97 protein-coding genes, 2 tRNA genes and 1 riboswitch are annotated in these 108,892 nt (G+C 66.4%); of the genes, 37 read left to right on the top strand and 62 right to left on the bottom strand.

Translation table 11 applies throughout. The features are described from left to right. The 3 genes from ACY48M_RS06950 to ACY48M_RS06940 form a co-directional block, all read right to left on the bottom strand. On the bottom strand, nt 1–734 hold a 734-nt coding region (locus ACY48M_RS06950), incomplete at its 3' end, for a substrate-binding domain-containing protein (protein WP_462819543.1). Nucleotides 735–894: 160 nt separating this feature from the next. After that, complete coding sequence (locus ACY48M_RS06945) at nt 895–1,353, bottom strand: DoxX family protein (protein ID WP_462819542.1); 459 nt, start codon at nt 1,351–1,353, stop codon at nt 895–897. 44 nt (nt 1,354–1,397) lie between these two features. Then, nucleotides 1,398–2,051 (bottom strand): hypothetical protein, encoded by a 654-nt coding sequence (locus ACY48M_RS06940; protein WP_462819541.1) that lies wholly within the window; start codon nt 2,049–2,051, stop codon nt 1,398–1,400. 124 nt (nt 2,052–2,175) lie between these two features. Between ACY48M_RS06940 and ACY48M_RS06935 the strand changes: the two genes are divergently transcribed. Beyond that, nucleotides 2,176–3,813, top strand: coding sequence for a cation:proton antiporter (locus ACY48M_RS06935; RefSeq protein ID WP_462819540.1), 1,638 nt, complete (start codon nt 2,176–2,178; stop codon nt 3,811–3,813). A gap of 17 nt (nt 3,814–3,830) precedes the next feature. After that, the gene (locus ACY48M_RS06930) at nt 3,831–4,406 is read left to right on the top strand and encodes a GNAT family N-acetyltransferase (RefSeq protein WP_462819539.1); all 576 of its coding nucleotides are present in this window, start codon (nt 3,831–3,833) and stop codon (nt 4,404–4,406) included. 8 nt (nt 4,407–4,414) lie between these two features. On the opposite strand, the gene ACY48M_RS06925 is transcribed toward ACY48M_RS06930, so the two are convergent. After that, nucleotides 4,415–4,738, bottom strand: coding sequence for a DMT family transporter (locus tag ACY48M_RS06925; protein ID WP_462819538.1), 324 nt, complete (start codon nt 4,736–4,738; stop codon nt 4,415–4,417). A 10-nt stretch (nt 4,739–4,748) separates the two neighbouring features. Further along, a riboswitch (guanidine-III (ykkC-III) riboswitch) is annotated at nt 4,749–4,812 on the bottom strand. Nucleotides 4,813–4,905: 93 nt separating this feature from the next. Between ACY48M_RS06925 and ACY48M_RS06920 the strand changes: the two genes are divergently transcribed. The 3 genes from ACY48M_RS06920 to ACY48M_RS06910 are packed head-to-tail and all read left to right on the top strand — an operon-like array spanning nt 4,906 to nt 9,325. Next, nucleotides 4,906–5,382 carry a DUF2975 domain-containing protein gene (locus tag ACY48M_RS06920; protein ID WP_462819537.1) on the top strand — a complete coding sequence of 159 codons (477 nt, stop codon included), beginning with the start codon at nt 4,906–4,908 and terminating at the stop codon, nt 5,380–5,382. Continuing rightward, a complete protein-coding gene (locus ACY48M_RS06915) occupies nt 5,382–5,642 on the top strand; it encodes a helix-turn-helix domain-containing protein (protein WP_462819536.1) in 261 nt (86 codons plus the stop codon). Before ACY48M_RS06920 ends, ACY48M_RS06915 begins: the two co-directional genes overlap by 1 nt. Then, the gene (locus ACY48M_RS06910) at nt 5,639–9,325 is read left to right on the top strand and encodes an SCO7613 C-terminal domain-containing membrane protein (RefSeq protein ID WP_462819535.1); all 3,687 of its coding nucleotides are present in this window, start codon (nt 5,639–5,641) and stop codon (nt 9,323–9,325) included. Before ACY48M_RS06915 ends, ACY48M_RS06910 begins: the two co-directional genes overlap by 4 nt. A 56-nt stretch (nt 9,326–9,381) precedes the next feature. Here the strand turns inward: ACY48M_RS06910 and ACY48M_RS06905 are convergent, their stop codons facing one another. Then, entirely contained in the window at nt 9,382–10,530 is a 1,149-nt protein-coding gene (locus ACY48M_RS06905; RefSeq protein WP_462819534.1) for an ice-binding family protein, read from the bottom strand. A gap of 325 nt (nt 10,531–10,855) precedes the next feature. Next, a complete protein-coding gene (locus ACY48M_RS06900; protein WP_462819533.1) occupies nt 10,856–11,227 on the bottom strand; it encodes a hypothetical protein in 372 nt (123 codons plus the stop codon). Nucleotides 11,228–11,300: 73 nt separating this feature from the next. Between ACY48M_RS06900 and ACY48M_RS06895 the strand changes: the two genes are divergently transcribed. Then, nucleotides 11,301–11,879, top strand: a complete 579-nt coding sequence (locus ACY48M_RS06895; protein WP_462819532.1) for a nitroreductase family protein — start codon at nt 11,301–11,303, stop codon at nt 11,877–11,879. A 97-nt stretch (nt 11,880–11,976) separates the two neighbouring features. On the opposite strand, the gene ychF is transcribed toward ACY48M_RS06895, so the two are convergent. Then, the gene (gene ychF, locus ACY48M_RS06890) at nt 11,977–13,053 is read right to left on the bottom strand and encodes a redox-regulated ATPase YchF (protein WP_462819531.1); all 1,077 of its coding nucleotides are present in this window, start codon (nt 13,051–13,053) and stop codon (nt 11,977–11,979) included. A gap of 134 nt (nt 13,054–13,187) precedes the next feature. Here ychF and ACY48M_RS06885 point away from each other — a divergent pair, with 134 nt between their 5' ends. After that, nucleotides 13,188–13,787: an exonuclease domain-containing protein gene (locus ACY48M_RS06885; RefSeq protein ID WP_462819530.1), complete on the top strand. Its 600-nt coding sequence runs from the start codon at nt 13,188–13,190 to the stop codon at nt 13,785–13,787. Nucleotides 13,788–13,861: 74 nt separating this feature from the next. Continuing rightward, nucleotides 13,862–15,223: a DNA recombination protein RmuC gene (locus ACY48M_RS06880; protein ID WP_462819529.1), complete on the top strand. Its 1,362-nt coding sequence runs from the start codon at nt 13,862–13,864 to the stop codon at nt 15,221–15,223. A gap of 6 nt (nt 15,224–15,229) precedes the next feature. On the opposite strand, the gene ACY48M_RS06875 is transcribed toward ACY48M_RS06880, so the two are convergent. Continuing rightward, nucleotides 15,230–17,500 carry a glycosyltransferase family 2 protein gene (locus tag ACY48M_RS06875; RefSeq protein ID WP_462819528.1) on the bottom strand — a complete coding sequence of 757 codons (2,271 nt, stop codon included), beginning with the start codon at nt 17,498–17,500 and terminating at the stop codon, nt 15,230–15,232. Nucleotides 17,501–17,507: 7 nt separating this feature from the next. After that, nucleotides 17,508–18,479: a class II fructose-bisphosphatase gene (gene glpX, locus ACY48M_RS06870; protein WP_462819885.1), complete on the bottom strand. Its 972-nt coding sequence runs from the start codon at nt 18,477–18,479 to the stop codon at nt 17,508–17,510. 186 nt (nt 18,480–18,665) lie between these two features. Between glpX and fbaA the strand changes: the two genes are divergently transcribed. After that, entirely contained in the window at nt 18,666–19,691 is a 1,026-nt protein-coding gene (fbaA, locus tag ACY48M_RS06865) for a class II fructose-bisphosphate aldolase (RefSeq protein WP_462819527.1), read from the top strand. Nucleotides 19,692–19,734: 43 nt separating this feature from the next. Here the strand turns inward: fbaA and ACY48M_RS06860 are convergent, their stop codons facing one another. From ACY48M_RS06860 to ACY48M_RS06845, 4 genes are all read right to left on the bottom strand, one after another. Beyond that, nucleotides 19,735–20,883, bottom strand: a complete 1,149-nt coding sequence (locus tag ACY48M_RS06860; RefSeq protein ID WP_462819526.1) for a hypothetical protein — start codon at nt 20,881–20,883, stop codon at nt 19,735–19,737. Continuing rightward, nucleotides 20,880–22,058 carry a sensor histidine kinase gene (locus tag ACY48M_RS06855; RefSeq protein WP_462819525.1) on the bottom strand — a complete coding sequence of 393 codons (1,179 nt, stop codon included), beginning with the start codon at nt 22,056–22,058 and terminating at the stop codon, nt 20,880–20,882. The genes ACY48M_RS06860 and ACY48M_RS06855 overlap by 4 nt, the downstream gene beginning before the upstream one ends. Before the next feature lie 71 nt (nt 22,059–22,129). Next, nucleotides 22,130–22,726: a DUF6264 family protein gene (locus ACY48M_RS06850; protein ID WP_462819524.1), complete on the bottom strand. Its 597-nt coding sequence runs from the start codon at nt 22,724–22,726 to the stop codon at nt 22,130–22,132. Beyond that, nucleotides 22,723–23,814: a 4-hydroxy-3-methylbut-2-enyl diphosphate reductase gene (locus ACY48M_RS06845; RefSeq protein WP_462819523.1), complete on the bottom strand. Its 1,092-nt coding sequence runs from the start codon at nt 23,812–23,814 to the stop codon at nt 22,723–22,725. The genes ACY48M_RS06850 and ACY48M_RS06845 overlap by 4 nt, the downstream gene beginning before the upstream one ends. Nucleotides 23,815–23,928: 114 nt before the next feature. Here ACY48M_RS06845 and xseA point away from each other — a divergent pair, with 114 nt between their 5' ends. From xseA to ACY48M_RS06820, 5 genes are all read left to right on the top strand, one after another. Beyond that, nucleotides 23,929–25,164: an exodeoxyribonuclease VII large subunit gene (xseA, locus tag ACY48M_RS06840; protein WP_462819522.1), complete on the top strand. Its 1,236-nt coding sequence runs from the start codon at nt 23,929–23,931 to the stop codon at nt 25,162–25,164. Between the two features lie 9 nt (nt 25,165–25,173). Beyond that, nucleotides 25,174–25,389 carry an exodeoxyribonuclease VII small subunit gene (locus ACY48M_RS06835; RefSeq protein WP_462819521.1) on the top strand — a complete coding sequence of 72 codons (216 nt, stop codon included), beginning with the start codon at nt 25,174–25,176 and terminating at the stop codon, nt 25,387–25,389. Nucleotides 25,390–25,392: 3 nt separating this feature from the next. Beyond that, complete coding sequence (locus tag ACY48M_RS06830) at nt 25,393–26,106, top strand: DUF4245 domain-containing protein (RefSeq protein ID WP_462819520.1); 714 nt, start codon at nt 25,393–25,395, stop codon at nt 26,104–26,106. Continuing rightward, nucleotides 26,103–26,783 carry a carbonic anhydrase gene (locus ACY48M_RS06825; RefSeq protein WP_462819519.1) on the top strand — a complete coding sequence of 227 codons (681 nt, stop codon included), beginning with the start codon at nt 26,103–26,105 and terminating at the stop codon, nt 26,781–26,783. The genes ACY48M_RS06830 and ACY48M_RS06825 overlap by 4 nt, the downstream gene beginning before the upstream one ends. Nucleotides 26,784–26,846: 63 nt before the next feature. Continuing rightward, a complete protein-coding gene (locus ACY48M_RS06820) occupies nt 26,847–28,250 on the top strand; it encodes a class II fumarate hydratase (RefSeq protein WP_462819518.1) in 1,404 nt (467 codons plus the stop codon). Nucleotides 28,251–28,326: 76 nt separating this feature from the next. Here the strand turns inward: ACY48M_RS06820 and ACY48M_RS06815 are convergent, their stop codons facing one another. From ACY48M_RS06815 to ACY48M_RS06805, 3 genes are all read right to left on the bottom strand, one after another. Beyond that, the gene (locus tag ACY48M_RS06815) at nt 28,327–29,091 is read right to left on the bottom strand and encodes a DUF6199 family natural product biosynthesis protein (protein ID WP_462819517.1); all 765 of its coding nucleotides are present in this window, start codon (nt 29,089–29,091) and stop codon (nt 28,327–28,329) included. Between the two features lie 62 nt (nt 29,092–29,153). Beyond that, nucleotides 29,154–30,428, bottom strand: coding sequence for a PhoH family protein (locus ACY48M_RS06810; RefSeq protein ID WP_462819884.1), 1,275 nt, complete (start codon nt 30,426–30,428; stop codon nt 29,154–29,156). A 303-nt stretch (nt 30,429–30,731) separates the two neighbouring features. After that, nucleotides 30,732–31,517 carry an isoprenyl transferase gene (locus ACY48M_RS06805; RefSeq protein ID WP_462819516.1) on the bottom strand — a complete coding sequence of 262 codons (786 nt, stop codon included), beginning with the start codon at nt 31,515–31,517 and terminating at the stop codon, nt 30,732–30,734. Nucleotides 31,518–31,594: 77 nt separating this feature from the next. Here ACY48M_RS06805 and trhA point away from each other — a divergent pair, with 77 nt between their 5' ends. Further along, complete coding sequence (gene trhA, locus ACY48M_RS06800; protein WP_462819883.1) at nt 31,595–32,347, top strand: PAQR family membrane homeostasis protein TrhA; 753 nt, start codon at nt 31,595–31,597, stop codon at nt 32,345–32,347. Nucleotides 32,348–32,357: 10 nt separating this feature from the next. On the opposite strand, the gene ACY48M_RS06795 is transcribed toward trhA, so the two are convergent. Next, complete coding sequence (locus ACY48M_RS06795) at nt 32,358–32,624, bottom strand: hypothetical protein (protein ID WP_462819515.1); 267 nt, start codon at nt 32,622–32,624, stop codon at nt 32,358–32,360. Nucleotides 32,625–32,655: 31 nt separating this feature from the next. After that, a complete protein-coding gene (gene mca / locus ACY48M_RS06790; RefSeq protein WP_462819514.1) occupies nt 32,656–33,543 on the bottom strand; it encodes a mycothiol conjugate amidase Mca in 888 nt (295 codons plus the stop codon). A 65-nt stretch (nt 33,544–33,608) separates the two neighbouring features. Here mca and ACY48M_RS06785 point away from each other — a divergent pair, with 65 nt between their 5' ends. Together ACY48M_RS06785 and greA are read left to right on the top strand one after the other, a co-directional pair. Beyond that, nucleotides 33,609–34,013, top strand: a complete 405-nt coding sequence (locus ACY48M_RS06785; protein ID WP_462819513.1) for a DUF4307 domain-containing protein — start codon at nt 33,609–33,611, stop codon at nt 34,011–34,013. 137 nt (nt 34,014–34,150) lie between these two features. Further along, on the top strand, nt 34,151–34,645 hold the full coding sequence (greA, locus tag ACY48M_RS06780) for a transcription elongation factor GreA (RefSeq protein WP_462819512.1): 495 nt from the start codon (nt 34,151–34,153) through the stop codon (nt 34,643–34,645). Nucleotides 34,646–34,657: 12 nt separating this feature from the next. On the opposite strand, the gene ilvA is transcribed toward greA, so the two are convergent. From ilvA to ACY48M_RS06750, 6 genes are all read right to left on the bottom strand, one after another. After that, a complete protein-coding gene (gene ilvA / locus ACY48M_RS06775; RefSeq protein ID WP_462819511.1) occupies nt 34,658–35,926 on the bottom strand; it encodes a threonine ammonia-lyase in 1,269 nt (422 codons plus the stop codon). After that, nucleotides 35,923–37,122, bottom strand: a complete 1,200-nt coding sequence (locus ACY48M_RS06770; protein WP_462819510.1) for an AI-2E family transporter — start codon at nt 37,120–37,122, stop codon at nt 35,923–35,925. Before ACY48M_RS06770 ends, ilvA begins: the two co-directional genes overlap by 4 nt. Nucleotides 37,123–37,187: 65 nt before the next feature. Further along, the gene (locus ACY48M_RS06765) at nt 37,188–38,318 is read right to left on the bottom strand and encodes an ABC transporter ATP-binding protein (protein ID WP_462819509.1); all 1,131 of its coding nucleotides are present in this window, start codon (nt 38,316–38,318) and stop codon (nt 37,188–37,190) included. Further along, complete coding sequence (locus ACY48M_RS06760; RefSeq protein WP_462819508.1) at nt 38,315–39,109, bottom strand: ABC transporter permease subunit; 795 nt, start codon at nt 39,107–39,109, stop codon at nt 38,315–38,317. The genes ACY48M_RS06765 and ACY48M_RS06760 overlap by 4 nt, the downstream gene beginning before the upstream one ends. Before the next feature lie 8 nt (nt 39,110–39,117). Continuing rightward, nucleotides 39,118–39,984: an ABC transporter permease gene (locus ACY48M_RS06755; protein ID WP_462819507.1), complete on the bottom strand. Its 867-nt coding sequence runs from the start codon at nt 39,982–39,984 to the stop codon at nt 39,118–39,120. Beyond that, nucleotides 39,984–41,105, bottom strand: a complete 1,122-nt coding sequence (locus tag ACY48M_RS06750; RefSeq protein WP_462819506.1) for an ABC transporter substrate-binding protein — start codon at nt 41,103–41,105, stop codon at nt 39,984–39,986. Before ACY48M_RS06750 ends, ACY48M_RS06755 begins: the two co-directional genes overlap by 1 nt. A 216-nt stretch (nt 41,106–41,321) precedes the next feature. On the opposite strand from ACY48M_RS06750, the gene ACY48M_RS06745 reads away from it, so the two are divergent. Together ACY48M_RS06745 and ACY48M_RS06740 are read left to right on the top strand one after the other, a co-directional pair. After that, nucleotides 41,322–42,881: an FAD-dependent oxidoreductase gene (locus tag ACY48M_RS06745; RefSeq protein WP_462819505.1), complete on the top strand. Its 1,560-nt coding sequence runs from the start codon at nt 41,322–41,324 to the stop codon at nt 42,879–42,881. A 9-nt stretch (nt 42,882–42,890) separates the two neighbouring features. Continuing rightward, on the top strand, nt 42,891–44,132 hold the full coding sequence (locus ACY48M_RS06740; RefSeq protein ID WP_462819504.1) for a winged helix-turn-helix domain-containing protein: 1,242 nt from the start codon (nt 42,891–42,893) through the stop codon (nt 44,130–44,132). A gap of 107 nt (nt 44,133–44,239) precedes the next feature. On the opposite strand, the gene ACY48M_RS06735 is transcribed toward ACY48M_RS06740, so the two are convergent. Genes ACY48M_RS06735 through ACY48M_RS06720 form a run of 4 tightly spaced genes read right to left on the bottom strand, consistent with a single transcriptional unit; the run spans nt 44,240 to nt 48,341 of the window. After that, nucleotides 44,240–45,118, bottom strand: coding sequence for a M48 family metallopeptidase (locus ACY48M_RS06735; RefSeq protein ID WP_462819503.1), 879 nt, complete (start codon nt 45,116–45,118; stop codon nt 44,240–44,242). Between the two features lie 23 nt (nt 45,119–45,141). After that, on the bottom strand, nt 45,142–45,708 hold the full coding sequence (locus ACY48M_RS06730) for a LemA family protein (RefSeq protein ID WP_462819502.1): 567 nt from the start codon (nt 45,706–45,708) through the stop codon (nt 45,142–45,144). A gap of 51 nt (nt 45,709–45,759) precedes the next feature. Next, nucleotides 45,760–47,097: a D-arabinono-1,4-lactone oxidase gene (locus tag ACY48M_RS06725; protein ID WP_462819501.1), complete on the bottom strand. Its 1,338-nt coding sequence runs from the start codon at nt 47,095–47,097 to the stop codon at nt 45,760–45,762. Beyond that, complete coding sequence (locus tag ACY48M_RS06720; RefSeq protein WP_462819500.1) at nt 47,094–48,341, bottom strand: alanine racemase; 1,248 nt, start codon at nt 48,339–48,341, stop codon at nt 47,094–47,096. The genes ACY48M_RS06725 and ACY48M_RS06720 overlap by 4 nt, the downstream gene beginning before the upstream one ends. Before the next feature lie 276 nt (nt 48,342–48,617). Between ACY48M_RS06720 and ACY48M_RS06715 the strand changes: the two genes are divergently transcribed. Further along, a complete protein-coding gene (locus ACY48M_RS06715; protein WP_462819499.1) occupies nt 48,618–50,672 on the top strand; it encodes a hypothetical protein in 2,055 nt (684 codons plus the stop codon). Here the strand turns inward: ACY48M_RS06715 and ACY48M_RS06710 are convergent. The 14 genes from ACY48M_RS06710 to ACY48M_RS06645 form a co-directional block, all read right to left on the bottom strand. Continuing rightward, entirely contained in the window at nt 50,669–51,418 is a 750-nt protein-coding gene (locus tag ACY48M_RS06710; RefSeq protein WP_462819498.1) for an SOS response-associated peptidase, read from the bottom strand. The genes ACY48M_RS06715 and ACY48M_RS06710 overlap by 4 nt on opposite strands. Nucleotides 51,419–51,463: 45 nt before the next feature. After that, nucleotides 51,464–52,357 (bottom strand): MetQ/NlpA family ABC transporter substrate-binding protein, encoded by an 894-nt coding sequence (locus ACY48M_RS06705; RefSeq protein ID WP_462819497.1) that lies wholly within the window; start codon nt 52,355–52,357, stop codon nt 51,464–51,466. A 35-nt stretch (nt 52,358–52,392) separates the two neighbouring features. Then, on the bottom strand, nt 52,393–53,133 hold the full coding sequence (locus ACY48M_RS06700) for a methionine ABC transporter permease (protein WP_462819496.1): 741 nt from the start codon (nt 53,131–53,133) through the stop codon (nt 52,393–52,395). After that, nucleotides 53,130–54,146: a methionine ABC transporter ATP-binding protein gene (locus ACY48M_RS06695; RefSeq protein WP_462819495.1), complete on the bottom strand. Its 1,017-nt coding sequence runs from the start codon at nt 54,144–54,146 to the stop codon at nt 53,130–53,132. The genes ACY48M_RS06700 and ACY48M_RS06695 overlap by 4 nt, the downstream gene beginning before the upstream one ends. A 211-nt stretch (nt 54,147–54,357) precedes the next feature. Continuing rightward, nucleotides 54,358–54,431, bottom strand: a tRNA-Leu gene (locus tag ACY48M_RS06690). Between the two features lie 18 nt (nt 54,432–54,449). Continuing rightward, the gene (locus ACY48M_RS06685) at nt 54,450–55,787 is read right to left on the bottom strand and encodes an NAD(P)/FAD-dependent oxidoreductase (RefSeq protein WP_462819494.1); all 1,338 of its coding nucleotides are present in this window, start codon (nt 55,785–55,787) and stop codon (nt 54,450–54,452) included. Nucleotides 55,788–55,797: 10 nt separating this feature from the next. Next, complete coding sequence (locus ACY48M_RS06680; protein WP_462819493.1) at nt 55,798–57,054, bottom strand: S8 family peptidase; 1,257 nt, start codon at nt 57,052–57,054, stop codon at nt 55,798–55,800. Continuing rightward, on the bottom strand, nt 57,051–57,599 hold the full coding sequence (locus ACY48M_RS06675; RefSeq protein WP_462819492.1) for a DUF501 domain-containing protein: 549 nt from the start codon (nt 57,597–57,599) through the stop codon (nt 57,051–57,053). Before ACY48M_RS06675 ends, ACY48M_RS06680 begins: the two co-directional genes overlap by 4 nt. After that, nucleotides 57,596–58,102: an FtsB family cell division protein gene (locus ACY48M_RS06670; protein WP_462819491.1), complete on the bottom strand. Its 507-nt coding sequence runs from the start codon at nt 58,100–58,102 to the stop codon at nt 57,596–57,598. The genes ACY48M_RS06675 and ACY48M_RS06670 overlap by 4 nt, the downstream gene beginning before the upstream one ends. A 126-nt stretch (nt 58,103–58,228) precedes the next feature. After that, nucleotides 58,229–59,509 (bottom strand): phosphopyruvate hydratase, encoded by a 1,281-nt coding sequence (gene eno, locus ACY48M_RS06665; RefSeq protein ID WP_462819490.1) that lies wholly within the window; start codon nt 59,507–59,509, stop codon nt 58,229–58,231. A gap of 75 nt (nt 59,510–59,584) precedes the next feature. Then, the gene (hisS, locus tag ACY48M_RS06660; protein WP_462819489.1) at nt 59,585–60,820 is read right to left on the bottom strand and encodes a histidine--tRNA ligase; all 1,236 of its coding nucleotides are present in this window, start codon (nt 60,818–60,820) and stop codon (nt 59,585–59,587) included. A gap of 28 nt (nt 60,821–60,848) precedes the next feature. Further along, nucleotides 60,849–61,445: a TetR/AcrR family transcriptional regulator gene (locus ACY48M_RS06655; protein WP_462819488.1), complete on the bottom strand. Its 597-nt coding sequence runs from the start codon at nt 61,443–61,445 to the stop codon at nt 60,849–60,851. 34 nt (nt 61,446–61,479) lie between these two features. Further along, nucleotides 61,480–62,010 carry a ferritin gene (locus tag ACY48M_RS06650; RefSeq protein WP_462819487.1) on the bottom strand — a complete coding sequence of 177 codons (531 nt, stop codon included), beginning with the start codon at nt 62,008–62,010 and terminating at the stop codon, nt 61,480–61,482. Nucleotides 62,011–62,382: 372 nt separating this feature from the next. Beyond that, the gene (locus tag ACY48M_RS06645; protein ID WP_462819486.1) at nt 62,383–63,039 is read right to left on the bottom strand and encodes a nucleoside triphosphate pyrophosphohydrolase; all 657 of its coding nucleotides are present in this window, start codon (nt 63,037–63,039) and stop codon (nt 62,383–62,385) included. Between the two features lie 55 nt (nt 63,040–63,094). Here ACY48M_RS06645 and ACY48M_RS06640 point away from each other — a divergent pair, with 55 nt between their 5' ends. Further along, nucleotides 63,095–63,883 carry a CPBP family intramembrane glutamic endopeptidase gene (locus ACY48M_RS06640; RefSeq protein WP_462819485.1) on the top strand — a complete coding sequence of 263 codons (789 nt, stop codon included), beginning with the start codon at nt 63,095–63,097 and terminating at the stop codon, nt 63,881–63,883. Here the strand turns inward: ACY48M_RS06640 and mfd are convergent. The 4 genes from mfd to ACY48M_RS06620 all read right to left on the bottom strand — a co-directional run bounded on the left by mfd (nt 63,880) and on the right by ACY48M_RS06620 (nt 69,513). Further along, a complete protein-coding gene (gene mfd / locus ACY48M_RS06635; protein ID WP_462819484.1) occupies nt 63,880–67,485 on the bottom strand; it encodes a transcription-repair coupling factor in 3,606 nt (1,201 codons plus the stop codon). The genes ACY48M_RS06640 and mfd overlap by 4 nt on opposite strands. 9 nt (nt 67,486–67,494) lie before the next feature. Continuing rightward, nucleotides 67,495–68,103, bottom strand: coding sequence for an aminoacyl-tRNA hydrolase (gene pth, locus ACY48M_RS06630; RefSeq protein WP_462819882.1), 609 nt, complete (start codon nt 68,101–68,103; stop codon nt 67,495–67,497). Between the two features lie 38 nt (nt 68,104–68,141). Beyond that, nucleotides 68,142–68,801 carry a 50S ribosomal protein L25/general stress protein Ctc gene (locus ACY48M_RS06625; RefSeq protein ID WP_462819483.1) on the bottom strand — a complete coding sequence of 220 codons (660 nt, stop codon included), beginning with the start codon at nt 68,799–68,801 and terminating at the stop codon, nt 68,142–68,144. Between the two features lie 187 nt (nt 68,802–68,988). Continuing rightward, nucleotides 68,989–69,513: a gluconokinase gene (locus ACY48M_RS06620; protein WP_462819482.1), complete on the bottom strand. Its 525-nt coding sequence runs from the start codon at nt 69,511–69,513 to the stop codon at nt 68,989–68,991. 133 nt (nt 69,514–69,646) lie between these two features. Here ACY48M_RS06620 and gndA point away from each other — a divergent pair, with 133 nt between their 5' ends. The 3 genes from gndA (at nt 69,647) to ACY48M_RS06605 (ending at nt 72,053) form a co-directional block, all read left to right on the top strand. Next, nucleotides 69,647–71,104, top strand: a complete 1,458-nt coding sequence (gene gndA, locus ACY48M_RS06615) for an NADP-dependent phosphogluconate dehydrogenase (RefSeq protein WP_462819481.1) — start codon at nt 69,647–69,649, stop codon at nt 71,102–71,104. Continuing rightward, nucleotides 71,104–71,616, top strand: a complete 513-nt coding sequence (locus tag ACY48M_RS06610) for an N-acetyltransferase family protein (RefSeq protein ID WP_462819480.1) — start codon at nt 71,104–71,106, stop codon at nt 71,614–71,616. Before gndA ends, ACY48M_RS06610 begins: the two co-directional genes overlap by 1 nt. Nucleotides 71,617–71,681: 65 nt before the next feature. After that, the gene (locus ACY48M_RS06605) at nt 71,682–72,053 is read left to right on the top strand and encodes a hypothetical protein (RefSeq protein ID WP_462819479.1); all 372 of its coding nucleotides are present in this window, start codon (nt 71,682–71,684) and stop codon (nt 72,051–72,053) included. Between the two features lie 10 nt (nt 72,054–72,063). Here the strand turns inward: ACY48M_RS06605 and ACY48M_RS06600 are convergent, their stop codons facing one another. The 5 genes from ACY48M_RS06600 to ACY48M_RS06580 all read right to left on the bottom strand — a co-directional run bounded on the left by ACY48M_RS06600 (nt 72,064) and on the right by ACY48M_RS06580 (nt 81,085). Further along, on the bottom strand, nt 72,064–72,936 hold the full coding sequence (locus ACY48M_RS06600) for a hypothetical protein (protein ID WP_462819478.1): 873 nt from the start codon (nt 72,934–72,936) through the stop codon (nt 72,064–72,066). A gap of 689 nt (nt 72,937–73,625) precedes the next feature. After that, nucleotides 73,626–78,236: a fibronectin type III domain-containing protein gene (locus tag ACY48M_RS06595; protein ID WP_462819477.1), complete on the bottom strand. Its 4,611-nt coding sequence runs from the start codon at nt 78,234–78,236 to the stop codon at nt 73,626–73,628. A 252-nt stretch (nt 78,237–78,488) separates the two neighbouring features. Then, nucleotides 78,489–79,466 (bottom strand): ribose-phosphate diphosphokinase, encoded by a 978-nt coding sequence (locus ACY48M_RS06590; protein WP_462819476.1) that lies wholly within the window; start codon nt 79,464–79,466, stop codon nt 78,489–78,491. Nucleotides 79,467–79,523: 57 nt separating this feature from the next. Next, entirely contained in the window at nt 79,524–80,963 is a 1,440-nt protein-coding gene (glmU, locus tag ACY48M_RS06585; RefSeq protein ID WP_462819475.1) for a bifunctional UDP-N-acetylglucosamine diphosphorylase/glucosamine-1-phosphate N-acetyltransferase GlmU, read from the bottom strand. 50 nt (nt 80,964–81,013) lie between these two features. Continuing rightward, a tRNA-Gln gene (locus tag ACY48M_RS06580) sits at nt 81,014–81,085 on the bottom strand. Between the two features lie 95 nt (nt 81,086–81,180). Here ACY48M_RS06580 and ACY48M_RS06575 point away from each other — a divergent pair. Continuing rightward, nucleotides 81,181–81,672 carry a MarR family winged helix-turn-helix transcriptional regulator gene (locus ACY48M_RS06575; RefSeq protein WP_462819474.1) on the top strand — a complete coding sequence of 164 codons (492 nt, stop codon included), beginning with the start codon at nt 81,181–81,183 and terminating at the stop codon, nt 81,670–81,672. A gap of 10 nt (nt 81,673–81,682) precedes the next feature. On the opposite strand, the gene ACY48M_RS06570 is transcribed toward ACY48M_RS06575, so the two are convergent. Then, complete coding sequence (locus ACY48M_RS06570; protein ID WP_462819881.1) at nt 81,683–81,982, bottom strand: TraR/DksA family transcriptional regulator; 300 nt, start codon at nt 81,980–81,982, stop codon at nt 81,683–81,685. A gap of 83 nt (nt 81,983–82,065) precedes the next feature. Continuing rightward, nucleotides 82,066–83,889: an ABC-F family ATP-binding cassette domain-containing protein gene (locus ACY48M_RS06565; protein WP_462819473.1), complete on the bottom strand. Its 1,824-nt coding sequence runs from the start codon at nt 83,887–83,889 to the stop codon at nt 82,066–82,068. A 374-nt stretch (nt 83,890–84,263) separates the two neighbouring features. On the opposite strand from ACY48M_RS06565, the gene ACY48M_RS06560 reads away from it, so the two are divergent. Continuing rightward, nucleotides 84,264–84,989, top strand: coding sequence for a DUF559 domain-containing protein (locus tag ACY48M_RS06560; RefSeq protein ID WP_462819472.1), 726 nt, complete (start codon nt 84,264–84,266; stop codon nt 84,987–84,989). A 190-nt stretch (nt 84,990–85,179) separates the two neighbouring features. Here the strand turns inward: ACY48M_RS06560 and ACY48M_RS06555 are convergent, their stop codons facing one another. The 5 genes from ACY48M_RS06555 to metG form a co-directional block, all read right to left on the bottom strand. Further along, entirely contained in the window at nt 85,180–86,115 is a 936-nt protein-coding gene (locus ACY48M_RS06555; protein ID WP_462819471.1) for a 4-(cytidine 5'-diphospho)-2-C-methyl-D-erythritol kinase, read from the bottom strand. 47 nt (nt 86,116–86,162) lie between these two features. Next, nucleotides 86,163–86,702 carry a hypothetical protein gene (locus ACY48M_RS06550; protein ID WP_462819470.1) on the bottom strand — a complete coding sequence of 180 codons (540 nt, stop codon included), beginning with the start codon at nt 86,700–86,702 and terminating at the stop codon, nt 86,163–86,165. Nucleotides 86,703–86,711: 9 nt separating this feature from the next. Beyond that, a complete protein-coding gene (gene rsmA / locus ACY48M_RS06545) occupies nt 86,712–87,596 on the bottom strand; it encodes a 16S rRNA (adenine(1518)-N(6)/adenine(1519)-N(6))-dimethyltransferase RsmA (protein ID WP_462819469.1) in 885 nt (294 codons plus the stop codon). 61 nt (nt 87,597–87,657) lie between these two features. Next, nucleotides 87,658–88,569, bottom strand: coding sequence for a TatD family hydrolase (locus tag ACY48M_RS06540; protein WP_462819468.1), 912 nt, complete (start codon nt 88,567–88,569; stop codon nt 87,658–87,660). A gap of 55 nt (nt 88,570–88,624) precedes the next feature. Next, nucleotides 88,625–90,199: a methionine--tRNA ligase gene (gene metG / locus ACY48M_RS06535; protein ID WP_462819467.1), complete on the bottom strand. Its 1,575-nt coding sequence runs from the start codon at nt 90,197–90,199 to the stop codon at nt 88,625–88,627. A 164-nt stretch (nt 90,200–90,363) separates the two neighbouring features. Between metG and ACY48M_RS06530 the strand changes: the two genes are divergently transcribed. From ACY48M_RS06530 to ACY48M_RS06515, 4 genes are read left to right on the top strand one after another with little or no spacing between them, the layout of a single operon-like run. Next, nucleotides 90,364–91,152, top strand: a complete 789-nt coding sequence (locus tag ACY48M_RS06530) for a DeoR/GlpR family DNA-binding transcription regulator (RefSeq protein ID WP_462819880.1) — start codon at nt 90,364–90,366, stop codon at nt 91,150–91,152. Next, nucleotides 91,149–92,183: a 1-phosphofructokinase family hexose kinase gene (locus ACY48M_RS06525; protein WP_462819466.1), complete on the top strand. Its 1,035-nt coding sequence runs from the start codon at nt 91,149–91,151 to the stop codon at nt 92,181–92,183. Before ACY48M_RS06530 ends, ACY48M_RS06525 begins: the two co-directional genes overlap by 4 nt. A 2-nt stretch (nt 92,184–92,185) precedes the next feature. Further along, nucleotides 92,186–94,216 (top strand): PTS fructose transporter subunit IIABC, encoded by a 2,031-nt coding sequence (locus ACY48M_RS06520; RefSeq protein ID WP_462819465.1) that lies wholly within the window; start codon nt 92,186–92,188, stop codon nt 94,214–94,216. A gap of 32 nt (nt 94,217–94,248) precedes the next feature. Next, entirely contained in the window at nt 94,249–94,518 is a 270-nt protein-coding gene (locus tag ACY48M_RS06515; protein ID WP_462819464.1) for an HPr family phosphocarrier protein, read from the top strand. 41 nt (nt 94,519–94,559) lie between these two features. Here ACY48M_RS06515 and rsmI read toward each other — a convergent pair whose 3' ends face one another. Next, nucleotides 94,560–95,375, bottom strand: coding sequence for a 16S rRNA (cytidine(1402)-2'-O)-methyltransferase (rsmI, locus tag ACY48M_RS06510; RefSeq protein ID WP_462819463.1), 816 nt, complete (start codon nt 95,373–95,375; stop codon nt 94,560–94,562). Between the two features lie 80 nt (nt 95,376–95,455). Between rsmI and ACY48M_RS06505 the strand changes: the two genes are divergently transcribed. After that, a complete protein-coding gene (locus tag ACY48M_RS06505) occupies nt 95,456–96,973 on the top strand; it encodes a dolichyl-phosphate-mannose--protein mannosyltransferase (RefSeq protein ID WP_462819462.1) in 1,518 nt (505 codons plus the stop codon). A 160-nt stretch (nt 96,974–97,133) separates the two neighbouring features. Here ACY48M_RS06505 and ACY48M_RS06500 read toward each other — a convergent pair whose 3' ends face one another. Beyond that, nucleotides 97,134–97,646, bottom strand: a complete 513-nt coding sequence (locus tag ACY48M_RS06500; RefSeq protein WP_462819461.1) for a hypothetical protein — start codon at nt 97,644–97,646, stop codon at nt 97,134–97,136. Nucleotides 97,647–98,708: 1,062 nt separating this feature from the next. Between ACY48M_RS06500 and ACY48M_RS06495 the strand changes: the two genes are divergently transcribed. The 5 genes from ACY48M_RS06495 to ACY48M_RS06475 all read left to right on the top strand — a co-directional run bounded on the left by ACY48M_RS06495 (nt 98,709) and on the right by ACY48M_RS06475 (nt 105,378). Beyond that, nucleotides 98,709–100,022, top strand: coding sequence for an O-acetylhomoserine aminocarboxypropyltransferase/cysteine synthase family protein (locus ACY48M_RS06495; RefSeq protein WP_462819460.1), 1,314 nt, complete (start codon nt 98,709–98,711; stop codon nt 100,020–100,022). Continuing rightward, nucleotides 100,019–100,591: a CoA-binding protein gene (locus tag ACY48M_RS06490; RefSeq protein ID WP_462819459.1), complete on the top strand. Its 573-nt coding sequence runs from the start codon at nt 100,019–100,021 to the stop codon at nt 100,589–100,591. Before ACY48M_RS06495 ends, ACY48M_RS06490 begins: the two co-directional genes overlap by 4 nt. 42 nt (nt 100,592–100,633) lie before the next feature. After that, nucleotides 100,634–101,293, top strand: a complete 660-nt coding sequence (locus ACY48M_RS06485; RefSeq protein WP_462819458.1) for an MBL fold metallo-hydrolase — start codon at nt 100,634–100,636, stop codon at nt 101,291–101,293. 174 nt (nt 101,294–101,467) lie between these two features. Beyond that, complete coding sequence (locus ACY48M_RS06480; RefSeq protein WP_462819457.1) at nt 101,468–103,795, top strand: glycosyltransferase family 2 protein; 2,328 nt, start codon at nt 101,468–101,470, stop codon at nt 103,793–103,795. After that, nucleotides 103,792–105,378 (top strand): chitinase, encoded by a 1,587-nt coding sequence (locus tag ACY48M_RS06475; RefSeq protein ID WP_462819456.1) that lies wholly within the window; start codon nt 103,792–103,794, stop codon nt 105,376–105,378. The genes ACY48M_RS06480 and ACY48M_RS06475 overlap by 4 nt, the downstream gene beginning before the upstream one ends. On the opposite strand, the gene ACY48M_RS06470 is transcribed toward ACY48M_RS06475, so the two are convergent. Then, nucleotides 105,379–107,334 carry a thioredoxin domain-containing protein gene (locus tag ACY48M_RS06470; protein ID WP_462819455.1) on the bottom strand — a complete coding sequence of 652 codons (1,956 nt, stop codon included), beginning with the start codon at nt 107,332–107,334 and terminating at the stop codon, nt 105,379–105,381. It abuts the gene before it with no gap. 89 nt (nt 107,335–107,423) lie between these two features. On the opposite strand from ACY48M_RS06470, the gene ACY48M_RS06465 reads away from it, so the two are divergent. Then, complete coding sequence (locus ACY48M_RS06465; RefSeq protein WP_462819454.1) at nt 107,424–108,071, top strand: pyridoxal 5'-phosphate synthase; 648 nt, start codon at nt 107,424–107,426, stop codon at nt 108,069–108,071. Here ACY48M_RS06465 and ACY48M_RS06460 read toward each other — a convergent pair. Beyond that, on the bottom strand, nt 108,061–108,849 hold the full coding sequence (locus ACY48M_RS06460; protein WP_462819453.1) for a sulfite exporter TauE/SafE family protein: 789 nt from the start codon (nt 108,847–108,849) through the stop codon (nt 108,061–108,063). The genes ACY48M_RS06465 and ACY48M_RS06460 overlap by 11 nt on opposite strands. Nucleotides 108,850–108,892 lie beyond the last annotated feature (43 nt).

Here is a 108,892-nt window from a genome sequence, read left to right as displayed (position 1 = left end):
GGTGCGGCGAGCGCGCTCGCCGCTGCCTCTTCGATCGAATTGGGGACCGTCTTGCCGAGCGCGATGAGCGCCTCCGGCAACGCGTGTTGATCATTCTCGGGGGCCAACGAGGTCATTGACGCCAGAGCTGCGAGGCCCGCCGAAGAATCGGGATGTGCGAGGAGGGCACTCAGCGAACCCGCCAGAATGGATCGCCACCCCACGCCTTCTGCCGAAAACTCTGCCGATCTCGATGCCGGAGCAGCGAGCACCACGGGGGAGGTGGCAACAGCATCCCCCACCACAATGTCGGGGGCAACCCGACCGAGCGACTCAGCCGTGGAATTCGTGCGCGTGACCCACACCGAGGAGTCGGGAACCCAGGCATCAACCCCCACCAGCGCGTCCGACGCGAGCAGCGCCGAGGTGTCGCTCGACGTCTGCGCTCTGACCTCGGTCGAGACACAGTGCTCAGAATGCGCGTCAAAATCGGCGGCGACATTGGCGAGCGCCGGCTGGATCGAAGGGTCAGCGACGATCACCAGCTCCACCGGGTCAGTGCAGTCGCCCTCACCCGAGGCACTCGCCGAGAAGATCCCTGCGAACCCTCCCTGCGAGAGCGCAACGCCCGCACCAGTCACGAGGATGAGCACGGCGGCGGCGGCGAGGATCGGGCTGAGCAGGTTGCGGCGCGGACGCGAGGGCGCAGAGCGGCGGCGAGCGCGCGCAGGATTGTGCGGGGCAGGGATGGTCACAACAACTCCATTGCTGGTGGGAGCGGCGCCTTCGGGTAACGCTGGAGCCGAGTCGACCCCCGTTCGGGGGCAGCGGCATCAGTGTAGGGGAGATCGTTCAAGAAGTGAACAAAAGTCCCGCATGGCATCCCCTCAAATCAACGGATGTGTGCTAATCGCATCAGCGACGAGGGCGATGCGCCCGCTTCGTTCGGCGCATTTCACGCCAGGCGCCCGTCGACCACAACGCCCACAGCACAAGCAGCGGCTGAAAGAAGAGGCGGATGAAGCGGGCCCGGTCGGTATCGAGCCCGAAGGCATCACTCTGGGTCAGGTACTGCGAGAGGTTTCCCGGAAAGATCGCGACAAAGAACGCAGCGACAAGCCATCCAAGTGGCACACGTCGCGATGGCAACGCCACGAGTGCAGCGCCGAGACCGATCTCGATGACACCAGAGCCCACCACGACGAGATCGTCGTCGAGCGGCACCCAGTCCGGCACCTGCGCCTGAAACTCGCGCCTCGCCACCGTGAGATGCATCACCCCGGCGAACACGAGCGCCGCCCCGAGCCCCAGCCGCGCGATCGTGCGTGGCAGCGACGTCGTCGAGGTGGCACGGCGGGTGAGGGTCTCGAGCATGGCGTGAGGCTAACACCGCCACCATCGGCCGCCCTGAAGAGCGCTCAGAAGTCCCAGTCGTCGGCAAGTTCCGATCGCAACTGCGCCCGCTCACGCTCACGCTGCAGCGCCGCAAGATCTTCATCGACAAACTGACGGATGCGAGCGTCGCGATCGTGCACATATTCGGCATCGACCGGGATCTTTGAGCGCCGCATGGTGTCTTCAAGCGCGCGCGACACATCCTGCCACGCTTCATCGCGGGCGCGCTCGATGAGCCCCAAGAGGTACTCCTCGTCCTCGCCGCACTCATGCAGGCGCTTGGCCAGCGCCCGCGACACCGCCTCGCGCCGCCTGAGATTCGCGGCATCCTTCGAGCGATAGTCGTGGGCATGGCCAGCTTTGCCCTGACGGTCGGCCGAATCTTCGAGTCGCCCAGCGAGCCGGCGAGCCGCAGCATCCGATTCTGTTTCCAGCGTCAACAGCGTTGCGCGGGCCTCATCGAGGTAGTCACCGGGAACATAATCACTCTCACCCGAGAGCGCCCCAATGACAATGGCATTGCGGAGGCGGAGCCTCGCTGCATACTCCGCGAGCATGAAACCTTCGCCAACCGAAGCCTCAAACGACAGCGGTTCGCGCTTCGGAAGCTTCGACGCGTCGAACGGCGCCATCGACGGTCGTGACGACCGTCTGCGGAGACGCTGGAACCATTTCACGACAGGACGCGGACCCTCTGCATCGGTAGCCTCTGGACCTCCCAGCCTACCGTCAGCATGCGCACCATGACACGATTGTGAGAGCCCGCACGATCGAGTGAATGGAAACCGAACCCAGTGGCCCATGCTTGAGAGCCAGTTCGCCGTCACCGGCGCCATCCTCGCGGTGGCCGGTATCGTCGCCTTCGCAGCGAACCGCGCAAAGCAGCCGCTCATCGTCGGGTTCATCCTCGTCGGTATCCTCGTCGGCCCAACCGTGCTCGACTGGGTCAGCGAGGGCGACCCGCTTGAGCTGCTCGCCGAACTCGGCATCGCCATCCTGCTCTTTCTGGTGGGCCTGAAGCTCGACCTCGGACTGGTGAAGTCGATGGGCCGGGTCGCCCTCATCACAGGGCTCGGTCAGGTCGTCTTCACCTCGGTCATCGGGTTCCTGCTCGCACTCCTGTTCGGCATGCCGCCCGTTGTCGCGATCTACGTCGCAATCGCACTGACCTTCTCGTCGACGATCATCATCGTCAAACTCCTCACCGATAAACGGGAGCTCGACGAACTCCACGGGCGCATCGCCCTCGGGTTCCTCATCGTGCAGGACATCGTGGTGATCATCGTCATGATCGTGCTCAGCGGCTTCAGCGGGGACGAGGATGCCTCCCTCGGGCGCTTCGGCCTCATGCTCGTCGGCGGCATCGCCCTCATCGTCGGCATCGCGGTTGCCATGAAGTGGGTGCTGCCGTGGATCATGCCGAGGCTCGCCACCTCGCAGGAACTCCTCATCGTCTGGACGGTCGCATGGGCAGTCGCGATCGCCGCCCTCACCGATTGGATGGGCTTTTCGGTCGAGGTCGGCGCCTTCATCGCGGGATTCGCCCTTGCCTCCACCCGGTATCGCGAGACCGTGTCGTCTTCGCTTTCGGGTCTCCGCGACTTCATGCTGCTGTTCTTCTTTGTCGGGCTCGGCGCGCAACTCGACTTCTCGTCGATCGGGGCCCAGGTACCGGCCGCCATTGCGCTCTCCCTCTTCGTGCTCATCGGCAACCCCCTCATCGTGCTCGTCATCATGGGGGTGATGGGGTACCCGAAGCGGGTCTCATTCCTCGCGGGCCTCGCGGTCGCGCAGATCAGCGAGTTCTCGCTCATCCTCATTGCCCTCGGGCGTGATCTCAACCACGTCGATGATGCCGCTGTCGGCCTGGTGACCCTTGTCGGCGTCATCACGATCGGCGCCTCCACCTACATGATCATTTACTCGGAGCAACTCTTCCGCTGGCTGAGCCCAGTGCTCGGGGTCTTCGAGCGCTCGAGCGCCCAGGCACCGGACATGCCGGAGCCCGAACGGGCAGAGGTGATCGTCTTCGGCATGGGCCGATTCGGATCCCGACTCGTCGAAGAATTCGCGGCAGCCGGGCACACCGTGCTTGTCGTCGACTGGGACCCCTACAGCCGCCTCGACTTTCTCCCTGCGGAGCTTGAGGGCAGGGTGACCCTCCGCTACGGGGACGCCGACAACCCCGAGTACCCGGATTCGCTGCCACTTTCTTCGGCACGATGGATTGTGAGCACGGTGCAGCGGGTCGACACGAACAAGACACTCGCGTCCGCTCTTCGGCGCCACGGAGCGCAATGCCCCATCGCGGTGACCGCCCACAACGACGCCGACGAGGCTCAGTACGCCCCCGAGCGGGAGGTCGGTGCGATCAGCCTCGTGCTCGAGCCGTTCCGCGATGCTGCCGATGATGCGATTGCGGCCCTCAAGGCACTGTGACGCGCTAGCGTTTCGACATGTCGATCACCGTCACCCCGGCCCACAACTTCGACGACGTTGCAGCCATGTTCGCGCCGAAGAAACCTGAATCGTCGGTGTGCTGGTGTCTCTCCTGGCGGCTGAGCTCAAAGGAGAATCGCGAGCTCACCGGCATCGCTCGCGCGGAGAAGGTGCGTCAACTGTGTTCGCGCGAGATCGCCCCAGGAGTCATCGCCCACCTCGACGACGAAGTTGCAGGCTGGGCTGGCATCGCACCGCGCGCCGAGCTGCACCCCTTCGCCAACTCCCGCAAAATACCGACCATCGACGACCTTCCGGTGTGGAGCCTCTGGTGCCTGCGGGTGCGCCCCGGCTATCGCAAGCGTGGCATCACGACCGCGCTCATTGATGGGGCGGTCGACTATGCGCGAGCCTCGGGTGCGCCGGCCGTCGAGGGCTACCCGGTCGACAACGGCGATGCCCGCGTCGACCTGACGATGGCGTTCGTCGGCACCCGAAGCATGTTCGAGCGAGCCGGGTTCACAAAAGTCGCCGACACCGACTCGGTCTCGGGTGGCATCCGCCGCATCGTCGTGCGCCGGATCCTCAGCTGACATCGCCCTCAGTGGGCGTCGCTCACCAGCTTGAGACCGATAACGCAGCCGACGATGCCGAGCACAAGCAACACCTTGATGAAGGATGCGGGCTCAGCGCCAGTGAGCATGGCGTAGCCGACCGTGAGGGCAGCCCCGATGCCCACCCAGACGGCGTAGGCCGTGCCGATCGGGATGCCGCGCATCGCGAGCGCAAGGCCCGCCATGCTGAACACGAGGGCACCGCCGAACACAACTGACGGCCAGAGCTTCGTGAAGCCCTCCGAGCGTCCGAGCGCGGTCGCCCACACGGCTTCGAGCGCGCCGGACACGATGAGAATAAACCAGAACATGACGACTCCAGGTGGCCAGTCTTGTCGCGTTCCGGGTACTGATCCGTCGTCCGGGGGCGCTGATCGCGCACTCCTTCGAGGGTAGCAAAACGCCCTGTGCTTCTCCGAAGGTGCAGATATGTGTATCGTTTGTCGATAGCAGCACACCGTTTATCGATAGGAATCACATGCACAGGGCAACGATCAATTCTCTGAAACTCCTCATCGTCGCGATGATCGCGCTACTCCTGGCGTGCCAACTCTTCATGATCCCTGGGGTCGCCGCACAATCGGCCCTCCTCTATCCGGAGCTCAGTCACCTCTACATCCCGGGCATCATCATTGCCGTGCTGTTCGTGCTGTGCGTGCAGGTCGTCCTCGCGAGCGTCTGGCGGCTCCTGTCGATGGTGCGGAAGTCGGTCATCTTCAGCGACGCCGCGTTTCTCTGGGTCGACATCATCCTCGGATCCATCACCCTCGCAACGCTCCTCATTGCCGCATCCATCGCCACACTGACCGCCGCGAATGTCGCATCGCCGTCAGTCATGCTCCTCTGCGCACTCGGGGTCGTCGTCGGCGCGGGTCTCGCGCTGCTCATCGTCGTGATCCGCGGGCTTCTGCGCAACGCACGCCAGCTGCAACAGGATCTGTCGGAGGTCGTCTGATGCCCATCGTCATCAATCTCGACGTGGAGCTCGCGAAAAAGAAGATGTCAGTCTCCGACTTCGCGGCCGCAATCGACATCACCCCCGTCAATGTCTCGGTGCTGAAGAACGGCCGGGCAAAAGCGGTGCGCTTCTCAACCCTCGACGCGATCTGCCGAGTGCTCGAATGCCAGCCTGGCGACATCCTGGTGTGGGTGCCCGATGGCGAAGCGCCCGACCTCGTCAGGCCCGAATCGGATGCTTCGGAGGACGGCCAGTGACCGCACCGCGCTCCACCACCCAGCGGTGGAGCGATGCCGCGATCGATCGTCTCCTCGACACCAAAACCTGTCCGGCCTGCGGCGCCGATTCCCTCAGGGGCGGGCGGTGCGGCAACTGCGGTGCCGACCTCAGCGGCGAGATCAGCACCGAGCTGTGGAGTGCATCCGAGGATGCTGCGGCGGCATTGCGACGCCGCCAACAGGTGCTCGAACGTGTGCCGCGGAGGCCACTCACCGAGACGGTGACGTCGCCCGTTGTGGCCACGCGGGCGACGACGGTCGCGCCACAGGTCTCGCGAGAGCCTGCCAGCCTCGCCCCACGGTCGAGCGCAACCGTGCAGTCGGTGCTCGCAGTGGCGGGGGCCGGTCTCTTCGCCGTCTCAGCCATCGTCTTCACCTTCTTCAACCCTGATCTCGCCGATCGCGCGGCTCGAAGCTTCATCCTTGGGGTGACAACCCTTCTGTTTCTTGGGGGCGCGTGGATGCTCGCTCGCCGCAGGCTGCAGTTCTCTTCTGAGGCGGTCGGTGCGCTCGGGCTGGTGTTCATCGCCCTCGACATCGCTGCCCTCTCCGGCTTCGCGTCGACGAACGTCAGCCTCTGGGCGTTCGCTGCAGGCGGCACCCTCATCACCGGTGCGGCGATGGCGGCGCTCGCGTCGATCGCGCGAGTCCGCGTCTGGCTCTGGGCATCGCTCCTCGGCCTCGCCGTAGTGCCGGCGATGCTCGGCTATGCGGAGGGCAGCTCGATGGGAGCCTTGCTCGGGCACCTCGGCTGCTCCTTCGCTGCCCTCGCTCTCGTCGAGGTGATCCGCGCTGCCGCCCTAAAGTTCAACGGTGTGCTCACGGCCGAGCGCGTGACGATGACGGTCGTGCAGATTTTCGCCGTCGCGCTGGTACTGGCGCACCTCGCGGTGCTCGTGCTGTCGGCGACCTCGCCTCACGGGCTCATGCTCCCCGCCATCCTTGCCTCGATCAGCGTGCTCGCCATTCTCGCGACGCGCGATCTCCTGCCGCCCTTCTGGAGCGTTGTTACGGGGGCGTCCGGCATCGCCGCGATCGCCGCGATACCCTTCGCCTTCGCTGCCGACGCTGAGCACTGGCAGTTCGCATTCGTGCCGGCGGCCGCTGCACTCGGTCTGGTTGTGCTCGGTGCACTCGCGCCGACGCCACCGACGGTCGAACGCACCATGTTCGCCAGGGGCGCCCTCGGGATGGCGATCGTTGGTGTAGTGCCAGCGGCGCTCGTCGCACTGCTCACCGGAGTCACAACGGCAGCGGGAGCGCTCATCGGATACCGAGCCTTCGCCTCTGCGATCGAGTCGGAGCGCGTCGTCGCGGTGGCGCTCGGGCTCCTCGCCGCGGCCGTCGGCGTCCGAGTGTTCGCCACGCTCAGCGAGCGCCGAGATTCCACACGAGCGGACAGCACACGCAACCTTTCAGCGTTTGCGACGTGGCTCACGGCGCTCGCCGGAATCACTCTCGCCTGCACCCCCGGCCTCCAGCCGTGGGCACAGGTCGCGTCAGCGCTCGCCGTGGCACTCGCATCCGTTGCTGTCGTGCTGGTGACGCGCGTGCGAGACTCCCCGTTTGTCATCCGCCTCCCGCTGATCGTCGTCGCACATCTCGCCACGCTCCTTGCCGCCATCGTCTCGTGGAGCGACGGAAGCCTCACGGTGTGGGCCGGCGCGGCGATCGTCGCTGCGCTCGCCGTCGTGGCGCGCTCCGTGCCCGTAAAGCCGCGATTCCTGCACGTGGGCGTCGGCTATGCGTATGCGCTCATCACCCTGGGCTCGGCCCTCGAGCTGCTCGGGGTCGGCACGATCGCCCTCCTCTGCATCACGACCGCGATAGGGCTGCTTGGCGCCATCGTGGCGACGGCGCTCCCCCGGCTGCGACCATCGTCGTGGCATGCGGTGCTCGTCGTGAGCTCGGTGCCCTTCGTGATTGGTGTCATCCAGGTGCTCTTTGAGCGCAGCGGCTGGACAGCACTCTCGACCGGCATGATGTTTCTGCTCGCGATGACCCTGCTCATCTCTCGGCGACCGGGGCTCGGGTTGCTGCTGCGCACGATAGCTGCAGGCTTGCTGGTCCCCTCGCTCGCCATCGTCATCATCTGTCTCGGAGCCCAGGTGCTCATGGGCAGCGCATCCCCCGTGACGCTGCCCATCATCGCCGCCATCGTCGCGCTCGTGCTGCCCAGCACGGGCATCATCAGAGCTGCGCTCGAACGACGCGGCATAGCAGGGCGCCACGGCGCGGCCGCCCGAAGCGCCATCGAAGGTTCCGCGCTGCTGACGGGCGCCATTGCAGTCGGCCTCGCCCTCATCCGCGTCGCCGCTGGCCTGCCGACCACACTGCTAGTCCTCCTTGTGCTCGCGCTCGGCGCGGGCGCAGCCTCCCACTGGGCAGGTCGACGCTACGGATGGTGGGTCGCCGCCGCCTGCCTGACAGGCGCGCTGTGGTGCGTGTTGGCGATGGCGGACGTCGACGTGCCGGAGCCGTATTTCCTCCCAACGGCCCTCACAGCCGTGATTGTCGGCATGATTCTCACCACGCGCGGGGCGCAGGCCACAGCTCTCGTTGCGAGCGGTCTCCTCATCGCGACCGTGCCATCACTCGTGATCCTCGGGCTGGCCAGTTCAGACGATGGCGACCTCACCCCATGGCGCGGAATCGCTCTTCTCGGCGCATCGTGGCTGCTGCTGTGGATCAGTAACGCGATCGGACGGCGCTCGTCGCTGCGCCGCGACCGGCTGCGCTCATTGCACTCGACGTTCCTGAGCGTCGCCATCCTCGCCGGCGCCTCCGGAGCCATTCTGGGGGTTCGACTCGGCACCGGTGCCATCGACAGTGCCCCGATGCCGGTGATCGTGCTCTGCTTCTGCATCGGCCTGGCCGGCGCGCTACCAGCAGCCCTCGCCGCGCGCGCCATGATTGCTGCTGCGCCGCCGGAATCTCGACTCGCTCACACCCGCTGGTTGGGCGCGCCTGCAGCGCTCTACATCGGACTCTCGACCTGGACGGCGATCGAACGGGACTGGTTCACCATCTGGGCGATGTGGTCACTCATGCTCGCCTTCCTGGTTGGTATCGTCGTCATCTCGGCGCGGCTTCGCACCGGGCACACGGCCCTCCCTCCCGTGTGGTTCACCTTCGCGCTCGCCTTCGTCACGGCCATCGTGGCGTGGAGCCCCCGAGACCTGCGGGTCGAATGGTTCTCGCTCCCTCTCGGGCTATTCCTTCTGCTCGCTGGCGTAATCGCGCTCCGCGATAGCGACAACAACACCCAGAGCGAACGAACCATCAGCAGCTGGCCGGGGCGGTGGCGAGGCTCATGGCCCCTCCTCGCTCCTGGCTACACGGTGATGATCCTCGCGTCGATCGTCGCGACCTTCACGGACCCGCAGACGTGGCGCGCCATCCTCGTGATCGTGATCGCACTCGCCGGCATCCTCGTGGGCTCGAGCCTGAAGCTCGCGGCGCCCTTCATCCTTGGCATCATCGTGCTGCCGATCGAGAACATCTTCGTATTCGTCGTGCAGATCGGCCGAGGAATCGAATCGATGCCATGGTGGATCACGCTCGCCGTCGTCGGCGCCGTGCTCCTCATCATCGCCGTCACCTATGAGCGCCGAGCGGGAGACGACGACAGCATCACGGCCCGCTTGCGCGACCTCGCGTGAGCAGCATGCAGATAGTCAACTCCGCGATGACCCGCGGTCTGCACCCGCGCTGAGCACTACCCGCGCTGCGTCGCCCGGCGGCGAGCGACGAGGGCGAACCCTGTGCCGAGCAGGAGGAGCGTTGCTGCGAGCAGCGGGGCGGCACCGGCATCCGCACCGCTCGCGGCCAGGGTCGGGGTGGGTGCGGCACCCGGGACGGCGACGGGGACGGCGGCAGCAGCCACCTCAAGCGTGTAACTAGCGGTCGCGTCAGGTGCTGTACCGTTTGCGGCCGTCACCCCAAACGTCGAGGTGCCCGCTGTGGTGGGCGTTCCCGAAAGCACGCCGGTCGTGGCGTCGAGGGTGAGGCCCGTGGGGAGCTCGCCGCTGGTCACCGTGTAAGTCGGTGCCGGCGTGCCAGAAGAGGTGATGGTGTACGAATACGGGGTGCCCTCTTGACCCGACGGCGGCGCTGCCGAGGTGATGGTGGGGCTCGTCGAGACCGTGCCAGTCGCAGCGCATCCAGTCGGCGCGGTGATGAGGTTCTGGTCGAGTGTGACCGCGCCGTCTTGAGCGAAAAGGCGTCCCGCGATGGTCGCCTCCGACACCGCAGTGACGGACACGGCCGCCAGGATTGTGCCAGTGAAGTCGGCGCCGCCATCGAGCGTGGCCGAAGAACCAACCTGCCAGAACACGTTGCACGAACTCGCCCCGCCGCTCATGGTGATGATCGCATCGGAACCGATCGTGAGCGTCGACGCCGCCTGGAACACCCACACCGAATCGGCGTCACCGGTCAGCTCGAGCGCGCCGGTGAGCGAGAGCGCGCCGCCGGAATAGACCCCTGGCACCAGGGAGAGACCGACGAGATCACCGAGCCCCGTCGTCGTCGGGGTGAGGCTAGCGGCGACACCATAGGCGTTCGCGATATCGCTCCGAGCCTGTGCAGCCGGGCCATCCGTCTGATGAATGGTGCCGTTGACGATGCCGGGCGGGAACCCCGTGATCGAGGTGCCGGGGCTCAAACCGAGGTCGCCATTGAGCACGGAGAGATTGGTGTTTGTCACGGTAGTGGTGGCGAACACGGAATAGGTGTCGGCGGTGCCGAGATCAATCGGCCCGTCGATCGTCGTATCGGCACTTGCAGCGAGGCTCGGGATGAGCACGAGCGTCAGCGTTGCCGCCGCGAGAGCTGAGATACGAAGACGAGCATTCCTGATGGCCACAGTGCCAACCCTTCCAACGGAGGGGAATGACACATCGGCGGTAGCCGAAGCTGTCTGCCCCTACCCGAGTTGTATCACAGAAGTGGGCAGACCCATCTATCTTTGCCGGGATGCGATATCCAAACGACACCAGGATTACCCAGGGCCGGTGGCTCACCCTCACGGGTACCCGCGTGCTCGACTGGTGGGATGCCTCGCGTCGATCGCGTCAGTGGGGGTGCATCCCCGCCCCGGCGCGAATGAGGTGTTTTCGGCGAGATGGCACTGCCGCGGCACGATCATCCTGCCGAAATCCCCTCATCGGCGGCGGCGAGGGCTCGGCGCGCTACCGGCGAGAGACTTCGGGCAGCCGCGCCCCGGCAAACACACCCACGAGCCCGAGTGCGGCCAAGACACGTGGGCGCCGATGGACGCGCACCACAAGCGGGGTGAGGAAGGCCTGGGGCAGCATCGATCCGGACTCGCGAATGGGAACCAGCAACCCAACCAGTGCGGTCGGCACTCCGAGTGCCGAGAACAGCCACGGCAGCACGGTCGACGCGTTGACGGTCTGATCGCCCGACGACTGGAGCGAGTTCGCGAGCACCAGCCGAAGGCCGTTCGGCGCGAGGGTGCGTCGCACCTCCTCAGGGAGTTCGGCTTCTGCCTCGTGGTTCCGCTTTAGCAGCGCGGAGTAGAGGGCCTCGATCTTGCTCACCCCTGCACCGTATGGGCGTGCCGGTCGCTCCGCCAGTGAGTCTCGCCTTTCTTAGTCGGGGAGAATGGCACACATGACGTTTCACTCGGACCCGATGCTCGTGGCTATGGCCGCCAGGCGTTCAGTGTCGAAGGTCGGCCCAGAGACGCCGACGGATGCTGCACTCGCCGACCTGCTCGCCGCCGTCACACCCGTGGCCGATCACAAGGCACTCCGCCCGTGGCGCGTCATCACGCTGCGCGGCGACGACCGGATGCGACTTGCCACCGCCCTCGACGCGGCGAGCGGCGAGACGCGCGCGCCGGGGGAATACAACACCAAACCGTTCCGCGCCGAACTGCTCATCGCCGTGGTCGCCAGCCCGAAGGAGCATCCGGGGGTTCCCCTCTGGGAACAGCACGCCACCGCGGCCGGGGCCGCTCACCTGCTCGAACTCGCGCTCTGGAGTGCCGGCTGGGGCGTGATGTGGCGGACCGGCCTGCTCACGAATGCGCCTGAGGTGCGAGCCGCACACGGCCTCACCGACGTGGAGCACCTCATGGGGTGGCTCTACGTGGGCAGCATCGACGAGGCGTTCCGCGAGAAGCTGCGCGAATCGAAGCGGCCGGCGCTCGACCCGTGGCAGTTCATCGGGCGGATGCCGCCCGGGTAGCCCTACTCGAATGGTGTGGGCGCGAGACTCCGCAACTTGCTCATTTCAAGCCTGCGCGCGACAACTTGCGCAGTCTCATGAGCATCGGATGCCGCGACTACACGTTGAAGCGGAACTCCACGACGTCGCCATCCTGCATCGTGTAGTCCTTGCCCTCGATGCGAGCTTTGCCCTTGGATCGGGCTTCCGCGATGGAGCCGCACTCCATGAGGTCGTCGAACGAGATCACTTCGGCTTTGATGAAGCCCTTTTCGAAGTCGGTGTGGATGACGCCGGCCGCCTGAGGAGCCTTGGCGCCCTTCGGGATGGTCCAGGCGCGGGTCTCTTTCGGGCCGGCCGTGAGGTAGGTCTGCAGTCCGAGCGTGTCGAAGCCGATGCGCGCGAGCTGGTCGAGGCCGGATTCTTCTTGGCCGGTGCTGGCGAGGAGTTCCGCAGCATCCGCCTCATCGAGTTCGATGAGTTCGGATTCGAGCTTCGCGTCGAGGAAGACGGCCTTCGCTGGCGCGACAAGGGCGGCGAGCTCGTCGAGCTTCGACTGCTCGCCGAGGATCGCCTCGTCGACGTTGAAGACGTAGATGAAGGGCTTGGTGGTGAGCAGGCCGAGTTCGCGGATCGGCGCGAGGTCGAGCTTCTCGTTCGATGAGAGCGGCTTGCCCTCGTTGAGCCAGGCGGCGGCTGCCTTGGCGGTCTCAAGCACTATGGGCTCTGCGCGCTTGGTCTTGACCTCCTTCTCATAGCGGATGATCGCCTTCTCAAGCGTCTGCATGTCCGCGAGGATGAGCTCCGTGTTGATGGTCTCCATGTCGCCGGCCGGGTTGACCTTGCCGTCGACGTGCACCACATCGGAGTCGCTGAATGCGCGCACAACCTGCGCGATGGCGTCCGCCTCACGAATATTGGCGAGGAACTTGTTGCCGAGCCCCTCCCCCACGCTCGCGCCCTTCACGATGCCGGCGATGTCGACGAACGTGACGGGGGCGGGAAGGATGCGCTCGCTGCCGAACACGTCGGCGAGTTTCGCGAGCCGCGAATCTGACAGCTGCACAATGCCCTCATTGGGCTCGATCGTGGCGAACGGGTAGTTCGCGGCGAGCACCGAGTTCTTGGTCAAGGCGTTGAAGAGGGTCGACTTGCCCACATTGGGGAGTCCGACGATTGCAATAGTGAGAGCCACGGGAGTCAAGGCTACCGTGCGTGCTGTCGGTCGTTCACTGTGGGGGCCGGATGCCTCGCATGACGTTTGCTCGTCACCGCACTGCCCGGCATGCCGCGACCGCGAGCGTCGGCGGCCCGTGAGACGATCACCCTGTGCCACTGAACTTCACTGCGATCGACTTCGAAACCGCCAACTCATCGAGTGCCTCGGCGTGTTCGGTCGGGCTTGTGAAGGTGCGCGACGGCGTCGTCATCGACAAGGCCTCGTGGTTCATCAAGCCGCCGTTTGGCCACGACGCGTTCCTCGAATGGAACACCCGCATCCACGGCATCGTCGAGGCTGACTGCGCCGAAGCCCTCGGCTGGGCCGAGCAGCTGCCAGACCTCGTGACCTTTGCGGAGGGCGACCATCTCGTCGCCCACAATGCTGGCTTTGACATGGGCGTCATCACGGCGGCGTGCGCCGCGACCTCCGTCGACACCCCCACGTTCGACTACCTGTGCAGCCTGCAGGTGGCGCGCAAGACCTACCACCTCGACTCCTACCGCCTGCCGGTCGCGGCGATGGCGGCAGGGTTCGAGGACTTCCGCCACCACGACGCGCTTGCAGATGCGGAGGCGTGTGCGGCAATCATCGTGCACGCGGCGAAACGGCACGAGGCATCCGACATCGCGCACCTCGCGACGATTGCGGGCAGCCGCATCAAGTCGATCGGCGTCGTCGACGCTCACGCGCCCATGGTGCTCAGCTAACGCTTCGGCTGTGAGCTCGCGCCTCCCCGGCGCTGCGCCGAAGCAACGTCGGTGGTGCCTGCGAGACTTGCCGCATGGACCCACTCGCACTGCTCATCGGCCTCATCGTCGGCGTCATCCTCGGCCTCGTCGCGGGTGTGCTCGTCATGCGCGGGCGCACGTCTGCGGCGGCTCCGCAGGTCGACCCGGCCGTGCTTGAGGCGCGACACCAGCTCGCCCTCGGTGAGCTGCGGGCGGTCGAACAGGCGACCCAGGCACGACTTTCGAGTGAGCTTGCGGGTGTGCAGGCAACAGCGGATGCCCTGCGCGAGCAGGTCGTGACCCTTCAGACCCAGCACCGCGAGCTGCTCGACAGACACCGCACCGAGGCCCTTGCGCAGACTGAGCGCGAGCGCGCCGAAAGCAAGGTGCTGCAGGCACTGAGCCCAGTGCAAGAGAGCCTGCGCACGATGCAGGCGAAGGTCACGGAGCTCGAGCGCGAGCGCAGCACCCAGTACGGGTCGATCGCCGAGCAGCTCAAGCAGGCCCAGGTCTCTGACGAGCAACTGCGCGTCACGACCGAGCAGCTTGCGTCAGCGCTGCGCTCCAACAGCACCCGAGGCGTCTGGGGCGAGACCCAGCTCAAGCGCATCGTCGAATCCGCGGGCCTCACGCAATACGTCGACTTCTTCACGCAGCACAGCGTGGCGACGGATGCCGGTGCCGGCCGCCCCGACATGGTGGTGCGTCTCCCCGGCAACAAGTCCATCGCGATCGACTCGAAGGTGCCGCTTGAGCACTACATCGAGGCGAGCCAAATCCCTCTCTCCGCCATCGGCGAAGAAGCGGCCAGGCGAAGCCAACTCATCGACCGCCACGTCAAGGCCGTGCGCGGTCACGTCGATGCCCTCGCCAAGAAGACCTACTGGGAGGGCCTCGACGCGAGCCCCGAATTCGTCATCGCCTTCATTCCGAGCGAATCGCTCCTCTCCTCAGCGCTCGAAGCCGACCCCTCACTCCTCGAATACGCCTTCAGCAAGCGCGTCGCCCTCGCCTCGCCCGTCAACCTGTGGGCCGTGCTCAAGACCGTCGCATTCACCTGGCAGCAGCAGGCCGTCTCCGACGAAGCACTGAAACTCTTCGACCTCGGCAACCAGCTCTACCAGCGCCTCGGCACGCTCGCCGGACACGCAGACAGCATGCGCAAAGCCATCGAACGCACCGTCGACAGCTACAACAAATTTGCCAGCTCCCTCGAGACGCGTGTGCTCGTCACCGCCCGACAGTTCCCCGGCATCGACGAAACCAAACTCGACCTCGTCGCCGAACCACAGAGCATCCACACCGCCCCGCAGAAACTCACCGCCGGGGAACTCACCATTGGGGAGCTCGACTTCGCCGAGTTCGAGTCCGACGAAGTCACGACAGCCGCACGCGACGAAGCCAACGTCGCCTGACCGCACTCAATCCTGAACTGCGGCATCCAAACGGGTCAGACGGATGCCCATCCGGAAGGGCGCATTGCGCCCCGTCACCCAACGGATTTCGCCCGCAACGGGCTCGCCCAACACCCCGGGGATTTGCACCTCAACCAGATCGCCGGGCTCGAAACGCACCGCCGACCGCACCCGGCACCCCGCGAAACTGAGATCCTCCACGCGCACCGACACCGACTCTCCCGACACCGCTCCCGACACCGACAGCGGAACGATGTGCGCCTTCGCCCTCGTGAAGTGACGCACCTCCGCGCGTGCCGCAATCGACGAGCGACGCGCATTCGCCACCACCGTGCGAGTCAACGCACCACCAAGGCTTGATCGCTCCTCGCGGTCACCGCGCACCCAAAACGGCGACGCCGTGATCGTGCCGACCAGCGACACGAACTGCATCGGCGGCATCGGGGCGAACGAGAACCCGAAGGTCACACCGCTGTCATCCGCCGACACCCACGAACTGTCACCAGGCAGCCTGCCGACCCCCAGCATTCCGACCGCACGTGGACGAGCATCTCGGATGGTCAAGTCCTGCGGTCGCAACGACGCCGACCAGGGCACCACTACACGGGTGCCAGTGACACTCAAGTCGAGGGCGGCAGCTTCCACGACGAGGTCGCCGAACTCCACCTCAACCGGCAGATCCACCCGCGTGCGCTCGGCGCCTCGCAGGCGCGGACGCTCGACGCAGAGGAACACCGCGGCGACAGACCCGATCAGGTTATAGAGGGCCCAAAACACACTCACGATGAGAATCGTCAAGAGCTCGGGGTCGCCGAACGACCCGCTCGCCACGATCAGCGCGGCGATACTCAACGCAATCGCGATGAGATGCGGCAGCGCCGTGCGGAAGCCGAACTCGCGAGCGGCACGCAACTCACCCTTCGGCGTCACCTTGAAGGCACTCACTTTGAGCCCGAGCGACTCCGCAAGCACCGAGACCGCGAGGGTCGGCGCCATCGCAAGCTCGTAGATGTGACTCCAGATGAAGCTTCGGCGGCCATCGGCAACGATGCGGAATGCAATGAGCCCGCAGAGAAACTGCGGGAGCCACATCACCACGAGCGACAGCACATCGGTGCGGAGCGGCGCAATACCGAACAGCAAGAAGAGAATCGGGGCGAGAAAGTAGACCAACTTGAAGAGACCGAAATACCAATACACCACGCCGTCGGCATAGAGCCAGCGCTGCATCGCGGTGAGCCCTGGCAGCGTCAGCGGGTTCCACTTGCGCGCCGTCTGCACGTTGCCGCGCGCCCAACGGTCGCGCTGCACCAGCAGATCTTCAAAACTCTCCGGTGCCGCACCGGCCGCCACAATATCCGGCACAAACTCGGCACGCCACCCGTGCGACTGCAGCAGCATCCCGGTCGCCATGTCCTCCGTGATGACACCGGTCGCGAAACCGCCGATGTCGTCGAGCGCAGTGCGTCGGAACACTGTGTTGCTGCCCACATACATGACGGCGTTGAAGCGCGCCTTGCCCGCGAGCAGGGTGCGCATAAAGAAGTCCTGCTCATTCGGCAGCGCCGCAGCCGAAAACAGGTTGTACTGGAACGGGTCGTCGTTGGAGAACGCTTGCGGCGCCTGCACGAAGGCCATCCGCGGGTCAGCAAAATGCCCCACCGTGCGCTCCAAGAACTCCGCCGTCGGCACCATGTCGGCGTCGAGCGTCACGATGAGCTCACCGCTCGACAAGGCCATCGCATTGTTGAGATTGCCAGCTTTGGCGTGCGAATGTTCGGTTCGCGTCAAATAGCCGACGCCGAAGGACTCGGCGAGGGCACGCACGGTGTCGCGTTCGCCGTCATCGCAGAGGTATACATTCACCACGCCCGGATAGCGCATCGTCAGCGCCCCGGCGACCGTCGTGCGGAGCATCGGCAACGGCTCGTTGTAGGTGGCAATGAAGACATCGACACTCGGATGCTGCGGTAGCTCGCCGAGCGCTCGCGGCTTCGGGCGCTCGGTATCCCACGCCACAACCGAGTAGGCGATGGATTGCAGGTAGCCGATCGCCTCCGTTGCGAAGAGCACGACACCAAGGATGAGATCACCTCCCGATTCAGGGATGGTGAAGATGGCACGCCACAAAAGATAGAGTCCGCCGGTGACGAGCGACATGACGATTGCCGCCTTGCGGCCGCGACCCGGCCGCAAGGTGCTGGCGAGCCAGACACCGGCGATGACCGCAAGGGTGACCAGCGGGTAGAGCAACACCCACGGCCACAGCGCGCTCATGTCCGGCTCAGCTTTCGTCGAGCCACTTCGAAGCGAGGTGGTCTGCAACCACACGCCGCGCCGTGCCAGAACGCGCGCGCAACACGACACTCTCGGTTCGAATGATTGGGCCCTTGCGCCGCACTCCGGCGACGAGTTCACCATCCGTCACGCCGGTCGCCACGAAGAAGGTGTTGTCGCCGCGCACGAGATCATCGGCTTCGTAGACGTGGTCGAACTTGAGGCCGGCATCGAGCCCGCGCTGCCGCTCCTCATCGCTGCCGGGAGCGAGACGCCCCTGGATGAACCCGCCGAGCGCCTTGATCGCGGCGGCCGTCGCGACACCCTCGGGGCTGCCGCCGATGCCGACGCACATGTCGATGCGGCTCTCGTAGCGTGCAGCGTTGATGCCGCCGGCGACGTCGCCGTCGAGCATGAGCCGCGTGCCGGCACCCGCCGCGCGGATCTCCTCAATGAGGGTCGCGTGCCGCGGGCGGTCGAGCACGGCAACCCGCAGCTCCGAGACATCCTTGCCGAGCGCCTTCGCGAGCGCCCGCACGTTCTCGCCGATGGGGTTGCGGATGTCAACGACGCCGATGCCAGCTTCGCCCGTCACGATTTTGTCCATGTAGAACACCGATGACGCGTCGAGCATGGTGCCGCGATCAGCAACCGCGATCATCGAGATCGCATTCTGCCGACCGGCAGCAGTGAGCGAGGTGCCATCAATGGGGTCGACCGCGATATCGCACTTCGGGCCGTGCCCGTTGCCGACGTGCTCGCCGTTGTACAGCATGGGCGCCTCATCCTTTTCGCCCTCGCCGATCACAATCACGCCGTCAAAGTCGACCGTGCCAAGAAACTTGCGCATCGCGTCAACTGCGGCCTTATCGGCAGCGTTCTTGTCGCCATGACCAATGAATGGGTATGCCCGGATGGCCGCCGCCTCAGTCGCCCGCACGAGTTCCATTGCGAGGTTGCGGTCGGGGTGGGCGATCATGCTGTCTGAATCGGTGGTCACAACGGGTCCTTCGCTCGACGGAGTGCGGCAGACGAGGCTGTCCCCGGCGCCAACGCCAGTCTATCGAGCGGGCGACACTGCCCCGTTGCAGCGATGCTGGCTAGACTTTGACCCGTTCGAGCGCGAATCTGCTCGAGTAATTCCGTTCGCCGCTAAGGAGACGTCATGCCCATCGCAACACCCGACCAGTACGCCGAAATGCTCGATCGGGCCAAGGCCCAGGGTTTCGCCTATCCGGCGTTCAACGTCTCGTCGTCGCAGACCGTCAATGCCGTGCTGCAGGGTCTCACGGAGGCCGGTTCCGACGGCATCATCCAGGTGTCGACCGGTGGTGCTGACTACTGGGCTGGGCACAGCGTCAAGAACCGCGCATCCGGAGCCCTCGCCTTCGCGGCATTCGCCCGTGAAGCCGCCAAGAACTACCCCGTCACGGTCGCCCTCCACACCGACCACTGCCCGAAGGATGCACTCGACGGCTTCGTGTTGCCGCTCATCGAGGCGAGCGAGGAGGCGGTGCGCGCCGGCGGCGAGCCTATCTTCCAGTCGCACATGTGGGACGGTTCCGCTGTGCCGCTCGAGGAGAACCTTGAGATCGCGAAGACCCTCCTGCCCCGCATGAAGAACATCAACTCGATCCTTGAGGTTGAGATCGGTGTCGTCGGCGGCGAAGAAGACGGCGTGAGCCACGACATCAACGAGCACCTCTACACGACGCTCGATGACGCCATCGCGACCGTTGAGGCCCTCGGCTTCGGCGAACAGGGCCGCTACATGGCCGCCCTCACCTTCGGCAACGTGCACGGCGTCTACAAGCCCGGCAACGTGAAGCTCAAGCCAGAGCTGCTCCGCGAGATTCAGAGCGGCCTCAGCGCCAAGTACGGCAAAGACGCGTTGCCGCTCGACCTCGTATTCCATGGCGGCTCCGGCTCGACCGAGCAGGAGATTGCAACGGCAGTCGCGAACGGTGTCATCAAAATGAACATCGACACCGACACGCAGTACGCCTTCAGCCGCTCCGTTGCCGACACAGTGTTGAAGAACTACGACGGATTCCTCAAGGTCGACGGCGAGGTCGGCAACAAAAAGGTGTACGACCCGCGCTCGTGGGGCAAGAAGGCCGAGACGGCGATGGCCGCTCGCGTCGGCGAGGGCGCACGCCAGCTCGGTTCCGCCGGCAAGTCCGCGTCATAGCCCGCACCACACTGAATCTCCGGATGCCGGGGGCGCTCGAGACCTAGCGCCCCCGGTTGTCCGACGGCGGTGCGAGCTTGAAGCGCATCCGCAGCTGCTCGCCCCCAGCCCACTGGAGGTCATGCGCCGACGCCTTAAGCGACACGAAGTACGGCGCAAGCATCATGACCCGCTTGCCCTCCGGCAGCGTGATGTTCATGCTGAGCGCAACTGCGGTCGTGCCGTCGTCGAGCGAGCGGAGTTCGATGCGGAGCGCCTCGTTGGCGAGCAGCGGCGATTCGAGGGTTGCCGAGATGAGGGCGTGGATGGCGGCACGCTGCTCTCGCGTCATATCGTTCGCCACAGCATCCGGATCTTCGACGATGAGGCGCTCGCTGTGGCCGATGCTGTCGAGCCAGCTGCGGTCGATCGCCGAGACGAGATCGGCGCGGATTCCCGAGGCGAGGGCGGCGGCATCCATACGCTCCTTCGCCGTAACCCTGCCGCCGTCGGCGACTTTCTCGAGGAGGGCAATCACATCGTCATCAATCACCACGGGCGTGCCGTGCGCACGGAGACGGCTCGCAAACACGGCTGGCCGGTCGACGCTCTCCTCGCCGTCGTAGGGCAGCGCCCGCCAACGGAGGACCGCCCCCACGACCATCGCCGAAAACACGGCGCCAACGATGCTGATGTGGAGGGGGATGGTCGCCCCCGCAATGATGAGGCTGACCGGGCCAACCGTCGGATTAGGAAACGTCCACACGGCAACGGCCGCGGTGAGCGTCGAGGTGACGAGCCCGATCCCGACCAAGGTGAGCGCAGAGCAGTAGGGCACGAGCGCGAGGATGACCACGCACAGGTGAAGCGGGCCCGTCCATTCGTTGATCGCGACACCGCTGCCGCGATGTGCCAGCGCCGACAGCACCACACCCGCAAAGCCCAGCGTGACCGGGAGGATGCACTGCACGGCCCTGAAGTTTGGTCGGTGGGGCTTCACATCGCGCAGAATGATGAAACACGCGATGACAGACGCGAGCGTTGCCGCGATCACACCGAGGGGTCTGACACCGACCACTGACGTGAATGCGGCGATCGCAAGGCCACCCACGCCCCCGGCAATCGCCGAGAACAGGGGGAGGTCAAACGCCACGATCCAGGTCAGCGGGTCGGCCCGCTGCGGCGACAGCGTATACGCGCTCGGCGTGCTCACGCGTAGATCCCTTCACGCACATCGAGCGGCAGTGACATGACCACCGAGGTCCCTGCTCCTGGCGACGCCCAGACGGTCACCGAACCGCCGTGGTCTTCGATCCGGCGGATGATCGCCATCCTCAGCCCCAGCCGGTCACTCGCGACACGGTCCATGGCGAAGCCATGACCTTCATCCACAATCATGACGGTCAGCCGATCGGGGCCCTGGTCTATGAAGACCTCGGCGGTCGTCTCGCCGGAGTGCTCGAGCACATTGTCGAGTGACGCCCGCATCGCGCCCAGCAGGGCCTGCCGGTCATCGGGCTCGAGAAGCTCGAAGGCGCAACTGTTGCCACCGACATCGATCGAGAGACCTCGCCACTGGAACTCTCGGATGATGTCGTAGAAGTCGTCACGCGGAAGCTCAGTGAGCGGCTGCTCCCGCGCCGGCGATCGCCACGCCAAGATCTCGTCGAGGTCGCGGCGAAGGCGCACGCGGTCAAAGTCATCGAGTTGCAGCGGGTGATGAGCAATGAGGGCGAGATCACGCAGCACGGTTTCATGCACCACAACGGCCGCTCGGCGCTCCCGTTGGCGTTCATACTCCTCCCTGCGCACCCTCGCCTGGATCGGTGCCGCGTTCGCGAGGCGCAGCTGCCTACGATCACTGCGCCACAACAGGTAATAGGCGCTCGCCGAGAGAAATGCCATCACGAGGGCGTGCTGGTCGAACTGCAGCGGCACGCCGAGCGAGAACTGCGTAGAGAACAGCGCGATGTGGGTCGTTGCGACACCGACGAGCGACCAGGCCGCGCCACCGAGCGCCCCGCCGGTCACGGCTCCGACGAAACAGAGCGCGCTGCCCGCGGTGCCGACAAACACCAGGTTTTGTATTCCTTCGCGCTCCGAAAGCATGATGATGATGGCCGCAATCGCGACGGCACCGACGCCGAGGTACGCGAACGCGGTCATCCAACTGGGCGAAATCGCGAGCACGGCGAGCATCACCCCCATGCTGGCAAGCGCGATCAACGGAAGGATCATGGCGTCCGGGTCGTCGGACCGCACAAAGAACTCAATTGTCACAATGGCGTGCGCGATCAAGACGAGCGCGGCAAGCACCCATCCCGCCCTCACCGTTGCCTGCACTCGAAACCCGACCGCGATGGTGCGCGGCGGGGCTCGGAATGACATAGCCAGAGGTTAGGCGCTCTCGGATCAGCCGACAACATCCCTAATTGAGGGGTGAGCCAGGCCCGCGTGCATCAGCCCCCGGCAGAAACCGAAGCGACATAGGCGGTGAACGCCGGGTCGGCGACGATGGCCGCGATGGCAAGCACACTCACAACAATCACGGCAACGACACCCGCGACGAGTGGGATCCACCACGAGGTCTTGCCCTTCTGCATTGCCGTCACCGACGCGGCGAGCGCCACAACCCACAGGAGCACCTGCACAATGATCGCCACGAGGCCGAGCGTGCGGGCGAGCGCGAATGAGGTGTATGGCTCCATGCCGCGGGTGGCGAACGCCGACTGCATGCCGTCACCAAGTTGCAGGAGCATCGGGATGCTGATCAGCACACTCGAAAGCCCGAACGCGAGGAGCGCGACGGTAGCGAAGCGGTTGCGAGACGACCCGGCGCTGCGAACCGTTGGCGCGGCAGGCGCGGCCGTCGTGTTGGCGGTGGCGCGAGCATCCGATTCGCCCTCGTGGGTCGCCGGAACTTCGCGGGGTGGCGAGGTGATCGCTGCGAGGTGACGCTCATACTCCTCGAGGCTCATGCCGCGCGCACGCGCCACCTGCTCGGGCGTCGCATACTCGCCATACGCGGGGCGCGGCCGGCCGATCTCGGCGCTCACTGAAGTTGCCAATCAAGCTTGCGGGTGCGACCGCCGAGCCCACGGGCGTCCTGCTGCCCACTCGGGTCGCGACGGAGCTCCTTGGGGAGCGAGAACATGAGATCCTCCTCGGCGGTGACGACCTGGCGCACATCGCGGTAGCCGGCGTCGGCAAGATCGTTGAGCACCTGTTGCACGAGGACCTCCGGCACAGATGCACCGGATGTCACCCCCACCGTCTCGACACCGTCAAGCCATTCCTGCCGGATCTCGCTCGCGTAGTCGACGCGGTATGACGCCTTGGCGCCGTATTCGAGCGCGACCTCGACGAGACGAACGCTGTTCGAACTATTGGCCGAGCCGACGACAATGACGAGATCGGCATCTTCTGCCACCTTGCGCACCGCCACCTGGCGGTTCTGGGTGGCGTAGCAGATGTCGTCGCTCGGGGGGTCTTGCAGGTGCGGGAAGCGCTCACGGAGCCGACGCACCGTCTCCATCGTCTCGTCGACGCTGAGGGTGGTCTGCGAAAGCCACACGAGCTTGTCGGTCTGCGGCACCTCGATCGTGTCGACCTCGGCCGGGCTGTTGACGAGCGTCGTGCGCTCGGGGGCGTGACCCATCGTGCCCTCAATCTCTTCGTGGCCGGCGTGGCCGATGAGGAGGATGTGGAAGTCGTCGCGGGAGAACCGGGTCGCCTCGCGGTGCACCTTTGTCACGAGGGGGCAGGTCGCGTCGATCGCTTGAAGCCCACGGTCGGCAGCGCCCTTGACGACGGCAGGCGAGACGCCGTGCGCGCTGAACACAAGGTGCGACCCTTCGGGGACCTGATCGACCTCATCGACGAAGACGGCCCCCTTCTGCTCGAGGGTCGAGACAACGTGAATGTTGTGCACAATCTGCTTGCGCACGTAGACGGGCGCTCCGTAGTGCTCGAGGGCCTTCTCGACGGCGACGACCGCACGGTCGACGCCAGCGCAGTAGCCACGGGGTGCGGCAAGCACGACTCGCTTGGCGCCGGCGACCGGCTCGTCACGCAGGCGCTCGCGGCGCTCTGGGACGACAGGCGCGGCGAGGCTCGTCAGGCTGCCGTTGCTGATCGTGCTCACCAGGCCAGTCTACGGGCGGGTGCCTGCCCACTCGCTGGACGCAGCCCGCACCCACTCCTCACAGGGGGCGGTGACAGATGCTGCGGGGTCGGTCGTGTCCCGTAGCCTGAACCCATGACGATCGCCGACGCGCCGCCCACCGTCGATGCCCCGTGGCCGGTGAGTCTGCTCTCGACCAAGATCAAGGGCTGGATTGAGCGCCTCGGCGCGGTCTGGGTCGAGGGCGAGATTACGCAGTGGGGCAACTCGGGCGGCAATGTCTACGGCAAGCTCAAAGATCTCGAGGTCGACGCGACGGTGAGCTTCACCGTCTGGTCGTCGGTGCGGGCAAAAATCCCCGCCGATCTCAAGCAGGGCGACCGTGTCGTCGCGCTCATCCGGCCCACCTACTGGGTTAAGGGCGGCACCCTTTCGATGCAGGTCATCGACATGCGTCATGTGGGGCTCGGCGACCTGCTCGAGCGACTCGAGCGGCTGCGGCAGTCCCTCCGCGCCGAGGGCCTGTTCGATGCTGCCCGCAAACAGAAGCTGCCGTTCTTGCCCGGCACCATCGGGCTCGTCACTGGCAAAGATTCGGATGCCGAAAAAGACGTGCTGCGCAATGCCCAGTTGCGCTGGCCCGCCGTGGAGTTCCGGGTCGCCCACGCCGCCGTGCAGGGCGATCGGGCGGTCGGTGAGATCGTCGCCGCCATTCGCCGGCTCGATGCCGACCCCGAAGTGGACGTCATCATCGTGGCGCGCGGTGGTGGCGACTTTCAGAACCTCCTGGTGTTCAGCGATGAGCAGGTGGTTCGCGCCGCTGCGGCCGCGACGACCCCGATCGTGAGTGCTATCGGGCACGAGAACGACCGACCGCTGCTCGATGAGGTCGCCGACCTCCGGGCATCCACACCGACGGATGCGGCGAAGCGGGTCGTGCCCGATGTCGCCGAAGAGCTCACGGGCGTGCATCAGGCGAGGGCCCGCATGGGCATGCGCCTGACGTCGCTCATCACGACGGAGTTCGATCGGCTTGAGCAGTTCCGATCGCGGCCCGTGCTCGCATCATCCGATTGGATTATCGGCTCGCGCGCCGACGAGCTCTCCCGCTGGATGGGGCGAGCGCACGAGCTGCTCGAGCTGCGCATTGAACGCTCCCGCTCATCGGTGGGCGAGCTCCGCTCCCAGCTCCGGGCGCTCTCGCCACAGGCGACGCTGGAACGCGGCTACGCCATCGCGCAGCTGCCGGGTGGAGCGGTGCTCCGTGATGCAGCAGACGCTCCCGACGGAACCTCCCTCCACCTCACTCTCGCCGTTGGTTCGCTCACGGCGACCACGACCGCCGCTGATCCGGATGCAGCCGAACGATAGGATTGCGGCGTGACTGAGAACAGCGCCCCCGACGTCTCCCAGCTCAGCTACGAAGAGGCGCGCGACGAGCTCGTGCGCATCGTCTCCGAGCTTGAGCAGGGCTCATCGACCCTTGAAGGCTCGCTCGCCCTGTGGGAGCGCGGCGAGGCACTCGCGAAGCGCTGCGAAGAGTGGCTTATCGGCGCGAAGGCGCGGCTCGACGCGGCTCGCGCGGCTGCGGAGTAGCCGGTGGCCCGCATCCCAGGCGACCAGCCGATCGTCGCCGAACTCGGGCGGCCGGAGACCCCGGAGGAGACGGCCGCCCGCAAGGCTGCATCGTCGAAGCGCTACCGCGACAGCAAGACCCCGATCAATCTCGCGATCGCCCTCGCGGCATCCCTCGGCATTGTGCTCCTCACCGTCATGATCGTCGTTCGGCCATCGCCTGAGCCGACCGAATCGATCGACTACGCGGCAATCGCCGCGCAGGTGCAACCCGAATATGACGCGACCATCGCGAGCCCGGTGCTCCCGGAGGGCTGGGTCGCCAATTCGGCTCGGATTCAGTCCGGGTCCGACGGGGTGGTCGAGTGGTACATCGGCTTCGTCACCCCCGAAGGCGACTTCGCCGCCATCACCCAGGGCATTTCGGCCAACCCAACGTGGCTCGCGACGACCCTCCGCAACGGCTTCGCAACGGGCACCACCGGCATCGATGGTCGCACCTGGGATGTGTACGACCGGCGCGAGGCAGACGACATCGGCAACTTTGCCTACGCCATGACCACCGAGATCGACGCGAGCAGCCTTGTGCTCTTCGGCACCGCGAGCGACGAAGAATTCGAGACACTCGCCTCCGCCGTCGGCTCCTCGGTTGCGAGCGCACCCGAAACCTCCCCCGACACCGCTGATTCACCCGACACCGCCGATTCACCCGACAACGCCGAGGAGACTGCGCCATGACCGAGCAGCCTGTGACCGAGCAGCCCACAACTGAGCAGCCCACAACTGAGCGCACGCCGAAGACGCCCGCTGAGGCGTGGCAAGAGATGGTGCGCGGCAACGAACGCTTCGTCGCCGGTACCCCGAGGCACCCGCGGCAAGACGTTGAGCGCCGCACCGAGCTCGTCGGCGCACAGACCCCCAGCGTCGCGCTGTTCGGATGCAGCGACTCGCGCCTCGCCGCCGAGATCATCTTCGACAAGGGCCTCGGTGACCTCTTTGTCGTGCGCAACGCCGGCCAGATCATCTCCGACTCGGTGCTCGGCACGCTGGAATACGCGGTTGCCGTGCTGCACGTGCCGCTCATCGTTGTGCTCGGTCACGACGAGTGCGGCGCGGTTCGTGCCGCGATCGACTCGCAAGACACCAGGGCACCGATGCTCCCGCCGCACATCCACGCCCTGATCGAGCGCATCACCCCGGCCGTGCTCCGTGTGCGACGCAGCCTCGACCCCGGCGAGCAACCCGACCCGACCGAGGTCGGCCGCGAACACCTGCGCGACACGGTGCGACAGCTGATCGAGTCATCCGAACTGATCAGCGATGCGGTCGCCGCCGGTACGCTGGCTATCGTCGGCGCGAACTACCGCCTCCTTGAGGGAACAGCAGTGCCCGACGTCATCGTCGGGCCCGCCTAAGGCACCCGGCGTTCCCGCGCGATTTACCCCAGCACCGTTGAAGAGAAAAGAGATACCAGCGCCGTGACCACTCAGCCCGAATTCCGCATCGAGCACGACACCATGGGCGAGGTCCGCGTTCCAGCGGATGCCCTGTATCGCGCGCAGACGCAGCGCGCCGTCGAGAACTTTCCCATCTCGGGCAAGGGGCTCGAGTCGGCTCAGATCGCGGCACTCGCCCGCATCAAGAAGTCGGCGGCGATCGCCAACAAAGAACTCGGCGTGCTCGACGGCGGGATCGCCGACGCGATCGTCGCGGCAGCCGACGAGGTCATCACAGGTCAGCACGACGCCCACTTTCCGGTCGACACGTACCAGACCGGCTCAGGCACCTCGTCGAACATGAACATGAACGAGGTGCTCGCGACGCTTGCGACGCGTCACCTCGGCGCCGATGTGCACCCCAACGACCACGTCAATGCCTCCCAGTCGTCGAACGACGTCTTTCCCACCTCGGTGCACGTCGCCGTCACGCAGGCGCTCATCGAAGATCTCGTGCCGGCACTCGACTATCTCGCCGTCTCCCTCGAGGAGAAGGCTGAGCTCTGGAAGACCGCCGTGAAAGCGGGCCGCACGCACCTCATGGATGCGACGCCCGTCACCCTCGGCCAAGAGTTTGGCGGCTATGCACGGCAAATCCGTCTCGGCATTGAGCGGGTCGAGTCGGCACTCCCCCGCGTCGCGGAGGTCCCACTCGGCGGCACGGCTGTCGGCACCGGCATCAACACCCCCGCCGGGTTCCCCCAGAAGGTCATCGCGCTGCTCGCGGCCGAGACCGGGCTTCCCATCGTCGAGGCAAAAGACCACTTTGAGGCGCAGGCCAACCGCGATGGCCTGGTCGAAGCATCCGGTGCCCTCCGCACCATCGCCGTCTCGCTCACCAAGATCAACAACGACCTGCGGTGGATGGGGTCAGGCCCCAACACGGGCCTTGGCGAGCTCCGCATTCCCGACCTCCAGCCCGGCTCGTCGATCATGCCGGGCAAGGTCAACCCCGTCGTGCCCGAAGCGGTGCTCATGGTCGCGGCACGCGTCATCGGCAACGATGCGACCGTCGCGTGGGCGGGAGCATCCGGCTCATTCGAGCTCAATGTGGCAATCCCCGTCATGGGCACCGCGCTGCTCGAATCCGTGCGGCTGCTGTCGAACTCATCACGGGTGCTCGCAGACAAGACCATCAGGGGTCTCGAGGCAAACCTCGAGCGCACCTCCGCGCTCGCCGGCATGTCGCCATCGATCGTGACCCCGCTAAACAAGTACATCGGATACGAGAGCGCCGCCAAGATCGCCAAGCACTCGGTCGCCAAGGGCATCACGGTGCGTGAGGCTGTTATCGAGCTCGGCTTCGTCGAGCGCGGCGAAGTCACCGAAGAGCAGCTCGACACGGCGCTCGACGTGCTCGCCATGACGGTGCCGCCGACCGCCTAAGTCTCCGCACGACCTCGCCGCGGCGAGCAAAAACAATGACCGGTCGCGACTCGCGGCCGGTCATTGCTCGTAGTCGCTAGTCGGACGAAACCACGGGAACTTCGGTCAGCGGGGTGCCGTCGAGCAACTGCACCTCGCGGTCGCCGAGCGCCGATGAAAGGTTGATGGGGATCAGCAGCGAGGGGCCGACGGTCGAACTGCCCGCGCAGAAACTGTGATCGGCTGGCGCCCCGCCGACGGGTGAGCCGATGCCCGAATAGATCGCGACCTGGACAACAGTCTCCGATTCGACAATCACCGCCTGCAGCGGCGCACACTGCTGCTTGACCCGCACGTTCACGACCAGCTCAGCACTGTCAAGTGCGGCAAACCCCGAACTGGGTCGCGTGCCAATCACCTGCTCGTCTGAACCCGGGGGGTCATAGACGTCGAGGTACACGAGATACCGCGGCGTGTGCTTCACATTGTCAACCACCTGATAGCCGATGAGCGACTCCGCGACGAGGCTGGGATCCGCCACGCCAGCAGACTGCACAATGCGATCGACCACGACGGGAGCGGGTGCGGCACCCCACATTTGCTGCAGCGCCGTCTGCGGCGGCTCCGCTGTCGGCAACGAGTTGAGATAGTTCACGCCAACGACCGTGCCAACGGTAACAAACGTGGCGACCCCGAGCCCCGACAGGATGCGGTGGAACGCGTAGGCGGTCGAACCTGGCTCACTCGCATCCGGATTCCGCCGTGACCATGCCGCCAAGACGTGCCACTGCGAGCGCGGCCAGAAGAGCCCCCAGACGAAGAACACTGCAAGCAGCGCCGCCGCGAAGACCAAAAAACTCACATCACGACTCTACGGTGTAGCGGGGTGGCCGCGGGCACGACCACCCCCGATTACGCCGAACGTCAGGCGAGTTCGTTCGATTCCAGCATCTCGGTCACGAGGGCGGCGATCGCGCTGCGCTCTGAGCGGGTAAGCGTGATGTGCCCGAAGAGCGAGTGCCCCTTGAGCGTCTCGATGACCGATGCGACGCCGTCGTGGCGGCCAACCCGGAGGTTGTCGCGCTGTGCGACATCGTGCGTGAGCACTACCCGCGAGTTCTGCCCGATGCGGCTGAGCACCGTGAGCAGCACATTGCGTTCGAGCGACTGGGCCTCATCCACAATCACGAAGGCGTCGTGGAGGGAACGCCCGCGAATGTGCGTCAGCGGCAGCACTTCGAGCAGCCCGCGATCGATCACCTCGTCGAGCACGTTCTGCGAGACCACCGAGCCGAGCGTGTCGAACACGGCCTGGGCCCATGGGTTCATCTTCTCGGCAGCGTCGCCGGGCAAGAACCCCAGCTCCTGCCCACCCACCGCGTAGAGCGGACGGAACACCATGATCTTGCGATGCTGCTGCTTTTCGAGCACCGCTTCAAGTCCGGCGCACAGTGCGAGAGCCGACTTGCCGGTGCCGGCGCGGCCGCCGAGCGACACGATGCCAATCTCGGGGTCGAGGAGCATGTCGATCGCGAGACGCTGCTCCGCCGATCGCCCGTGAAGCCCAAAGACGTCGCGGTCACCACGCACGAGGCGAACCTCACCGCGCGAGGTCACGCGCCCGAGGGCCGACCCACGATCGGAGTGAATGACGACGCCCGTGTTGATTTCGAGGTCCCCGGCGGCGCGGGTCGAGAGACGCTCCTCGTCATAGAGCTGCGCCATCTGTTCGGAGCTGAGGTCGATCTCGGCCGCGCCCGTCCATCCGGAGTCGACAGCCTGCTCAGCGCGGTACTCCTCGGCGGCGAGACCAACGGATGCCGCCTTCACCCGAAGCGGGAGATCCTTTGAGACGACCGTGACATCAAGGCCTTCGGCCGCGAGGTTCATGGCAACCGCGAGGATGCGAGAGTCGTTGTCGCCAAGCTTGAGCCCCGAGGGGAGTGCATCCATGCTCGAGTGGTTCAGCTCCACCCGAAGCGAGCCGCCGTTGCCAACGGCGATGGGGAAGTCGAGGCGCTCGTGTTTGATGCGGAGCTCGTCGAGGTTTCGCAACGCCTGGCGCGCGAAGTATCCGATCTCAGGGTCGTGGCGTTTTGCCTCGAGCTCCGAGATGACGACGACCGGCAGGACGACCGCGTGCTCCGCAAAGCGGAGGACGGCCTTGGGATCCGAAAGCAACACCGAAGTGTCGAGCACATAGGTGCGCTCGGCCTGATGGGTTGCGGTCGACGGCGATACCGTCGGCGCCTGATTCGGATTCGACTGCGTTGGCTGGGCCACGTGCGCTCCATTTCCCGAGTGCTTTGCACTCGGTGTAATCAAACGAAACGGCCGATGCCCGCAGTACGGGCGAAGCTCGAAACGAACTTGCGTGGCCGTTTCGATCAGGCGCCATACCTGATGAGTTGAACGCTACGACTGTCGTCGGCGCACACGCGGAGCGACACGCTGACGCCACGTTACGACGAAGTAAACCCCGGGTGTCGAGAGGAGGCGGGCTCAGGAGCCGAAACGACGGTGGCGCCTGGCGTAGTCGCGGAGGGCACGGAGAAAGTCGACTTCGCGAAGGTCTGGGCCGAGTGCTTCGACAAAATAGAACTCGCTGTGGGCGCTCTGCCACAGCATGAAGTCGCTGAGCCGCTGCTCGCCAGAGGTGCGGATAACGAGGTCGGGGTCTGGCTGACCGCCCGTGTAGAGATGATCCCCGATGAGCTCGGGGGTGAGAATCTCGGCGAGGGCATCGAGCGTGCCGCCCTTGTCGCCGTGGTCTTTCACGATGCTGCGCATAGCATCCGCAATCTCGCGTCGGCCGCCGTAGCCCACCGCGAGGTTGATGTGCAGCCCCTTGTTCTCGGCCGTTCGCGTCTCGGCCGCCCTGAGCGCGTGCACGAGCGGTTCTGGCAAGCCGTCAACTGATCCAACATGCTGCACCCGCCAATCGCGGTAGTGCGAGAGGTCTTCGGCGAGATCCGCGATGATCTCGAACAGACCATGGAGTTCCGGTTCTTCGCGACCAACCAGGTTGTCGGTTGAGAGCAGATAGAGCGTCGCGTGCTTGATGCCGAGGTCATCACACCAGACGAGAAACTCGCGAAACTTCGCGGCACCGGCGCGATGACCGTGGGCGACGGCGTCGAGCGACCGTTGCTTCGCCCAACGCCGATTGCCGTCAAGAATCATCGCCACATGCTTCGGCAGCTCCTGATGACCGAGCCAGCGTCGGATGCGGTTTTGGTAAAGCTCGTAAAGGATGCCGCGGCCGAGAGGTACTTCCCGTTTTTGCACGGGTCTACGCTAGCCCACACCGCCGAGGCCTTGCCGATACGCAGCTGAAGGGCCCGCGCCTTTAGAATTCGATCATGATGACACCGGAGAGCCGAGAACCCGGCACACACTCGGTGGAGGACGAGCCGGCCGCTGAACTGCCCAACATCCCCCTTCTCGACGACGAGCGCGACCGCCACCGCGCCGAAACAGAATCGAAGCCGACCTGGCGCGGCTGGATCCACGCGGTGACCTTTCCTCTCGCAATTGTGCTCGGCATCGTGCTCATCGTGTCTGCCGACGGCACGGCAGCGAAGGTCTCTTCGGCGGTCTTCGTCGCTTCATCGATGCTGCTGTTTGGCGTTTCCGCGCTCTATCACCGCCTGAACTGGAGCGACTCAGCCCGTCGGCTGCTCAAACGCCTCGACCACGCGAACATCTTCTTGCTCATCGCGGGTTCATATACCCCCATCACGGTGCTCGCACTGCCGGCGGAGAAGGCGTGGCTTCTGCTCTCACTCGTCTGGGGCGGCGCGCTTCTCGGCATCGGCTTCCGCGTATTCTGGATCGGGGCCCCGCGCTGGCTCTACGTGCCGCTCTACGTGCTCCTCGGATGGGCCGCCGTCATGTTCATCGTCGACTTCTTTAGGGCTGACGCGGCCATGATGATTCTCATCATCATCGGCGGGCTCTGCTACACGGTTGGCGCCGTCGTCTACGGCATGAAACGGCCGAATCCCGTGCCGGGCCACTTCGGGTTCCACGAGATTTTTCACACACTGACGCTCATCGCGTTCTTGTGCCACTGGACCGGGATCTACCTCGTCGCGACGAATCCTCCGACCCTCTAACCGTTCCGCTTCAGCGTTCGGTGTCGACCGGCCCATCCTGCTCGGCCTGCTCGGCCTGCAGCTTCTCGCGGATCTCGGTGCGGTAGCGCGTGCGACGCACACGCCGATTCATGTCGATGACGATGAGCACCGTCGCCACCGCGATGAGAAAGGTGATCGCAAACCCGATGACGCCGGGGGTGACCGTGTTGGGGTCGAACTCCTCCTCACCATCGAGCCGGACGAAGGTCGAAACCTCCGAAATGAGCGTGATGAAGCCAACAACGAGGGCGTTCACGCGCTCGCCTCCTCTGTATTGATGGTGATTGTCATGCTGCGGTAGTGGTCGTCGTGTCGTCGAGCACGATTCCGGCGAACAGATCGTCTTCGGGAATCGTCACTGGCACCCTCGATGTGACGAGTTCGTAGTCCTCATATGGCCACGCTTTCTGCTGCAGCTCGAGCGGCCAAAAGAAGAAAGCGCTGTCGGGTGGCACCTGGCTCGCATGGGCCCTGAGCGCAGCATCGCGCACAGCGAAAAAGTCGCCACAGCGCACGTGGGTGGTCGCGGTATCTGGCCTCTGGCCGATCCAGCCGAGCATCCGCTCAATCTCTTCGAGTTGATGAGACTCAGGATCGGCTGAACGCACCGCATCGGCGAGCGCCTCAACCTTTGTCGAGTTGAACCCGCGATCGTAGTAGACCTTTTGCACCTGCCAGGGTTGGCCCGCCTCAGGGTAACGGTCGGCATCGGCGGCGGCCTCAAGCGCGAACATCGTCACATCGTGGGTCTTGATGTGGTCCGGATGCGGGTAGCCACCGTTCTCGTCGTAGGTGACAACAACGTGCGGACGGAACTCGCGCATGATCTTGACGAGGGGCGCACCGGAGTGCTCGACAGGGATCGTCGCGAACGAATTTGCCGGCAGCAGTTCGCCCTCAGCGGGAAGGCCAGAGTCGGCATACCCGAGCCATCGATGCTCGACGCCAAGCACCTCGCGTGCCTGCGCCATCTCGTAGCGACGAAACCCCGCCATGTCACGATCGGCCATCGCTCGCGGATGGAGACCCTCATAGAGCACATCCCCGCGTTCGCCGCCGGTGCAGCTCACGACCATAACCTCGTCGCCCTGCGCGAGGTAGTACGCCGCCGTCGCAGCGCCCTTGCTCGACTCGTCGTCGGGGTGTGCGTGCACGGCCAAGAGTCGCCTGTTCACGGGGCTCCTTCGATGCGAATAGTCTTGACTCAAGAGTAAGGGGAGACAGTGCGGGGCGCAGACACGTGAGCGGGAGCATCACCGATCTTGACCTGCGCTACGGCCGCACCCCTCAGCGCCAACAGCGGCAGCGGCTCTTCGCGTGGGTCGCGGCCATTGCCATCACGGCGGTCTTCGGAGCATGGGTGATTTGGGTTACCTTCGACGGCACCAGCGCGTCCATCGAAACGCGGGACATCGCCCACAGCATTGTCGATGAATCGACCGTCGAGGTCACGTTCGAGGTCTCCGTCGCCGCCGGCACCGACATCGAATGCGCGATCCAGGCCCAAAACTCACAGCACGCGATCGTGGGGTGGAAGATCGTCGAAATTCCCGCGAGCGACCGCTACACCCGCACCTTCACCGAGTCCGTGCGCACCGTGGAGCATGCCGTCACAGGCTTGCTCTATCGCTGCTGGCTGGCTTAGACTGACGAATTCGATCACGAGATCGGCCGCACCGGCCGGTCTCATTCGTTTATGCGAGTTCATTTGACGAATCGCAGATCTTCGGGCCGTTCGGCGCTTCGCGTCACGAGCGGTCCCTTCGTTTGAGGGAGTACACAGTGTCCGGGCAGAGCACCGAAACCTGGCTGACCCAAGAGGCCTACGACCGCCGCAAGGCCGAACTTGATCACCTCGCGGGTGAAGGCCGGTCCGACATCGCCAAGAAGATTGAAGCTGCGCGTGAAGAGGGCGACCTCAAAGAGAACGGCGGCTACCACGCGGCAAAAGAGGAGCAGGGCAAGATCGAGGCTCGCATCCGGGTGCTCACCGAACTCCTGCGGCACGCCAAGGTCGGCGAACCCGCGGAAGCCGGGCTCGTCGCATCCGGCTCAGTGGTCACCGCGCTCGTGATGGGTGACGAAGAGATCTTCTTGCTCGGCAGCCGCGAAATCGTCGATGACACCGCCGACAGCGAACTCGATGTCTATAGCGAGGGCAGCCCGCTGGGTGAGGCGATCCTCGGCCTCAAGGTGGGCGACACGACGTCGTATGTCGCCCCGAACGGGCGTGAGATCTCGGTCGAGATCACCAAGGTGGTGCCGTACCAGGCGTAGGGGCGTCTCCCCCTAGAAGTCCACGCGCGGGTCGTACCCAGCTTCGCGAAGCCGTTCGAGCACACGCTGCACGTGTTCCGGGCCCCGCGTCTCGATGCTGAGTTCGATGTCGACCTCGCCGATGAGCGCGTCGCGGTTGTGGCGCGTGTGCAGCACCTCGACCACGTTGGCGTTCGCCTCGCTGATGAGTTCGGCGATTCGTGCCAGCTGGCCTGGCCGGTCGGGCAGCATGAGCCGAAGCTTGAGATAGCGATCGGATGCCACGAGGCCCCTGGAGATGATGCGCTCCATGACCTGCGGGTCGATGTTGCCGCCGCTGAGAATCGCGACAGTGACGCCGGTGTTCTTGACCTTGCCAGTGAGGATGGCAGCGACGGCGGCAGCCCCGGCCGGTTCGACGACGAGTTTCGCGCGCTCGAGCAGCACGAGCAGGGCTCGAGCAATGTCGTCGTCGGTGACGGTGACAATCTCGTCGACCGTCTCGCGGATGATCTCGAAGTTGAGTGCGCCTGGCGTGCCCACCGCGATGCCGTCGGCGATGGTCGGTGAGACAACCACCGAGGTGGGTCTGCCTGCCACGATCGATCCGGGATACGGTGCTGCGCCGGCCGCCTGCACACCGATGACGTGGAGGGGTCTGCCCATGCTCGCGAGCTTCTGCCGAAGGGCACTTGCGACCCCTGCGGCGAGGCCGCCGCCGCCGATTGGCACGATGACCGTCTCGAGATCCGGCACCTGGTCGAGCATTTCGAGCCCGAGCGTGCCCTGCCCAACAACGATGTCATGGTGGTCAAACGGCGGGATCAGCACGGCACCTGTTGTTTCGGCGAACGCGGCGGCTGCTCGGAGCGGCTCGTCTACCGTGTGCCCGCGGAGGATGACATCGGCCCCGTAGTGGCGGGTCGCCTGCAGCTTGGGCAGCGCGACCCCGACCGGCATGAAGATGGTGGCCTTGATGCCGAGCTCCCGTGCCGCGAAGGCGACACCCTGCGCATGGTTGCCAGCGGATGCGGCGACGACACCTCGCGCACGCTCCTCTGGAGAGAGCTGGGACAGACGGTTGTAGGCGCCGCGAATCTTGTAGGAGCCGGTGCGCTGTAGCGACTCACACTTGAGGTGCACCGGCCCGCCGACGAGGTCGGAGAGAAACCTCGAACTCTCCATCGGTGTGAGTTGCGCCACCCGGCCGACGCGTTCGCGAGCCTCTTCGAACTCGGCGAGCGTGGGGCCGGGGGTGTCGCGGGGCGACGTCACGGTGGTCGTGGCGTTGGGATCGCTCATGCGTTGCGTCCCTTCTGAGTGATCCTGATGTGGCGGCGTGGGGCGTGGTCCATGATGGCGTCGCGACCGAAGCGCTCGGCATTCGCGAGGGATTCTGGGTTTCGCCAGTAGCCTCGCGCGATGTAGGTAATCATCACGTTGAGGGTCGCAACAACTGGGACCGCAAAGAGCACCCCTGGGATGCCGGCGACAATGCCTCCCCCAGCGACGGCGAAGACGACGGCGAGCGGATGCACCTTGACAGCGTTCCCCATGATGAGCGGCTGAAGTACGTGGGATTCGACCTGCTGCACGAGTAGGACAATGCCGAGCATGATGAGTGCCACGACGATGTCTTTGAACACAAGGGCGATAAAGACCGCGATGGCACCGGTGACCACGGCACCGACGATCGGGACAAACGCGCCGAGAAACACGGCGACGGCAATCGGAATGACGAACGGTAGCTGAAGGATCGCGGCGCCGAGCCCGATGCCGACCGCGTCAATGAACGCCACGAAGATCTGCACCTTGACGAACTGGGTCAGGGTGCCCCACCCGGCGCGGCCAGAACCATCGATCGCCGAACGTGCCCTGACAGGAAAGATCCGCACAATCCAGCGCCAGATTGTCGGGCCGTCGACCACGATGAGAATTGTCGCAAAGAGGGTGAGGAACAGCCCGGTGACAAAGTGCCCCGCCGAGAGGCCGAGCGACATGGCGCCGCTGACGAGCGACTCGCTGTCGCGCTGCACATCCGCCCAGATCTCGGCGCTGTACTGCGTGAGCTGGTCTTCGGAGAGGTGGAGGGGCGATTCAAGCATAAAGACCTTGAATTCCTCCCACGCGAGCAACGACTGCCGTTGCAGATCAGGGAGCCCAGCGCGCACCTGCCACACGACGAGCACAACGAGCCCGCCGACGATCGCGACGAGCGAAACCATCGAGGTCACAATGGCGAGCCATCTCGGCCAGCGGTGCCGCTGGAGGAATCCGGCCATCGGCACGAGGAGGGCGCTGAGGAGCGTCGCAATCATGAGCGGAACGACGATGACGCGCAGCTCCATGATGAGGAAGACGAGAAGCCAAACGACCCCGGCAATCACGAGGATTCGCCACGACCATGCACCCGCGATGCGCACCCCCACCGGCACGCTCTCATCTGTTGCGGGGCGCGCGTCTTCGCTGGGGGTGGGCGTGCGTCGGCCGAAGATCACCCGGCAAGTCTAAAGGCGAGCAGTGCGGCCGCCGACCTATATTCCAGAAGCCGCATGTGATGCCGTCAGCCAGTGGATGCGGTCACCGCGACAGGCTTCGCCCGCAGTCGGATTCCAACCGCGTCGCCCGGCTGCGGCGCGGAATCGACCTCGTGCTGCACCGAAACGAGGAGGTCGTCGTCGAGACGCACGAGGGTGCGACGCAGCGAGCCGAGGAAGCTGCTCGACACAACGACACCGCGGATCGGGGCATCCGCTGCCGCTGCCGCAGCAGTCTCGTCAGCTCGGAGGAGCACGAGGTCCTCCGGGCGCACGAGTGCCGTCGCCGGACCGTCGGGAGCATTCCCGAGCACCTCGATGCGCACGCCGCGCACCTCGACGACGCCACCACTGACGATGCCGGGAATGCGATTGCTGAGACCGACGAACTGGGCGACGAACGCGGTCGCAGGCGCCCCATAAAGCTGCTCCGGTGTGCCCACCTGCTCGACTCGTCCGGCGCGCATGACGGCGACACGGTCGGCGACCGCGAGCGCCTCCTCCTGGTCGTGCGTCACAAAGACCGTGGTGATGCCGAGCTCGATCTGGATGCGGCGGATCTCATCGCGCAACTGCACCCGCACCTTCGCGTCGAGCGCCGAGAGCGGTTCGTCGAGGAGGAGCACTCGCGGCCGCGTCACAAGGGCCCGTGCGAGGGCGACGCGCTGCTGTTGGCCACCCGACAGCTGGTGTGCGTAGCGCTCGGCGAGATGGCCGAGTCCGACGAGATCGAGCGATTCGTGCGCGCGCTCGCGGCGCTCGCCCTTCGCGACCCGTCGCATCCGCAGCCCGAACTCGACGTTCTCGACGACCGTGAGGTGCGGGAAGAGCGAGTACGACTGGAACACCATGCCCATGTCGCGGCGGTTCGCGGGCATGCCGGCGATGTCGTCGCCGTCGACGAGAATGCTCCCCGCGGTGACGAGTTCGAGGCCGGCGAGGCTGCGAAGCGCGGTGGTCTTGCCGCATCCGGACGGCCCGAGCAGGGCGAGGAACTCCCCCGGCTCGATCGTGAGGTCAACGCCGTCGAGCGCCGGGCTGCCCCCCGAGTGCTTCGTGGCGGCGTAGTGCTTCGTGACGGCGCGGAATTCGACGCGCGTACCAGCGCGTGCGCTCGCTTCCACAGCCCCGATCAGGCCGCTCGTGGTCGTGGTCATGGTGTCTTCCTGGGTGTGGAGGCGCCGGCGCGCGCGATGACGAGGAGCAGGGTGAAGGCGAAGGCGAGTGCGAGCAGCGCGAAGATGATTGCGACGTACGGGTCGCTCTTCGACACCTGCACGAGTGCCGTCTGCAGGTTTTGGCGATTGAGGAGCGACGCGATTGTGTATTCGCCGAGCACGACCGCGACCGAGATGACGGATGCCGCAAGCACCCCCCTGCGAATATTCGGCACGATCACGCCAACAACAATGTGTGCCCAGCCTGCGCCGAGGGAGCGCGCCGCCTCGCTCAGCGTGACAACATCGACGGCCCCGAGGGCGGACTGCACCGCCCGATGGGCGAAGGGGAGCACCGTGATGCCATAGGCGAAGGCGAGGGTCCACGGCGCCGTGCCGAGCGTGCGGGCGAGCACCGAGTAGACGGGCGCGAGCCCGACGACGAGCACGATCGCGGGCACCGTGATGGGGACGAGGCAGATGAACTCGAGCGGGCGCGCGAGGCGGGGAAACCGGAGGGCGACGAGGATCATGGTGGGGACGAGCAGGAATACGACAATGCCGACCGTGACGGCCGCGAGCACGAGTGAGTTGCCAACGCCGACGAAGAGCGCTCGGTAGCGCCGCTCATTCTCTGGATCGATGATGTCGGCCCAGTGGTTGAGGTCGTAGCCGCCCGAGAGCCCGGCGCGGAGCGTGAACTCGATCATGGCGACGATCGGCACAGCGAAGAGCAGCCCGACCACGACAAGGATGACGGTGCGGGTGACCCGCGACGGCGCGATGCTCACGCGTCCACTCATCGCTGCCACCGTTCTGTGCGACGCTGCAGCATCGAATACGCGCCCATGACGATGATCATCACGACGATCATGCCGATCGCGAGCGCCCCGGCGACATTCTCGCGGCCGAGCACCGTCTCACTCACGAGCGCGGCACGGATCTGCAGCGGCACGATCTGCGCGCCCTGGCTAATGAGTGCCGCTGCGGTCGCATACGAGGAGAAGGCATTCGCGAACAGGAGGAGCAGGCTGCCGAAGAACGCCGGCGCGAGGATGGGGCCCCCGACACGGAGCCAGAACCCTGCGCGCGAGCATCCGAGAGTCGCTGCCGCCTCGGCCCACTGCGGTCGGAGGCCCTCCATCGCGGGCATGAAGGTGATGACCATGAGGGGCACCTGGAAGTAGAGATACGGCAACAGCAGCCCCGGCACCTGATAGAGCCACACACCGTCGGCGAAAATGTCGATGCCGAAGGAGCCGAGCAGCCACTGCGTCACGAGACCCTGGATGCCGATGGTGGCGATGAAGGCGAAGGCGAGCATAACGCCGCCGAACTGGGCGAGCACGCCGCTCGCCGCATCCACGACCGAGCGGAGGACGCCGTCGGAGCGGACGCCGAGGAGCGCGAAGCACACGATCGCCCCGATGACGGCGCCGACGATCGCGGTCAGCGCGGAGACCCAGAAGGAACTCACGAACGCGTCGATGATGACGGGTTCGCCGAGCGCCGCGAGGGTCGAGAGCGTGAACCGCCCGTCCCCGTCGAAGAGGCCGGTCGCGAGCGCGATCACCGTCGGTGTGACGAGGAAGAGAAGGATGTAGACGGCGAACGGGGCGAGCCCGAGAGGGGCCCACCCCGCACGCCGCACGGCAGCGGTCGTCATTACCCGATCGCCGCTGCCCACTTCTCCGCCAGCAGTGCCGAGGCAGCCTCGGTCTGCTCGGGCGTGAACTGCACGAGGTCGGCTGGCGCCTCACCGACGGCCTCGAGGGCCGCCTCGTCGGCCGTTCCGGCCTCGACCATGGCTGCGAGACGGACGGGGTAGGCCCCGGCGGCGAGGTAGAGGTTCTGCGCCTCGTCGCTGAAGATGAACTCCTGCCACAGTCGCGCGGCCGCGGGGTGCGGTGCGTCGACGTTGATGGCCTGGTTGTAGTAGCTGCCGACCGCGACGCCCGGGAGCACCGTGACCTTCCAGTCACGCTGGCCCTCGTTCGCCTTCGCCTCGGCGAGGTTGTTGTAGCTCCAGTCGAAGACGACGGGCGTCTCACCGGAGGCGATCGTCGCCGGGGTCGGGTCGAGCGGCAAGAAGTTGCCGGCCGCGTTGAGTTCGGCGAAGAAGTCGATGCCGGCCTGGATGTCGTCGGCCGAGCCACCGTTCTGGAGCGCCGCGAGGTTCACGGCCGCGGCGGCCGCACCGGCCTGCGTCGGGTCGCCGTTGATCGCGACCTTGCCCTTGTAGTCGGCACCGAGCAGATCATCGAGGCTCTCGGGCGCCTCGACGGCGTCCGCGTCGTAGCCGATCGACATGAGCCCCGTGTAGTCGTAGACCCAGAGGCCGGTCGACTCTTTGTGGTCGGCTGGGATGTCATCCCACGTCTCGACCTGGTACGGCGCGAAGTATTCGAGGCTGTCGAGTGCGACGGCAGACCCGAGGTCGAAGACATCCGGTGCCGTGTCCTGGCCCTTGAGATTTTCGGCGGCCTGGATCTCTTCGGCGCTCGAGACGTCGGGGTCGGCCGAGTTGACCGTGATGTCGTACTTCGCCTCGAAGGCGGCGATGATCTCGCCGTAGTTCGCCCAGTTCTCCGGAAGGGCGATGACGTTGAGCTCGCCCTCCGCCTGCGCGGCTTCGATGAGACCCTCCATGCCACCGAAGTCGGCGCTGCTCGTCGCGGTGGACGCGTCGACGTCGGATGCCTGCGTTTCGGTTCCCGCGCAGCCAGTAAGGATGACGGCGGCAGAGGCCAGCAGTGCAATGCCGGCGAGGTGCTGCTTCTTGATCAAGGGGACTCCTCCAACGCGCGGTGCGGCCGCCCGCGCTGTGAGCGGACTATCGGATGCCTCCTGCGCTGACGCGAGGTTAGAAGGGCCGACTTGCCGCGCGGGTGCACGGCGGTGAACGACATGTGAATCACCGATGGAGTCTCAGATCGACGCCTCCGTCCTCCGAGTTCGCTCCGTAACCGTGCGCGCGTGCCGTTTCGGGCCTACCGTGCCCTCATGATGCCCACCGACGCACCGACATCCCTCTGGCTCGACCGTGCCGCCGAGATCACCACCGATCCGTATGCGCCGGGGGCTCACTACGATTCGATCGTCATCGGCGCGGGTCTCACCGGGCTCAGCACCGCGGTCATGCTGGCTCGCGGCGGCCTCATGGTCGCCGTCGTCGAGGCTCGAACGGTCGGCGCCGTCGCGACCGGAAACACAACCGCGAAGCTCAGCTTGCTGCAGGGCAGTGTGCTGTCGAGCATCGACCGGCACTTCAGCTCGAAGGTCGTTCGGGCGTACGTTGATTCCAACCGGGCAGGGCAAGACTGGCTGCTCGGGTTTCTGCACGAACACGGGGTCGCCACGCAGCAACGCGACGCCTACAGCTACGCCAACAGCGTCGACGGCGTCTCGACGATCGACAAGGAGTTCGCAGTCGCGACCGAGGCGGGGCTCCCCGTCGAGCGCCTCGCTGCCGACGACATCGATCTGCCGTTCGAGACGAGTGGTGGCATCCGACTGCGAGCACAAACCCAGTTCGACCCAATGGACGTGCTCGCGGCACTCGCGGCCGAATTGCGCACGCTCAGCGGAGTCATCATCGAGGGTCAGCGGGTCACGGATGTCTCGGCATCTGACCCCGCCGAGGTGACAACGCCCGGCGGCACCATCACGGGCGATCATGTCGTGCTCGCGACGGGCTCCCCCATCCTCGACCGGGGTCTCTACTTCGCGAAGCTCGTGCCGCAGCGGTCATACGCCGCCGCGTACCGCGTGCCCACCCCCACGAGCATCCCGACCGGCATGTATCTCTCGGTCGACTCGCCCTCCCGCTCGCTCCGCACAACACCTGACCGTGTGGGTGGTGAACTCCTGATCGTCGGCGGCAACGGCCACATCGTGGGCCGCGCGGACTCGCCCGCGGCACTCGTCGCCGAACTCGACGAGTGGACGAAACACCACTTCGCCGGGGCGGAACGCACCCACCGTTGGTCGGCCCAGGACTATCAGTCCGCCAACGCGGTGCCCTTCGTGGGCTGGCTCCCGCGGGGCCGCGGCAGAATCTTTGTCGCAACCGGCTACAACAAGTGGGGCATGACCAACGGGGTCGCCGCTGCGCTGAACCTCAGCGCCGACATCCTCGGCACGGAGGCGCCAGACTGGGCGTCGATGCTCGGGCACCGCGTCACCTCGCCGAGCGACCTCGCGACGGGCGCCAAAGCTGGCATCGAGGTGGCGGCGGAGTATGCGAACGGCTGGGTGCAGGCCGAGGTGACCGGGCCGAACCTCGCAAGGTCTGACACGATCCCCGCCGAAGGCGAGGGCATCGTCGGCCGCGAGGGACGCACCCCGACCGCAGTGTCGACTGTCAACGGGCGCACGTGCGCCGTCTCGGCCGTCTGCACCCACCTCGGCGGCATCCTCAACTGGAACGACGCCGAGCGTTCGTGGGATTGCCCTCTGCACGGCTCCCGTTTCGGTGCCGAAGGTGCCGTACTCGAAGGGCCCGCAGTGAAGAACCTCGCGCCCATCGAGACTGAAACGACGGATGTCGGGGGCGACCGCTAGCCTCGAATTGTGGCCAGCACCCCCGCTTCGAGCACCACGCGACATCTGTCCCTGGCGCAGGCGCGCCGCATCGCGCTCGCGGCACAGGGCTTCGGGCAGCCCCCACCAGCCAGCGTTGGCGTGCGCCAACTCCGGGGACTCATCGGGCGACTCGGGCTGCTGCAACTCGACTCCGTCAACGTCTTCGAGCGCAGTCACTACTTGCCGGCCTTCGCACGGCTCGGCGCCTACGATCGCACTCAGCTCGACCGGCTCACCTTCGATCCGAAGGGCGGCCATGTCGAGTACTGGGCGCACGAGGCCGCCGTCATCCCCGTCGACACCCTGCCACTGCTCCGGTGGCGCATGGACCGGCTGCGGGCGAAGCGCTACGCGAGTGACGGGCACTGGGCGCACGACAACCGACCGATGCTCGAGTGGCTGCTCGCTGAGGTCGCCGACAAAGGCCCGCTGCCCGCGAGCGCAATCGAGCACGACGCCAACCAGCGGACGGGTCCGTGGTGGGGATGGTCTGACGTCAAGCTCGGTCTCGAGTACCTCTTCGAGTGGGGCGACCTTGTGAGCGCTGGGCGCACTCGATTCGAGCGCACCTACGCGCTGCCGGAGCAGGTCTTGCCTCAACGGGTTCTCGACACCCAGGTTGACATGGTCGATGCACAACGGATGCTCGTGGCCCACGCCGCCCGCGCGCTCGGTGTTGCATCGCTCTCCGATCTCGCCGACTACTTCCGCATGCGAAGCGATGAGACCCTCCACGCCGTCCGGAGTCTCGAAGACGAGGGTGCGCTCGAACCCGTCACGGTAGCGGGGTGGATGCGCGGCACCCGGCCGCTCGCCGCCTGGCGTTATCGCGACGCGAGCACACCGCGACGCATCGAGACGGTCGCACTTCTCTCTCCGTTCGACCCCGTCGTGTGGCATCGGCCGCGCGCCGAGCGACTGTTCAACTTCCACTACCGCATCGAGATCTACACGCCGGCGCCCCAACGCATCTACGGCTACTACACGCTGCCGCTCCTCCTTGACGAGCGCCTCGTTGGGCGGGTTGATCTCAAGAGCGACCGGCAGGCCGGCGTGCTCCGCGTGCAGTCGGCGTGGACCGAACCGGATTCCCCGGCCGACACGGCCGCACGTCTCGCTCCTCTGCTGCGACAGACGGCGGCGTGGCAGGGTCTCGGCGACGTCGTCGTTGCCGGCAGGGGCACGATGGCCGGCGCTGTCGCGGCCGAGCTGCGCGCGTCACCCGCCTAACCACACCGCGAGAAGTCAATCTTTGCTGCAAGAGTGCCTCGTAGCCGCAGAGATTGACCTCTCACGCGAGGTAGGTCACGTGCGAGGACGGACCGGGAGCCGCAGCGCTAGAAGCCGCCGCCGATCGTGCGAAGACGCTCGATGCGCTTCTGCAGGGGCGGGTGGGTCGAGAAGAGACGGTCGACAATGCCGGGCTTCGTCGGGTCGCTGATCCACATGTGCGCCATCGACGTGTTCTGCTTCACCATCGGTCGGCCGTACTGCCCCAGCTTGGCGAGGGCACTCGCGAGGGCTTCAGGATGCCGCGTGGTCATCGCCCCCGTCGCATCCGCAAGGTATTCGCGCTCACGTGACACAGCCGCCTGCACGATGGTTGCCGCGAGCGGCGCGAGGATCATCGCGGCGATGCCGATGACGAGCGTGATCGGGCTGTTGTTGCTGTTGCGATTGCCGCCGAAGAAGGACATGCGCAGCAGAATGTCGGCGAGGAAGCCGATCGCGACGACCAGGCCGAAGACGATCGTGGTGACACGAATGTCGTAGTTCTTGACGTGCCCCATCTCGTGAGCCATGACGCCCTCAAGCTCGGCGTCGTCCATGATCGCGAGCAGGCCCGTCGTCGCCGCCACGATCGCGTGCTCCGGGTCACGACCGGTCGCGAACGCGTTGGGCGCCGGGTCATCCACGATGTACACCTTGGGCATGGGCATGCCGTTCGTGATCGCGAGGTTCTCGACCGTGCGGTAGAGACGCGGGTCATCGGCTTTGGTGATCTGCCGCGCGCCGCTGAGCGCTACCGCCTGCTTGCCAGCTGCAAAGTACTGGATGGCGACGTAGATGAGCGAGCCGACGATCGTGCCAATGAAGATCGTCCAGGTGCCGCCGAAGTAAAGGTCGGCGACCCACCCCAGCACGGCGATGATGATGAGGAAGATCAGAATGATGAAGATCGTGTTGCGCTTGTTCTTCGATATGGCGCGGTACATCTAGTGCGATGCCCCAGCCGTGATCAGAACTGCACGCGCGGCGGTTCGGCGATCGCCGCTGCGTCGGAAACCTCGAAGAACTCGCGCTCGTTGAAGCCGAGACCGCGCACGAAGAGCGTATTGGGGAACACTTTGATCTTCGTGTTGAGCTCGCGCACGCCACCGTTGTAGAAACGACGCGCGGCCTGGATCTTGTCTTCAGTGTCGACCAGCTCGCCCTGCAACTGGAGGTAGTTCTGGCTCGCCTGCAGCTGCGGGTAGGCCTCGGCCACCGCGAAGATGCTCTTCAGCGCTGACTGCATGTGGTTCTCGGCGACGGCCGCTTCGGCGGGGCTGCCCGCGCTGAGCGACTCGGCACGCGCCTTCGTCACTGCCTCGAACACGCCGCGCTCATGCGCCGCATAGCCCTTGACCGTCTCGATGAGGTTTGGCAGCAGGTCGGCACGACGCTTGAGCTGCACCGTGATGTCGCTCCACGCCTCGTCGACGCGCACGTTGAGGGTGACGAGACCGTTGTAGGTGGCCCAAAGGTAGATGCCCACCACCACGACGAGCGCGACGGGGATGCCGAAGATCAAGAGGAGTTCCATGGCGCAACTATAGCGACCCAGGACTGGGGCGCAGATGGGAAAAGGCTGCGTTCAAGGCCCGAGAACGCTGCGAACGTATGCGTTGGTGAACGTGCGGGAAGGATCGAGCCGATCACGCACCGCCGTGAAGTCTGCGAACCGCGGATAGAGCGGGGCAAGCGACGCGGCATCCTGCGTGTGGATCTTGCCCCAGTGCGGTCTGCCGTCGAAGGCGCGAAGGATCGATTCGACCGCCGCGAAATACTCGCGATGGTCTTCGCGAAAGTAGCGGTGCACGGCGATGTAGCCGCTCTCGCGCCCGTGCGAGGTCGACAGCCACGGGGCATCCGCTGCCGAGGCCCGCACCTCGATGGGAAACGAAATACGCCAGCGCCTGGCCTCGATGAGCGCACGGATTTCGCGCAGCGCCGCCGGTGCCGCAGCGAGCGGCAGCGAGTACTCCATTTCGGTGAACCGCACCGAACGTTTCGTCGCGAAGACACGATGCGAACGATCAGTGAACTCTCGGTCACCAATGAGCCGGGTCGCAAGCCGGTTCGTGCCCGGCACGATGGCCGGAGCGGCGCGGCCGAGCGCACACGTCACCGCAAACACCCCGTTCGAGAGCAGCGAATCATCGACCCAGCGCCTGAGAGGTGACAGGGGCCGCAGGGGTTCGGATGCCGCGGCGGCCAGCAGCCTCGAATTTGTCTTGGTGAGCACGGTCGGCGTGTGCGGAAACCAGTAGAACTCGAAGTGATCAACCGCACGCACCCGCTCCTCAAATACCCCGAGCACCGTGTCGAGATCTTCTGGGCGTTCATCGGCCCGGAGCAGAAACGACGGAACGCACTGCACCGTGACATCAACAAGCACCCCGAGAGCACCGAGACCCAGCTGCACGGCGGGAAGAATCTCGTCGTCGTCACTCACCGTGAGCACTGCCCCGTCGGAGGTGACCAGCGTCGCCCCCACAATGCGACTCGCGAGCCCGCCGAAGGCCACCCCGGTGCCGTGTGTGCCCGTCGAAATGGCCCCAGCGATGGTCTGCCGGTCAATGTCGCCCATGTTCTCAAGCGCGAGCCCGAGGGGGTCGAGAATCGCCGGCAGGGCATGGAGCGGCGTTCCAGCACCGAGCCGCACCCGGCCCTGCTGCCGGTCGACCCGGATGAGGCCGCGCAGCGCCGCAACATCGAGCTGCACCCCGTGCGCCTCCGCGATGGGCGAAAAACTGTGACTCGCCCCCACCATCGTCACCGGCAGCCCCCGCTCGCGGGCGAACATGACCGCGGCAACGGCCTCCTCCACCGACCGCGGCCGCGCCACAAACCTCGGGGTCGATCGCGACGATCGCCCCCAGTTGTGCCAACGACCACCCGGCAGCACAAACTCCGGAACCCATGCCGTCACAAGAACGCCAACCCCTCGCCCCGATAGCTCGGCACCATCGCGACAACCCTGTCGTTGTCGATGAGCGCGAACTCGTTGACGTGTTCGGCGAGTTCCCCCGCCTTCGCGTGCCGCAACCACACGCGGTCGCCGACGCCGAGGCCCGCCACGCCAGGCCCGGCAAGTGGGGTCTGCACCTCTCCCGCCATCTCGCGCGGCAGCATCCGGAGCCCCTCAGGCCAGACAGGCACCGGCAGGCGATCAGCTCCCGGCGGCCCGGAGGCGACCCAGCCCCCACCGAGCAGGGTCACGATTCCGGGTCGCGGGATGCGCACCACCGAGAGCGCAAAGGCCGCAGCAGGGGCCGGCGTGAAACGTCGATAGTGATCGAAGAGGTGCGGGCCGAAAAGCCCGCTACCCGCCGCCACCTCAGTCACCGACGGGTCGGCCGACGTCGACTCGAGCGAACCAGTGCCACCGCCATTGACGAACTCAAGCGGCGCAACCTCACTCACAGCGGCGACCGCACGCGCCCGACGATCAGCGAGTTCGGCCGCCGAACGAACCTTCATCCAGCGGATGACCGCGCCACCGGCCGGGCCGGAATCATCACCGAGCCCCGCCACCTGACCCTCATAGGCCATCATGCCCACGAGCTCGAACCCCGGTCGCGCCGTGATCGCCTCGGCAAGCGCTCTCGCCTGCTGCACCGAATGCACCGGCGAGCGCCACGACCCCACATGGCCGAGCAGCCGGGAATTCCATGCGGCATCGAGTTCAAGGCACACGCGGATGCGTTCGCGGTGCGCCGGCGCCAGCACAGCGTCAACCGCGTCGAGCTGCGCAAGCGAATCGACCATGAGGGTGATGCGGGAGGCGGCATCCGCATCACCAGCAAGCCGGCGGAGTGCCTCGACATCGACCGTCGGGTAGCCGACCACGATGTCATCGATGGCGCGGTCGTGCTCGGTGGCACGGGCAAGCCAGAGCGCCTCCGGCAGCGTGTAGGCGAGCACACCGCCGAACCCCGGCAGATCGAGCACGGCATCGAGCACCGAGCGCACCCGGAGCGACTTGCTCGCCACCCGGATGCGCGTGCCGCCGGCGCGCTCGACAAGGGAGCGGGCATTCGCCGCGACGGCCGGGAGCGAGAGTGTCGCGAACGGTGGGTCGAGGTGCTGGGTCGCCGTGTCGAGACCGCGCCAGAAGTCGGGTGTCGTGCGCCATGGCGCCGCGGCGTTTGGGAGGGTAACGGAGGCGCGCATGACCCCACAATTGTGGTCGCCGCGCAGTCGTGTCAATGCGTCTCGGCGGCGGCCAGGCCCGCGAGGGTCGCATCCACTCCACCGAGCGGATGATTCGCGTCATCCGCTCGGTGGAAATACAGCGCAATGTGCGAGGAATCGGGTGCCACTCCCGTATATTTGCGCATAGACCAACCTGTCCACGCTCCTGCACCCACCCACCCGCAGGTATCCCACCCGAATTGAGTGACGGTGCGCCGAACGCTCCCGAAGCACGACGAGCCGACCACAGGGTCGATGTCTCGCACGCTTGCGGTGATCGCCGTCCCACTGCTGAGCCTGTTCCTTGCGCTCGCACCCCTCGCCGGCATGCCGAACGCTGGCGCCGAACCCGAAGCGGCCCCCACCGCAGCACCGCTCATCACCAGCCCGGCTGACGGGGCCTTCATCAACAGCACCGCGGTGACCGTGCGCGGCACTGGCGGCGAAGCCGGCAACACGGTGACGGTCGACGTCGATGGTGTCGCCGCCTGCACCGACATTGACCTCGACAGCTCGCTCGCGTGGGAATGTCGCGTGTCGCTGAGCAACGGCGCCGATCGCGTCATCACCGCGACCGAACACTCTCCAGACGGTTCAGCCTCGAGCAGCATCACTGTTGACGTGCTCGGCGCCCCGACGATCACCCCGACAACCCTCACCGCCGGCATCGTCAGCGGCACCGCGTACCCCGGAGCGCGCGTGACCGTGAGTCTCGCGAACGGCGCCGGGTCGTGCGCAGCGACCGCGACCACCGCGCGCTCCTGGTCGTGCACCCCAACCGCCGCTGGCGGCGGACGAGTGCCCACCGCCACCTATGTGGTCTCGGCGCAGCAGGCACACGAGGCCATCGGAGCGCCGAACGACCGATCAGCGCCAGCAAGTCGCAGCATCACCTTCGACACCACCGCACCAGCCGCCCCCGTCATCGTCAGCCCGGCGGGCGACTATCGCCTCCTGAGCCTGCCCACCACGTTTGCAGGCACCGGCGAGGCCGGCAGCAGCGTCGATGTCTACCTCGACGGCATCCCCGTCTGCAGCGCTCGCACCGACGGCAACGGCCAGTGGTCGTGCGTCGGGGGAAGCACCCTGAGCAACGCAGCGCACGAAGTCCGAGCCATCCAGATCGACCCGGCTGGCAACCACAGCGCGCCGAGCTCGGCGATTCGAGTCTTCTTCGGCCCCGCAGCATCCCCTTCGCAACCCCAAAGACCCACACCATCGCCGACCCCCAGCCCCAGCCCCTCGCCGAGCGAAACCCCCGATGACGCCCCAGTGCCGAGCTCGCCAACACCGAGCGAACCCGGCGCAACCGGGTTTCCGACGCTGCCCTCGCTGTCGGGCGATGCCGGAGCAGACGCACTCACCAACTGGGGGTCGCCCACAACCTTCGGCGACGGGCTGCCGACCATCACAGAGAGTTATGAGCGCGGCAACTGGTGGCGCGCCCTCCTCCTGGCGATCGCCGCAATACTGCTCGTTGCGCTGCCAGCGCGTTTGCTCGCCAGCACGTTACGCGGGCGTTTGCCCTGGGCCAGGCCGAAGCTCACGGGTCGCAATCGCTCGACGGGCGACGATCAGACGATCGGGCTCTCCCCCTGGTTCTCCGCCGCCATCCCCTTTGTCGTGACGGTCGCCTTCATGGTCATCGCCGGCGGGGTCAAAGGCGAAGTGCGCTATTTGCGGCTCACGGTCGCTGTCGCCATCGCACTCGGCATCCTCAATCTCGTCGGCGTGACCATCGCCGCCCGATTCGGCCATTTCTGGCGGGGCATCGACGGGCGCGTGCGATTCCGCCCGATGCTGCTCGTCGCCGCCATCGCATCCGGTCTGCTCTCGCGCATCATCGGTCTCACGCCGCCGCTCGTCACCGGCACCCTCATCGGCATCAGGATGCCCCACGAGACCCCAGTGCGCGGTCGCGCCATCGTCAACCTGCTGCAGGTTGGCACCGTGCTGGCACTCGGCATGATCGGCTGGGTCGGGCACTCGCAGCTCGGTGATGTGGTCGGATTCTGGCCGAGCCTCATGAGCGAAATCTTCGCCGCCCTCTGTCTCGTCGGCGTCGGCTCCGTGCTCGCGCTCCTCCTGCCCATCGGTGCCCTCCCCGGTCGCGTCGTGTGGGAGTGGCATCGCTGGCTGTGGTGTGTGCTCGCGCTCGCGGCCGGCACGATCGCCTTCGCCGTGCTGCTCGGTGGGCCATCAGCAAGACTCCCCCTCGCGGCGCTCATCTTGCTCGCGGGAGGGTTCGCCGCCAGCTGCATTGCAATCTGGGCGTGGATGCGCTTCGTGGCGCAGCCGCGAACGCGCTAGTCGCCCGGCCCAGAATCGAGAGGGCCTGAATCGAGCGGCGCCGAGTCGAGAGGCTCCGCGATCGGCTCGATGAGCTGGGGACTGTCGTTGCGCACGCTGTTCACGGCCTTCGACACAGGGTGATAGGCGAGATCACTCGCGACCTGCCGAGACGAGAGCCGCAGGAGATCGATGCGGTCACCCGAGTCGAGGTGGTCACCGAGCCAATCATCGATGGAATCCCTGGTGAGGAACGCCGGCATCCGGTCGTGCACTTCGCCGGGTGCAACATGTGCGTCGAGAGTGATGATTGCCATCGACAATTGCCACCGCGCTGGGTCATCGGCGGCGGCGGCGCGGTCGAGCCACGGGCGAATGATGCCCGCCATGGCGACGTCGCCGTCTGGCTTCGTGATGAAGTACGGCTGCTTGCCCCCCGGCGTCGCGCGCCACTCGTAGTAGCCGAGTGCCGGCACAACGCAGCGGTGCTGCTCGAACGGGCCGGAGAAGAGCCGATTGGATGTCACGGTCTCGATGCGCGCGTTGATGATCGGCCTGCCACCGCCAAACGTCGGAGACGAGGGTGGCACGATGCCCCACCGCACGCCCGCGACCTCGCGGCCGCCAGCATGGTGCCGGATGACAGGGACCGTGGTGGTCGGGGCGATGTTGTAGCTGGGACGCCAGTCATGGACGTCGCCGCCGCGAGCGACATACTCCTGAATCAGGTCGTCGGTCTCTTTGTTCATCGCGAAACGCCCGCACATGTCGGCAACCCTACGCGGGGCTGCCGACATGGCGAAGCGAAGGTGCTACTCGAGCGGGAGAAGGATGCCCTTCACCGACTCGTCGGTGGCGAGGAACTCCTGCACGGCAGGGTCCTTGAACGCCGCGACGAGAGCCTTGATGTTTTCGGTGTCGGCATAGTCGCTGCCGATGGTGAGCTGCCCAGCGAATTCGTCGGGTGCCGTGGGGGCGTAGATGAGCTGCTCGATCGGGATCTTGGCCGCGAGGTAGTACTCGGTGTAGCCGACCGCCGCGTCGATGTCTGGGAGTGCGCGCGACTGTGCAGCGAAGTCGAGCAGCGTGAACTTGAGGTTCTTGGGGTTCGACTCGATGTCGTCCTGCGTCGCGTCGCCCTTGCCGGTGCCCTCCTTGAGGGTGATGAGGCCGGCGCTCTCAAGCACCCAGAGGCCCTGTGACTCGTTGGCAGGGTCCGAGTAGAGCGAGATTGTGGCCCCGTCTGGGATGTCCTCCACGCTGTCGTACTTGTCTGACCAGAGACCGAAGCCCCAGCGGAAGACGGGCGTTGCCGCCTCCTCCCTGAAGTCAGGGTTTGACTCAAGCACCTGCCCGAGCCAGAGCTTGTGCTGGTAGATGGTGCCGGCGACCTCGCCCTCGCTCACCGCCCGGTTGATGGTGTTGCTGTCGGACAGTCCCTTGAACTCGACGGTGATGCCGTACTTGGGTGCCACCTCTTCAGCAATGAACTCGATGAGCGCCTGCTCGGCCGAGTTGCCCTCGGCAGTCGCGACATACAGGGTCGCGCCCTCGACCTCGTTCGCTGACGTGCTCGGGTTCAGGGCGGGCACGACGACGAGCGCGGCAACGATTCCGACAACGGCGACGCCGCCAACAATCCACGGCCACTTCTTGCGCTTCGCAATCTCGAAGCCGTGATCTTGGGGGTTCGGGTTTTCAGACATGGGTGTGGTGTTCCTCTCGGTGCTGCTGTGGGGGCTTAGACGGTGACGCGGGCGGGCGCCGGGCGGCGCCGCAGGGAATTGCTGCTGGCATGTGGGGTCGTGAGACGCACGAGGCGGTCGCCGACAAGCTGCACGACGGCGACGGTCGCGACGAGGATCACAATCGTGGCGAGCATGACCGTCGTATCGAATCGCTGGTAGCCGTAGGTGACCGCGACATAGCCGATGCCGCCGGCGCCGATGGTGCCCGCGATGGCGGAGTATTCGATCATCGCGATCGTATTGATGGTGAAACCACCGATGATCGATGGCACCGCCTCGCTGAGCTGAGCGCTTCGGATGATCTGCAGCCGGGATGCCCCAGACGCTTTCGCGACGCGGACAAGCGACGGCGGCACGCTTCTGAGCGAGTTCTCAACAATGCGGGTGAAGAACGCGATGCCCGCGATCGACATCGGCACGACTGCGGCGGCGATACCGATGTTCGTGCCCGTGATGAAGCGGGTGAACGGCACGATCGCGGCCATCAGGATGAGGAAGGGAAGCGAGCGACCGATGCTGATGATCCAGCTCAGCGTCGTGTGCGCCACGCGATGCTCGAAAAGACCGCCGGGTGCGAGGTTGTGCACGAGCGCCCCGAGCGGGATGCCGACGAGCGTCACGATGGCCATGACGATGCCGACCATGATGAGCGTCTCGCCAAGGGCGGGGAGTACGAGAGCTGGGATTTCGGCGAGCGGGACGTCGTTGACGGCGCGCACTGCTGTCGTGATCATGCGACACGCTCCAGTGCCGGGGTGGCGGCGACATCGCTGCCGGCGTGGACGGCGAGGCCGAGCTCTTCGGCTTCGACCCGCAGCGCGTGCTCATGGCTCGCTGCGAGGCCGATCGTCGCGTGACCAACCGTGGAGCCGTTGATCGTCTCGACTGAGGCGCCGAGCAGCGACACGGGCGCCCCAAGGCGCTCCGACAGCCGCACAAGCCAATCGCTCGGGACATCCGGTGCCACATAGGTCATGAGCCAGGTTGCGTCTCCTGGCACGGGGGCCGCGTGAGGGTGTGCAGGGCGGAGGGCCCTTCCGAGCTCTGAGGCCGGGTCTCGCAGCAGCTCCACGACGCGCCCGGATTCGACGATGTGACCGTGGTCGAGCCGCGCGACGGAGTCGGCGACCGCGAGCACGGTGTCCATCTCGTGGGTGATGAACAGGATCGACAGGCTGAGGTCGTCGCGAAGCTCTTTGAGGAGCGAGACGATGGAGGCCGTCGAGTCTGGGTCGAGACCGGAGGTGGCCTCATCGGAGAGCAGGATGGAGGGCCGAAGCGCGAGCGCCCTGGCGATCCCAACGCGCTGACGCTGGCCACCGGAGAGCTGGTGCGGATAGTGGTCTGCTCGCGCCGAGAGACCTACCCTGTCGAGAAGGTCGGCGACGCGACGCTTGGCGTCGGCCGTGGTGACGCCGAGGTACTCGAGCGGAAGTGCAACATTCTGGGCGGCCGTGCGCCGGCTGAAAAGCCCGTCTGATTGGAAGATCGTGCCGATGCGACGTCGAGCCACTCGGAGCTGGCGCTCCGTGAGGCGAGAGAGATTCTCGCCGTTGACGATGACCGAACCGGATGTCGGCCGCTCAAGCAGATTCACGCACTGCGCCAGCGTGCTCTTGCCCGCGCCGCTCGGCCCGACGACAGCGAAAATCTCACCCTCATTGACGCTGAAGTTCAGATCATCGAGCACGACGGTGGCATCAGCACCGTGCCCGTAGACCTTGCTCAGCTTCTCGAGACTGATCATGCGGCGTTCCTCACTCTGGACGGCCGGTCCGTCGCGGGGTACGACGGGGTGGACAACGGTTGAGAGTAGCGGCCTGCCGAGAAGGTGATGGAAGTGTTTCGCTGCAAGTCGGCGCGTTGCGTCCTGTTACGCGCGAAGTCGCGAAAAAGCGCAAAAACTCCGCCTCAGGGGCGGAGCTTTGAGAGGGAAAGTGGGCGCGCAGCGGTAGGCGTGCCCCCGCTGGGATTCGAACCCAGACTGTGCCGATTTTAAGTCGGGTGCCTCTGCCGGTTGGGCTACGGGGGCGGGTGGTGCCCCCGAAGTCTACTTGCGTGAGGCGCTGGCCTTCGGGCGGGCCGCGTACTCTTCGAACACCGCGCGCGGGGTCTCACGGGCCTCGATGCCGACGGCGTCTCGGCCAACGAGAATCGAGATGATCCAGTTGCCGAAGACGCGGATCTTGCGCTCCCACATGGGCATCGCAAGACCGTGATAGCCGCGGTGCATGCCCCACGCGAGCACACCCTTGATCGCGAAATTGCCCGACTGGAACACACCGTGCCCGAGCCCGAGCCCGGCGACCGCACCCTGGTTCTTGTGGAAGTACTCGCGCGGCTCGTCACCGCGAAGGCTCGCCACGAGGTTCTTTGCCAGCAGCTTGCCCTGACGCACGGCGTGCTGCGCATTGGGCACGCACATGCCGGCGACTCCGCCGCCGCTCAGGTCGGGAACCGCACTCACATCGCCAGCGCCCCAAGCATCTGGCACGATGTCGCCATCCTCGGTGCGCGCCCGGAGATCGGCGCCAAGGCGAAGGCGACCGCGCTCCTCGAGGGGAAGATCGGTGTTCCTCAACACCGGGTGCGCCATGACGCCGGCAGTCCACACGATCGTGTCAGTTTCGAATACCTGACCGGTCGAGGTTTCGATGCGCCCAGCAACGGCAGACGTGAGCTGCGTTTCGAGGTGCACATCGGCGCCACGCTGCTTCAGGTTCTTGAGCACCCAGTGGCTTGTCTTGAGCGACACCTCCGGCATGATGCGGTCCATCGCCTCGATGAGGTGAAAGTGCGTGTCATCGAACGAGAGGGTGGGGTATTGCTTGATAAGTGAGCTCGCGAGACTGCGGAGCTCACCGAACACCTCAATGCCGGCAAAACCGCCGCCAACAACCGTGAAGGTGAGGAGCCGGTCGCGCTCGGGCCCAGGAGCAAGCACTGACGCCTTTTCGAAGTTGCCCACAACGCGATCGCGAAGCGCCATCGCCTCTTCTATGGTCTTGAGCCCGTAGGCCGTATCGGCGATGCCGGGGATCGGGAACGTGCGCGTAATGGAGCCAGCAGTGACAACGACAATGTCGTAGTCGACTTGCCACGGCTCGCCGACCTCGGGCGTGAGCGTTGCCGTCTTCGACGCGTGGTCGATCGCGGTCACGCGGGCAGCGATGACATTGGTGGACTTCAGGTGCCGACGGAGCGAAACGACCGCATGCCGAGCTTCAACTGTGCCGGCCGCAACTTCGGGCAGAAACGGCTGATAGGTCATGTACGGTAGCGGGTCGACGACCGCCACTTCCGCTTCGCCACGGCGCAGTTGTTTCTCGAGCTTGCGCGCGGTGTAGAACCCGGCGTATCCGCCGCCGACAATGAGGATTTTTGGCACGACCTGAATTCTACTCCCTGACACGCGCTCTTCCGAACTGGCGGAGCGCCAACCACCCCATGGCACCGAGGGCGAGCGTGAAGGCGAGAAACACGAGCAGCGGAATCCCCACGAAGCGCAACTGGTCTATCGACGGCAACACGGTGCCGAGCGGGCTCACTGGCCCAGCCTCAACCTCAACAATCGGTGTCGGCGACGGCAGCACCGGGGTGGGCGTCGGGATCGGCTCAGCGTCGGCGCGACGATACACCCGGATCCACTCCGAGAGCAGATCCGCGGGTGCCACACCCGCGACCGGAACGGAGCCGGAGACCGCGGCCTCTGCATCGATCAGCCCATGGCCGTAGATCGGACTCGGGTCGGCGCCGGCGCCGACCTGCTGCGCTGTGGCCGTGATGCGATTGATGACCTCGCCAGAGTCGAGTTCGGGATGCGCCGACCGCACGAGCGCGGCAAGACCCGCCACGAGCGGCGCCGCCCCGCTGGTGCCACCCCACGACGAATAGCCGCCGCCAGGGGTCGCCCCGACTAGCTCCTCGCTCGGCGCAGCCACCGCGATCGTGATGCCCTGCGACGACGCGTCGAAGCTGGCGTTGCCGTTGCGATCGACCCCGGCAACCGTGAGCACGCCCGGCATGGTTGCTGGCGCCCCCACCTGGGTGGTGCCGCTGCCACGGTTGCCTGCGGCAGCGACGATGAGCACATCGTTCTGCATCGCATAGAGGAACGCCTCGTCCCAGCTCTCTGGCCACTCGAGCGTGTTGCGGGTGAGCGACATGTTGATGATGTCGGCACCATTGTCGACCGACCAGCGAACGGCCTGCGCAATCTGGTCGTCGGATGCGACCGAACCCACGCCAAACCCGACCGAGACCGAGAGCAGGCTCGCCTCAGGGGCGACCCCGATCACGCCGTCCCCCTCGCCGCTGCCCCGCCCAGCGAGCAGGGACGCGACCATAGTGCCGTGCTCCTTGCTCGAAGAGCCGACAGGAGTCTGACCATCGGCGCTGCCGACCCCCGAAACATCCGTGCCGCCGACGACGGCGCCCGCGAGATCTGGATGCGAGCCGTCGATCCCCGTGTCGATGACGGCCACCGTGACACCAGCGCCGCGGGTGACCGACCAGGCCGACTCGATGCCGTAGTCTGCGAGCCAATACTCGCGATCACGGATATCGTCGGCCGCCGCCGGCGTCGCTGCGACGAGGGTGAAGACGATCGCAAGAGCGAGGCTCGCCGCCAGAGGGCGAGAGCGCCGCTTGGTCACTTGACCCCGCTCGCGGTCGCCGAATCGTCATCCGAATCGGCGTCGGAGTAGTCAGCGCATTCGCACACGTTCGGAGACCATGTGGCGCGTTCGAGCGCGAGATCGCCGATCGGGTTCACCCCGGGCCCCGCAGCGAGAGAGTGCCCGACAAGGGCGTGGAGGCATTTGACCCGCGTCGGCATACCGCCGGCCGAAACCCCGGTGATTTCATCGACGTGCTCGATGGTCTCCCGGTCGGCAAGGTACGCCTCATGGGCCGCCGCATACGCCTCGGCCGTGTCGCCATCGAGCAGTGCAGCGAGCTCCGGCATGACGCCGTTCGCCTCAAGGGTCGAGACCGCCGCCGTCGCGGCCGGGTGGCAAAGATAGTACAGCGTCGGGAAGGGCGTGCCGTCGGCGAGCCGCGGCCGGGTCGAGACCACCGTCGGGGCGCCGCAGACGCAGCGTGCGGCGATGCCGATCACATCGCGTGCCGGGCGGCCGAGCTGCCGGCTCACGATGCGCACGTCCTCGGCGCTCGGGGGGTCGAACGGTGGTGTTGTCACTCCGTGCCCCCCTCCACGTCTGGCGCGAGAATCTCGTCGGGCGCGGCATCGGTGAGCCCTGCGGTGAGCACCGAGGTGAGCAGGGAGTTCACCCAGTCGACCTCTGTCGTGAGCAGTTCGTCGCTCACGGGCATTCCGCTTTCGGAGGTCACGGTCGCACCGTCGTCGATCACGAGATAGCTGAACTCGCCGGGCTTCACGTAATACAGCCGCTCGCGGGCCTGTGCCTCGACATAGCTCGGGTCATCCCAGCGCGCCACGTCTTGCTCGAGCTCCTCCACGGACTGCTGCTGCGCTTCGACCTCGGCCGCGAGCTGTGCACGCTCGTTCTGCTGCTCAGCAAACACCCGAAGCGACGGGGCAAGCGCCACGACGAAGACGACGAGCATGCCGAGTGTGAGCATCGTGAAGCCAGAGAGACGGATGCCACGCAGCCAGTTGCTCGGTGCGCCCTGCTCCGGCAGCGCCACCGGCAGGCTCTTCACACGAGGCTTGCGGGTCATGATGCAAGCCTAACCGGGCAAAACCGCCGGTTGAGTAGGCCCGCCAGGGCCGTATCGAAACCTCAGTGGCACTCGTCCGGGTTTCGATACGCTCGCTGGCGCTCCCTACTCAACCAGCGAGAAGCGTCAGCCCTTGAAGCGCGGGAACGCCGAGCGACCCGCGTACACGGCAGCCGCGTCGAGCTCTTCCTCGATGCGAAGGAGCTGGTTGTACTTGGCGACACGCTCCGAACGCGCAGGCGCACCTGTCTTGATCTGGCCACAGTCGGTCGCGACCGCAAGGTCGGCGATAGTCGTGTCTTCGGTCTCACCCGAGCGGTGCGAAAGCACGGCGGTGTAGCCGCTGCGCTGGGCGAGCGTCACGGCGTCGAGCGTCTCCGTGAGCGTGCCGATCTGGTTCACCTTGACAAGGATCGAGTTGCCGGTGCCCGCCTCGATGCCCTTCGCAAGACGGGTGGGGTTGGTGACGAAAAGGTCGTCGCCGACGAGCTGCGTCTTCGAGCCGAGCTCGGAGGTGAGCTGGGCCCAGCCCTCCCAGTCGTCTTCGGAGATCGGGTCCTCGATCGTCACGAGCGGGTAGGCCGCGACGAGGTCGGCGTAGTACGCGCTCATCTCGCCCGCCGAAAGCTGCTGGCCCTCGAAGGTGTACTTGCCGTTTTCGAAGAACTCGGTCGCCGCGACATCCAGGCCAAGTGCGATGTCGCTGCCGACCGTGAAGCCGGCCTTCTCGATCGCCTCGACGAGCAGGTCGAGCGCATCGCGGTTGCTGCCGAGGTTCGGCGCGAAGCCACCCTCATCGCCGAGGCCGGTGCTGAGGCCCTTGCCGTGAAGGATGCTCTTAAGCGCGTGGTAGGTCTCAACGCCCCAGCGCAGACCCTCGCTGAAGGTCTCGGCGCCGATCGGGAGAATCATGAACTCCTGGATGTCGACATTGCTGTCGGCGTGCGAGCCACCGTTGATGACGTTGAGCATCGGCACGGGGAGCGTGTGCGCGTTAGGGCCACCGAGGTAGCGGAACAGCGGCAGGTCAGACGAATCGGCGGCGGCCTTCGCAACCGCAAGGCTCACACCGAGAATCGCGTTCGCGCCGAGACGCTGCTTGTTCTCGGTGCCGTCGAGCTCGATGAGAGCAGCGTCGATGAGGCGCTGGTCGGTCGCGTCGAAGCCCTCAAGCTCCGGCCCGATGACGTCGAGCACGGAGTCAACAGCCTTCTGCACGCCCTTGCCGAGGTAGCGATCTTTGTCGCCGTCGCGAAGCTCGTATGCCTCGAACGCGCCGGTGGAGGCGCCGGACGGCACAGCGGCACGAGAGACGGTGCCGTCATCGAGCAGGACCTCGACCTCCACGGTCGGGTTGCCCCGGGAGTCCAGGATTTCGCGGGCGCCAATGGCCTCGATCAACGACACGGGTGTCTCCTTCGAGAGTTTTGAGAGGGGGTGGAATGCTGCAATCCTACTCGCGCCGGGTGGCGCGGGAGAGAGTCAGTCGAGTGGGCGCAGTTCGATGGCCGCGGCATCCGTCGAGGCATCGACGAAGGCGAAGCTGCTGAACCCCTCTGCCGCGAGACGCTCGAGTGTCGCCTTCGTGTTTTTGGGTCGGCGCTCAAGCCGCACACGGTGCCCGCGCTCGACCAGCGCCGACTTGAGCGCGACGAGCTGCGCCGGCGGGGTCGCCGCGTCGTGCAGGAGCGCGACGGCGTCGGCACCGTCGGTGTCGGGCAACTCGACGAGGTCCACGAGGCGCTCGAAGCCGAGCGAAAACCCCGTCGCCGGGACATCCGTGCCCAGAAATCGCCCGATCATGCCGTCATAGCGACCGCCACCACCGAGCGAGTACGACAGCGATGGGTGGGCGATCTCGAAGATCGTGCCCGTGTAGTAGCCCATGCCGCGCACGAGGGTCGGGTCGAAGACGAGCTCGGCGTTCGGCACCGCGGCGCGGAGCTCGAGCAGCGCACTGTAGGCGTCGGCGTCGAGCCATTCGGACGCGGCAGCATCGTCGAGCAGATCCCAGCCAGATGCCCCGAGCGCCGCTGCAAGACCGTCGGTCGCGATGCCCTGCTCGGCGAGCTCGGCCGCGACACCGTCTGCGCCGATCTTGTCGAGTTTGTCGATCGTGATGAGCGCACGCTCGTGCAACTCGGCCGGGACCTTCCAGTGACTGAGTAACCCGATCAAGATGCGTCGGTCGTTGATGCGGATGCTGCAGCCTTCGAGCCCGAGCGCGTCGAGGGCCGCCGTGGTCGCAGTGATGAGCTCAAGCTCGGCGAGCGGCCCCGCGTCGCCGATGATGTCGATGTCGCACTGCACGAACTGGCGGAAGCGCCCCTTCTGCGGGCGCTCCGCACGCCACACGGGCGCAATCTGAATGGAGCGGAAGACCGGCGGCAGCGCGGCACGGTGCGTTGCATAGAACCGCGCAAGCGGCACGGTGAGGTCGAAGCGCAGACCGAGGTCGGCGAGCTCGAGGGCGTCGTGCGCCGCCGCGAAGTCATCGGCGGTGAGACCGCGCTTGAGGATGCCAAAGGCGAGCTTCTCGTTGTCGCCGCCGAGCCCGGCGTGCAGCCGCGCGCTGTCTTCCATGACGGGCGTCTCTATCTCGTCAAAGCCGTGCGCCCGGTAGGTGTTGCGGATGACGGAGAGCACGCGTTCGCGCCGCGCCTTTTCGGCGGGGAGGAAATCGCGCATGCCGCGGGGAGGATTGACAGGAGAAGCCATTGCCCCATTGTGGCAGGCGGGTCGTGGCTTAGCGGTGCGCGGTGAGCCGTTCGAGGCGCTCGCGCGTCACGTCGGCAAAATGCCGAAAGCCGATCGTGGCACCCTCGACATCGTTGTTGACGACGAGATCGTAGAGAAAGCCGTTGATGATGTTCACGGTCATCCTCGATTCGGCCTCGGCGAGATCGTCACTCAGCCCGAGCGCGAGGAGAGAATCGCGCCCGAGCGACTGCCACTTGGCGAAGAGGTCCCGCGAGTGCATGTGCAGCTCTGGCTCATGCACCTCCATCATGGCGGCCTCGAATTCGAGTCGCTGCAAGCGGATGTTTCGTGGCTGGGTCGCCCAGGCCCAGGTGATTTCGAAGCTTTCGATATAGGTATCGACCGTGATGGAGTCGGGCTTCAGCGTCTGATCAAATTCGTTGGTGCGTCGCGATATTGCCCCCACGATTTCGCTCACGAGCTCGGCGCGCGATCCGAAATGGTACGCCAGCGAAAACGTGCTGACCCCGAGCGCCTTCGCGAGCGGGCGCAACGACACGCTCGACAGCGGCTTGTCGAGGAGGTACTCGAGGATCTGCTCAAGCAGCGCCGGCTTGCGCGCGAAATCGGGCTGGCGGGTCACGCTAACAGCGTAGCGCCAGCACAGAACTGTCGTTCTATACCGCGCCGCCAGCGGCCTCCGGCGCGTTCGAGTCGTGCCCACCGTCGCCGATCGACTCACGAGCCAGGTAGTTCTCAACGTCGAAGAGGTTCTCGGCGCGCTCCATGATCGTGAGGAGCGTGCTCATCGATGAAACCTCCTCGACCTGCTCCTTGAGGAACCACAGCATGAACTGTTCGCCGAGGGCGTCGGTCTCAGCGCGCGCGGCGGCGAACAGGGCTTCGATCTGCTGCGTGACGCGCTTCTCCTGCGCGAGAGCGAGCGCGATCGGCGCGACCTCGTCAGTGAACTGGTTCTGCACGGCAGGAACGCCGGGAATGATGACACCCATGTCGCGGTCGAGGCGATACTGCACGAGCATCATGGCGTGATTGCGCTCCTCAATCGCCTGGCTGTAGAAGTGCTTGGCGAGCTGCGGGAGGTCGCGGGAATCAAACCACACGGCGATCGCGATGTACTGCTGCGCTGCCTCGAACTCGTGGCCGATCTGTTCGGCGAGAAGCTGGTCAAAGGATGCATTCGTCATGAGGATGACGGTACTCCGCGGGCGCAGGGCGCGCATCCAAGGATAGGCAACCCAACGCCCACGTCAGACGCGCGAGCGCGCTGGGAGAGCTGAGCCGAATACACATAACAGTTGTCCTGGAATGGCGCCAACATCGGCTACACTTGGACAGTCGCACACCGCTCCTGTCGATAAGGTTCCTTGCGGACCTGGTCCAGAATGCAGCAGTGCGAATCACCGGGGCAGCGTTTGCCCCTCACATGGCATGGCCGATTGATCGGGTAAATCGTCGGCCAGTGCTCGAGCACAACTGTTCTGCTGTGAAATTTCCAGTATTACTTCGCTCGGGCTGGTGCCCTTCCCGTTCGGGTCGGGAAGGGCACACCTCTCTTTTCACTCCGACTCGCGGATCTCCGCCTGCAGACCGCGGAGTGTCGATCGCAATGCGCGCTCCGCATCTAAGCCGCGAGACCGGGCCGACGCCACAATCGCGAGCAACAGCCCGCCCAACTCCTCCTCCGACGCCACCGGCACCCCGCCCTCCGGCAGGTCATCGAGCACCCCAGCCTTGTGCGCTCGCCCCAGCAACTTGTCGGCGAGGGCGAGCGACGGCATGCCCTGCGGAATCCCATCAAGCACACTCGTGCGGTGCGACTTCTCCTGCGCCTTCATCTCGTCCCACACCACGACCACCTCGGCCGCCGTGTCAGCCTTCGCGTCACCGAAGACGTGAGGGTGACGCGCGACCATCTTCTGTCTCGACCGCTCGGCGACATCCTCGATCGTGAATGGCTCCTCGCCAGCGCTCGCCGCGATATCCGAGTGGAAGAGCACCTGATACAGCACATCGCCGAGCTCCTCGATGAGCTCCTCGCGGGTGCCGGATTCGATCGCCTCGATCAGCTCGTGCGTCTCTTCCACGAGGTATTGCACGAGAGACTCGTGCGTCTGCTCGGCATCCCACGGGCATCCACCGGGGCCGCGGAGCCGCGCCATCACCGCGATGAGTTCGTCGAGCTTCGGATGCTGCGGGGCCGTCGATTCGGTCATGCCCCCATCCTCGCACCCGGGCGGGGGCCGCCAACCCGCGCTGCGAGAATAGAGGATGCTCACGCCCGGCCAGCCTCTCACCGTCGCCCTGCTTGCCGCGACCCTCGTCGCCGTGCTCACGGCGCTCGTGCTGCGAGCGATCCACAAAGATCGCCGCGAGTACGGCCGGTTCAAGCGGTATCGCACCACGCGTCGGCGGCAGGCGATGTTCCGCAAGTGGGTGCTCGAATCCTTTGCGGTCTTCGGTGGGGCATCCATCGTCGTGCTTGCGCTGACCTGGAACCAGCTGCCACTGCTGCTTGGCGACGTGGAGGCGTGGCCCGCCGTCGAATGGCTGCGGAGCGCGACATCCGGCCCCCTCGTTGTTGGCATCATCGTCGGCGTCACTCTGGTGGTGCTCGTGGGCTCGGTCGTGGTGCTGCACTTCGCGCGCGGCAGCAGCGAGGTTCCCGCGATCGGCGACATCACGGCCCTGCTGCCGCGGAACCGTGCCGAGCTCCGGTGGGGTGCCGCACTTTCGGTGAATGCCGGGGTGGTCGAGGAGCTCATGTTCCGCCTGGCACTGCCGCTGCTCATCTACGGGGTGACCGCGAACGCCGTCATCGCAGTCGTCGGCAGCATCGTCGTCTTCGCGGCGCTCCACCTCTACCAGGGGGCCGCCGGTGTGATCGGCTCGGCCGTGATCGGCACCGTGCTCATGGCCGTCTTTCTCGGCACCGGCAGCATCCTCGCGGCCATCGCCCTGCACATCTTCATCGACCTGCGCTCGCTCGTGCTCATCCCCGTCATGATCTTCGGGGTGCACCACAAGCCCGCTCGGCCGGTTGCCGCAGGGCGGGGCTAGGCCGGGGATTCGGCCGAAGGGACGGTCGCCTCTGCCGGGAGGAATTGGTCGAACAGCTGGCCGACCCACGTGACGAGGCCGTCGTCGCTCAGCGCCTCGCCGCCGGCCTTCGGCAACGGCACCACAATCGCGCTGTTCTGCGTGAAGTACCGCCCACCCGGATACATGCGCTGCAAGCGCACCTGGAGGGAGTCGGGCAGGTCGAGTGGTGCGACACGGAGGTTCGGGCCCATCACCACGACCTCGGTGAGCCCGGCCTTCTGCGCTCGGCGACGCAGCCGTGACACGGCGATGAGCTGCGTCACCGGCGCCGGCAGCTCCCCATAGCGATCGACGAGCTCCTCGGCGACCGCATCGATCGAAGCATCGGATGCCGGAGGCGCGCTCGCCGTCGAAAGCTTCTGGTATGCCTCGAGCCGCAGACGCTCACTCTCGACATACTCCTCGGGGATTCGGGCATCGACCGGGAGTTCGAGTCGAAGCTCGGCCGGGCCCTCGACATCTTCGCCGCGGAACGCGCTCACGGCCTCACCGATCATCCGCAGATAGAGATCAAAGCCGACGCCAGCGATGTGGCCGGACTGCTCGCCGCCGAGCAGGTTGCCAGCACCCCGAATCTCGAGGTCTTTGAGCGCGACCTGCATGCCGGCGCCGAGCTCGTTGTTCGCTGCGATCGTCGCAAGACGGTCGTGTGCCACCTCGCCGAGCGGCCGGTCGGGGTCGTAGAGAAAGTAGGCGTAGGCGCGTTCGCGGCCACGCCCGACCCGTCCGCGCAGCTGGTGCAGCTGGCTGAGCCCGTATTTGTCGGCGCGATCGATGATGAGGGTGTTCGCGTTCGACACGTCGAGACCCGTCTCGATGATCGTGGTCGAGACGAGCACATCGAACTTGCGCTCCCAGAAGTCGACCATGACCTGTTCGAGCTGGTGCTCCCCCAGCTTGCCGTGCGCGACCGCGATGCGGGCCTCCGGCACAAGCTCGGCGAGCTGCGTTGCGACGCGGTTGATGCTCGAGACGCGGTTGTGCACAAAAAAGATCTGGCCCTCGCGCAACAGCTCACGGCGGATCGCCGCGGCCACCTGCTTCTCGCTGTACGGGCCAACGAACGTGAGAATCGGATGCCGGTCCTCCGGCGGCGTCGCGAGCGTCGACATTTCGCGGATGCCCGTCACGGCCATCTCAAGTGTGCGCGGGATGGGGGTCGCGCTCATCGCGAGGATGTCGACATTCGTCTTGAGCTTCTTGAGCGCATCCTTGTGCTCGACGCCGAAGCGCTGCTCCTCATCGATGATGACGAGGCCGAGGTCTTTGAACTCGATGCTCTTCGCAAGGATGCGGTGGGTGCCGATCACCACGTCGACCGTGCCATCGGCGAGGCCGTCGACGACCTCCTTCGACTCCTTGTCGCTCTGAAAACGGCTCAGCGCGCGGAGATGGATGGGGAACCCGGCGAAGCGCTCGGCGAACGTTTCGAGGTGCTGCTTGACGAGCAGGGTCGTCGGCACCAGCATCGCGACCTGCTTGCCGTCTTGCACCGCCTTGAAAGCGGCACGCACCGCGACCTCCGTCTTGCCGTAGCCCACATCGCCGGCGACGAGCCGGTCCATCGGCACCGTCTTCTCCATGTCGGCCTTGACCTCGTCGATCGTCGTGAGCTGATCTGGCGTCTCGGCGAACGGGAAGGCCTCCTCGAATTCGCGCTGCCACGGCGTATCCGGGCCGAAGGCGTGGCCGCGGCTCGCCTGGCGCGCCGAATAGAGCTTCACGAGCTCGACCGCGATATCGCGCACCGCCTTGCGGGCACGACCCTTCGCAGCAGCCCAGTCGCTGCCGCCCATCTTGCTCAGCGCGGGGGCCTCGCCGCCGACATAGCGCGAGACGAGGTCGAGCTGATCGGTGGGCACGTAGAGCTTGTCGCCCGGATAGCCGCGCTTCGAGGGCGCGTACTCGATGAGCAAGAACTCGCGCGTCGTCTTCACGGCATTGCGGCCACCGCTCGACACCTCGCGCCGGACGAGCTCGAGAAACTTTCCGATGCCGTGCGTCTGATGCACGATGAAGTCGCCCACCTTGAGTTGAAGCGGATCGACCACATTGCGACGCCGCGTCGCAAGCTTCTTCACCTGCCGCGACTCGTAGCCAACCGCGCGCCCATAAAACTCGGTCTCGCTCAGCACCGCGAGACGGATCGACGGCACCTCGAACCCGTGCTCAATGCATCCGGTCACGATCGAGGCGACCCCGCCCTCCGGAGCATCCGGCAGCGAGTCGGCGATGCGCGCCGCAAGACCGTGCTCGCCGAGGGCCTCCGCCGCGCGCTCGACCAGGCCGTGACCCTCCGCGACCACGACGACACTCCACCCGTCGCCCAAGAGCGACGCGACGTGCCCGATCGCACCGTCGGCCTGGCCGGTGAAACTCGGCACGGCGTCAGCCTCAAGCCGAACATAGTCGCCCGCCTCGGCGACACGATCCGCGTCGGAAACGACCTCGGCTGCCCCGCTGTCGAACGCACTCATCGTCCACCACGGGCGCTCGCCAGCAGCATCCCGCAGCTGACGGACCGTGAGGAAGTCGCCCGCGCCGAGATCGATAGGGGCCTCGGCACCCGCCGTGGCGGCATTCCACGCGGCACCGAGAAACTCGCGATTCGTCTCGAGCAACGACGTCGCCCTCGTGTCGACCCGCTCCGGCGAGAGCACCGCGACCGCAGCATCCGCCGGCAGGTAGTGGGTGAGCGGCACGAGACGGTCGACGAGGGCGGGGGCGAGCGACTCCATGCCATCAACTGGGATGCCATCGGCGATCTTCGCGAGCATCGTGCTGAGGCTTGGGAACTCGAGCACCATCTCGCGGGCACGCTGGCGCACCGAATCGCTCAACAGCACCTCGCGGCAGGCGGGCAGTCGCACCGCTGGGACGGGATCTGGCAGCGAGCGCTGGTCCGCAACCGAAAACTCGCGGATCTGCTCGGCCTCGTCCCCAAAAAACTCGATCCGCACCGGATGCTCCGCCACAGGAGCGAAGACATCGAGGATGCCGCCGCGCACCGCGAACTCGCCGCGACGGGTCACCATGTCGACGCGGGCGTAGGCGAGATCAACGAGACGGCGCTGGAGGGTCGCGAGGTCGTAGCCGCGGCTCCCCTCCGCGATCTCGATCGACTCGAGCTCGGTGAGGTTGTCGGCGAGCGGCTGCAGCGCGGCACGCACGCTCGCGACGAGCACGAACGGGCGGGTCTCGCCCTCGGCCCGACGGCGCTGCCACTCCGACACGCTCCGCAACGCCTCGATGCGGCGGCCCACCGTCTCGGTGCTCGGGCTCAAGCGCTCGTGCGGCAGCGTCTCCCACGCCGGAAACTGCACGACCTCGGCCTGCGGCAGCACACACTTCATGGCCGCCGCGAGCGAATCGGCTTCGCGACCGGTCGCGACGATCGAAAGAAGCATGCCGGCATCGCCGCGACGCGCGAGCAGCCCGGCGAGGAGGGGTGCCCTGAGGCCATCGACGAGCGAAAAGTCGGCATCACGAGCCGAATATCGGAGGGCTTCGTCAAACGTCTGGGCGCGCGACAGCGCCGGAATCAAGCCCTCGAGGATCACCAAATGATTCTACGCGGGCGGCGGAGCGTGGAACCGCTGCTGGGCGACCGTGAGACCATCGCTCGCGACGAGCTCGACAGCGTCTGCCGCATCAGCCAACAGGTTAGGCAGCACGGCGCGCTCGGTCGAAGAAAAATCGCGGAGCACAAAATCGGCGGCCGGCTGCCTGCCAGGAGGCCGGCCGATGCCAACCCGGACGCGAAGGAACTCAGGAGTGCCCGTCGCGGCAATGATGTCGCGGAGCCCGTTGTGCCCACCGTGCCCACCACCCTGCTTGAGGCGCACGGTGTCGAACGGCAGATCGAGCTCATCGTGCACGACGATGAGCCGTTCGGCGGGGATCTTGAAGAATCGCAGCAGGCCAGCAACCGGGCCGCCGGAGAGGTTCATAAAACTATTCGGCTTCGCCAGCACGAGACGCGGGCCCTCGGCGCCAGTGCGCGACTCCGCCACCATCGCGTTCGCCTTGTGCGAACGAAAGGACGCCGAGCGACGGTCGGCGAGCTCCGCCAACACCATCTGGCCGACATTGTGCCGATTGCCCGCATAGTCGGCACCGGGGTTGCCGAGCCCGACGACAAGCCACTGGGTGCCGGCCCCGTCGGGCGCGGCATCCAGTGGCTTCGTCTTGGAAAAGAGGCCTATGAGGGGCAGCCTTACTCGGCGGGCGCTTCGGCGGCAGACTCTTCGGCGGCCGCCTCCTGGTCAGACTCGTCGCCGAGGTCCTGCTCGGTCTCGCCGTGCACGGCAAGCACCAGGGTCTCGGGGTCGACGATGAGGGTGACACCCTCGGGCAGCGTGACATCCTTCGCGTGGATGGTCGCGCCGATCTCGAGGCCCTCGATGTTGACCTCGAGGTACTCGGGGATGGCGATGGCCGAAGCCTCGATGAGGAGCGAGTGCGCGTCGACATCGACCGAGGTGCCGGGAGCGGACTCACCGACGACGTGGATGGCAACATCCACCTCAACCTTTTCACCCTTGCGGATGACGATGAGGTCGATGTGCTCGATGATCTGGCGCACGGGGTCTTTCTGCACATCCTTCACAAGACCGGTCTGGGTCTTGCCGGCAATCTCAAGCTCGAGGATCGCGTTGGCCTTGCGCAGGAGCAGAGCGGTCTCGTGACCGGGCAGGGCGAGGTGCTGCGGCTCGGTGCCGTGGCCGTAGAGCACGGCCGGGATCTTGCCGGCGGCGCGCAGGCGGCGAGCGTAGCCCTTGCCGAAGTTGTCGCGCACGTCGGCGACGATGTGGTTCGAAATCTTTGCGGTGCTCGCGGCGGACGGGCGTCCTGCGCGGCTGGTCTTCTCGCCCATGGCTGTTCTCCTTTTGCGGGCTGTGGGCCCGGTGTCGTGTGATGTTCAACTCGAACGCATCGGCAGCGCGTGGTCGCACTGCTGCGTGAGGAAAGACCGAAGCCCCGCTCGCCGCGTCGATAACGGATGCACGGCGCCCGCTCACGCGGACGACCGACGATCCCTCGCCGAAGTTCAGTGTGTGAGTCTACCCCACGTGCGGCGCAGGGCGCTCCGAAACAAGGAGCGCCGCCGTAGCGACCACGTCACGCAGTGGTGGCGCAATATCAACGACAACGCCAGCTTCATCGGCTCCGAGCGGCTCGATCATCGCGAGTTGCGAATCGAGCAGCCCGACGGGCATAAAGTGCCCCGTGCGGGTGCGCAGGCGCGACTCAAGCAGCGAGCGCTCACCAGAAAGCAGCACGAAAACGGCATCCGGGGCTCCAGCGCGGAGGATATCGCGGTACGACCGGCGAAGCGCCGAGCACGCCACTACTAGGCCCTCTCCCATGTCGGCAGCGGCGGCGACCGTCGCCGCGACGGTCGCAAGCCACGGCATCCGGTCGTCATTGTCGAGCGGTCTACCGCTCGCCATCTTTGCCACGTTCTCAGGCGGGTGCAGGTCATCGGCATCCACGAATCGCAGCTTGAGTGCCTCTGCGATGCCAGCGCCGACCGCCGACTTGCCGGAACCGGAGACCCCCATGACGACAATGAGTTCGCGGGTCATAGCCACATCCTTTCAATGTGTGAGGTGCGGATGCTCGAAATAAGCTGCCAAACCCACCGTACGCTCCCAGGGCCAACGACGCCCAACGCACTACCCTTGAACGATCCCCCCACTCGATCTGAGGAGCAGCAGCGTGGCCGAAACCAGCGAAGCACAGGCAAACATCGGCGTCGTCGGCATGGCGGTGATGGGGTCCAACCTCGCCCGCAACCTCGCCAGCCGCGAGGGCAACACGGTCGCGATCTACAACCGCTCGTTCGAAAAGACGCAGGCCGTGCTCGACGCCCACCCCGAGGCAGGCTTCGTGCCTGCCGTCGACTACACGGAGTTCGCGGCGGCACTGCAGCGCCCCCGCACCGCCATCATCATGGTCAAGGCGGGCGCGGCAACAGATGCGGTAATCACCGAGCTCACCGAGGTGTTCGAGCCAGGCGACATCATCGTCGATGGTGGCAACGCTCTCTTCACCGACACCATCCGCCGCGAAAAGACGGTGCGCGACACGGGCATCAACTTTGTCGGTGCCGGCATCTCTGGCGGCGAGGAGGGCGCGCTCAATGGCCCCTCGATCATGCCCGGCGGCAGCGAGGAGGCCTGGCAGACGCTCGGCCCGATCCTCGCGTCGATTGCCGCGGTCGCCGACGGCGAACCGTGCGTCACCCACGTCGGCACCGACGGCGCCGGCCACTTCGTGAAGATGGTGCACAACGGCATCGAGTACGCCGACATGCAGCTCATCGCCGAGGCCTACGACCTCATCCGTCGCGGCACGGGCAAGACGCCCGCCGAGATTGCCGAGATCTTCGAAGGCTGGAACAGGGGCGAGCTCGAGAGCTACCTCATCGAGATCACCGCCGAAGTCCTCCGCCAGGTCGACGGCCGCACCGGCAAGCCCCTCGTCGATGTCATCGTTGACGAGGCCGGCGCCAAGGGCACCGGCGCGTGGACGGTGCAGACCGCCCTCGACCTTGGCATCCCCGTCTCCGGCATCGCCGAGGCCGTCTTCGCCCGCTCGCTCTCGTCGAGCCGCGCGAGCCGCAACGCCGCAGCAGGCCTCCCCGGCCCCGACGAGGAGTTCTTTGTCGACGACGCCGACGCCTTCATCGAAGACGTGCGCCTCGCCCTCTACGCCTCCAAGATCGTCGCCTACAGCCAGGGCTTCGACGAGATCGTCGCCGGTGCTGCCCAGTACAACTGGGACATCAAGCTCGGCGAGATCGCGCGCATCTGGAAGGCCGGATGCATCATCCGCGCCCAGTTCCTCGGTCACATCACCTCGGCTTACCTCGACGACCCGCGCCTTGGCTCCCTCCTCACGGCGCCCTACTTCAGCGACGCCATCACGCAGGCGCAGTCGAGCTGGCGCCGCGTCGTTATCGCCTCGGTCAGGGCAGGCATCCCCTCCCCCGCGTTCTCGTCATCGCTCGCGTACTACGACGGCCTCCGCGCCGAGCGCCTGCCCGCCGCCCTCATCCAGGGGCAGCGCGACTTCTTCGGCGCCCACACGTACAAGCGCATCGACGCCGACGGCACCTTCCACACCCAGTGGAGCGGCGACCGCAGCGAGATCGAAGCCGAAGACACCCACTGATGACCGCCCGCACCCCGCGCCCGGCCACCGAGGCCGACGTGCCGGAGATGCTGCGGCTCATCCAGGAGCTCGCCGACTACGAGCGTGAGCCGGATGCCGTGCTCACGAGCGAAGACGACCTGCGACGGGCGCTCTTCGGTGAGCGGCCGGCAGTGTTTGCACATGTGGTTAATGGGGACAGTGTTGATGGGGGCAGTGTTGATGGGGACGGCGCCGGCTCGCTCGCAGGCATGGCGATCTGGTTCCTCACGTTTTCGACGTGGGAGGGCGTGCACGGCATCCACCTCGAAGACCTCTACGTACGCGACGAATACCGGGGCCGCGGCCACGGCCGGGCGCTCCTCACCGGCCTCGCGCAGGTCTGCGTCGAGCGCGGCTACAAGCGACTCGAGTGGGCGGTGCTCGACTGGAATGAACCGGCCATCGGCTTCTACCGCAGCCTCGGCGCCGAACCGATGGACGGATGGTCGACCTTCCGCCTCAGCGGAGACGCGCTGCGCACCGCGAAGTGACGCCGGGCGGTCGCCCCGTGCGGCCACACGACGGGCGTTCATCGGGCAGGTGACAGACTGGACGGGTGAGCGACGACCACCCGGAACTCTCCGGCTACCAACCCTACGAGGAGCGCCCCCTCCGCAGCGCCCGCACCAGAATGCTGCTGCGGGTCGTCGTGCTGCTCGCCGTGCTCGGACTCGTGCTGCCGAGCATCCTCACGACCATCAGTGTCGGCGCGCGCAACGCCGAGCTCGCATGCGACTACCGCGGCACCCTCACCAACCCCGGTTCACCGCGCTATGAAGCACGATTCGAGCTGTTCGGCCCCGGCGGCCTCGGCTGGGAGTGCTACGCGACCGACCGACTCGGCGATGAACACCACGTCGACTCGATGGGGCTCATCCCCGTCGCGCCAGGATCAGGCTCGACCGACATCGACACGCGCGAAACGTAGTCGTCGATCGTTAGAACTCGTCGATTTCAGCTGAGAGCACATCTTCGGTTTCGAACCGTGCGCCGAGCTCCCGCGCCAGTGAGCTGAAGTGGGCTGTGATGCCGTCCCACTCCGGCTGAGTGGCGTTCACGGGCTCGAGCCCGATCGCGCGAAGGCGCGAGTCTGCGCCAAAACTTGTCACCGCAGCAGCGTCACTGGCATGAACAAATTCTCCGTGCTCTGCCTGGAGGTCGCTGGTGGTGATCGCCCGCCCATCGGCGGCGGTGAATCCAGCAGCGGTGAGCATGGCAGCCACCACCGCCTCTGCCAACGGTGACGCAGTGTCGAAGTCTTCCAGGTCCGCATCCGGGTGGGCGAGAATCATCTCCGACAGGGGCGCCGACGCTGACGCCTGGGGTGCCGCTGTCCGCGGGGTCGGTGGTGGCACGAGGTCCTGCGCTGCCGCGGCGTCCTCCGCCGACAGGGGGTCCTCCGCTGACAGGGACCCAAACTTCAGCATGAACTCCTCGAGGAACCGGGCGGAGTCGGCCGGGTCAACTGGATGAAGAAACGCCTCCTCGATTGCGAATCGAAGGCCAAGCCGTGCAGCTGAGGCCGCCAACTTTGCCACGATCTGGTCCCATTCCTCTTGCGTCCCCCGCAGGAGTCCCACAATGACATATCTGAGGCGCCCGGCATGCCCCACGCTGACAGCGTCAACTGCCTCGCCCTTGTAATGCAGCTCTCGCTGGGAACTCTGCAGATCCGTGACTGTGATCGCTTTGCCCCGGCGAGTGAATCCCGCCTCGGTGAGCGCCGCAGCCACCTCCTCCTCCGGCAAGGGCGGCGCCACCCGATAGTCAGAGATACGGTTCCGGCTCAGCTCCGGGTGGCCGAGGAACATGTTCGGAGCATTGTGCGCTCTCGGTCGCGGCACCTCAACCGGCTTCTCAACCCGACCAACAAACACCGGCGGGATGCGCCGCGGATCGTCCCACGCAACCGCAGGTTGGTGCAGGTAGGGCGCAAGAATTGACGCACCCCGCGGAACAACTGGAATCTCCCGCGACCAACCAAAATTCAGGACGACGACCTCGTGAAGCCGCGTGAGTCCGAGACCTCGAGTTTCGCGGCGATGAGCGCTCCCGACTGCAACCTGGATTCGCTGAGCCAGCTCAACTTCAGCTCTACTCTGGCTAAAGACACACGGGCATAGAAAGTGCTCGTCGTGCTTGCGGGTGTGTACTCCCCAGTGCGCGGTCGGGTCAATCCTTCGCACGATTTCGAACACATAGTGAACAAGCGACTCTCCGGCGAACTGGTGGCGCCCGGCAGCTTTGAAGTCAATACCGAATGTCAGTGCAACGGACGGGACAGCATCCTCTGGAACTCCCGGAAGGCCCTCGTCTGCGAATTTCAGGAACCACTCCCACAGGGGCACGAGGCTCTCGAGTGACCCGTCGAGTTGGTCCAGCGGCCCACCGGTCTGGTGTACCCATCGAGCAAGGTCACCCACGCGCGCAGGCCCACGAGCAACCACATGGTCACAGAACTCCTGCGCCTGAGCCATTGAAAGATCTGCAAACTGGATGGTCATTGGGGTAGGTGCACCACAATCGCAATTCCCGCATCTTCAAGCATATCGAGAAGGGTATCGGATGGCCCGACTTTCCCGGTTATTGCACTCGGGAGGAAGTGCCAATCGTAGAGATCCGTTACGTTATTGCCGAGGAGGGCTGCGTCTTTTCTTCCCTGGTACTTTGCAAATGCGCTGGCCGAATAGCCGACTTTGACTTCATGGAATGTCTTCACACCGTCGACTACTGTAATGCCGTCCACGAAGCGACTACTCACACCGCCGTCAGGTAGGTGGACGGCCGTTCGAACCTGCTTGTACTCTGGAATTTCGAGCAAATTGTGCACGAACGCTTCGCCCAATTTCCCGGTCCTCATCGGCACGGGAAGGCCCGCCGACGAATATGTGTAAGTCTTCGCATTCGGGCTCTCGAGCATTCGCTTTAGTCTGTGTATTCCGTTGGCGTTCACGAGCTTTTGAATTGAAGCGTCGCCGACGCTTCGCGTCTTGAGAAGTTGAACGAAATCGTCGTCGATCAGGCGCAGGGTATTGACATATCCTGCAGGATCCGAGAAGTCCCGCAGGAACCGTAGGGCATCATGCTGTTTTCGGATAGAGGCGCTGGTCGCCGGGCCGAGGATTGGATCTGCCAGCCGCTGTACAAACTTTACGACCTTTGCTGCGCCGGCCGCCGACTCCCCTCCAACATTCGGCACGAGTGCCGCTGCGTAGAGCCCGGCCATCAACCAATCGCCGCGTGCTGCCGAGGCGTAACCGTCTCGCAAGTCTCCGAACACCAATAGACCGCTGGCGACATTGCCGGCTAGCCACGCGATCGTGTCACGCGTGCAAAACTCGACTTCACCGCAAAAGAAGCCGAGAGCAAGATCCTGCAGCCACTGATATTTGGAGACAACGGGGTCTGTTTCACTTGGGTCGTAACCCTGTTCGAGATTCTGGGATTCGAAGAGGTCTGAGAATCCATCGAGGTCAGTGTCGGGCATCTGAGCGTAGGTGCCGTGAAGCTCTTCATCTCCGTCAAGCAGCCCATCACCGTCCGGATCCGCGTTGAGCGGATTCATCCCAACCTCGACCTCTTCGAAGTCTCGAAGTCCGTCGCTGTCACCGTCGGACTTCTCCGGATGCGACACAACCGCGTAGCTCACGGTGGTCTGACCCGGTATCGACGCTGCCGGAACCGATATCGATCCAATCTCGTCGCCGTCAGGGAGACCATCATTATCTGTATCTGGATCGGTAGGATCGCTGAAATACCGCTTAGGCATCCCGGGGCCCGGAGTCGTCATCGTGCTGACCACGCCGCGCGTTTCAACCCAGTCGGTAATTCCATCGCCGTCTGTGTCTGTCGTTGTGTCGTCTGTGACAATCACCGGTGGCGTAACGGACGAGATCCAGCTAGCCAGGTCAGTGGCCGTGGGCACGTATGAGTAGGTTCCGCCGGAAGTCTGCGCCAAATCGATCAGCCAATCGCTGCTCGATGGAGTGCCTTGACCTATATCAAGTACATGCACGGGCACGTCGCGTTGGACGAACGGAACGTATTCTTCACCGAACCACTCCTCGTACTCAGAAGAGGCGTAGTCTGACGCCGGCTTAAATCCGCCGTCAGTGACGAATACGACTACCTTGTTCCGGCAAGAGAAGTTTGGAGCGTCGTCAACATACGGGTTCGCTTCGTCTGCAGGGAACTGCTGGTCTGCGAAGGACGAGTCCCCCAGAACTTCTTCAATTAGATACCCCGGAAAATCATCAAAAAGGTCGGATTCATCCCAAGAGGTGCCCTCTGCGTCTTCCGCATCAGCAATCCATGACAGGGCTCGTTCGCGGGACGTCGTGCCGGTCGACCACGGCTCACTGGACACGGCATCCGAGATCGGCTCTGAACCCACGGTGAAGAAGTTTGGGCTTCCACGGGCGATGCCTCCCTGAATGTGGATCCCCCGAACGGCAACCTGGTCACCGGGCCGCAACGAGCCGACTACCGCTCGGAGCGCGTCATATCGCTCTCCCCCCGGATCAGCCTCGTAGACACTGGACGTGTCATCGATGATGATCTCGACGTCGAGCGGGGCGGATCCCGCGAGCGCGGCATCGCATTGCGTAGCATTCGCGGCCCACTCGCCGAGATCAACGACGGAATAGCTCAGCCCCAACTGGGGCGAGTGTATGGAAATGGTGTGCGTGGCGGTGGAAACGGTGACGTTATTGTCTGCGAAACTCCAAGTGCCGATTGCTTCGTCCCAGTAAACGGGAGCCAGTGCGGCGAGCCGTTCGGCAGCAAGGGCGGGCGAATACCCGAATGTCAGCAAGCTCACTGTCGTCTCGACCGAAGTGCTCAGTGATGAGAGCGGGCCTATAGAGACGCTGGAGGCCTCGACCTTTTCGTTGACCATTGCGACTGATGTCACTGCTCCGGCCACGCCGACGCTGGGAGTTTCGCTCAAAAAGTAGGACTCCAACGCGGCAGCACCACCGACAAGGGACGTCGTCGCACGTGTAACGTCGGAGCCCACCGGCGATTCTGTAGTGTCCGAGTCGGCGACTGTGTGCACGGCATCGTGCGGGTCAACAGTGAGAGTGATCTGGTCCGCGTAGTCGGGGACTCCATCGGTGTCACTGTCCGCGTTGGTAGGGTCAAGACCGGCCCTAATCTCGAAGCCGTCTGTCAGCCCGTCTGAATCACTGTCTGCGACGAGAGGGTCGGTGGCGGAGATAAGTTCGTCACCGTCGGAAACACCGTCGCCATCGGTGTCGGGGTTTGACGGGTTGAGTCCGGCCGCAACCTCCACGATGTTGGTGAGACCATCGTTGTCGGAGTCCTCGTCCGCGTCTGAGATGTCGTCGTCGTTTGTGTCGGCGAGCGTGGGCGACGTGAACGCGGCAAGCTGAAGCACCTCTTCGGAGTCGGTGAGGCCATCGTTATCGGAGTCCTGCAGGAGAGGGCTTGATCCAACACGCGCCTCAAGAACGTCCGGCAATCCATCAGCGTCGCCATCTACAGCATCGTCCATGGGGGCGATTCCGGCGCTGAATGTGGCTGGACCGGCGCCTGCACCGTTTATTGCTTTGACGCTGGCTACATAATCGACGCCGTTATCAAGATTGTCGAATTGGACACCATTGCGCCCGTACCGCATTTCTATGGTTTTCTCCGCCCCGCCGGGGCTGAGCTCGATCGTGTACTGCGTTACCGGGTCACCGTTCTCGAACTCCGGAGCATCCCAGAACACTTCGATGAATTCGTCGCCTGGCCGGACCTCAACATTCTGCGGTGCGCTGGGGACGTCGTAGGCGACGAAGTACTGCTGTGCGCGTGGGCCCGCGCCCAACGCGTTTTCTGCGGAGACCCCAAACACATAAACGCATGCTGCGGTGAGCCCGACGAGTTCGTACTCAAGGTCCTGAGTTTGTGCACTTCTCCTAGGCTCACCGCAGTGGGACGTGAGGTCTGTCTGGAACTGGGTGACATCACTTCCACCATCGTCAGTCGGGGCAAGCCATGAAGCCGTCGCGGACAGTCCACCGACTTCGACATCGAGGGCCTCGGGATACCACGGCGTCTCGGTCGATAGCGAGTAGTGCTGCGAAACGGCGGGGCCGTCTCCGAGTACGTTCGTTGCTGTGACCGTGGCGGCGTAGTTGCCGTGCGGAAGATCCTCGAAGAGATACGAACGAGCTGAAGCGTCGACCTCCACCTCTAAGGACCCCGGTTCTAGTCGAACGGTGTACGACTCCACGGGCGCGACGGCCGAGTAGGAAGGTGCCGCCCACTGCACGAGCAGAGCATCACGCTCTTGCCCTCCGTATACCAGCGGAACCGCGCTGGGCAACCGTCCGATGCTTACTTCTCGGTAGCTCGACCATTCCGAGAGCATGCCGTTGCTGTCGAGGGTCGCAGCCTGCCATCTGAAATGTCCCTCGGGACTCGCTGTGGAGACCAATGTGGGACTTATCGAAGCAATCCCCTCAGAATCAACTTGTGCCCAGTATTCGCGGACGTCTGGCGCACCTCCTTGCCAGTTGGTTTCTACACGAAACACCACGTCGGTCTCGTTAGGCGCGAAAGTTGATGCCTGGGCAATCAGCGGGGTGCGACTGAGCACAACGTCGTGGTCGAGCGGAGCGACGAGAGTTGGCGCCGGCGCCGGGGCCGCAGTCGTAAATACCGACGGGTCAGTCCATGGCCCGGTCGCAGCGTTGTTCACGACGCGGAAGCGAAATTCGTAGGTCTCGTCAAACTCGAGAAGGTTGGGAGGGACACTCCACTCGGCCCAACTCCAGGTGTCCGAACGTTCGGTCTCAATGCTCTCGGTCGCGAGTACCACAGGCGGAGTCGACGACCTCGAGAGCTCGATCTCAAAGCTGTATTCGTCATTAGTTTCGCTCGAAGCGTCAATTGCCTCAAGGTAAATGGCCGGGGTGACGGAAAGGACCGTCACACCTGTCAAGTCCTCATACGACGGGTCCACGTAAGAAGATGTGGACGGCCACTCAGCGTCACTTTCGGCGGCTGCCGGGGAAGCCGAGCCTGCGGCCTGAACGAGCGAAACGACCATCACAACGCTGAGGAGCCAGCCCAACGAAAGTTTTCCGCGTTTCCGGTACATACAACCAAGCCCCCAGCGCCATCACACCTGAATGACCCTCACTGAGTCATATCGCGAAAACTACACAGGGGTAGAGGGTTTTGTCTATACCTTTCGCGGAAAGTGCTTCAACCCCACCCCACATGCTTGTGATTGGCCTCAGCGTCTTTTCGCGACCGAGCTTGGTCGACACGCGCGACACGTAGTTCCCACAGAGCGGGTTTCGATACGTTCGCTCCTGCGTCGCGGACTACTCAACCGGCAGGGTGACGGCTACGCGGCACCGTCGAACATCGACGTGACCGAACCGTCGCTGAAGACCTCGTGGATGGCGCCCGCGATGAGCGGGGCGATCGGCAGCACCGTGAGGGTAGGGAAGCGCTTGTCTTCGGGGATTGGGAGCGTGTCGGTGACGACAACCTCGTCGATGAAATCGGCCTGCAGCCGTGTCGTCGCCGGGTCGGAGAACACGGCGTGCGTCGCGGCGACGACGACGTTCTTTGCCCCGGCATTCTTCAGCGCCTCCGCCGCCTTCGCGATCGTGCCGCCCGTGTCGATCAGGTCGTCGACGAGTAGGCAGGTGCGGCCCTCGACCTCACCGACGATCTCGTGCACCGACACCTTGTTGGCGACGCGCGGGTCGCGACGCTTGTGGATGATCGCGAGTGGGGCCCCAAGCTTGTCGCTCCAGATGTCGGCAACGCGCACGCGGCCCATGTCGGGCGAGACCACCGTGAGGGTGTCTTTGTCGAGCTTCTCCTTGAAGTACTTCAGCAGCACCGGCATGGCGAAGAGATGGTCGACGGGGCCGTCGAAGAAGCCTTGGATCTGGGCGGCGTGCAGGTCGACGCTCATGATGCGGTCAGCGCCAGCCGCCTTGAACAGGTCAGCAACGAGGCGGGCAGAAATCGGCTCGCGACCGCGGCCCTTCTTGTCCTGGCGCGCATACGGGTAGAACGGGGCAACGACCGTGATGCGCTTCGCCGAGGCACGCTTCAGCGCATCCACCATGATGAGCTGCTCCATGAGCCACTCGTTGATCGGCGTCGTGTGCGACTGGATGACAAACGCGTCGCAACCGCGCACGCTCTCGCTGTAGCGCGCATAAATCTCACCGTTCGCAAACGTGCGCGTCTCGGTGTGCACAAGCTCGGTGTCGAGCTCCGCAGCGATGTCCACAGCGAGTTGCGGATGCGCCCGCCCCGTCACCAGCACAAGCTTCTTCTGTCCGTTGACGGTGATTTCGGACAAATGCCGCTCGCTCTCTGCCGGGGTCGACCGGTTCGAGATCGAACAGGCCAGAAACGATCAGGCCTTGTCGACACCCTCACCGGATGCCGCAGCCGCATCCGCGGCCGCAGTGCCCGGCCGGTTGGTGGTGACCCAGCCTGCCATGTTGCGTTGTGGAGCCACCGAAATCGCCAGATCGCCGGCCGCGACATCCTTGCGGATCACCGTGCCAGCGCCCGTGTAGGCTCCGTCACCAATCCTAACCGGCGCGACGAAGACGTTGTGCGAGCCGCTGCGCACATGCGAACCCACGACCGTGCGGTGCTTGCTCACGCCGTCGTAGTTTGCGGTGATGGTGCCAGCCCCAATATTCGAGCCCTCGCCCACCTCGGTGTCGCCGATATAGCTCAGGTGCGGCACCTTGCTGCCGTCGCCGATCGTCGAATTCTTCGTCTCGACGAAGGTGCCGATCTTGCCCTCGGCACCGAGCACCGTGCCGGGGCGCAGGTAGGCGAACGGGCCCACCGTCGCACCCGCGCCGATGACCGCGAGGGTTGCGTCGGTGCGCTTCACGACAGCATCCGGCCCCACCTCGCAGTCGACGAGCGTCGTGTCGGGGCCGATGATCGCGCCCCGCTCGATCTTCGTCGCGCCACGCACCTGCGTGCCCGGCAGCAACTCGACATCCTCCGCGAGCGTCGCATCCACGTCGATCCACGTCGACGCCGGGTCAAGAATGGTCACACCGGCAACCTGCCAGCGACGGATGGTGCGGGCATTGAGCTCCCGCGCCGCCGCCGCCAACTGCACGCGGTCATTAATGCCGGCGACGAGCCAGTGGTCACGCACCGCCATCGCCTCGATGCGGCCGCCCGCCTCGCGAATCACGGATGCCGCATCCGTCAGATATTTCTCACGCTGGGCGTTTTCGGTGCCGACCCGCGAGAGTGCGTCGCGCAGCGGAGCCGCCGAAAACACGTACACGCCGGCGTTGATCTCGCGGACGGCGAGCTGCTCCGATGACGCGTCCTTGTGCTCGACGATGGCCTCGAACACGCCATCGCCCGAGCGGACGATACGCCCGAAGCCGCTCGGGTCATCGAGGACCGCCGACAGCATCGTCAGCGCGTTGCCCTCATCGCGGTGGGCCGACACGAGCGACCGGAGCGTCGCCGCATCGAGCAGCGGTACATCGGCGCTGAGCACGACGACGCGGCCATCGAATCCCTCGGGCAGCGCGTCGAGCGCCACCTCCACCGCGCGACCCGTTCCAGGCACCTCGTCCTGATCGACGATCACCGCTGCCGGGAGGCGTCGCAGCACCTCCGCCGACACCGAATCCCGCTCATGCCGCACCACCGCCAGAATGTGGGCAGCGCCAAGCTCCTCCGCCGTCGACAGCACATGCCCGACGAGCGTCACCCCACCGAGCGCGTGCAACACCTTCGCCTTCGACGACTTCATGCGCGTGCCCTGGCCTGCGGCGAGGATGATGACGGCGAGAGACTGATCGGTCATGGTGGGGCTCCTAAGCCGTTCGGAGAGAATCGCTGGCGCGATTATCTCGGCTCCGCCTCCAGGATTCGAACCTGGTCCTAACAGTTCCAAAGACTGCCGTGCTGCCGTTACACCAAGGCGGAACGCGCAGAACCGCCAACAACGATTCGCGCGGTACACAAGTCTGCCAGACGCGACCGAGCGACGGGTTCATGCGCGCCCCACCATAATGGTCACCATGCCCAATCGCGACGAAGTCGACCGCATCGTCGACGCCTGGGAGCGCGAGCGACCAGACCTCGACTTCGCACCCCTCCAGGTGCTCAGTCGCGTCGGCCGGCTCTCGCGCCACCTCGACCGGGCGCGCAAAACTGCCTTTGCGGCATCCGGCCTCGAGTCGTGGGAATTTGATGTGCTCTCCGCTCTGCGCCGCGAAGGCGAGCCATACCAGCTCAGCCCCAAGGCGCTGCTGCAACAAACCCTCGTCTCCTCTGGCACCATGACGAACCGCATCGACCGCCTCGTGCACCGCGGGCTCGTCACCCGTCACACCGACCCCCACGACCGGCGCGGCGTGCTCGTGAGCATGACAGCGGACGGGCGCGCGCGCGTCGACACCGCCATCACGCAACTCCTCGAATCGGAGCGCGCCCTGCTTGCGGGACTCGAGACCGCCGAGCGCGAACAGCTCGCGTCGCTGCTGAGAGTCCTCAGTCTCGACTTCGACTAACGGTCAGCCCTCACGGGCGGGGCTCCGACCGCGACGCGCACTCGACGCAAAGGCGGGCCCACGGGCGAGCCTCGAGGCGGGCGAACGGGATGTCACGGCCGCACGAAGCGCACACACCAAAGCCACCAGCATCCAGACGGTCGAGGGCGGCACCGATCTCGGCGAGCCGCCCGCGGGACTGCCGCAGCAGCGCATCGGACTGCGAACGCTCGAACGCGATCGTCGAACCCTCCGGGTCGTGCTCGTCATCAACATTCGAATCCTGCCGCGCGTCGACAATGCGGCGGATGTCCTCACCGAGCGACGCCATAAGCGAAAGGGTGCGCTGCCGCTCCCCCACAAGCTGCACGCGAAACCGTGCAAGCTCCGCCTCAGACAGGGTCGACACGATGCCTACTCGAGCAGGTCGGTGAGCTCCAGCCAGCGCGACTCCAGCTCGGCCGCCTGCGTGTCAAGTGCCGTCAGCTCCGCGCTGAGCGCGCCGAGCCCCTCGAAATCGTTGATGTCATGCTCTGCCATGCGCACGTGCAGCGCCTCGATCTTCTCGTTCGCCTTCTGCAGGCGCCGCTCCACAGAGCCGAGCTCCTTCTGCGCGTTGCGAAGCTCCGCGCCCGCAAGCCCCGGCTTCTTCGAGGGCGCCGCAGCGCCACCCGCGCCGAGCGGCCCGGATGCTGGGGTGGCCGGCGCCGCAGCATCCGTCGCCTTGCGGATGCGGATGTACTCGTCGACACCGCCCGGCAGGTGCCTGAGGTGGCCGCCGAGCACGGCGTACTGCTGATCGGTGACCCGCTCGAGCAGGTAGCGGTCGTGGCTCACGACGAGGAGCGTGCCGGGGAACGAGTCGAGGAGATCTTCCATCGCGGCGAGCATGTCGGTATCGAGATCGTTGGTGGGCTCATCGAGGATGAGCACGTTCGGCTCATCGAGCAGGATGAGCAAGAGCTGCAGGCGACGCTTCTGGCCGCCCGAGAGGTCCTTGATGGGCGTGCTGAGCTGCGCGCTGTCGAAGCCGAGCCGCTCAAGCAGCTGGCCGGGCGTGACCTCTTTGCCGCCAGCGACATAGGAGCTCTTCTGGCGGCCGATGACGACGCGCACCGGCTCATGCTGCACCTCGGTGAGCTCCTTGAGCTGCTGGTCGAGGATCGCGATCTTCACCGTCTTGCCGCGCTTGACGCGACCCGTGGTTGGCAGCACCGCGCCGCTCACCAGGCCGAGCAGCGTCGACTTGCCGGCACCATTCACCCCGAGGATGCCGGTGCGCTCGCCCGGAGCGATGCGCCACTCGATGTCCTTGAGCACAACCTTCGACGGGCGCGTCTCCGACTCGGGGAACGTGACGCCGACCTCGAGGATGTCGACCACATCTTTGCCGAGCCGCTGCATCGCCATCGACTGCAGCGACACCGTGTCACGCACGGGTGGTTCGTTTGCGATGAGCTCATTCGCGGCATCGATACGGAACTTCGGCTTCGCCGTGCGGGCCGGGGCACCGCGGCGCAACCACGCGAGCTCCTTCTTCATGAGGTTCTGGCGCTTCGCCTCCACCACCGAATTCATGCGGTCGCGCTCGACACGCTGCAACACATAGGCGGCGTAGCCACCCTCGAAGGGTTCAATCAGCCGGTCGTGAACCTCCCACGTGGTGTTACACACCTCGTCGAGGAACCACCGGTCGTGCGTCACGACCAGCAGCCCGCCCTGGCCGGCAGGCCAGCGACGTTTGAGGTGCTCCGCGAGCCACGACACACCCTCGACGTCGAGGTGGTTGGTGGGCTCATCGAGAAACACGACATCCCAGTCGCCGACGAGCACCTTGGCGAGCGCTACGCGGCGGCGCTGGCCGCCCGAAAGCTGGCCGAGCGTCGCATCCCACGGGATGCCGCCGAGCAGACCCGAAATGACGTCGCGGATGCGGGAATCCCCCGCCCACTCGTACTCGGGCCGGTCGCCCACAATCGACTCGCCGACCACGATCGTGCCATCGAGCTCATCGGCCTGATCGAGCATGCCGATCGTCGTGCCCTTGCGGACGGTGACGCGGCCATCATCCGGTTGGATGCGGCCAGCAAGCAAACGCATGAGGGTCGACTTGCCGTCGCCGTTGCGGCCGACAATGCCGATGCGATCGCCCTCGTCGAGACCGACCGTCACCGAATCGAAGATGACGCGCGTCGGATACTCAAGATGGAGGGACTCTGCCCCAAGAAGATGTGCCACGTGACTCGACACTACCGGGCCTGGGCTGGATGCCCGCCCGTTGTGGGCTGCTCCGACGGGACGCAAGGCGCGGCATTCGCCCGTGAGACTGCACGAATTGCTCGTCCGGGCGCCTCTCGCAGACAACTTGCGTAGTCTCGCGCGGGCTGTGGATGCGTGACGCGGCAGTCGAAGCGGAACCGGCACTCTGAGTCGATGCCCCTACCCCTGCCAGAACACCTCCGGGGACGACCATTCGGGCGGGCCGAAGCACTCGCGGCGGGCGTCACCGACGGCCGACTACGGTCGCGGCACCTCGCGCGCCCGTTCCACGGTGTCCGCTCGACCGACGTGGCACGTGCACCGTGGCCCCCCTCACCGCATACGCACAACGGATGCCTCCCGGCCAGCACTTCAGCCACACCACAGCCGCGCTCATCCACGGCATGCCGCTCCCGTCATCCGCGGCATCCGACGTGCATGTCAGCTCGACGTCGACGGCCGGATTCCCTCGCGCTCGAGGCATCGTCGGCCATCACTCGGATTCGCGCACGATCATCGTCAGAGGAGTGCGGGTGTCAGAACCCGTCGCCGCGTGGTGCGAACTCGCGACCATGCTCCGCATCGACGACCTCGTGGCCGCAGGGGACTATCTCATCACCGGCGACGAACCGTACAGCGGGCTCCCACCGCTGGCGACACTCGACGATCTCCGGAGCGCCGTGCGAGATCGCGCAGGACGGCGTGGCGTGCGTCGGCTCACTGAGGCGTTCGGTCTCGTCAGGTACGGGCCCCTCTCCCGAATGGAGACGCTGAGCCGACTGCTCATCGTGCGGGATGGCCTGCCGGAACCGGTGCCGAATGCGCGCGTATACGATCACATCGGTCGCCGGATCGCGATGGTCGATCTCGCGTTCGCGACGTGGAAGGTCGCCGTCGAGTACCAGGGTGATCATCATCGTGAGCGGCAGCGCTTCCGCGACGACATCACCCGGCGCGAGCGACTCGAAGACGCGGGCTGGAGCGTCGTGAAGGTCTCGGCAGACGACATCCTTCGCCGCCCTCGCGAGACGCTCGAGAGGATCCGGCGGCGACTTCGCGTCCGTAGGGCCGCGATCTGAGGCTCACGTCGTCGCTCTACGCGGGTGTGAGACTGCGCAAGTTGTCGTGATTCGGGGCAATCGCGACGATTTGCGGAGTCTCGCGGGCCGGGCGGGATGCGCGGGCCGGGCGGGATGCGCGGGCCGGGCGGATGCGCGGGCCGGACGGATGCGCGGGCCGGGCGGATGCGCGCGCGGGCCGCCCCGTGCGTCAGTCGGTGCAGAGGCGGGCGCCGTGCACGGGACCCGTCGCCCTCACGACCCTGAGTCGTGCCGCACTCAGCGCGACCTGCACTTCGAGCGCCGCATCGACGTCAGCGGTGAGGAACGCGACCGTCGGGCCAGACCCCGAGACGATACCGGCGAGGGCACCGTTCTCCTCACCCAGCTCGATCACGCGGGCAAGCCGCGGCTCAAGGTGGAGCGCCGGAGCCTGCAGATCGTTGTACATGACCTCGGCGAGCATCGCCGAATCGCCGGCACGCAGCGCCTTCAACACGGGCGCATCGACGCTCGGCTTGATCTCGGCCGGAAAGATGTCTTGCGCATGGCGCTCACGGTGACGATCGAGTTCGCGATACACCTCCGGTGTGCTCATGCCGAAATCGGCCATCGCCAGCACCCAGTGGAACTGCCCCTTCGCGAGGGCAGGGCTCAGCTCGTCGCCGCGACCCGTGCCGATGGCCGTGCCGCCCGTCAGCGCGAATGGCACATCCGCGCCGAGCTGCGCGGCGAGGCTGAGGAGCTCTTCGCGCCCCAGATCGGTGCCCCAGAGGGTGTCGCACGCGAGGAGGGTGGCCGCGGCATCCGCTGAACCGCCACCCATGCCACCGGCGACCGGCACATTCTTTTCGATCTCGAGGCGCACACCACCCCGGTAGTCGGCGACCCGAGCGAGCAGCCTGGCCGCCTTGATCGCGAGATTCGTGCCGTCGGTCGCAAGAGTCGAGGTGTCGATCGACCCTGTGAACGACACCGAAAAGTCGTCGGCGAGCGAAGCACGAACGTCTTCGTAGAGCGAGACGGCCTGGTAGGCGGTGGCGACCTCGTGGTAACCATCATCGAGGAGCGAGCCGACCTTGAGAAACAGGTTGAGCTTGCCTGGAGCGCGGACGTGGACCTTCGCGGGTCGTGCGGGCGAACTCATGGGATAAACCTAGCCGAAGGCTCTGTCTGCCCCTGACCGGGTGCCCCTTACATGTCGAACCGCGTCAACAGCTTCGCGAGCCGCTCCTTTTCGGGCCCGAGACGATCGGGGTCGAGCCTGAGACGGGTGAGCGCGATGCGGCACTTGCGCACGGATCCCGCGGGGCCGGGGCTGAGGGTCGCGAGCACGCCGGTGCCGTCAGCAAAGTTCCAGCGGGCGGTCGGATGCTTCGCCGCATGGCTCACCGACACAGGCTCAACCCCAAAGTGGTCGCCGACGAGTGCGATGACCCGGTCGAGGACCGCCAGAATCTCCCCCTCGACCGTTTTGCTTGCTCCGGCCGCGAACGTGCCGTCGGACTGCTGCCCCGGCAGCCGGCGACCGCGCGCCTGCTCGTAGGCGACCGTGATGCCCTGGGCCCACCATCCGTCGACCCTGTGCTCGCGGTGCAACCACGCGGCAATGTCGGGATGCGGCCAGGTGGCGGCGTTCTCCGCGTCGAGCAGAGCGAACCATTCGCCACGGGTCTTGCCGGTGACGTCGTGCATTTTGGTGTCCGAGACGCTGCTCGGTGATACCGCAGCCATGGTCACACCCTACGCCGGTGGTGGCTCTGCCGAAAGAGTGTCGGCGGCGGGTTCGGCGGCGGCCGCGGCGCGCGCGATCGCGAGGAAGTCGTGCACCGTGAGCTGCTCGCCGCGCTGCGTGGGGGCGATGCCGGCCCGTTTGAGCTGGGCGGATGCCTCGGCCGAGCTGCCGAGCACGACCGAGAGTGACTGGCGCAGCATCTTGCGGCGCTGGCCGAACGCCGCATCGACGAGGGCGAAGGTTGCCGTGCGCTCCGCCTCAGTGCCGATCGCCTCATCGCGAAGGGTGAACCCGACGAGGATCGAGTCGACGTTTGGCACCGGCCAAAACACCTGCCGACTCACCATGCCGGCCGTGCGCCAGTGCCCATACCAGGCGGCCTTGACGCTGGGGCTGCCGTAGACCTTGCTGCCGGGCTCGGCCGCGATGCGCTGGCCGACCTCCGCCTGCACCATGACAAGACCGGAGGTGATGAACGGAAAGTGCTCCAAAAAGTGCAGCAGCACCGGCACCGAGACGTTGTACGGCAGGTTCGCGACCAGGGTCGACGGATGCTTCGGCAGCTCCATGATCGTCATGGCATCGTGCAGCACGACCGTGAGGTCGGCGTCTGGCTGCATCGCGGCGACCGTGAGCGGCAGCTGCCGGGCGAGTCTGGGGTCGATCTCAACCGCGACGACGGGCGCACCCGTCTCAAGCAGCCCGAGCGTGAGCGAGCCGAGCCCCGGGCCGACCTCGACGACGGCGCTCTCGCCCGTGACGCCGGCGGCCTTGACGATGCGTCGCACCGTGTTCGCGTCGATCACGAAGTTCTGGCCGAGCTTCTTCGTTGGTTGCAGGTCGAGCAGTTCGGCGAGGTCGCGGATCTCGGCGGGCCCGAGCAGTGCGCCCATTATTCAGGAACCCGCGTCGTGGACGTGACCCGTGGCATCCGCTGGGCCCGTGTTGTCGGGGTCATGCGAGTTGGGCCGGTGCATCCGAGCCACCGTTTCCTGAATTTCCAGAATCGGGCGGGAGGAGGTCAGTCTCCCAGGAGCCGTAGACGTCCTCCGTGTTCGACGCGATCTGGGCCGCGAGCAGGGCGTCGGGGGTATTGAGGTGCTCCGCCATGAACCGCAAGGTCGTGGGGATGAGGTACGACGCGTTCGTCTGGCCCCGGTGCGGAGTCGGCGTGAGGTAGGGCGAATCGGTCTCGATAAGGATCCGGCTCCGCGGCACGGCCGACAGCGCCTCGCGAAGGTTACCGGCGTTCTTGAACGTGACAGTGCCCGCGAACGACAGGTACCAGCCGTGGTCGGCGCACACCCGCGCCATCGCGGCATCGCCCGAGAAACAGTGGAACACGGTGCGCTCGGGGGCACCGACCCGGAGGAGCGTTGCGATGACATCATCGTGCGCGTCGCGATCGTGGATCTGGAGGGCAAGCCCATGCCGCTTCGCGATCTCGATGTGCGCCTCGAACGAGCGCAGCTGGCCCGGTCGACCCTGCTCGTCGGTGCGGAAAAAGTCGAGCCCCGTCTCGCCAACCGCGCGCACGCGGGGTCGGCCCGCAAGCTCATCGATCTCCGCAAGGGCGTCGTCGAGGGTGCCCGCCGCCTCAAGCTCCGGCGCGTCATTTGGGTGGATGGCGACCGCCGCGAGCATGCGAGGCTCACGCGCTGCCATCTCGGCCGACCAGCGTGAGGTCGCGACATCCGTGCCCACCTGCACAACACCGCGCACCCCGACGCTGCTCGCAAGGTCGAGCGCCTCACGGTAGTCGAGCAGTTCTCGCTCGCCCGTCGGGCTCCACGCGCCGTGATCGAGGTGGGTGTGGTTGTCGTACACGCCCACCGTGAGGGCCTCGGGAAGCGGCGGGTAGGTCATGTGCGGCTCCTTGGTTTCGATACGGCCCTGGCGGGCCTACTCAACCGGCGGGTTCTCAACCAGCGAGTTCTTGCTCGATGCGGGGGAACAGTGGCGGCAGGCTCTCGACCGTGGCGCCAGGCTGCAGCACGCCCCAGGTTCCGGCCTCTGGGATGAGCTGCTCCGTGAGCGGCCTCGTGAATCCCAGCGCGGTCCACAGCTTGCTCGTCGCCTCGGGGATAACGGGCGAAAGCAGCACCGCCAGCGCGCGGAGACCCTCAGCGGTTGTGTAGAGCACGGTGCCGAGGCGGGCTCGCGCCGCGTCATCCTTCGCGAGCACCCACGGCTCCTGCACCGTGATGTAGCCGTTGAGCTCGTCGACAACCGTCCAGATCGCCGCGATGGCCTCGTGGATCGCGAGACGCTGCATCGCGGCATCCGCTGTCGTCACTGCGGTCGCGAGGGTGCGCTGGATGCTGCGGTCCGCATCCGTGTAGTCGGCGGGCGCCGGCACGCTGCCGCCGTAGTAGCGGTTGATCATGGCGATGACCCGCGAGGCGAGGTTGCCGAACCCGTTGGCCAACTCGGACTGGTAGCGCGCCGAGAGATCCTCCCAGCTGAACGAACCGTCTTGCCCAAAGTTGATGGCGCTCATGAAGTAGTAGCGGAACGCATCGGCCCCGAACGTGTCGGTGATGTCGGAGGGGGCGATGCCGGTGAGCTTCGACTTCGACATCTTCTCGCCACCGACGAGCAGCCAGCCGTGGCCGAAGACACGGTGCGACACGGGGAGCCCGGCCGCCATGAGCATGGCCGGCCAGATGACGGCGTGAAAGCGCGCGATGTCTTTGCCGACGAGCTGCACGGCGGGCCAGCGGCGCGCGAAGTTCTCATCGTCGGTGCCGTAGCCGATCGCGGTGATGTAGTTGAGGAGCGCATCGAACCACACGTAGAGCACGTGGCTGTCGTCCCACGGCAGCTTGACACCCCAGTCGAAGCTCGAACGCGAGATTGAGAGATCGCGAAGCCCCTGCTGCACGAAATACGTGATCTCGTTGCGCACGCTTTCGGGCTGAATGAAGTCGGGGTTGGTGCGGTAGAGGTCGAGCAGGGGCTGCTCGAAGTCGCTCATCCTGAAGAAGTAGTTCGTCTCCTTGAGCACCTCGACGGGTTTGGAGTGGATGGCACAGACCTGCTGGCCGGTGTACTCCCCCGTGCCGGGAACGAGGTCGCCCGGCTGCTTGTACTCTTCGCAGCCGACGCAGTAGTGGCCCTCGAACTCGCCCTGATAGATGAAGCCGTCGTCGTAGAGCTTCTCGAGAAACAGCTTGACGCCGTGCTCGTGGCGCTCATCGGTGGTGCGGATGAAATCGTCGTTGGAGATGTTGATGGTCTCGAGCAGCGGCTTCCAGGCCGTCTCGACGAGTCGGTCGGCCCACGCCTTGGGGCTCACGCCGTTCGCGACGGCCGTGCGGAGGATCTTCTGGCCGTGCTCGTCGGTGCCCGTGAGCAGCCAGGTGTCGTCGCCGCTCTGGCGGTGCCAGCGCGCGAGCACGTCTGCCGCGACCTCCGTGTAGGCATGCCCGATGTGGGGCACGTCGTTGACGTAGAAGATCGGGGTCGCGATGTAGAAGGAGTCGCCTGCGGCCATGGGTTCCATCCTAAAGCCGCGTTTCGGTGCGGTACTGCCGCCGGGCCGTCGACCGAGCGGATGTGAGATGTTGTGGTTTTTTCTGTGAATGTGTTGCTATCTCGTGAATTCCCAATTACTGTCACATGAACGCAGGCATCCAGCACCCCCACCTTGGAGACCGCATGTACGCCGAAGAACGACAGCAGCACATCGAAGCGCTGCTCGCCGAAACTGGCCGAGTCGCCGTCGTCGACCTCGCCAGTCGCTTCGACGTCTCTAGCGAAACCGTGCGCCGCGACCTCGACCAACTCGAGACCCTCGGTGTGCTCCGCCGAGTGCACGGTGGCGCCGTCGCCGCCAACCGCATCAGCCGGGCCGAAGAAAGCGTCGCCCAGCGCCGCGACCGCAACGCGAGCGCCAAAGACCGCATCGCCGCCGCCGCCATGCGACTCATCCCCACGAACTTCACCGGCGCCATCGCAATCGACTCCGGCACCACAACCGGCAAGCTCGCCGAACACCTCGCACGCTGGCAACCAGAGCGCGAGACGCAGACCTGCGTCGTGATCACAAACTCCATCCACATCGCCGCGATCGTCGCAGACAACCCCCACCTCGAGATCCACATGGTCGGCGGTCGACTCCGCGGCATCACGGGCGCCGCGGTTGGCGCCGCCACCCTCACCGAACTCACCACACTGCGCCCCGACATCGCCTTCATCGGCGCCAACGGCGTGCACGACGAATTCGGCCTCAGCACCCCGGATGCCGACGAGGCCGCCGTCAAGACCATGCTCACGCGCGGCGCCCGACGTGCCGTCGCCCTCGTCGACGAAACAAAGCTCGGCGTCGAGACGCTCGTGAGCTTCGCCCGACTCGACGACCTCGACACGATCGTCACCGACACTGGGCCGGATGCTGCGCTCGCAACAGCGCTCGACGCCGCCGGCGTCGAGGTGGTCGTCGCATGATCGTCACCGTCACCGCCAACCCCAGCCTCGACCGCACCGTCGAGCTCGGCGCCCCCCTCGCCCGCGGCAAGGTGCAGCGTGCCACCGGCACCGCCGTGCAGCCGGGCGGCAAAGGGGTGAACGTGTCACGCGCACTCATCGCGTCGGGGCTCGACACCGTCGCCGTGCTGCCGGGCGATGCATCCGACCCCATGCTGGTGGCGCTCCGCGCGGAACGCATCCCCACCGCGGGCCTGCCCATCGAGGGCCGCGTGCGCTCGAACATCACCCTCACGGAGCCCGACGGCACCACAACGAAAATCAACGAGCCTGGGCCAACACTCACGGGCGACGACATGGATGCCCTCATCGGCATCGTCGTGGCGCACGCGCGCAACGCCGACTGGCTCGTGCTCGCCGGCTCGCTGCCACCTGGGCTGCCCACCGACTTCTATGCGAGTGTCGTGCGCGCCGTGCGCGACTCCGGGTCTGAAGCCCGGATCGCGGTCGACTCGTCCGGCCCGCCCATGCTCGCGCTCATCGACTCCGGCGTTGGCGTTGACCTCGTCAAGCCCAACGCCGAAGAACTCGCCGAACTCACGGGCCACCCCGCGGGGACCGGGCTCGAAGACGATCTCGACGCCGCCGCATCCGCCGCCGCATCGCTCGTCGGTCGCGGCTGCCGCTCCGTGCTCGCGACCCTCGGCGGCCGCGGCGCGCTGCTCGTGTCCGCCGAGGCCGCCTGGCACGCCACCATGCCGCCCATCACGGTGCGAAGCACGGTCGGCGCGGGGGATGCCTCGCTCGCCGGCTATCTGCTCGCCGAGCAGCAGGGCGCCACCGCAACCGGTCGCCTCGCACAGTCCGTGGCCCACGGTGCCGCCGCCGCAAGCCTCGCCGGCAGCGGGATGCCCGCAGCGCACGACACCGAACCCGGCACCGCCATCATCACCGAACTCACCGCACCATCGACCACCACATCACCAGCTCATTCACCATCACCAACTCAGGCAGCAACACCAATTCAGCCAACAACAGGAGACCAGGAGTAGCAATGTCGTCACTCATCACCCCCCAACTCGTCGTGCTCGACCGCGACCTCGGCACCGACCGTGCCGCCGTGATCCGCACCCTCACCGACCTCGTCGCATCGAACGGACGGGCCACGGATGCCGCGTCCCTCTTCGATGACGCATGGGCGCGCGAACAAAAAACCGACACGGGCGTGCCGGGTGGCATCGCCATCCCCCACTGCCGTTCCGCGGCCGTCACGGAGCCGACCCTCGTCATGGCGCGCCCGAACCCGGCCGTCGACTTCGGCGCATCCGACGGGCCGGCCGACCTCATCTTTCTCATCGCCGCGCCCGATGGTGCCGACCAGGCGCACCTCGCCCTCCTCTCGAAGCTCGCCCGCTCGCTCGTCGTGCCCGAGTTTGTCGCCTCGCTGCGCTCCGCCACCACGGCAGAAGAGATCGTGACCATCGTCGAGGGTGCCGTCGCGGAGACGCCCGCCGCCACCGCCGCGGCTGCCGGCGCGACCGCTGGCGCCGCAGCATCCGCCACCGACTCCAGCGCGAATGCGCCCGCCGATGCCGCCCAGCGCACCCTCATCGCGGTCACGGCATGCCCCACCGGCATCGCCCACACCTACATGGCAGCCGATTCGCTCACGGCTGCCGCGAAGCGCGCCGGCGTGACCCTCCACGTCGAAACGCAGGGCTCCTCTGGCGCGAAGCCGCTCGACCCAGCACTCATCGCCGCAGCCGACGCCGTCATCTTCGCGGTCGACGTCGATGTGCGCGACAAGGGGCGATTCGCCGGCAAGCCCGTCGTGCAGTCGCCCGTCAAGCGCGGCATCGACCAGCCTGACGCCATGATCGCTGAGGCGCTCAGCGCAGCAAACGACCCGAAGGCGGCCCGCGTCTCGGGCGGCGGCGCCGACGCGAGCGAGAGCACCGACACGCGCAACGAGCACTTCGGCCAGACCCTCAAACGCGCACTGCTCACCGGTGTGAGCTACATGATCCCGTTCGTCGCGGGCGGCGGGCTCCTCATCGCCCTCGGCTTCTTGCTCGGCGGCTACGACATCACCGACAACGCGGGCGACATCATCCTGCAGAACAGCCTCTGGGATCTGCCGGAGGGTGGCGTGCTCGCCTATCTCGGCGCCGCAGCGTTCAGCATCGGCGCCGCCTCCATGAACTTCCTCGTACCCGCCCTCGCCGGCTACATCGCCTACGCGATCGCCGACCGACCCGGCATCGCACCTGGGTTCACAGCCGGTGCCGTCGCCGTCATCATGGGCGCAGGCTTCCTCGGCGGAATCGTCGGTGGTCTGCTCGCAGGTGCCGCCGCCTATGCGCTCGGACGGCTCGACCCGCCGGCCTGGCTGCGCGGACTCATGCCCGTCGTCATCATCCCGCTGCTCGCCTCCATCGTCGCCTCCGGCCTCATGGTCATCCTGCTCGGCGGGCCCATCGCGGCCCTCACCGTGTCGCTCAATGACTTCCTCAGCGGCCTCACCGGGGCATCCGCCATCGTGCTCGGGCTCATCCTCGGTGCCATGATGGGCTTCGACCTGGGCGGGCCCGTCAACAAGGTGGCCTACTCGTTCGCCGTCGCGGGCCTCGGCGCCGGCAGCATCGACAACCAGGCACCGTGGATGATCATGGCCGCCGTCATGGCCAGTGGCATGGTCGCACCGCTCGCCATGGCGTTCGCGTCGACCGTGCTCGCGCGCAGCCGCTTCTCAGCGGTCGAACGGGAGAACGGCAAAGCGGCCTGGCTGCTCGGAGCCTCGTTTATCTCGGAGGGCGCCATCCCGTTCGCCGCCGCCGACCCGCTCCGCGTCATTCCGGCGAGCGCCATCGGCAGTGCCGTCACGGGGGCGATCATCCTCGCCGCCGGCGTCACCTCGCAGGCCCCGCACGGCGGCATCTTCGTCTTCTTCGCGATCAACAACTTCGCGATGTTCGTCGCCGCCATCCTCGCCGGCGTCGTCGTCACGGCGCTGCTCGTCGTCGCCCTCAAGCGCTGGGTCGTGCGCACCCCATCGGCACCCGCGCGCGACACCGTCGCCGCCTAACCACACTCGTCACCACTCGAAGGAGCACCACCATGCCAGAACGCACCGCCACCATTGCGAGCAGCGTCGGGCTTCACGCGCGGCCGGCAACCCTCTTCGTCAACGCGGTCGCCAAAACCGGCGTGCCCGTCACCATCCGTAAGGGTGACGGGGCGGCCGGCAACGCCGCGAGCATCCTCACCGTCATGGCGCTCGGCGCCGCCCACGGTGAGACCGTGACGCTTTCAGCCGACGGCGACGGCGCCGATGCCGCCCTCGAGACGCTCGTGCAACTGCTCGAAACCGACCTCGACGCCGAGTAGGCGTCAGCGCTGGGCAAGCGGTCTCAACTTCGCAGGCTCAGTCAGCGCTGGGCAAGCGCGCCCTCATACAGGTCGCGCTTGCTCAGCCCGGTCGCCTCAGCGACCTCTGCCGCAGCATCCTTCAGTCGCCCACCAGCGGCGACGAGGGCAAGCACCTGCGCGACGCCGTCATCGATCGAGGCGGCGACCGGCTCGGCACCAGCGATCACCACCACCATCTCGCCCTTCACCCCGCCGGCCGCCCACTCGGCAAGCTCAGCGGCCGTGCCGCGCTTGACCTCCTCGAACAGCTTTGTCAGCTCGCGGGCGACCACAACGCGGCGATCCGCACCCAAAACGGATGCGACATCCCGCAACGATTCGGCGATGCGGTTCGGTGACTCAAAGAACACCATGGTGCGGGGTTCGCGCGCCAGGCCGCTGAGCGTTTTGCGGCGGTCGCCGCCCTTGCGCGGCAAAAACCCTTCGAAGCAGAACCGGTCGGTGGGCAGGCCGGAGACGGCGAGCGCCGTGAGCACCGCCGAAGGGCCGGGCAGAGCGGTGACGGTGACGCCCGCGACGGTCGCTGCGGCGACGAGCGCAAAGCCGGGGTCGCTGATGGCGGGCATGCCGGCGTCGGAGAGCACAAGCACATCCGTCTCACGCGCCAGCTCAACCAGCTCGGCCGCCTTTGCGACCTCGTTGTGCTCGTGCAGCGGGATGAGCCGCGGTCGGTTGTCGATGCCGAGTGCGCGAAGCAGATGCACGGTCGTGCGGGTGTCCTCCGCCGCGATGACCTCAGCGGTGGCGAGCGCGTCGCGAAGCCGCTGTGAGGCGTCGCCCAGGTTGCCGATGGGCGTCGCCGCGAGGATGATCATGCGACCATCCTCGCAGCCTCGAGGTTTCGATACAGCCCCGGCGGGCGTACTCAACCGGCGTCGCTCGTTAGCATTGCGGAGTGACCACCCACCTCGCGCGCCTGCCAGAATGGGTGTGGCTTCTCGGCGTCACCGTGCTCGCCGCCGGGCTGCGGCTGTGGAACCTCGGCTCTCCCCGCACCCTCATCTTCGACGAGACCTACTACGTCAAAGATGCCTGGACCCTCCTCAACCTCGGCTACGAGGGCAGTTGGCCTGAGGGGGCCGATGAGGGCTTCATCGAGGGAGACGTCGACACCTATCTCGACGAGCCGTCGTTTGTCGTGCATCCGCCGCTCGGCAAATGGATCATCGCGCTCGGCCTCCACGTGTTCGGCGCTGAAAACCCTGTTGGGTGGCGCATTTCGATGGCCATCGTCGGCATCCTCACCGTCGTGCTGTTGTGGTTCGTGGCGCGCATTCTGTTCCGCTCGCCCCTGCTCGCGACGATCGCCGCCGGGCTGCTCGCGATCGACGGGCAGGCGATCGTGCTCTCGCGGGTGGCACTCCTCGACACGGCCCTCATGTTTTTTGCGCTGCTCGGGTTCCTCTTCGTGCTGCTCGATCGGCGGCAATCGGCCGGACGGCTGCGGCGGTGGCTCGACGCGCGCCGAGCATCCGGTCGCGACATCGACTGGGGCCCGGCGCTGTGGGCACGGCCGTGGCTCGTGGCGGCGGGCTTCGCGTTCGGTCTCGCGACAGCCGTGAAATGGAGCGGCCTCTACTTTCTCGCCATCTTCGCCGTCTACACGCTCGTCGTCGACGCCCTCGCCCGGCGCCGGGCCGGCATCCCGTTCTGGTTCTCCGGCACCGCCTTCAAACAGGCCCCCGTGAGTTTCGTGCTCACCGTGCCCATCGCCGCCGTGACCTACGTCACCAGCTGGGCGGGCTGGTTCGCAAGCGACGGCGGCTACTACCGGCGCTGGGCCGAAACGGGCGACAACGCCTGGCAGGGGGCGTTCTCGTGGGTGCCGCTCGACTGGCAGAGCTGGTGGCACTACCAGGTGAGCGCCTACAACTTTCATGTCGGCCTCAACTCGGAGCACAACTGGGCATCACCCGCCTGGCAGTGGCTCCCCCTCATCCGACCCACCGCGCTGTACCGCCTCTACTCCGACGAAGGCGACAATGGATGCACGGCAGAACGCTGCGAACAATTCATCACCACACTGCCGAACCCTCTCCTCTGGTACCTCGGGGTCGCCGCGCTCGGGTTGCTCGTCTGGCGACTGCTGCGGCATCCGCGGTCGTGGCGTGCCGGGCTCATCCTCACCGGGGTCGCCGCAGGGTACCTGCCGTGGCTGCTCTACCCGCAGCGCACCATGTTCCAGTTCTATACGATCGCGTTCGAGCCGTACCTCATCCTCGCGCTCACCTTCGCGATCGGGATGGTGCTCGGGCAACGCGACGAATGGCGGCGGGCCAACGGCATCCGGATCGTCATCGTCGTGCTGGTGCTCATCGTGGTCGTGAGCGCCTACTTCTACCCCGTGTGGACGGGGATGCTCGCGCCCGAAGTGTTCATTCGCAGCCACTACTGGTTGCCGGGGTGGCGGTAGGGGCCTGCCCGTGGGTGCCGCGTCCCGTGACACGGGGATGACGGGTTTTCGGCAGGATGACACTGCCGCGGCGACCTCATCCCGCCGAAAACCCCTCATCCGCGGAACGTCACGCGCTGACGCTGGCGTCCCGCGCGACATCCGCCCGTAATGAGCCCGGTCAGCCGCCGTAGAAGGCTCGCACCTCACCGAGCTTCGTCACCACAGAGACGAGCACCGGGATGAGGAAGTATGCCGCCACCACGACGGTGAGAGCCGAGATGTGCACCCACAGTGGTCGGTATGAGAGAGGGTTCGACGCCCAAAGATGCTTCCCCCTGCGCGCGAGGTACACGGCAGGCACCAACCCCAGCCACGGCAGCGCCGTGACCTCGTGACCGTCGGCCCGCAGCATCCGTTCGTCCTCTCGCGCGAGGATGACGGATGCTGCGACCGCAAGCACCGCAGTGAGGTACACGATCCACCACGTGAGCGCACCGGCAACGAAGAGCACCATCACGAAGGCGAACCACAGCAATGGCACCACTGCGAGGAGTGTCACTACGCGATTCCACACATCGGGCCGCGGCGGGACGATGACAACTGTCCGCTCGCTCGGGTGCGGTGCCGGCCCGCGCGACATGATGGGGCTCGTGCGGGCGTATTCGGCCCAGTCTGGATCTTGCTCGTCCACGCGCCCCCCTTGCCCAGGCTCAAACTAGCCGGATGTCGGCCGCGACGCACGTGCCGCTCGCGCTGCGCTCGGGCGCTTCGCCCCACGAATGACGGGTTTTCGGCGGGATGACACTTCCGCGGCGACCTCATCCCGCCGAAAACCCGTCATCCAGGTGGGGGTGGGGCTGCGTGGGGCGGGGGTGCGTGGGGGCGGGGGTGGGGGCTGCGTGGGGGCGGGGGCGGGGGTGCGTGGGGGCGGGGGTGGGGGCTGCGTGGGGGCGGGGGCGGGGGTGCGTGGGGGCGGGGGTGGGGGCTGCGTGGGGGCGGGGGCGGGGGTGCGTGGGGGCGGGGGTGGGGGCTGCGTGGGGGCGGGGGCGGGGGTGCGTGGGGGCGGGGGTGGGGGCTGCGTGGGGGCGGGGGCGGGGGTGCGTGGGGGCGGGGGTGGGGGCTGCGTGGGGGCGGGGGCGGGGGTGCGTGGGGGCGGGGGTGGGGGCTGCGTGGGGGCGGGGGCGGGGGTGCGTGGGGGCGGGGGTGGGGGCTGCGTGGGGGCGGGGGCGGGGGTGCGTGGGGGCGGGGGTGGGGGCTGCGTGGGGGCGGGGGCGGGGGTGCGTGGGGGCGGGGGTGGGGGCTGCGTGGGGGCGGGGGCGGGGGTGCGTGGGGGCGGGGGTGGGGGCTGCGTGGGGGCGGGGGCGGGGGTGCGTGGGGGCGGGGGTGGGGGCTGCGTGGGGGCGGGGGCGGGGGTGCGTGGGGGCGGGGGTGGGGGCTGCGTGGGGGCGGGGGCGGGGGTGCGTGGGGGCGGGGGTGGGGGCTGCGTGGGGGCGGGGGCGGGGGTGCGTGGGGGCGGGGGTGGGGGCTGCGTGGGGGCGGGGGCGGGGGTGCGTGGGGGCGGGGGTGGGGGCTGCGTGGGGGCGGGGGCGGGGGTGCGTGGGGGCGGGGGTGGGGGCTGCGTGGGGGCGGGGGCGGGGGTGCGTGGGGGCGGGGGTGGGGGCTGCGTGGGGGCGGGGCCGCTCGGGGCCAGCCCGCGCCGCAACCCCGCGTAACGCGGTCGGGTGCGTGTGGCAGGCTCGGATAGCCTTTGTTTATGGCAGATCGCGGCAATGCAGACAGAGACTGGGGCTTCAAGACCCGGGCAATCCACGCAGGCAACATCCCCGACGCGGTGAGCGGCTCACGCGCCCTCCCCGTCTACCAGTCGACGGCGTTCGTCTTCGACAACAGTGCGGATGCCGCGGCTCGCTTTGCCCTGCAAAAGTACGGCAACATCTACAGCCGAGTCTCCAACCCGACGGTCGCCTCGTTCGAGGAGCGCGTCGCCAGCCTCGAGGGTGGCCTCGGGGCTGTCGCGACGGCGAGTGGCCTCGGCGCACAGTTCATCACGTTCGCGTCGCTGGCCGGCGCGGGCGACCATCTCGTCGCATCCGCGAACCTCTACGGCGGGTCGATCACCCAGCTGGATGTCACGCTCCGCCGTTTCGGTGTCGAGACGACGTTCGTGCAGAGCGCGGACCCTGCCGACTATGCGGCGGCCATCACCGACCGCACGAAGGCGATCTTCGCTGAGACGGTCGCGAACCCTTCCGGCGAGATCGCCGACCTTGAGGGCCTCGCCGAGGTGGCGCATGCGCACGACCTTCCCCTCATCATCGACTCGACCGTCGCGACGCCGTACCTGTGCCGCCCCATCGAGTGGGGCGCCGACATCGTCACCCATTCGGCGACGAAGTTCCTCGGCGGGCACGGCACCACCCTCGGCGGCGTCGTCGTCGAGTCAGGGCGCTTCGACTGGTCCGGCCATCGCTTCCCGCACTTCGACGAGCCCGTGCCGCACTATGGCGGACTCAACTGGTACGGCAACTTCGGCGAGTACGCGTTCCTCACCCGGCTTCGGGCCGAGCAACTGCGCGACATCGGGCCCGTGCTCTCCGCGACATCCGCCGCCAACCTCGCACAGGGTGTCGAGACGCTGCCGTACCGCATCCAGGCTCACATCGAGAACGCCCGTGCGGTGGCCGAATGGCTGCGCGCCGACCCGCGCATCGAATACGTGAACTGGGCGGGGCTCGAGGAGCACCCGCACCACGACCGCGCGCAGAAGTATCTCGGCGGCAACCCCGGCTCCGTCTTCGGCTTCGGGGTCAAAGGTGGCCGCGAGGTCGGCCAGGGCTTCATCGAATCGGTCGAACTTGCGAGCCATGTCGCCAACATCGGCGACGCCAAGACGCTTGTCATCCACCCAGCCTCGACGACGCACGCGCAGCTCACCGAACAGCAGCTCATCGACGGTGGCGTCGGTGCCGGGCTGGTGCGCATCAGCGTTGGCATCGAAGATGTCGATGACATCATCTACGACATCGACCAGGCGCTCGACGCCGCGCTGAAGGGAGCGACAGCATGAGCGACACCTCGACCGAGACTGTGCAGTTCGCGAACGGGCTGAGCTGCAGCATCCCCAGCTCGTCGCCGCTCGCGAAGCTCCTCAAGTCGGAGCGCACCTGGGTGGGCCCCTCCGCAAAGGAGCGCCTCAGCATCCTCCGCACTGCGAAGTCGATCGCGATCGTCGGTGCGTCGCCGAATGCGGCGCGCTCAAGCTACTTCGTCGGCACCTACCTGCTGCAATCGAGCAACTACCGCGTGTATTTCGTCAACCCCAACGCGAGCGAGATTCTCGGCCACAAGGCCTACCCCGACCTCGCTTCGCTGCCGGAGGTGCCCGACATTGTCGATGTGTTCCGCAAGGCGAGCGACATCCCGTCGGTTATCGACGATGTGCTCGCGGTCGGCGCAAACACCATCTGGGTGCAGCTCGGCATCTACAACGAGGAGGCGGCCCGCTACGGCGAAGCGCAGGGCCTCACTGTGGTCATGGACCGCTGCCTCAAGGTGGAGCATGCCCGCTTTCACGGCGGACTCCACCTGCTCGGCTTCGACACTGGCGTCATCAGCTCACGCAAGGGCGTCGCGTAGCAACATCCGCTCGCCCGCCCTCGACGAGCGTAGGCTCGGCGCATGACCGTGCTGCATGATCTCGACCGGGTCGTCATCCGCCGCATCGCTGTGTCAGCCATGGACAATGCGGTGTATCTCGTGACGGCGAAGGCGACGGGAGCGCAGGTGCTCATCGATGCGGCGGCCGACGCACCAGCGATCCAGCGGATGCTCGACGCCTCCGCCGCGGACTCCCCCGAGCCCACCCGGCTCACCCTTATCGCGACGACACATCGGCACGCCGATCATCTCGGCGCCCTCACCGAGCTCGCAGGGTGGAGCGGCGCGCACCTTGCGGCCGGGAGCGACGATGCCGGCGCGATCGAGCAGGCCACCGGCGTGACCATCGGGGTGCGGCTCGATGACGGCGACATCGGCAACTTCGACGGCTTCGACCTCACGGCGATCCACCTGCGCGGGCACACGCCGGGGTCGATCGCGCTCGCCTATGACGACCCCGCCGGGCCGACGCACCTGTTCACGGGCGACAGTCTGTTTCCCGGCGGCCTCGGCAACACGGAGCACGACGGGGAACGCTTCGCACAGCTCTATGCCGACATCACCGCGCGGCTCTTTGACGCCTACCCGGACGAAACGTTCGTGCATCCTGGGCACGGTGCTGGCACGACGCTCGGTGCCGAGCGCCCGCACCTTGAGGAGTGGCGCGCGCGCGGCTGGTGACACCGGCGCGGCGCCGGGCGCGCCCCCGCTGCTTCCTGGACGCATCCGATGAAGTTCGGATGAACTCTCGCCTGCGAGGGCAGGCGTTCAGGATGCGTTGGTATATTGCTTTGGTATCGGCCTCCCGACGACACCACCCGAAGGTGTCGGGCCGAAACCTTCAAGGACTCACCCATGTCACCTGCCCGACAGTCAACTGCGCCCGAAATCAGACGACGCCAGTGGGGCGCTGAGCGCCGCACCGAGCCACTTCCCTCAGTTCATCCGAGGCCGAGCGACCGAAAGATCGCGCTCGCGCGGCTCGCAATCGTCGCCACCGTCGTCTTCTGGGCGCTCTACGTCGTGACGACGATCATGCGCGAGTTCCTCAATAACGGCGCCGAGGGCTTTCGCTTCACGATGGAAGCGGTTTCCTACCTGATCGTCGTGTCGTTCCTCACCTTCTCCGCACTCATGTACTTGGTGGCTCGCCAGGGGGCGCTGCAGCGGTTCCGCCAACATGCACGGGTGCCCCGCGCCGAACTCGACCATCATTTTGCTGACCATCACGGGGACATCACCGTGCTCGTCCCCTCCTACGCCGAAGAACCGGCGGTCGTTCGCGCCACCCTCTGGTCGGCCGCGCTGCAGGAATACCCTTCGCTGCGCATTGTGCTCCTGCTCGACGACCCGCCCTTTCCGAGCGACCCCGACACCGCCCTGCGCCTCGAGCAGTCGCGCCAGCTCGCGGCCGAAATTCAGCACGATCTCGTGGAACCGGCCGAACGATTCAAGGATGCTCTCCTCGAATTCGAGCTGCAGGATGGCACCCGCTGCGACCTCGAAGGGGTGCGCACGCTCGCCGATCACTACGCGTGGGCGGCTGAATGGCTGGAGTCTCGCGCCGCCGCCGAAACCATCAATGACCATGTCGATGAGTTCTTCGTCACCCAGGTGCTGCGCGGCCTCGCCGGCGACCTGCAGCTCACGGCAGAAGCACTCCGCCTCGCCGCCGACGAGCGGGCAATCCCCACCGAAGCCCGACTCCTCGAACTCCACCGGCGCCTGGTGTGGACCTTCAGCGCCGAGCTTTCGACCTTCGAACGCAAGCGGTATGCATCCGTCTCTCACGAGGCGAACAAGGCGATGAACCTCAACGCCTACCTCGGACTCATGGGCGGCAACTATCGGCCAGAGCAAACGCCCTACGGCACGGTGCTCCGCCAGGTCGAAGACCGGCGCGCTGGCGACCTCTCCATTCCAGACTCCGAGTACGTGCTCACCCTCGACGCCGACTCGCTCCTGCTTCGCGAATATTGCCTGCGGCTCGTGTACCTGCTGGAGCAGCGCGGCAACGAACGCGTCGCGGTCACACAAACCCCGTACTCGTCGTTCCGCGGAGCTGGCACCCGCATCGAGCGACTCGCTGGCGCCACCACAGACCTGCAGCACATGCTGCATCAGGGCAAGTCGTACTACAACGCAACATTCTGGGTTGGCGCGAACGCGGTCATCCGCAAGGCCGCGCTCGAAGACATCGTCGAAACCGAAACCGTCGGGGGCTTCGTCGTCAAGCGGTATGTGCAAGACCGCACCGTGATCGAAGACACCGAGTCGAGCATCGACCTCGGAACACACGGCTGGTCGCTCGTCAACTACCCCGAACGGCTCAGCTACAGCGCAACGCCCCCCGACTTCGGTTCCCTCGTGGTGCAGCGCCGCCGCTGGGCCAACGGAGGGTTGTTGATCCTTCCGAAGTTCATGCGTCAGATTCGCGAGCGACGCGCTCGCGGCGAACGCGTGAGCACACTCGAGATCATGCTCCGCGTCAACTACATGTCCTCCATCGCATGGGCGAGCCTCGGCCTCATCTTCCTGCTCGCCTACCCCTACGACAGCCGCCTGCTGAGCCCGCTCGTGCTCCTCGCCGCCCTGCCGTACTTCATCGCCATGGGCAGCGACCTGCGCTACAACGGCTACCGCTTCGGCGATATCTTCCGCATCTACGGCTTCAACCTCATCCTCTTGCCGGTCAACCTCGCGGGAGTGCTCAAGTCGGTCGAGCAGGCGATCACCGGACGCAAGCTTGCCTTCGCGCGCACCCCCAAGGTGCGCAACCGCACGGCAGCACCAGCCCTCTACGTGATCGCTCCCATCGTTATCATCGTGTTCTCCGGCCTCACCTTCTGGCGAGACATCTCGGCAGAGAACTGGGGCAACGCCGCCTTCGCCGCATTCAACATGACGCTCGCGGCGCTCGCCACGGTGTCGTACATCGGCGTGCGCAACACGATTGTCGACGTGTGGCTTGGGTTCACCCACCGGCTCTACGTCGACACCAGCGCCCGCCGCACGGCACGCAGCGAAGCCGAGGCCCCCGCTGCCGACACGGTCGACTGGCGGCACGTGCTCTACTACGGCGACCTCAGCGAGCGAGGCCGGCACAGCCGCGATGCACTCGCGTTCGCAGAGCAACCGTCGACGTCGACCGCGTCAATCAGCATCGTTGAGGTGGCACGATGAGCGCTGCGACGGGCGGTCGGCGGCTCTCGAAGCTCCGCGTCATCGTGAGCGTCGTCATCATCGCGCTTGTTGCCGCGGGCGGGGTGTTCGCGGCGCAAACCTGGTACGGGGCGCAAGCCCGCGCCGACGCGGAGCCGTGGTTCGCCGCCTACGTCGACGTGACCGCGACGCCGACGTATGAGTTCGAGAACCCTAGCAGCGACGAAGCCCAGAACGTCATGCTGTCATTCATCGTCGCCGACCCGGACGAGGGCTGCGAGCCCACCTGGGGCGGCGCGTACACCCTCGACGAAGCGGCGTACTCGCTCGATCTCGATCGTCGGATCGCCCGGCTCGAGCAAAACGGTGGCAGCGCCTCGATCTCGTTCGGCGGGCTCAACAACTCCGAACTCGCGACGGCCTGCACCGACACGGATGCGCTCGCCGACGCCTACACCGCCGTCATCGACCGCTACGGGGTCACCAGCATCGACCTCGATATCGAGGGAGACGACCTCGCCGACACCGAAGCGGGCGAACGGCGCGCTGAAGCGATCAGCCAGGTGCAGGCGCAGATCCGCGCCGACGGTGGCGAGCTTGCGGTGTGGCTCACCCTCCCCGCATCGACCTCTGGGCTCACCGAGGAGGGTACGGCCGTCGTGTCGCAGATGCTCGACGCCGGAGTGGATGTCGCCGGAGTCAACATCATGACCATGAACTTCGGTGAGAGCCTCGATGGCGACGAATCGATGGGCGACGCCTCCGTGCGGGCCGCCAACGAAACCCATCGGCAGCTCGGCGTGCTCTACACGCTCGCCGAGATCGAGCTGACGAATGCGACCCTCTGGACGAAGATCGGCATCACACCCATGATCGGCCAGAACGATCATGAGGATGAAGTGTTCGGCCTCGACGATGCCACAACCGTCAACGAGTGGGCCGTCGCCGCTGGCGTCGGCCGCATCTCGATGTGGTCGCTCAACCGCGACGTGACCTGCGGCCCAAACTATGCCGACCTTAAGCGCGTTTCAGACTCGTGCAGCGGCATCGATCAGGGCGACGAAACCTTTGCGGCGATCCTCGGGGCCGACTTCACGGGCGACCCCGACCTCTCGGCCGGCATCGTCACGAGCGAAGAGCCCACCGACCCTGCCGATCTCGTCGATGACCCCGAGACGAGCCCGTATCCGATCTGGTCGAAAGAAGCCTCCTACCTCGCCGAATCCAAAGTGGTGTGGCACGGCAACGTGTATCAGGCGAAATGGTGGACCCGTGGGGAGACGCCAGACGACCCCGTGCTGAACTCGTGGGAGACGCCGTGGACCCTCGTGGGCCCGGTCCTGCCCGGCGAGACACCCTACGTCGCGCCGACCGTCGCACCCGGCACGCTTCCGGCGTGGGATGGCACCGCGATCTATGAGCAGGGCGACCTCGTGGAACTTGATGGCGCGGCATTCGAGGCGAAATGGTGGACGCAGGGTGACAGCCCCGCCGCATCATCCGCCGACCCCGACGGCTCGCCGTGGGTGGCGCTCGACGAAGACGACATGCGGGAACTCGGGCTTGAGGTGGTCACGCAGGCCACCGAAGAGGAACCCGAGTAATCACACCCCATCCAGGGCGGCGGCGTCAGTCACCGGCAGGCGGCACACGAAGTCGCGGCACACATACGCCGTCGTCGCGCCGTCGAGTGCAGTGCGCCCGGCGAACAGGGCAAAGCCGGCATCGCTGAGCTCGGATGCTGCCGCCTCCGTCACCACGGCCACCACTGCCGCGCGGCGCCGGCGCACGGCGGCAAGCAGCTCGGGGTCGCCCCCCTCGCCCGGCGTGACGACGACGACCTGTTCATCCTCGCCGTGCAGACGCGCAACGAGTTCGAGCGTCGCCCCGAACGCGATCGGGTTGGCGAGAGCTGGCGCGATGACGAGGGATGCCGCGGCCTCGGCAGCCTCGCGATACCGGTGTTCGCCCGTGAGCTCGTGGAGGGTAAGCGCGGCGTGCGCGCACGCGCTCATGCCAGAAGGGTATGCGCCCTCGGACGGGTCGACGGTGATCGCGAGGCCGTGCGCGCGGAGGGTCGCGTCGGCACCGCCGGGAACGGCGAATGGGGCGGGGGTTTCGACGGGCTCAACCGGCGAGGTGTGCTCAATCGGCGAGTCCGGCGGGGCCAGCGCCTTCGCCATCGTCGCGTCGAGCAGCGCTCGGCCCGCAACCGCGTAGCGCGGCGTGCCCGTCGTGAGCGCGAGTTGAAGGAGCCCACCGGCGAGCATTCCGTAATCCTCCAGCGTCGCGGGGGCGGCGGACGTGCGGTCGCCGATCGAGGAGCGGATCAGGCGCCGCCCGGTCACGTGCAGCTCGAGGAGATGGTCGGCGGCCCGGCACGCGGCATCCGCCCAGTCGTCGCGGTCGAAGACGAGGGCGGCGTGGGCGAGGGCCCCGATGGCGAGGCCGTTCCAGCCGCTGAGCACCTTCTCGTCGAGGGCCGGCGACGCGAGTTCGGCGCGCCCGGCGGCGTCACGCCGGTAGTAGCCGCCCTCCGAGCGCACACCGTCGATCACGCTCTCGCTGTCTTGTCCCGAAGCGAACCCCCCGCTCGGCAGCTGCATGACCCGGATGAGGAATTCCGCGATGCCGGCCGCGACCGCCGCCGCACTGCCCGCCTCACCCCATTCCTCGAGGGTTCTGACGTCGGCGACGGGGAGCGAGTCATGCGACCGCACCGCGAGGCGCGTGACCGCCTCCAGCAGCTGCGCGTTGTCGTAGAGCATGCGCTCGTAGTGCGGCTCGGACCAGTCGCGCATGGTGGCGTAGCGAAAGAATCCGCCCTCGACCGGGTCGCGCAGGGGCGAGGCCGCCATGCGCGCGATGCTCCGCTCGGCGAGCGCGAGCCCAGCCGAACCCTCCGCGGCGAGCAAAAAGTTGAGCACCGGCGCGACGGGAAACTTGGGGGCCGCCCCGAACCCGCCGAACGCGGCATCCTCATGGCTCGCGAGCGTGTCGACCATGGCGGTGAGCTCGGCAGGCAGCGGAGCGGAAGAGGTCACGTCAGTGGTCGCGGCGGATGTCGCGGCGAGGGCCTCCGCGACGGCCGAAGCATTCTGTTCCACTTCGTCGCGCCGCTCGGTCCAGGCGTCGGTGACGGCGTCGAGAATCTGCCGGAACGACGGATGCCCCTGCACCGGTTGCGGCGGAAAGTACGTGCCAGCGTAAAACGCGCGGCCCTCCGGTGTGACGAACACGGTGAGCGGCCACCCCAGCTGCTGCGTGTACGCGCTCGCGGCGGCGAGGTAGCTGGCGTCGACATCCGGATATTCTTCGCGGTCGACCTTGATGGCGACGAACCGCTCGTTGAGTTCGGCGGCCACCTCGGGGTCGCTGAAGCTTTCGCGCGCCATGACGTGGCACCAGTGGCAGGTGGCGTATCCGATCGACACCATGACGGGCACCCCGCGGCGGCGTGCCTCGGCGAAGGGCGCATCACCCCACGGCCACCAGTCGACCGGGTTGTCGGCGTGACTGCGCAGGTAGGGGCTGACAGCATCCTCGAGTCGTGTAGCCATGCGCTCAACGCTACGCCGCCCTCTCGCGGGCCGGTGCGGCGGGCGTTCAGGTTCGCGGCAGTCTCGGCGGTGCCGCTTACGCTTGGCGCATGAGCATCCCCGAGCCACCGAGCGGCGAGTTTGACCTCGCCCTCCCCGAGTTTGACGCCCCTCCGGCCGACCCCGGGCCGCTCATGCTGGAGTGGTACACCCGGGCCGAACGGCTTGGCATCCCCGACCACCTCGTGGCTGCGCTTGCGACATCGGATGCCACGGGCTCGCCGTCGAACCGCATGGTGCTGTTGAAGCAGGTCGATGCCGGGGGCGTCGTCTTCACGACGACGAGCACGAGTCGCAAGGGCCGCGAGCTTGCGGCCAACCCTCGCGCCGCCATGACCGCGTATTGGAGGGAAACCCAACAGCAGCTGCGCCTTGAGGGCACCATGCGCCGGCTCAGCGAGGCGGAATCCGATGCGCGCTTCGCGCGTCGGCCCATCGCGTCGCAGGCCTCCGCGATCGCCTCGCACCAGGGCGAACCCCTTGACGACCCCGCCGAGCTCGTGGCGCGAGCGGCGGCACTCGCCGCATCAACCGAACCCCTCCCGCGACCGGCGGCCTGGTTTGCCTACCGGCTCGAACCCGACGTCATCGAGTTCTGGCACGGCACGGTGCATCGCCTGCATCGGCGGCTGCGGTACGACCTGCTCGATGGCGACGGTCAGCGCGGTGCATGGCGGCACCACCGTCTCAATCCGTAGCGCCGCGTTTCGCGCGCCGATCGCGGATCGTCTTCAGCGCGAGCTGCACCGCCGTGAAGACGAGCAGCAGACCGAAGAGGATGTTGCCGAGCTGCGGCGGAATCACACCGGCGACAGCTATGCCAACGAAGGCGACGGGGATGGCGACGATGCCGATCGCAACGGCGGCAAGAACATCCGTATTGCGATTGCGGATGTTGTTGATCGTGCCCGTGAGTGAGGTCGGGATCATCATGGCGAGCGAGGTGCCCTTGGCGAGGAGGTCGCCCATGCCGAACAGCACGATGAGCACCGGGACGACGATGACGCCGCCGCCGACCCCGAGCAGGCCAGAGAGGATGCCGGTGAAGAGGCCAACCCCGAGCATCGCGAGGATGGTGGCGGTGGTGTACTCCACCACGCCGCCGCGATCGGACACCGTGAAAAACAGGCTCGCCGCCATGACGAGCTGAAACGCGATGAACGCCCAGCGGAGCCAGCCCTGAGAGATGCGCTCAAGGAGGGAGGTGCCGATGAAGGAGCCGACAATGGCGCCTGCCGCGAGGCATCCGGCGACAATCCAGTCGATGTCACTGTTGAACCCGTAGCCGATGGTGCCGGCGATCGCCGTCGGGAGAATGGCTGTGAGCGAGGTGCCGCTCGCGAGGCGCTGGTCGAACCCGAGCACCATGACGAGCAGGGGCACAATGACGATGCCGCCGCCAACGCCGAAAAGGCCGGAGAAGAACCCGGCGAGCACGCCGACGAGGGCGAGCAGGGCGATACGGCGTGTGGTCATACGGCTTCCAAAGTGCTGTCCCGGCCGCGCAGTGCGCGGCCGG

The sequence above is a fragment of the Homoserinimonas flava genome (assembly GCF_054969005.1).
This window is presented reverse-complemented; position numbering and strand designations above follow the sequence as displayed.

What these genes read in the sequence shown, in the direction of transcription:
- ACY48M_RS06945 (WP_462819542.1), bottom strand. Translation starts at nt 1,353, where the DNA reads ATGCTCGAGACCCTCACCCGCCGTGCCACCTCGACGACGTCGCTGCCA.
- ACY48M_RS06935 (WP_462819540.1), top strand. Translation starts at nt 2,176, where the DNA reads ATGCTTGAGAGCCAGTTCGCCGTCACCGGCGCCATCCTCGCGGTGGCC.
- ACY48M_RS06930 (WP_462819539.1), top strand. Translation starts at nt 3,831, where the DNA reads ATGTCGATCACCGTCACCCCGGCCCACAACTTCGACGACGTTGCAGCC.
- ACY48M_RS06925 (WP_462819538.1), bottom strand. Translation starts at nt 4,738, where the DNA reads ATGTTCTGGTTTATTCTCATCGTGTCCGGCGCGCTCGAAGCCGTGTGG.
- ACY48M_RS06920 (WP_462819537.1), top strand. Translation starts at nt 4,906, where the DNA reads ATGCACAGGGCAACGATCAATTCTCTGAAACTCCTCATCGTCGCGATG.
- ACY48M_RS06915 (WP_462819536.1), top strand. Translation starts at nt 5,382, where the DNA reads ATGCCCATCGTCATCAATCTCGACGTGGAGCTCGCGAAAAAGAAGATG.
- ACY48M_RS06895 (WP_462819532.1), top strand. Translation starts at nt 11,301, where the DNA reads ATGACGTTTCACTCGGACCCGATGCTCGTGGCTATGGCCGCCAGGCGT.
- ACY48M_RS06880 (WP_462819529.1), top strand. Translation starts at nt 13,862, where the DNA reads ATGGACCCACTCGCACTGCTCATCGGCCTCATCGTCGGCGTCATCCTC.
- ACY48M_RS06875 (WP_462819528.1), bottom strand. Translation starts at nt 17,500, where the DNA reads ATGAGCGCGCTGTGGCCGTGGGTGTTGCTCTACCCGCTGGTCACCCTT.
- glpX (WP_462819885.1), bottom strand. Translation starts at nt 18,479, where the DNA reads ATGATCGCCCACCCCGACCGCAACCTCGCAATGGAACTCGTGCGGGCG.
- fbaA (WP_462819527.1), top strand. Translation starts at nt 18,666, where the DNA reads ATGCCCATCGCAACACCCGACCAGTACGCCGAAATGCTCGATCGGGCC.
- ACY48M_RS06855 (WP_462819525.1), bottom strand. Translation starts at nt 22,058, where the DNA reads ATGTCATTCCGAGCCCCGCCGCGCACCATCGCGGTCGGGTTTCGAGTG.
- xseA (WP_462819522.1), top strand. Translation starts at nt 23,929, where the DNA reads ATGACGATCGCCGACGCGCCGCCCACCGTCGATGCCCCGTGGCCGGTG.
- ACY48M_RS06825 (WP_462819519.1), top strand. Translation starts at nt 26,103, where the DNA reads ATGACCGAGCAGCCTGTGACCGAGCAGCCCACAACTGAGCAGCCCACA.
- trhA (WP_462819883.1), top strand. Translation starts at nt 31,595, where the DNA reads ATGACACCGGAGAGCCGAGAACCCGGCACACACTCGGTGGAGGACGAG.
- ilvA (WP_462819511.1), bottom strand. Translation starts at nt 35,926, where the DNA reads ATGAGCGATCCCAACGCCACGACCACCGTGACGTCGCCCCGCGACACC.
- ACY48M_RS06765 (WP_462819509.1), bottom strand. Translation starts at nt 38,318, where the DNA reads ATGACCACGACCACGAGCGGCCTGATCGGGGCTGTGGAAGCGAGCGCA.
- ACY48M_RS06755 (WP_462819507.1), bottom strand. Translation starts at nt 39,984, where the DNA reads ATGACGACCGCTGCCGTGCGGCGTGCGGGGTGGGCCCCTCTCGGGCTC.
- ACY48M_RS06745 (WP_462819505.1), top strand. Translation starts at nt 41,322, where the DNA reads ATGATGCCCACCGACGCACCGACATCCCTCTGGCTCGACCGTGCCGCC.
- ACY48M_RS06735 (WP_462819503.1), bottom strand. Translation starts at nt 45,118, where the DNA reads ATGTACCGCGCCATATCGAAGAACAAGCGCAACACGATCTTCATCATT.
- ACY48M_RS06730 (WP_462819502.1), bottom strand. Translation starts at nt 45,708, where the DNA reads ATGGAACTCCTCTTGATCTTCGGCATCCCCGTCGCGCTCGTCGTGGTG.
- ACY48M_RS06720 (WP_462819500.1), bottom strand. Translation starts at nt 48,341, where the DNA reads ATGCGCGCCTCCGTTACCCTCCCAAACGCCGCGGCGCCATGGCGCACG.
- ACY48M_RS06715 (WP_462819499.1), top strand. Translation starts at nt 48,618, where the DNA reads ATGTCTCGCACGCTTGCGGTGATCGCCGTCCCACTGCTGAGCCTGTTC.
- ACY48M_RS06710 (WP_462819498.1), bottom strand. Translation starts at nt 51,418, where the DNA reads ATGTGCGGGCGTTTCGCGATGAACAAAGAGACCGACGACCTGATTCAG.
- ACY48M_RS06705 (WP_462819497.1), bottom strand. Translation starts at nt 52,357, where the DNA reads ATGTCTGAAAACCCGAACCCCCAAGATCACGGCTTCGAGATTGCGAAG.
- ACY48M_RS06700 (WP_462819496.1), bottom strand. Translation starts at nt 53,133, where the DNA reads ATGATCACGACAGCAGTGCGCGCCGTCAACGACGTCCCGCTCGCCGAA.
- ACY48M_RS06695 (WP_462819495.1), bottom strand. Translation starts at nt 54,146, where the DNA reads ATGATCAGTCTCGAGAAGCTGAGCAAGGTCTACGGGCACGGTGCTGAT.
- ACY48M_RS06670 (WP_462819491.1), bottom strand. Translation starts at nt 58,102, where the DNA reads ATGACCCGCAAGCCTCGTGTGAAGAGCCTGCCGGTGGCGCTGCCGGAG.
- hisS (WP_462819489.1), bottom strand. Translation starts at nt 60,820, where the DNA reads ATGGCTTCTCCTGTCAATCCTCCCCGCGGCATGCGCGATTTCCTCCCC.
- ACY48M_RS06650 (WP_462819487.1), bottom strand. Translation starts at nt 62,010, where the DNA reads ATGACGAATGCATCCTTTGACCAGCTTCTCGCCGAACAGATCGGCCAC.
- ACY48M_RS06645 (WP_462819486.1), bottom strand. Translation starts at nt 63,039, where the DNA reads ATGACCGAATCGACGGCCCCGCAGCATCCGAAGCTCGACGAACTCATC.
- ACY48M_RS06640 (WP_462819485.1), top strand. Translation starts at nt 63,095, where the DNA reads ATGCTCACGCCCGGCCAGCCTCTCACCGTCGCCCTGCTTGCCGCGACC.
- ACY48M_RS06625 (WP_462819483.1), bottom strand. Translation starts at nt 68,801, where the DNA reads ATGGGCGAGAAGACCAGCCGCGCAGGACGCCCGTCCGCCGCGAGCACC.
- ACY48M_RS06620 (WP_462819482.1), bottom strand. Translation starts at nt 69,513, where the DNA reads ATGACCCGCGAACTCATTGTCGTCATGGGGGTCTCCGGTTCCGGCAAG.
- ACY48M_RS06610 (WP_462819480.1), top strand. Translation starts at nt 71,104, where the DNA reads ATGACCGCCCGCACCCCGCGCCCGGCCACCGAGGCCGACGTGCCGGAG.
- ACY48M_RS06600 (WP_462819478.1), bottom strand. Translation starts at nt 72,936, where the DNA reads ATGTTCCTCGGCCACCCGGAGCTGAGCCGGAACCGTATCTCTGACTAT.
- ACY48M_RS06595 (WP_462819477.1), bottom strand. Translation starts at nt 78,236, where the DNA reads ATGTACCGGAAACGCGGAAAACTTTCGTTGGGCTGGCTCCTCAGCGTT.
- glmU (WP_462819475.1), bottom strand. Translation starts at nt 80,963, where the DNA reads ATGACCGATCAGTCTCTCGCCGTCATCATCCTCGCCGCAGGCCAGGGC.
- ACY48M_RS06575 (WP_462819474.1), top strand. Translation starts at nt 81,181, where the DNA reads ATGCCCAATCGCGACGAAGTCGACCGCATCGTCGACGCCTGGGAGCGC.
- ACY48M_RS06570 (WP_462819881.1), bottom strand. Translation starts at nt 81,982, where the DNA reads ATGGCGTCGCTCGGTGAGGACATCCGCCGCATTGTCGACGCGCGGCAG.
- ACY48M_RS06560 (WP_462819472.1), top strand. Translation starts at nt 84,264, where the DNA reads ATGCCTCCCGGCCAGCACTTCAGCCACACCACAGCCGCGCTCATCCAC.
- ACY48M_RS06555 (WP_462819471.1), bottom strand. Translation starts at nt 86,115, where the DNA reads ATGAGTTCGCCCGCACGACCCGCGAAGGTCCACGTCCGCGCTCCAGGC.
- ACY48M_RS06550 (WP_462819470.1), bottom strand. Translation starts at nt 86,702, where the DNA reads ATGGCTGCGGTATCACCGAGCAGCGTCTCGGACACCAAAATGCACGAC.
- rsmA (WP_462819469.1), bottom strand. Translation starts at nt 87,596, where the DNA reads ATGGGCGCACTGCTCGGGCCCGCCGAGATCCGCGACCTCGCCGAACTG.
- ACY48M_RS06540 (WP_462819468.1), bottom strand. Translation starts at nt 88,569, where the DNA reads ATGACCTACCCGCCGCTTCCCGAGGCCCTCACGGTGGGCGTGTACGAC.
- metG (WP_462819467.1), bottom strand. Translation starts at nt 90,199, where the DNA reads ATGGCCGCAGGCGACTCCTTCTACATCGCGACCCCGATCTTCTACGTC.
- ACY48M_RS06530 (WP_462819880.1), top strand. Translation starts at nt 90,364, where the DNA reads ATGTACGCCGAAGAACGACAGCAGCACATCGAAGCGCTGCTCGCCGAA.
- ACY48M_RS06525 (WP_462819466.1), top strand. Translation starts at nt 91,149, where the DNA reads ATGATCGTCACCGTCACCGCCAACCCCAGCCTCGACCGCACCGTCGAG.
- ACY48M_RS06520 (WP_462819465.1), top strand. Translation starts at nt 92,186, where the DNA reads ATGTCGTCACTCATCACCCCCCAACTCGTCGTGCTCGACCGCGACCTC.
- ACY48M_RS06515 (WP_462819464.1), top strand. Translation starts at nt 94,249, where the DNA reads ATGCCAGAACGCACCGCCACCATTGCGAGCAGCGTCGGGCTTCACGCG.
- rsmI (WP_462819463.1), bottom strand. Translation starts at nt 95,375, where the DNA reads ATGATCATCCTCGCGGCGACGCCCATCGGCAACCTGGGCGACGCCTCA.
- ACY48M_RS06495 (WP_462819460.1), top strand. Translation starts at nt 98,709, where the DNA reads ATGGCAGATCGCGGCAATGCAGACAGAGACTGGGGCTTCAAGACCCGG.
- ACY48M_RS06490 (WP_462819459.1), top strand. Translation starts at nt 100,019, where the DNA reads ATGAGCGACACCTCGACCGAGACTGTGCAGTTCGCGAACGGGCTGAGC.
- ACY48M_RS06485 (WP_462819458.1), top strand. Translation starts at nt 100,634, where the DNA reads ATGACCGTGCTGCATGATCTCGACCGGGTCGTCATCCGCCGCATCGCT.
- ACY48M_RS06480 (WP_462819457.1), top strand. Translation starts at nt 101,468, where the DNA reads ATGTCACCTGCCCGACAGTCAACTGCGCCCGAAATCAGACGACGCCAG.
- ACY48M_RS06475 (WP_462819456.1), top strand. Translation starts at nt 103,792, where the DNA reads ATGAGCGCTGCGACGGGCGGTCGGCGGCTCTCGAAGCTCCGCGTCATC.
- ACY48M_RS06470 (WP_462819455.1), bottom strand. Translation starts at nt 107,334, where the DNA reads ATGGCTACACGACTCGAGGATGCTGTCAGCCCCTACCTGCGCAGTCAC.
- ACY48M_RS06465 (WP_462819454.1), top strand. Translation starts at nt 107,424, where the DNA reads ATGAGCATCCCCGAGCCACCGAGCGGCGAGTTTGACCTCGCCCTCCCC.
- ACY48M_RS06460 (WP_462819453.1), bottom strand. Translation starts at nt 108,849, where the DNA reads ATGACCACACGCCGTATCGCCCTGCTCGCCCTCGTCGGCGTGCTCGCC.